The sequence below is a fragment of the Actinoplanes sp. ATCC 53533 genome (assembly GCF_003947245.1).
Genome location: NZ_QHHV01000106.1, coordinates 1 through 84,676 on the forward strand (window position 1 = coordinate 1; position 84,676 = coordinate 84,676).

The window sequence follows — 84,676 nt, forward strand, 5'->3', positions numbered from 1 at the left end:
TCGGCTTGGCGAGGTGGGTGAGGTGGGCGTGTTCGGCGCCGTCGAGGCGCAGCGCGCGAGCGATGGCGTTGAGGACCTCGGCGGAGACGTTGCGGCCGTCGCCCTGTTCCAGGCGGGTGTAGTACGCCACCGACACCCCGGCCAGCTGCGCCAGTTCCTCGCGGCGCAGCCCGGGCACCCGGCGGTGCCGCCCGAAATCCGGCAGCCCGACGTCCTGCGGCCGCAGCCGTGCCCGCCGGGAACGCAGGAACTCGCTGAGCTCGGCCCGCGGGCTCAAAGCGGCCGTGCCGAGCCCGGTCACCGGTTCGGAGTGTGCATGCATCACCCGATTATCCCCGGACGTAGGCAGCTCAGCCTGACCCTGCCAGTAGTAGGACCAGCAGACGTACGCAAGTCCGTGGCTGGGTGAATGCCGGGGCGCCCGGCACGCTGGAACTCGCCGGACCGAAGGCGGCCGGGATTGAGGTCCTCTACCGCCCGGCCCGCCCGTCGGTGGTTCAGCCGGCAGATCATTTCCACGCACCTTGGAGTTTCTCATGTCACGACTGGCAGGCAAGCGCGCTCTCATCACCGGTGGCACCAGCGGTATCGGGCTGGAGACCGCCAAGCAGTTCCTGGCCGAGGGTGCGCAGGTGATCGTCACCGGAGTCACCCCGGCGAACATCGACAAGGCCCGCGTCGAACTCGGTGACCAGGCCCTGGTGCTGAATGTCGACGCGGCCGACATGACCGCGCAACGCGACCTCGCCCGCACGGTGCAGGACCGGTTCGGGGACCTGGACATCGCGTTCCTCAACGCCGGGGTGTCTGACTGGCGGCCGATGGAAGCGCACGACGAGGCCAGCTTCGACCGGCTGTTCGACGTCAACGTCAAGAGCGTCTTCTTCCTGATGCAGGCCCTGATCCCGGTGCTGAACAACCCGGCCTCGGTGGTGCTGAACTCCAGCGCCAGCGCCCACACCGCGGCCGCCACCGCCAACGCCTACGCCGCGACCAAGGGCGCGGTGTCCGCGCTGATGCGCTCCTGGAACGCAGACCTGCTCAAGTCGCACGGCGTCCGGGTCAACGCGATCAGCCCCGGCCCGATCGCCACCCCGTTCTACGACAACATCCCCGCCGACCACTACCAGAGCGTCATGGAGAGAATCCGCGCCGGCATCCCGCTCGGACGCCTCGGTGAGGCCGAGGAGATCGCTAAAGCCGTCGTGTACCTGGCCTCCGACGAGTCCCGTTTCACCGTCGGCGCCGACCTGGTGATCGACGGCGGAGTGACCATCTTCTAATCCACGTCTGGCAGATCCTCGAAGTGCCAGGGAGTCGATCGGGATGCCGATGCTGAACGCCGCCCGGCCGTCAGCCCCAGCGGCGTGTCATCCAACACCGCGAACGTTCGTGGTCACGGCATTAGCGGTTGAACTCGCCCCACTCGAACGGATCCGCGCCGGCCTGCTCGATCCAGTCGTAGGTGAACACGGTGCCGCCGCCCCGCCAGCGCTCGGGTGTCGTCGACGTCATCCAGTCGAGGGGCTCGATGCCGCCGGGGACCCCGCCGTCCAGTGCGAGGCGCAGCGCGGCGGAGAGGTCGTCATCCACCGCCGGCGTACGCGAAGCCGGATCGACGGAAACGAAGAGCGCCGTGCCGGATCGGGCGACGAGGTCGAGGAACTGTCGGTTCTTCGCCCAGTCGGTGTGCCGCGTGCTCGGCACGCAGTCGGCGTCCGCGACGAAGAAGCGGCCGTGCTGCGCCAGGCGGAACGCGAGGGTATTGACCCCGATGCGGCGCGTCCGCTCCCAGACCAGCCCGGAGGTGTCATCACCGATGCGCTGCGCGTGGGTGTTCCCGGCGGCGAGGTGCCCGATGACGTCGCAGGCCAGGATGACGGAGTCTCCCGCGGCCTCCCGGATGGTCCGGTACAGATCGACGAGCACCTCGGCGTTGGTGCGCGTGACATCCGCCGGCTCCCAGCCCCGGGCCGGGTGGGGCTCGGTCGCGGGCTGCCACGGACGGCCGGTGACCGAGGCACCCATCGCCGAGCCCCACCGGCCGAAGGCGTCCCACGTGGAGAAGTCATGCTTGATGAACTCGAACCCCCACTCCACGAAGCGGGAAACGTCGGTGGAGACGATCTCGAGCGCCGCCGGGTCCGACGGGTCCATCGCGTACGCGCCATCGCGCGACCTGCCGTGCCCACCGGCGGGAAGCGCCTCCCGCAGCAGCGGACGGAACCAGATCCCCGGCCGCACGCCCTCGGCGCGCACCGCGTCGGCGAGCTCGCTCATCTCCCCGAACTGCGGTCGCCGAGGACGGTCCCAGGGGCCAGGGGTTCCCGGCCGGCCGTCCGCGGTGCCGTTGGGCGACCAGCCGTCGTCGACGACACCGTACGGCCGGACCGGATGGTCGCCGACCAGCTCCGCGATGGTCCGCGCGTCGCGCACCACCGCGGCACGGTCGAAGTCCTTGCCGTAGGCGTAGTAGTAGTTGTTGGCGCCGACGAGCGGCGTCGACGGCAGCAGCGGATCCGGGCAGAGCAGTCCGGTCAGGGCGCCGTGGACCAGGAACGGCCGCTCGGAGCCGCGCACCGCGTGGATCGTCGCGGCGTGGATCCGGCGCGATCCGGGCCGGACCGGGCTGTCGCCGCTGCGCACGTCGAGCCACAGCGAGAAACCGTGCGGGTCGACGGTCCAGAACGCCATGGCGCCGCCGCGGACCTCGACTCCGGCTCCCCAGGTGATCGCCGCCTCGCGGTCGTGAACGAGGAACATCCAGGGCAGCGGGCGCTCGGCCCGGTGCCCCTGCCAGCTCAGATCGCCGTACGTGCGCTCCCAGGCGTCGCCCAGGATCAGGACGTCGCCGGGGAGCCGGCGCTTCCAGCGCAACAGCACGCGCGACACGCCCCGGGTCGCCACCAGATCGACGTTCAGCGCCCGGCCCTGCTGCCCGAACTCGATCTCCACGCCGGTCGCCCCGGGCGGTCGCAGCGGTCCGTACGGCTCGGTCTGGACGAGGACGACATCGGGCCCCTCGACCCCTTCGGCGAGATCACGCATCGGGTGCCACACCCACTCCCTCTCCGGAGGTGCTCCCTACCCGGGTCGTGATCGCGCCACCTCGCCCTGGTGCCAGCGCGGTTTCCGACTCATTCGCAGGAGGACCTGATGGACCAGCACGCCGACGGCTGTGTTGGCGAGGGCGTCGGGATCACCGTGAACCCCTCTCGTCGCTCCCAACATACGGTGCGGGGCTGCCGCTACGCCGGGAAGTGGACGGGAGGCACGGGGATCGTGGTGGCGGCGTGGGTGGGGCGGTGGGTCAGGATCTGCGGGCCGGCGGCCGTGACGGCGATGGTGTGTTCGGAGTGGGCGGTGCGGGAGCCGTCGGCGGAGCGGATGGTCCAGCCGTCCGGGTCGAAGGTGATCTTGTCGGTGGAACGGCAGAACCACGGCTCGATGGCGATGGTGAGGCCGGGATCGAGTCTCATGCCCCGGCGGCCGCGGCCGTTGTTGGGGATGTGGGGAGCCTCGTGCATGGTGCGGCCGATGCCGTGGCCGCCGAACTCGCCGTTGACGCCGTAGCCGTAGGAGTGGGCGACCGCGCCGATCGCGGCGGAGATGTCGCCGAGGCGGCCGCCGGGCTGGGCGGCGGCGATGCCGGCCCGCAGGGCGACCTCGGTGGCTTCGATGAGTTTCAGGTCGGCGGGGTCGGGGGTGCCGACGATGACCGAGAGCGCGGAGTCGGCGGCCCAGCCGTCGATGTCGGCTGCCATGTCGATGCTGAGCAGGTCACCGTCGCGGAGCACGTAGTCATGGGGCAGGCCGTGCAGCACCGCGTCGTTGACCGACAGGCACAGCACGTTGCGGAACGGGCCGCGGCCGAAGGAGGGGGCGTAGTCCCAGTAGCAGGACTCCGCGCCGCGTTCCTTGATCCGGCGGCGGGCGAGGTGTTCGAGGTCCATCAGGTTGACGCCGACGGCGGCGACCCCGCTGAGCTCGGCGAGCAGCTCGCCGACGAACTGGCCGGTCACTGCCATCCGGGCGATCTCCTCGGCGGACTTGAGCTCGATCATGACAGCCTCCCTCGTCGTGTGCGGTATTTTTATACCACGTCGGTCGGGGTGCTCCGGAACGGCTATCCTGCTGGCATGGTTCGCCAACCCCTGACCGCCGAGCAGATCGCAGCGGGCCAGCGTCTCGGTGTCGCCCTCCGGGCCGCGCGGGCCGGCCGCAGCCTCGTCGAGGTGGCCCTGGCGGCCGGCATCTCCCCCGAGACGCTGCGCAAGATCGAGACGGGTCGTCTTCCCGCGCCGGCGTTCGGCACTGTGGTCGGGCTCAGCCAGGCCCTCGACATCGCCCTCAGCGACCTGGCCGATGTCTGGCTGGCCGACATGGCCATCCGCCAGGCGTCCTAGCTGGTCTATCCCACGGGCTGGGGGACGGCTGACCGTCGCGGGTCCCGGAGCCGTCAGCGCACCATGAAGATGTCGATCGGGTCCTCGGACTCCACCGTGAAACCGTGGCGCTCGTACAGTCGCCGGGCGGCGCTGCCCCGCAGGACGTTGAGCCTGACGACCAGGCCGGCGGCGTCGGTGCGGTCCAGCAGGTCTCGCAGGATCGCCGAGCCGAGCCCCCGGCCCTGGACGCCCGGGTCGAGATAGAAGTGCTCCAGCCACTGCCCGTCCTCGGCCGGCCGCAGGGCGACGCAGCCCGCGAAGGCGCCACCGGCCAGGATGACCGACGTGTGCCGCGGGGAGAAGGCGTCCCGCAGCCGTTGCCGGACCCGGTGCTCGTCGAACCGGCCCAGCCGTTCCAGGTCCGGGCGCATCACGACGGCCCGCAGCTCCGCGATCGGCTCGACATCCGCCGGGTCCGCGGGGCGCAGGGCCCAATCCAAGGCTGTCTCCACGGCCGGATTCTGTCAGCGGTCGTTTCATGCAGCTCGATGCGGTGGTTCTGTGCAGGAAAGCCCGGCGCGCCGGGCCGATACTGGGTGCCGGGAGGTCCGCACGTGACGTCATTCGAGTATGTGTCCGGCCCGGGCCGGGTCGTGTTCGGTCCCGGGGTGCTGGACCGGCTGCCCGACGAGGTCCGCCGCCTCGGCCGCAGCCGGGTGCTGGTCATCTCCGGCTCCGGCTCCGGCTCCGGCTCCGGCACGGCGAACGGTACGGCCGATTTCGCCGCCCGGGCCGCGGCGAGTCTGGGACCGCTGTTCGCCGGGCACTTCGCCGGCGCCGCCATGCACACCCCGGTCGGCGTCACCCGGCAGGCGCTGGAGATGGCCCGGAGCCTCGACGTGGACTGCCTGGTCTCGGTCGGCGGCGGTTCGGCCACCGGGCTCGGCAAGGCGCTGTCGGTCCGCACCGGGCTGCCGCAGATCGCCGTGCCGAGCACGTATGCCGGGTCCGAGGTCACCGCGGTGCTCGGTGAGACCGACGAGAGCGGCAAGACCACCCGGTCGGCGCCGGAGATCCGGCCGGAGACCGTGCTCTACGACGTGGAGCTGACCCTCGGCCTGCCGGTGCCGCTCTCGGTCACCAGCGGCGTCAACGCGATGGCCCACGCGGTGGAGGCGCTCTACTCCCCGGACGCCAATCCGGTGACCGACGGCCTGGCGACGCGGGCCATCGGCCTGCTGCGGCGGTCGCTGCCCGGCATCGTCGCCGACCCGGGGGACCTCGCGGCCCGCTCGGACGCGCTCACCGGGGCCTGGCTGGCGGGGATCTGCCTGGGCACCGTGCGGATGGGCCCGCACCACAAGCTCTGCCACGTGCTGGGCGGCTCGTACGGGCTGCCGCACGCCCCGACGCACACGGTCATGCTGCCGCAGGTCATGGCGCACCAGGCGGCAGCGGCCCCGGAAGCGATGCGCGCTGTCGCCGAGGCGCTCGGGGTTCGCGACGCCGCCGCCGGCCTGTACGACCTGATCGCCTCGTGGGGCGGCCCGGTCAGCCTGCGGGAGCTGGGCATGGCGGCCGGTGACCTGGACGGCGCGGCCGAACGGGTGGCCGTCGACGGTGTCCGGGCGCTGCTCGGCGCGGCGTACCAGGGCATCCGCCCGGCGGGACCGGCCGCCGTGCCGGACTTCGGCGCGCTGACCGGCCAGGTGCTGGCCAGTTTCGCCGCGACGCCCGACCCGCGGGTCCGCACCCTGGTCACCGACCTGGTCCGGGTCCTGCACGAGTACACCAACCGCAACGATCTCTCCCAGCGCGAGTGGGAGTACGCCGTCGACTTCCTCACCCGCACCGGACAGCTCTGCTCCGCCACCCGCCAGGAGTTCGTGCTGCTCTCCGACACCCTCGGGGTGTCGAGCATGGTGGACCTGCTGAGCAACTCGCGGACCCCGGAGACCACGCCGTCGGCGGTGCTCGGGCCGTTCTACGTGCCCGGGCCGCCGCCGGAGCCGCTCGGCGCGGACATCGCCGGCGGGCTGCCCGGCACCCCGCTGTGGGCGGACGTGACCATCGCCGACGTCGCCGGTGAGCCGGTGGCCGGCGCGGTGGTCGACGTCTGGCAGTCCAACGACGACGGCTTCTACGACGTGCAGCTTCCCGAGCTGGCCGGGCCGGTGCTGCGGGCGCGCTTCCACAGCGACGCCGGCGGCCGGGTCCGCTTCTGGTCGATCCTGCCGTCGGAGTATCCGATCCCCGACGACGGCCCGGTGGGGCAGATGCTGGCCGCGACCGGCCGCCACCAGTACCGGGCGCCGCACCTGCACTTCATGATCAGCGCACCGGGATACCGGCGGCTGGTCACCCAGTTGTTCGTCGCGGGCGGCGCCTACCTGGACTCCGACACCGTGTTCGGGGTCAAGGACGACCTGATCGTCGACTTCGCGCCCGGCACGGGCACCCCACCGGACGGCCGCGCGGTCGACGGCTGGCACCAGGTGACCTACACCTTCCGGATCGCCGCTGAAGAGACCGCCGCTGAAGAGATCGCCGCTGAAGAGATCGTTGAGGAGAAACCGTGACAGACGTGGTCGAGACCGACGTCCTCATCGTCGGCAGCGGACCGGCGGGCGGCGCGGCGGCCATGCTGCTGAGCACGTACGGCGTACCGACCATCATGGTCACCAAGTACGGCCGGCTGGCCGACACGCCCCGCGCGCACATCACCAACCAGCGCACGATGGAGGTGCTGCGCGACGCGGGCCTGGAGGAGCAGGTGGTCGCCCAGGCCACCCCGCAGCACCTGATGGGCCAGACGCCGTTCGTCTCCGCGCTGGCCGGCGAGGAACTGGGCCGGCTGCACACCTGGTACACCCACCCCACCCGGCAGGCCCACCACGACCTGGCGTCGCCCACGGCGATGTGCGACATGCCGCAGCACCTGATGGAGCCCGTGCTGGCCGGCGCCGCCACCGCCCGCGGCACCCACCTGCGGTACGACACCGAGTATCTGTCGCTGACCCAGGACGACCACGGGGTCACCGCGACCGTGCGCGACCGGCTGCGCGGCGACGAGTACCGGATCCGGGCGAAGTACCTGATCGGCGCGGACGGCGGGCGCAGCCGGGTGGCCGAGGACATCGGGCTGCCGATGGTCGGCCGGATGGGCGTCGCCGGCAGCATCAACATCGTCTTCGAGGCCGACCTGACCCGCTACGTCGCGCACCGGCCCAGCACGCTCTACTGGGTGCTGCAGACCGGCGCCGACGTGGGCGGGATCGGCATGGGCCTGGTGCGCTGCGTCCGGCCGTGGCACGAGTGGCTGATCGTCTGGGGCTACGACATCGACGGCGAGCCGCCGGACCTCACCGACGCCTACGCCCGGCGGATCGCCCACCAGCTCATCGGCGACGACTCCGTCCCGGTCACGATCAAGTCGTCCTCGGCGTGGACGGTCAACCACCTGTACGCCGAGCGCTACCAGCAAGGCCGGGTGTTCTGCGCCGGCGACGCGGTGCACCGGCACCCGCCGTCGAACGGGCTGGGCTCCAACACCTCGATCCAGGACGCGTACAACCTGGCCTGGAAGCTGAAGCTGGTGCTCTCCGGCGCGGCCGGCCCGGAATTGCTGGATTCCTACAGCGCGGAGCGGGCGCCGGTCGGCCGGCAGATCGTGGAGCGCGCCAACCGGAGCATCGGCGAGACCGGCCGTATCTTCCAGGCGCTGGGCCTGCTCTCCACCGAGGATCCGGAGCAGATGCGGGCGAACATGGACGCCCGCAAGCTGCCCGGCGGCGCCTCGGAGAAGCAGCGCGAGTTGCTGCGCGAGGCGGTCGCCTTCAAGGACTACGAGTTCAACACCCACGGCGTCGAGCTGGACCAGCGCTACCGCTCGGGCGCGGTGGTGCCGGACGGCACGGCGGCTCCGGTGAACCCCCGCGACGAGGAGCTGTTCCACCACCCGACCACCTGGCCCGGCGCCAAGGTGCCGCACGCCTGGCTGGGCCGCGGCACCGACCGGATCTCCACCCTCGATCTCGGCGGCGGCGGCCGGTTCGCGTTGCTCACCGGAATCGGCGGCGAGGCGTGGGTGGCGGCGGCCGCCGCGGTCGCCACCGAGCTGGGCGTCGAGCTGATCGCGGCGACGATCGGCCCGGGGGCCGGCTACGAGGACCTGTACGGCGACTGGGCCCGGCTGCGGGAGGTCGGCGACACCGGTTGCGTGCTGCTGCGGCCGGACAACTACGTGGGGTTCCGCAGCCCCGGCCTGCCCGGTGATCCGCGGGAGGCGCTCGGCGCGGCGCTGCGCCGGATCCTGGCCCGCGGCTGAGGGGCAGCGGCCGCCGGACCGCAGGTTGCGACAAATCGAAACCGAGAGTCACCCGGAAGTGCCGCCGTCGACCCCTAGGGTGGGAAGGATCAGGCCTGAGGAGGGAACATGCGGATCAGTGACGTTCTTCGTGTCAAGGGCGCGGGAGTCGTGACGGTGTCTCCGGACACGCGCGTCGAGGCCCTGGTGGCGGTGCTGGCCGAGCACCGGATCGGCGCCATCGTCGTGTCCGCCGACGGGACCCGGGTGGACGGGATCGTCAGTGAGCGCGACATCGTGCGGGCGCTGGCCCAGCGCGGCGCGGCGGTGCTGGCCGAGCCCGTCACCGCCATCCACACCACCGAAGTGCACACGGTCGAACCGGAGGCATCCCTCGAGGACGTGGAGCGGTTGATGACCGAGCGGCGCTTCCGGCACGTGCCGGTGGTCGTCGACGGCGCACTGCACGGCATCGTCAGCATCGGCGACGTGGTGAAGGAACGGATCGGCGAGTTGGAGACCGAGCGCACCTCCCTGGCCGGCTACATCACCGGCGAACGCTTCTAGCCGCGGGCACCGGCCCTGGTGATCGGTAACCCGCGCCGCCCCCCAGGACGGCGCGGGAGACACCACTACATAGCGTTCACCGATGCGGCGGGGGAGAGCCGGCGCGCCACCACGTGCACCGCGAAGAGCGCGTACCCGGTCAGCACCGGGACCAGCGCGGGGTGCACGAGGACGGCGAGCAGCGCGGTCAGCAGGACCACGCCGGCCGTCGCGGCCGCCGCCCGGCTGTGGCCGGGCAGCGTGGCCACGGCCGCCCGCCAGCTGTGCGCCGGGTCCGCGCCGACGGCCACGACCACCAGGGCGCCGTAGCCGCCACCCAGCGCCGCGAGCACCAGCGTGAGCGCCAGCAGCGGGGTCCCGCCGGGCACGGCCCCGGCGCGGACGGCCAGCACGTCGACGACCACCAGCAGGGCCGCCGACGCGGCGGCCAGGCCGGCGAGCAGCCCGGGTGCGAACGAGCGCCGGAAGACCGACCAGCACGCGCGGGCGGTCGGCCACCGGTCGTGCTCGAGGTGGTGGTGCACCGCCGCGCTGCCGGCGGCGACGGCGGCACCCGCCGTGACCAGCGGCAGCGCCGCCAGGACGACCACGAAGCCGAGCAGGGCCAGATCGGTGGCCACCCGTACGGTCTCGCGCCAGTCGCGCCTCATCCCTTGAGCCCGCTGGTGTTGATGCCCTCGACGAGCATGCGCTGGAACGCCACGAAGAACAGGAAGACCGGGACCAGCGACAGCAGCGACATGGCGAACATCGGTCCCACCGAGCTCTCGCTGGTCGAGTCGATGAACAGCGTCAGCGCCACCGGCGCGGTGTAGTCGTCCAGCTCCGACAGGAACACCAGTTGCCGGAAGAAGTCGTTCCAGGTCCAGATGAACGAGAAGATCGCCGTGGTCACCAGGGCCGGCCTGCTCAGCGGCAGGATGACGTGCTGGAAGATCGAGTACGGCGACGCGCCGTCGATCTTCGCGGCCTCGTCCAGCTCGCGCGGGATGCCCCGCATGAACTGCACCATGAGGAACACGAAGAACGCCTCGGTGGCCAGGAACTGCGGCACCAGCAGCGGCAGGTAGGGCCAGTCACCGCCGACCCAGCCGAGGTTCCGGAACAGGATGTACTGCGGGATGATCAGCACGTGGCCCGGCAGCAGCAGGGTGGCGATCATGATCGAGAACCAGAACTTGCGCAGCCGGAACCGCAACCGCCCGAAGGCGTAGGCGGCCAGCAGGCAGGACACCGTGTTGCCGATCACGGTCAGCCCGGCGACCATGGCGCTGTTCAGGAAGAACCGGCCGAAGTTCACGTCGAACTTCTCCCAGCCGGACGTGAAGTTGCCCGGGGTGAAGGTCTCGGGGAACAGCCCGATGTTGCTGGCGATCTCCTCGGGCGACTTGAGAGACGTCCCCACCATCCAGATCAGCGGATAGAGCACCACCGCGAGGATCAGGATCAGGACGAGCAGGCGCAGCCGGCCGCGCATCAGTGCTCCTCGGCGTCGGAGTAGTGGACCCAGAATCGGCCGGTGCGGAACAGCACCATCGTGATCAGGCCGATGGCGAGCAGGAACACCCAGGCCATCGCCGAGGCGTAGCCCATGTCCAGCTCGACGAAGCCCTTGATGTACAGGTTCAGGGTGTACATGAGGGTCGAGTCGACCGGCCCGCCGGTGCCGTTGCTCAGCACGAAGGCGGAGGTGAAGCCCTGGAAGCCGTTGATCGTCTCCAGCACCAGGTTGAAGAAGATCACCGGGGACAGCATCGGCAGGGTGACGTTGCGGAACTGCCGCCACCGCCCGGCGCCGTCGACCGACGCGGCCTCGTACAGCTCCGTCGGCACCTGCTTGAGACCGGCCAGGAAGATCACCATCGGGGCGCCGAACTGCCAGATGGCCAGCAGCATCAGGGTCTCCAGCGCCCAGCGTGGGTCGTTGACCCACGGCGCGCCCTCGATGCCGAACAGCGCCAGGAACGAGTTGAAGGCGCCGTCGCGGTTGAACATGCTCACCCAGACGATGGCCAGCGCCACGCTGCCGCCGAGCAGCGACGGCAGGTAGAACAGGCCGCGGAACACGCCGATGCCGCGCATGGCCCGGTTGAGCAGCAGGGCCACGCCGAGCGCGGCGGCCAGCTTGAGCGGCACGGCGACCAGCGCGAAGGTCAGGGTGACCTGGACCGCGTGCCAGTAGGTCGGGTCGGCGGTGAACATCTGCCGGTAGTTGTCCCAGCCCACCCAGTTCGCCTCCGACAGTGGGGTGAGCACGTCGTAGTCGGTGAAGCTGAGGTAGAGCGAGAGCAGCATCGGGATGGCCGTGATCGCGAGCAGCCCGACCAGCCAGGGGGACAGGAACGCGTACCCGGACAGGTTTTCGGAATGCCGTCGCCGCCGGTTGCCCGGACCCCGCTGTGCGGCGGGGCCCGGGTCGGCGGGTTCGATCCGGCTCTGGGCCGTTCGCACCATGGTCACGTCTTTCGTCAGCCCTGACCGATCGCGGCCTTGGCGGCCGTGACGAACGCGGTGCCGCCCTGGGCCGGGGTCTGGCGCCCGTACTGGACCTCCTCGGCGACCCGGATCAGCTCGCTGCGCAGCTTGCTGTGCCCCTTGAGCGGTACGGCCGGCGCCGAGCTGAAGTTCTTGCCCAGCTCGTCCTGCACCGCGATGGTCTGCTTCATGCTCGGGTCGGTGACGGTCTCGGCCACCGCCTTGCGCACGTCGAGGTTGGACGGCAGGCCCCGGTCGGTGCCGAGGATCTTGCCGGCCTCCGGGTCGTTGACCAGGAAGTTCAGCACGTCGACGGCCTTGTCCTTGTTCGGGCTGCCGCGGAACACCGAGAAGTACATCGAGGCACGCGCCCACTGGGCCTTCGGGTCACCGGGGTACGCGATGACGCCGAGCTCGTCCTTGGTGTTCTTCTTCAGCTCGGGCATCTGGTTGGCCCAGACCCAGGAGGTGGCCGCCTTGCCGGTGACCACCAGCTGCTTGCTGATGTCGGTGGCGTTGCCCTCGTGGATGACGTCCGGGGTGGGGGTGGCACCGCGGTCGCGGGCGCCCTTCCAGAGGTCGAACCACGCGGTGACGTCCTGCTCGGTGAAGCCGATCTCCTTGCCCTTGTAGAGGTCCTTGCCCTGCTGCCGGAGCCAGACCCAGAACGCCTGGTAGGAGGCGCTGGGGTCCATGGTGCCCGGCACCTTGGCGACCTTGGAGACGTTCTCCGCCCAGGTGATGTAGTCCGCCCAGCTCATCCCCGTGGTGGGCGCGGGCAGCTTGAACTTGTCGAGCAGGGTCTTGTTGTAGACCAGGCCCTGGGTGTTCTCGCCGAAGGCCACGCCGGCGAGCTTGCCGTCCACGACGCCGTATTCCTTCAGGCCGGGCGAGAACTTCGACAGGTCGAGCTTGCCGTCGTTGGAGTACGACGTCAGGTCGAGGGTGACGTTGCGGCCCGCGTACTCGGCGATGAAGTTGTCGTCGATCTGGAAGACGTCGGGCGCGTTGCCGCCGGCGGTCAGGGTGGCCAGCTTGTCGAAGTAGCCCTGGTTGGCCTGCCAGGTCTTCTTGAACGTCACGTTCGGGTGTTTCTGGGTGTAGAGGTCGAGGGCCTGCTCGGTCAGCTTGGCCCGTCCCTCCGCGCCCCACCAGAAGAAGGACAGCTCGGTGGGCTTGTTCGGGTCGCTGGACTCGTCGTCGCCACCGCAGGCTGCGGCGCCGAGGGCCAGGGGTATGACCAGGGCCGCGGCGAGAAGTCGCCGTCGGGTCGCGGTACCGTAACGGCGCGTGGTTCGCACATCCGTCGGCGGGGCTTTGTCCGGGTACATGGTGCTCACTCCTTGGCGTAGGAGGCGACAGCTTCGGGGGCGGCGGCAGCCGCGTTGCCCGGGTCCGCATGGCTGTGCGGATCCGGGCCCGGTCCCGTCGAGTCGCGAATGACCAACTCGGTCTGAAGGCTCACATGGGCAGTGGTGCGACGGTCGTCGCCATGCGCTAGGAGCATGTCGACGGCCGCTCTTCCCGCGGCGGCGGCAGGTGTGGCCACCGTGGTCAGCTTGGGATGGATCAGGCGGCTCAGCGCGATGTCGTCGATGCCGACGACGCTGATGTCCGCCGGGACCCGCGCGCCCTGGGCGTGCAGGCCCCCGATGAGGCCGATGGCCATGAGGTCGTTGTAGGCGAAGACGGCGCTGACCCCGCTGCGCAGGACCTGCTCGGCGACGGCCGCGCCGCCGCGCTCGGTGGGCGGGTTGGGGCCGAAGACCGTCAGTTCCGCGCCGCCCGCGCGGGCGGCCAGTGCCGCCGAGCGCCGGATCTCCTTGCTGGTCCAGGAGCCGCGCGGCCCGGCGATCAGGCCGATCCGGCGGTGGCCGAGGCCAGCCAGGTGGTCGATGGCGAGCCCGGCGCCCTGCGCCACGTCCATCACGACCGTGGGCAGCCCGGTGATCTGGCGGTTGACGACCACCAGCGGCACCTCGCGGCTGAGCAGCTCGATCAGGCTGTTGCTCATCCGCGGGCTGCACAGCAGGATGCCGTCGACCTGCTTGGCCAGGGCCCGGACCAGGTCCTCCTCGACCGCGGCGTCCTCGTTCGAGTCCGCGACGAAGATGTGGTAGTCGCGCTGCCGGGCCTGGCTCTCGGCGGCCTTGATCAGCGGCGGGAAGAAGGGGTTGGCGATGTCGGCCACGATCAGCCCGACGTTGTAGGTGCGGCCGGTGATCAGCGCCCGGGCCGCCCGGTTGGGCCGGTAGCCGAGCTGCTCGGCACAGGCCAGCACCCGGGTACGGGTGTCCGGGTTGACCAGGTGCGGCGCCGAGAACGTGCGGGAGACCGTGGAGATGTGGACTCCGGACTCCCGTGCGACGTCGCGAATCGTGGCTGGCACGCCGGCCCTTCCTTCGATCGATGGTGGCCTGTGTTCGGGGTCACTCTGGGGGCCAATTAATGCAAACGGTTGTAGCTGTGTCAACGGCCTTTTGTTGCAGGTTCATGTCGGCTGTCCGCATCGCATGCGCACATCAGGCCCGCAAAATCCCATAAAAATGGACGAAGTAGTACCGAATTCTTGACGGCAGACCATCGACGTGTTTAGTTCTGCTGCAAACGTTTGCAGAGAGGAACCGCGGTGAACGAACGACGGCGCTACGCGTTGGTCGGTACCGGGGCCCGGGCCGAGATGTTCCTGCGGGCCCTGGCCGTCGACCACGCCGGTACGGCGGAACTGGTCGGGCTCGCCGACGTCAACCCGAGCCGGATGGCGGCGCACAACCGCTGGCTCACCGGCCTCGGGGTGCCGCCGGTGCCCACCTACCCGGCGGCCGAATTCACGACCATGCTGGCCGCGGAGCGGGTCGACGAGGTGCTGGTCACCAGCGTCGACCGGACACATGCCGACTACGTGGTGGCCGCCCTGGAGGCCGGCTGCGACGTCATCACCGAGAAGCCGATGACCGTCGACGCCGCGGGCTGCCGGCGCATCCTCGACGCGGTCGAGCGCACCGGCAAGCGGGTGCAGGTCGCGTTCAACTACCGGTTCAACCCGCTGCACGAGGCGGTCCGGGAGGTGCTGGCGAGCGGCGAGATCGGCGAGATCGGCTCGGTGCACTTCGAGTGGCTGCTCGACGTCCGGCACGGCGCCGACTACTTCCGGCGCTGGCACCGCGACAAGGCCAACTCCGGCGGCCTGCTCGTGCACAAGTCCGGACACCACTTCGACCTGGTCAACTGGTGGCTCGGCGCCGAGCCGGCGCAGGTGTACGCGTCCGGCCGGCTCTTCTTCTACGGCGAGAACGGCCGGCGCCACGGCTACGCCCGCGACTACCCGCGCGCACACGGCGAGCCGGCGGCCGAGGGTGACCCGTTCGCCCTGCGCCTGGGCGACAACCCGCGGCTGCGCGAGCTCTACCTCGACGCCGAGGCCGACGACGGCTACCAGCGGGACCAGAACGTCTTCGCCCCGGGTGTGACGATCGAGGACGACATGGCGGTGCTGGTGCGGTACGACACCGGCGCCACGATGACATACCACCTGACCGCCTACGCGCCCTGGGAGGGCTACCGGCTGATGGTCAACGGCAGCCGGGGCCGGCTCGAACTGGAGGTGGTCGAGAGCGACCACGTCAGTCCCTCGGGCGCGAGCGAGGTCAAGGGCGCCGCGATCCACGGGGTGGCCGAGGCCGAGGAGCAGGGCCGCTCCACGCTGACGGTCCGGCCGTTCTGGGCCCCGCCGCGCGCGGTGCCGCTGCCCGCGGCGTACTCGCGCAGCGGCCACGGCGGCGCGGACACCCGGATGACCGACGTGCTCTTCGGCGCCGCGAAGGACCCCCTCGACCGCTCCGCCACCGCCCGCGACGGCGCGCTCGCCCTGCTCACCGGCCTCGCCGCCAACCGGTCCATCGAGACCGGGTCACCGGTGCGCGTCGCCGACCTGCTCGACCTCCACTGAGCCGAACCTGCCCCGATAGAGGTATCCATGTCCGACCTGTTGTTTGCGGCCGAACCCCGGCAGCGCGACATCGCCCGTGAGCTCTACGCGCTCGTCCGGGACCTGCCACTGATCTCGCCGCACGGCCACGTCGACCCCGGCCTGCTCGCCGACGACGAGCCGTTCCCGGACCCGGCGCGGCTGATCATCGTCCCCGACCACTACGTCACCCGGATGCTGCTCAGCCAGGGCATCCCGCTCGCCCGGCTCGGCGTGCCGAGCCGCACCGACGCCCCGGTGGAGACCGACCCGCGGACGATCTGGCGGCTGCTCGCGCAGAACTGGCACCTGTTCCGCGGCACCCCGTCGCGGCTCTGGCTGGAACGCACGTTCGCGAACGTCTTCGGGGTCACCACCCGGTTCGGGCCGGAGACCGGCGACGCCGTCTACGACGAGATAGCCGCGCGGCTAGCCGAGCCCGCGTTCCGGCCCCGGGCGCTGTTCGAGCGGTTCGGCATCGAGGTGCTGGCCACCACCGAGTCGCCGCTGGACGAGCTGACCCGGCACGCGAAGCTCGAAGCCGACGGCTGGGGCGGCCCGGGCGGCCGGGTGATCACCACCTTCCGCCCGGACGACGTGGTGGACATGGAGTTCGAGGGCTGGGCCGGCCGGATCGCCCGGCTCGGCGAGCTGACCGGCGAGGACACCACCACCTACCGCGGCTACCTGGCCGCGATGTGGTCGCGGCGGCAGGCGTTCAAGGCCGCCGGCGCGACGTCCTCCGACCACGGGCACCCGACCGCCCGTACCGTGCAGCTCACCACCGCCGAGGCCGCCCGCCTGTACGAGCGCGGCCTGCGCGGCGGGGCCTCGGCGGCCGACGCCGAGGAGTTCCGCTCGCACATGCTGGTGGAGTTCGCCCGGATGTCGATCGAGGACGGGCTGGTCATGCAGCTGCATCCCGGCGCCGTGCGCAACCACAACAAGAGCCTGCACACCGTGCACGGGCGTGACGTCGGCGGCGACATCCCGCAGGCGACGGACTTCGTGCACGCCCTGGCGCCGCTGCTCGACGCGTACGGCAACGACCCCCGGCTGCGGGTGGTGCTCTTCACCCTGGACGAGGACACCTTCACCCGCGAGCTGGCCCCGCTGGCCGGCGGCTACGCCGCGCTCTACCTCGGCGCGCCGTGGTGGTTCCTGGACTCGCCCGACGGGCTGCGCCGGTTCCGCGACGCGGTCACCGAGACCGCCGGCTTCTACAACACCGCCGGCTTCACCGACGACACCCGGGCCTTCTGCTCGATCCCGGTACGGCACGAGGTGGCCCGGCGGTCCGACGCGGCGTACCTGGCCCGGCTGGTCGCCGAGGAGCGCCTGCCGCTCGACGAGGCCGCCGAGACCATCGCCGACCTGGCCTACCACCTGCCGAAGAAGGTGTTCCGGCTGTGACCAGGATCGTCGCGGTCGACGTGCACGACGTGCGGTTCCCGACCGCGGCGAGTGGCGACGGCTCCGACGCGATCAACCGCGGCGACTACTCGGCCACGTACGTGGAGCTGCGCACCGACGGGCCGCACGTCGGCGCCGGCTTCGCCTTCACCAACGGCCGGGGCAACGAGGTGACCTGCGCCGCCGTGCGCGCCCTGAGCGACCAGGTGATCGGGCGGACGCTGATCGGACTGGCCGAGGACCCGGCCGGGTGGGCCCGGACCCTGACCGCGGACCCGCAGCTGCGCTGGCTCGGCCCGGAGAAGGGCGTCATCGCCATGGCGGCCGGTGCCCTGATCAACGCGGTGTGGGACCTGCGGGCCAAGGCCGCCGGCGTGCCGCTGTGGCAACTGCTCGCGGAGATGTCCACCGACGAGCTCGTCGCCTGCGTCGACTTCCACCACATCAGCGACGTGCTCACCCCCGCCGAGGCGAGGGAGATCCTCGACCGGGGCCGCCTCGGCATGGCGGACCGCCTCGCCGTGCTGGCCGCCGACGGCTTCCCCGCCTACACGACCTCGGTCGGCTGGCTGGGCTACCCCGACGACAAGGTGCGCAGCCTGGCCCGGGAGGCATACGCCCAGGGCTGGCGGGCGATGAAGATGAAGGTCGGCGGCGACCTCGACGACGACCTCCGGCGGGCCCGGATCATCCGCGAGGTGCTCGGCCCGCACGGGTGGCTGATGATGGACGCCAACCAGGTCTGGGACGTGGACGAGGCGATCGCCGCGATGAGGCGGCTCATCGAGGTGGACCCGTACTGGATCGAGGAACCGACGCACCCCGACGACGTGCTCGGCCATGCCCGGATCCGGCGCGTGATCAACCGGCTCCCCGGCGCGAGATGCCGGGTGGCGACCGGTGAGGTCGCCGCCAACCGGGTCATCTTCAAGCAGCTGCTGCAGGCCGAGGCGATCGGGGTCATGCAGGTCGACGCCTGCCGGGTCGCCGGCGTCAACGAGGTCCTGGCGGAACTGCTGCTGGCGGCCAAGTTCCGGATGCCGGTCTGCCCGCACGCGGGCGGCGTCGGGCTCGGCGAGCTGGTCCAGCACCTGGCGATCTTCGACTACCTGCGGGTGGGCGCGGCCCTGGATGGAAGGATGATCGAGTACGTGGACCACCTGCACGAGCACTTCGAGGATCCGGTACGCGTGCGCGGCGGCCATTACCTGGTGCCTGACCAGCCCGGCTACAGCGCCACCATGCGCCCGGCGTCCATCGCCGAGTTCGCCTTCCCCGACGGCCCGGCATGGCGCTGACCACTACGCCGCTGCTCGGGCTCGCCGCCCTGGGCCGGCTCCCCGAGCAGTGCCGTCCGCTGATCCGCCCCGGTGACGTCGCGGCCGGCATCGTGCACATCGGACTCGGCGCCTTCCACCGGGCGCACCAGGCCGTCTACACCGAGGAGGCGATCGCCGCCGCCGGCGGCGACTGGGGCATCGTCGGCGTGGCGCCCCGGTCCGCGTCGATCATCGCCGACCTGGCCGCCCAGGACCGGCTGTTCAGCGTGACCACGATGTCCGGCGCGAGCGCCGGCACCCGGGTGGTCGGCGCGCTGGCCGGGCTCCGGCATGCCGCCGCCGACCCGGGTGCCGTGGTGGCGTTGCTGGCCGACCCGGCCGTCCGGGTGGTGACGCTGACGGTGACCGAGAAGGGCTACCGGCTCGATCCGGCGACCGGCCGGCTCGCCGTCGACGCCGAGCTGCTGGCCGACCTGACCACCGCCCGCCCGCCGGCCACCGTCCCCGGCCTGCTGGTCCGCGGTCTGCTCGCCCGCTACCGCGCCGATTCCGGCCCGCTCGCGGTGGTGAGCTGCGACAACCTGCCCTCGAACGGGCGCCGGCTGCACGGCCTGGTGGACCAGGCCCGGGTGCTGGTGCCCGGGGCCACCGGGGCCTTCGGCGACTGGCTGCGCGACAGCGTCACCTTCCCCGGCACCATGGTCGACCGCATCGTGCCGGCGAGCACGCCGGAGAGCCTGGCGCGGGCGGCGTCCGCGCTCGGCGCGCGGGACCTGTCCGGGGTGCACGGTGAGCCGTACCGGCATTGGGTGATCGAGGACCGCTTCCCCGGCGGGCGGCCCGCCTGGGAGCTCGCCGGCGCGGTGCTGACCGGCGACGCCGGCCCCTGGGAACGGCTGAAGCTGCGCACGCTCAACGGCGTGCACTCGGCGATCGCCTATCTCGGGGCGGTGGCCGGGCGCGAGACCATCGCGGCGGCGCTGGAGATTCCCGGGATGCGCGCGGCGATGGCCCGCTTCGTCGCCGAGGACGTGGCCGGCAGCCTGCGGCCGCCCCCCGGCGTCTCGGTGGTCGGCTACGGTGACTTGGTGCTCGACCGCTTCGCCGACCCGGCCATCGCGCACCGCACCCGGCAGGTGGCGATGGACGGCACGCAGAAGCTGCCGCAGCGGGTGCTGCACACCATTGTGGACCGGCGCGCGGCCGGCGCGTCGCCGCGCTGGGCGGCGCTCGTGGTCGCGGCCTGGATGCGGTATGCGCAGGGCGTCGCGGACGACGGCCGGGTGCTGCCGCTCGACGACCCGCTGGCGGGCGAGATCCGCGAGCGCCTGGCAGCGGCGGGCCCGGCCCCGGCGCGCGTGGCCGAGGCGCTGTTCGGCCTCGACGCGGTGTTCCCGGCCGCGCTGGCCGCCGACGACACGGTCCGGGCGCTGGTCGTCGACTGGCTGACCGAACTGGACAGACACGGCGTCGAGGCGACCCTGGCGGGTGCGGCATGACGGCGGCGGCCGGGCGCGGCCGGCGAGACTTCGGGTGGTGCGGCATGACGGCGGCGGCCGGGCGCGGCCGGCGAGACTTCGGACGGTGTGGCGGGTCGGTGGCGGTTGGGCGCGGCCGGCGAGACTTCGGGGGTGTGGCATGACGGCGAGGGTGGCACTGATCGGCGCGAACGGGCACGGCCGGTCGCACCGGCGGCGGATCGCCGAGCTGGAGCGCGCGGGGCCGGTGCGCCTGGTGGCGCTGGCCGACGTACAGCCGATCGACCCGGACCCGCCGGTCCCGCCCGGTGCGGCGGTCTTCACCGACTACCGCGAGTTGCTCGCGCTGGCCGCCCCCGACGTGGTGGTGATCTGCACGCCGCCGCACACGCACCTGCGGATCGCCCTGGACGCCCTGGCGGCCGGCTGCGACGTGCTGCTGGAGAAGCCGCCGGTGCCGACGCTCGCGGAGCACGCGACGCTGCAGGCGGCGGTGCTCTCCTCGGGCCGGGCCTGCCAGGTCGGCTTCCAGGCGCTCGGCTCGCTGGCGGCGCGGACCCTGTTCGAGGCGGTGAGCGCCGGCCGGCTCGGCCCGCTCGACAGCGTGGCGACGGTCGCGTCCTGGCGGCGCGACGACGCCTACTATGCCCGCGCGCCGTGGTCGGGCCGGCGGCTCGTCGACGGCCGGCCGGTGCTGGACGGGGCGCTGGTCAACCCGCTGGCGCACGCGGTGATGCAGAGCCTCGCGGTGGCCGAGGTGGCCGGCGCGGGGGAGCCGGTGCTGCTGGAGGCCGAGCGGTACCGCACCCGCGACATCGAGGTGGACGACACGGCGTTCGCCCGGATCACCTTCGCGGGCGGGCTGCGGATGATGGCGGCCGTGACGCTGGCCGGGGAGGACTTCATCGCGGGCGAGGTGATCGTGACCGGATCCGCGGGGCGGGGAGTGCTCGAATACCCGACCGACAAGCTGGACCTGCCCGGGATCGCCGGCCCGCCGGGCCGCGTCGATCTGCTGGAGAACCTGGTGGCGCACCGGCGCGACCGGACGGTCGCGCTGGTCGTGCCGCTGGCCCGGACGGCCGGCTTCACGGCCGTGGTGCAGGCCCTGACCGGGCCGGGCGCGGCCCCGCCGGCGCTGATCGACGAGCCGTTCGTGGAGCCGGTGGGTGCGGGGCCGGAGCGGGTACAGGTGATTCCGGGCATCAACGCCGTGCTGCGCGAGGCGGCCGAGACGCTGAAGCTGCCGTCGGAGTCGGGGGTGGCGTGGGCAGTGCCGGCGCGACCGGTGCGGGTGCCGACCGCCTGACGGCGGCTCTCCACGTCGAGAGGGGAGGGATGGCTGTGGATCAGCCAGAGTTCAACAGATTCAGGATCCGCGGTGGCCTGGATGATGATCACCGCGGCCGCGTGACGCTGACCCGGATCGGCGGCGCCCTCGACACCCTGGACATCGGGTATCTGGCCGACGGCGCGGGCAACCTGCTGGCGGTCTGGGAGCGGCACGCGATGCTGTTCACCGTGGAGGGGCCGGAGGACGAGATCCTGGTCATGCGGGCCCGATCGCACGCGGCGGTGCCCGCTGAGTGGGCGGACCGGGCCTATCGGACGGTCAACGAGTGGAACCACTCCCGCAGGTTCTGCAAGGCCTACGTCGGCGATCCCACGCAGGGCGGGCAGCTTCCCCTCTACGGGGAGCTGCAGGTGCCGCTGGCAGCCGGCGTCCACGAGGCGCTCCTGGTCGAGTTGCTGGACTGCGGGGCCGCGATAGCCACCTCCTTCGTGGACTGGCTGCACGGCGAGGGGGGTCTGCTGTAGCGGTCCATTCCGTAAAGGAGTGCCGACCCGGATACTGACGGTAGTCAGTGCGTGGCGGCGCCGGAGGCGGGTGGATCGATGGAACGTGCGTGGCGGACGGTGCTGGGCCTGCTGGTCGTCGTCGCGGCTCCCCTGATCGCCGTCTGGAGCAGCCTCCTCAAGGAACGGCCGGGCCTGGCCCTGCTGCTGGCGTTCGCCTGGCTGGCCGTCGTCGTGGCCTGCTGGTTGTTCTGGAAGGTGGCGGCCGAGTCCGTCAACCGCTACCTCGGCGTGTGGGCGACGTCCTTCGACCGGTTCATGGATCAGCACCTGTCCCGGTACGGCAAGGTGTACGGCCAGTGGGTGATGGACTCCCGCCGGTTCCTGGACGCCAAGGGCCTCGCCACGGTGGGGACGTTCAGCCCGGAGATGGACGAGGTCTTCGTCGACGTCGGGCTCACCGCCCGGGCTCCCCGCCAGGTGCCGCCGGACCTGCTCGGCACCACCCCGGTCGACACCGGCCGCCGGCGGTCCATCTGGGACTTCCTGCACCAGGACGCCCCCGTCGTGCTCGCGGCGATCGGCGCGCCGGGCAGCGGAAAGACGACCCTGCTCAACCACGTGGCCCGGCTCACCGCGCGCACCGCCCCGGAGCGCCGCCGGCCCATCCCCGTTCTCCTGCAGCTGCGTGATCACGCCAAGGCTGTCGCAGCCGATGCGGGGATCTCGCTGCCCGAGCTGATCCGCCAGGCGCTTCCCCGCCTCGCGGTCGCCGAGCCGGCGGGCTGGTGGGAGAGCAGGCTCACCCGCGGCAAGTGTGTCGTGCTGCTGGACGGCCTGGACGAGGTGGCGAACGCGGCCCAGCGCCACGACATCGTGGCCTGGGTCAATCAGCAGATCGCCGTCTACCCCCGCAACGACTTCGTCGTGACGTCCCGTCCGCACGGATACCGGGACGCGTTCGTGGAGTCGGCGACCACCCTGCAGGTCCTGTCCTTCACGCCGGACCAGGTGCGCCGCTTTCTGCACGGCTGGTACCTGGCGGTCGAGCGCCGGGCGACGGGCACCACCGGCCGCGAGGTGGAGATGCTCGCGCGGGAGGCCGCCGACGATCTGCTCGACCGGCTGGCCGCCTCGCCCGCCCTGTACGACCTGACGATCAACCCGCTGCTGCTGACGATGATCGCCAACGTGCACCGGTTCCGGCGGTCCCTGCCGAACAGCCGCGCCGACCTCTACGGCGAGGTGTGCCAGGTGATGCTCTGGCGGCGTCAGGAGGCCAAGCGGCTGGACCTGAATCTGCCCGGGGCCAGCAAGGAGCGGCTGCTCGCGTGGCTGGCGTACGAGATGATGCGGTCCGGCACCCGCGACATGAGCCGCAGGCAGCTGATGGACGGCATCGGGCCTCGCCTCAAGCGGGTCTCCGCGGAGGTCACCCCGGAGGAGTTCATCAACGACGTCGGCTCGAACGGCCTGCTCGTCGAACGGGAACGCGAACTCTATGCCTTCGCCCACCTGACCTTTCAGGAATATCTGGCCGCCCGCTACCTGCAGGAGCACGGCCTGGAGCGGGTGCTGATCGAGGCGGTGGACGACCCCTGGTGGCGGGAGACGACGCTGCTGTACCTGGCCGGTGCCGACGCCGATCCGATCGTCGGAGCCGCGCTGCGATCGGGCACGCCGACCGCGCTGTCGCTCGCCTTCGAGTGTGCCGAGATCGGCGCCGAACTCGCACCCGAGCTCCGGCAGCGCCTCGCCGAGGTGCTGGCGGAGGGATTCGACCAGACGGCGAGCGTGGAGAGCCGGCGACTGGTGGCGGGCGTGCTGGCCAGCCGGTACCTGCGCCGGCTGGTGCCGACGCCGGCCGGCGCGCGGGTATGCCCCGATCCGATCACCGCCGACCTCTACTGGCTGTTTCGGAAGGACACCGGCACGCCACCACCGGACGGCCGCCCGTCGAGCAGGAGGAACTCGCCCGTCCGCGGCGTATGGAGCAGCGACGCGACCGCGTTCGTCCGCTGGATCAACGCCTTGACCAGTGCGAACGGAAACGGCGCCCACCAGGGCGCCGGAATCCTCTATCGGCTTCCCGCCTCGGACGAGCTCGACGTCCTGGCGACCGCCGCCGGCCCGGCCGCGCAGATCCTGCAGTCCCGGGCCAAGCGGGTCTGGAACATGGCGACGGGTGCCGGCACGCCGTCCGTCTGGACGCCGGCCGGGGAGCCACCCGCGAACGTCGTCCCGGCCGATGAGCTCCTCACCGCCGTGGTAGCCGACCTCCGCGGGTCGGGCGTGCTGGCTCAGCTGATGACCGTGACCGCGATCGAGACCGCCGGCCGGCTGGCTCTCACCGGCGCCCCGATCCGCGCCGCGGCCGAGGAACTGGCCCGCGGCATGATGGCGATCCGCTCGGGCCGCGACGCCGGCGGCCTCGAGAACTCGACGGCCCTGGAAGATCTGCGGGGCCACCTCGCCCGGGCGGGCGAGGCTGCCACCCTGCTCAGCCGGGCGCTGGGCGGGCTGCACCGGGCCGGCCCCGAGATCACCGAGCCGATCGAACAGATCCTCGCCCGGCACCCGATCGCGCGCGCCGTGGAACACCTCGAGAAGGCGGCCTCGCTGGGCCGCGACGTCGCCATCGCCCAGGAGTGGAACCGGGACCTGGGGGTGGACAGTGCCCTGCCCGACGCCCGGGCGATTCGCGACCGGGTGCGCCGGTCCCGCCGGCGGCTCAGCGAGCTCGCCGGTGCCGGGCCGGACCCGGCGGCGGCGCGGTCGCCGCTGGAGCAGCGGCTCGGCATGGACGTCGAGCCGCTCACGTTCGTCCGCGAGCACCGCGCCGGCCCGCCGTCGAACGCCGCGCTGGGCATTTGCCTGCGCTTGGCGACCTCGGCCGTGCTGAAGCATCAGGTGCCGGAGGCCGACCGGGACGCGGTGACGCGGTTCGGCGTCGTCCTGCTGCACTTCTCCGCCGCTACCACGCCGGAGCCCATCCCCGTGGACCTCGGCAGACTGGCGGAGACGGTGCGGCAGCTACCGGACAGCGTGGTCCGTGGCTTCTCCTCACCGACCTGGGCGACCGCTGTCCTGCGGATGCTGCTCCAGGCCACCGCGCCGGTCATCGGGCGCCAGGAACCGATGACCGAGACCGCCGCCGCCATCCGGGTGCCGGCGCTGATTCTGGCCGCCGAGGCAGCGCACGCCAGGCAGGACGCGCTGGCGGCCGAGCTGCGCCACCTGGCCGCGGCCACCTGCCTGATGCGGCGCCGCACCGCGGATCCGGGCCTGTTGGAAAGCCTCATCCTGGCCACCGCCTGAACCGGGGTCGGGTGCCGTCCCGCCCGCCGGGGGCGATCGGGCAGCATGGTGTTCGTGGATATTCGGGGACCCGCGCATTACCTCTGGTGGCTCAGTGGACAGTTGAAGGGGCGGGTGCTGCTGGGCGCGATGTTCGGCTCGCTCTGGTTCGCCAGCCTGGCCTTCATGCCGTACCTGCTGTCTCAGGCCATCGACCGGGGCCTCGGCCCGCGCCGGCCGGCGGTGCTGCTCGCCTGGACGGCGGTGGTCCTGCTGGCCGGGGTGGCGAGCGCGGGACTGGGCATCATGCGGCACCGTTCCATGACCAAGCTGCGGCTGGCCGCCGCGCTGCGCACCGCCGACGCGGTGATGACGCACGCGACCCGGCTCGGCGCCGCGCTGCCCCGCCGGGTCACGTCCGGCGAGGTGGTCACCATCGGCATCTCCGACGTGTGGACCATCGGGCGGGCGATGAACGTGGGCGGCATCGGTGCGGCCAGCGTCTTCGCGTACGCGGTGGTGGCCGTCCTGCTGTTCCGCACGTCGCCGCTGCTCGCCGTCGTGGTCCTGGCCGGCGTGCCGGTCCTCGGCCTGGCGGTGGGCCCGTTGCTGATCCGGGTGCAGGCGGCCGGCGCGCGCTACCGCAAGCGCCAGGGCGGCCTCGCCGCCCAGCTCGTCGACGTGATCGACGGGCTGCGGATCCTCAACGGCCTGGGTGGCAAGGCGGGCCACCTGGCGCGCTACACCCGCAACTCCGCCGAGCTGCGCGAGCTGGGCTACCGGGTGGGCCGGGTCAGCAGCTGGGTCGGCGCGCTCGGCGACGGCGTGCCCGGCATCTTCCTCGCGGTGGTGATCTGGCTGGCGGCGCGGCAGGCGGCCGCGGGCGAGCTCACAGCCGGCGAGCTGATCGCGGTGTACGGCTACACGGCCATGCTGGTCATCCCCGTGAGCGTCATGATCTTCTGCGGGTTCGACCTCACCCGCGGGCTGGTGGCGGCCCGGCACGTGGTCACCTTCCTGCGCCTGCCCCCGGACGACGCCGAGGGCGACCCGGCACCGGCCGGCCCCGCGGTCCTGCACGACCCGGCGTCCGGGGTGTCGGCCGAGCCGGGCCGGCTCACCGCGCTCGCCGGGGCCCAGCCGGCCGACGCGGCCGCCGTGCTCGAACGGCTGGGCCGGTACGGCCCGACCGACGCGACCTGGGGCGGCGTGCGGCTCGACGGCATCGCCCGGGACGCCGTCCGGGAGCGGATCCTGCTCGCCGAGCACGAGGCCGACCTGTTCGCCGACCCGCTCCGCGAGGTCGTCGCCGGCCGCGGCACCCCGCGGGACGAGCGGTTCCGCGCGGCGATCGAGGCGGCGGCGGCCCACGACGTCGGCGACGCGGATCACCCGGTGGAATGGGCCGGCCGGAACCTCTCCGGCGGCCAGCGGCAGCGCGTCCGGCTGGCCCGGGCGCTCTACCAGCAGCCGGAGATGCTGCTCGCCGCCGAGCCCACCTCGGCGGTGGACGCGCACACCGAGGCGGCGATCGCCGGGCGGCTCGGCGCGGCCCGCGCGGGCCGCGGCACGGTCCTGGCCACCACGTCACCGGCGCTGCTCGACCGCGCCGACGTGGTGCACTACCTGGTCGACGGGCGGGTCGCGGCCACCGGATCGCACCGGGAGTTGCTCCGCGCCGTCCCGGGCTACGAACGTCTGGTCGCCCGGGTGTTCGGCGAGGACGAGGCGTGAGCTCGCTGTCAGCTCCGCGCCCGGCGACGGTGGCGGCGTGAGCGCCGCGCTGCCGATCGCGGACCGGCGGCTGGTGCTCCGGGCCGCCCTGCGGCTGCTGGCCGCCGACCGCCGCACCGTCGTGGTCATGGTGGCCTTCAACGCCCTCGCCGCGCTGGCCGGCCTGGGCGGTCCGTGGCTGCTCGGCCGGATCATCGACACGGTCACCGGCGGGCACGGCGCCGGCCAGGTGGACCGGCTGGCCGTGGCCGTGCTGGCCTGCGCCGTCGCCCAGCTGCTGCTTTCCCGGTACGCCCTGGCGATCGGCTACCGCTTCGGCGAACGCACCGCCGCCCGGATCCGCGAGGACTTCCTGCGACGGTCGCTGGACCTGCCCGCCGCGGTGGTCGAGCGGGTGCCGGCCGGCGACCTGACCGCCCGCGGTACGACCGATGTGGACGCGGTCGCGACAACCCTGCGCGACGTGCTGCCGGAGATGTTCATCGCGGCTGTGCAGCTGCTGCTGATCATCGGCGCGGTGGTGGTGCTGAATCCCCCGCTCGGTGCGGCGGGCGTGCTCGGCTTCTCCGGCGTCTGGTTCGTCACCCGGTGGTACCTGCGCCGGGCACCGGCGGCGTACCTGTGCGAGGGGGCGGCCAACTCGGTGATGGCCGACGAGCTGTCGGCGACGACGGCGGGCGCCCGTACCATCGAGGCCTTTGACCTGCGCGCGCGCCGCCTGGCCAAGGGCCACGCGGCGATCGCCGAGACCCGCCGCACCCGGATGGCCACCCTGGGCCTGCGGACGGTCTTCTTCCCGCTGGTGGAGATCTCGTACGTGCTGCCGGTGGTGCTGGTGCTCCTGCTCGGCGGCCGGCTCTACTTCACCGGGGCGGTCACCCTCGGCACGGTCGCCGCGGCGGTGCTCTACCTGCGGCAGCTGGTCGGGCCCCTCGACAGCATCATGCTCTGGATCGAGCAGCTGCAGAGCAGCGGAGCCTCGTTCGCCCGCGTCGAGGGACTGGCCGCGGTGCCGGTGGACCAGACCCGCCCGGTGCGGGCGCCCGACGGCGACCGGATCGAGGTGCGCGGGGTGCGCTACGCCTACGAGTCCGGGCCGGACGTCCTGCACGACGTGGAACTGACCGTCCGGCCGGGGGAGCGGCTCGCCGTCGTGGGCCTCTCCGGCGCCGGCAAGTCCACCCTCGCCCGGCTGATCGCCGGGGTGGACCGCCCCGGCGCCGGATCGGTGACCGTGGGCGGGGTGCCCATCGCCGACCTGCCGCCGGACGAACTGCGCCGGCAGGTGGTGCTGGTGACGCAGGAACACCACGTCTTCCGCGAGTCGCTGCGGGAGAACCTCATGGTGGCGGCGCCGGACGAGGTGCTGCGGCGGGCGCTGAAGACCGTCGGCGCCGACTGGGCCGACGACCTCGACGCGGACCTCGGCGAGAATCCGCCGGACGGCGGCCAGGCCCAGCAGCTCGCGCTGGCCCGGGTGATGCTCGCCGACCCGCACACCGTGATCCTCGACGAGGCCACCGCACTCCTGGACCCCACCACCGCCCGCAGCGCGGAACGCGCCCTGGCCGCGGTGCTGCACGACCGCACGGTCATCGCGATCGCGCACCGGCTGCAGACCTCGCACGACGCCGACCGGGTGGCGGTGATGGACGGCGGCCGGATCATCGAACTGGGCAGCCACGACGAGCTGCTCCGGGCCGCGGGGCCGTACGCGGCCCTGTGGCGCTCCTGGCACGGCACGTGATCCGGTCTGGCTAGGCTGCCGGCCATGACCCTCATCGTCCTTGACGCCATGGAGCTGGCTTCCGATCCGGAGCCGGCGGCCCGGTTCGCGGAGTCGGCCCACCGGATCGTGGCGGATCTGGTCAGCGGTGGTGCCGCGCTGGGCTGGGTCGAACCACCCTCGCGGGAGGAGGTGGCGGAACTCGTCGGCCACGTCGTCGCCGCGGCGCGGGCCGGGGACGCGGCCCTGCGCGCGGGCTACCTCGGCGGTCGGCTGGTCGGGTGGGGATACTGGCTCCGCTATGCCCGACCGACCCATCGGCCGCACGCCGACCTGGAGAAGCTCGCGGTAGATGCGGCTGTCCACGGTCGGGGCGTCGGTCGGGCGCTGACCGCCGCCTTGATCGCTGACGCCCGGGAGGCGGGTATCGAGGTGCTCACGTTGGACGCCCGGGGCGACAACACCAATGCCCTGCGGCTCTACCGGTCGCTGGGCTTCACCGAGTACGGCCGTCTGCCCGGCTTCGTCGCCGTCGGGGAGCGCCGCTACGACAAGGTCTGCTGTCTGCTGGACCTGCGCTGATCAGGCCTCGGTCCATAGCCGACCGGCTCCCAGTGTGTCAGTTCATCACTCGAACCGGTGACCTTCATGGAGGGCCGTCGTTCGGGGTGTAGCCGGAGTGAATCGTCGGCTCGGTGGGTTGTGGCGGGTGGCGTGGTGCAGCAGGGTGACGGGGTGTCGATTGCTCTTCAACGCGTAGTGGTCTTGGGTCCTTCGGCGACGGTCGGCCGTGCAGAGCCGGTCGGCCGGTGCGGTCGATGACGGATCGGTTGTTGATCGATCTGGCCGACGACGGCCAGGTCACCGTGTCGGTGCTCGGCGATGTCGCGGGTGGCCTACCGGAGCCCGCTGTGCCGTTTCCGCTGGCCTGGTCGTGGGAGGTCGCTGATGCGGAGGAGTTGCGCTGGTATCTGGAGGATTATCTGCGGGCCCCGTATGGGGTGTATCAGGATCGTGGTGAGCGGACAGCGCAACAGCTGACGGAGTGGGGTCGGGCCGCGTTCACGGCGGTGTTCGACGGCTCTCGCGCAGCCCGGGACGCCTACGTGCGACTGCGTGATCGAAACGGCACTGTCGAAGTCGTGGTGCGTTCGGCGGCGGCGCGACTGCTGGGCCTGCCGTGGGAACTACTGACCGATCCAGCTCGGCCGACACCCCTGGCTCTGGATGGGGTGCGGATCCGGCGGGCGCTACCTACTGCGGATCTGGCGGGCACGTTCACCGTCGGTGGTGAGCGGTTGCGGGTGTTGATGGTGATCTCGCGGCCGGCTGGTGACCGTGACGTGGGGTATCGGATGGTGGCCCGGCCGCTGATGCACCGCCTGGAGGCGGTTCGCGGTGACGTCGACCTTGTCGTGTTGCGTCCACCGACGTTGGACCGGTTGCGGGAGGTGCTGGCTGAGGCGCGGGCGGCCGGGCAGGCGTTTCAGGTGGTGCACTTCGATGGTCACGGTGCGTTCACCGACCGCCGCACCCCGGTGGCCTCGGGTGTGCCGGTGACGTTGCAGGGGTCGGCGTCGCAGGGGGTGCTGGTGTTCGAGAAGCCTGGTGGTGGTGCGGATCGGGTGCCCGCTGACCGGGTGGCGGCGGTGCTGGCTGAGGCGCGGGTGCCGGTGGTGGTCCTGAATGCTTGCCAGTCCGGGGCGTTGGGCCGTGATGTTGAGGCGGCGGTCGCGACACGGCTGTTGCAGCAGGGCGCTGCCGCCGTGGTCGCGATGGCGTTCAGTGTGTATGCGGTGGCGGCGGCGGAGTTCATGACGGCGTTCTACGAGCGGTTGTTCGCCGGTGGGCAGGTCGCTGACGCGGTGAGCTCTGGTCGGTCGCGGTTGGCTGAGCGCAATACCCGGCCCAGCCCGAAGGGGTTGTTGCCGTTGCAGGACTGGCTCGTCCCGGTGCTGTATGCGCGTCAGGATGTCAGCTTCCCTCACCTGCACCGCCTGCCCGCTACCACCACAGCGTCTTTGGGGCAGATCCTTGACGATGTCCGCCAGCAGCCCGACACCGGCCAGCAAGGCGATCCGCTGGCCGCTATCGGGGGGTTCGTGGGCCGGGATGGGCTTTTCTACGACCTCGAAGTCGCCACCCGCCTCCAGAAGATTGTGCTCCTGCATGGTCCGGGTGGGACCGGTAAGACCGAGCTGGTCAAGGCGTTCGGGCGGTGGTGGCGCGACACCGGCGGGGTCGACAACCCGGACTGGGTCATCTGGCATTCCTTCGAGCCGGGTGTGGCCTCCTTCGGCCTTCCCGGCGTCCTCGCCGCCATCGGGCTGCAGGTGTTCGGCCCACCGTTCGCCCAGCTCGACGAGACCGAGCGGCGGGGCGCGGTGTTGCGTTTGATGGCCGAGTACCGGTTGTTGCTGATCTGGGACAACTTCGAGTCCGTGCACTCCATGCCCGACCGAACCGGCGCCACCCCACCGCTGGACGAGACCGGGCGCCGGCAGATGACCGAGTTCCTGGCCGCTGCCGCGACCGGGGCGAGCGCGATTCTGATCACCAGCCGCAGCACGGAGAAATGGCTGGGTGACATCCGCCGGATTGAGGTCACCGGGCTGGGTCGGGAGGAGGCCGATGAATACACCGATGCCCTGCTCGAGCCCTATCCACGGGCGACCGCACGTCGTCGTGAGGCGGCGTTCGCCGATCTCATGACCTGGCTGGCCGGGCACCCGCTGAGCATGCGCCTGGTTCTGCCGCACCTGGACACCACCGACCCCGCCACCATCCTGGCCGAGCTGCGGGCCACCGGCGGGCACCTGCTCGGCGATGACAGCCAGGGCCGGATGGCGTCGTTGGCCGGCAGCATCGCCTACTCCTACCAACACCTCACCGCCGACGAACAACAGGCCTTTGTGGTGCTGGGCCTGTTCCACGGCGCCGCCGACGCCGACGTCCTCGGCCACCTCTCCACCGTGGCCACCACCCCGGACCAGTTCCGAAGCCGCAGTGCCGCAGACTGGGTCGCGCTGTTGGATCGGGCCACCGACCTCGGACTGGTCACCTCCCTCGGCGCCGGCATGTACACCATCCACCCGGCCCTACCGGCCTACCTCGCCACCCGGTGGCAACAGCAACAATCGGACTACCTCAAACATCGAGCCGCTACCGAGTCCGCCCTCCTGGACGCCTACGCCGCCTTCGCCGGATGGCTGTACCAGCAGATCACCGGCGGCGACGCCGGGCTCGCGTTCGCGGTCATCCGCGTGCAACGGCACACGTTGGGAGCGATGCTCGGCTACGCCCTGCACGCCGAACGCCACACCAACGCGGCGGCCATCGCCGAGGTGTTGACGAGTTACTGGAACACCCTAGGCCTGGATCAAGAGGCTCGCGGGTGGACCGACCGCGTCCAGCACGCCACCGAAGCCCCCGGCACCCCGCCGCCCCTGGACACCCCCGCCGGGCAGCTTTGGCTTCTCATGGTCGGCGCACACGCCAACCGCCAAGCCGCCGCGCACCAACTCGAGGCTGCCGAACGCACCTATCGCGACATCCTCGCCATGCTCAACGCCCAGCCCGACACCAACACGCGATTCAGCGACCTTGCCACCACCTATCACCAACTCGGCATCGTCGCCCAACGAGGAGGGGATCTCGACACCGCCGAACAGCAGTACCAGCAATCCCTCACCATCAAAGAACAACGCGGCGACCGACCCGGCGTAGCCGCCAGCTATCACCACCTCGGCTGGGTCGCCCAGCTGCGGGGGGACCTGGACACCGCCGAACAGCGGTACCAGCAATCCGTCGCCATCAGCGAACAACGCGGCGACCGAACCGGCATAGCCTTCAGCTATCACCACCTCGGCTGGGTCGCCCAGCTGCGGGGGGACCTGGACACCGCCGAACAGCGGTACCAGCAATCCCTCGCCATCAAAGAAGAACTCGGCAACCGACCCGGTATGGCCACCAGCTACCACCAACTTGGCAGGGTTGCCGAAGAGCGGGGGGACCTCGACTCGGCTGAGCAGTGGTACCAGCAATCCCTCGCCATCGCAGAGGAACTCGGTAATCGACCCGACATGACCATGAGCTACCACCAGCTCGGCGTGGTCGCCCAGCTGCGCGGGGATCTCGACTCGGCTGAGCAGTGGTACCAGCAATCCCTCGCCATCGCAGAGGAACTCGGTAATCGACCCGACATGGCCATCAGCTGCCACCAGCTCGGCACGGTTGCCCAGCTGCGCGGGGATCTCGACTCGGCTGAGCAGTGGTACCAGCAATCCCTCGCCATCGAGGTGGAACTTGGCAATCGACCCGGCATAGCCCTCACCTACGGGCAGCTCGGACTCCTCGCCGAAGCCCGCGGAACACCTGCGGCTGCCCTGGAATGGACCATTCGCTGCGTCACCCTGTTCCCGGAATTCCCCCACCCGGTCACCGGCTCCGCACCGCATCACCTCGCCCGGCTCACCGCCGACCTCGGCTGGAGCACCCTGCGCCAGGTGTGGCAGCAGGTCACCGGCCAGGAACCGCCCCCGGCGGTCATCGAGCACATCCGCACCCTCCAGAGCGAAGGACCCGCCACGTGACCGAACCCATCGCCACCGTCGCCCGCACTACCGCCCACCAGCTCACCGACCGCTACGGGCCGCACCTCGCCGGCGACGTCGAAGCCGCCCTGCACCAGACCGACGGACGACCCGAGCAGTACCTCGACCCGGTAGCGATCGGCGGCCTGATCGTCTCCGTCGCCACCCTGGCCTGGACGATCTACAAAGACCTCACCAAGACCACACCCGAACCCGCACCCCACGTCATCACCCGCACCATCCGCCTGCAACTCCCCGCCAGCACCGACATCAACCCCGCCGACCGCGACCGCATCATCGACGCCGTCGTCACCGAAACCCTCCACACCGCCCAGCAGACACCGAAGCAACCCGACACCAAAACCGAGCAAGAACAGCGTTAAGCGACTCGTCGGGATTGCCTCCCGCCGCTTGCGCCCCTGACGGTCTCTCCATGCGGGAACCATGTTCACTTCATGGGCACCCTCCCGCATATCGAGCACCACTTCCGCATTCTGAGCAGCCGGTCCCACACTCCGGCTCCCAACCTCGCAAACAGCCCATACCTCCGCCGTCCGACGAGACCTTGGGTCCGGAGCGCACCGCATCGCACCAAGATCTGAGCAGCCGCCCGGCCCCCGCCCGCGACAAGATCCACTGACCAGGCTGCCCGCGAACCAGACCCCCACCCGCCAAGATTTGAGCAGTTGCCCGGCAACGCCCAGGCGGTCCCCGAACCAGACACCCGCCCGCCCGCGACTCCATTCCGGACAGAGCCTCCGCACACGCGCTCAGATGCGGCCGCAGCAGCCAGCCCACCGCTCCGACCGGCACACCGCCTCCATGTCGCACCTGCCGCGGGAGGAGTCCTCGGTGCCAGCCTCGGCCGGTCAGGGTTGTCCCAGAAGACCTGCCCAGCAAGGCAGCGGCCCAGGAAGGGCCCGTGACGGCCGGGGGCCTCAGGGGACCGTGACGGCGCACATGGGGCTGAGGACGCGTAGCGATCACAAAAGTCCGCCGCGCGGCCGGTGGCCGGGTTCGCCCTCATCGAGGCCGACAGTTCGCCGGGCTGCCGGTGGCCGGGTTCGCCCTCATCGAGGCCGACAGTCCGCCGCGCTGCCGGTGGCAGCTTCGCCCTCATCGATGCCGACGCTGGCCCGAGGCGATCGACATCGCGTCCCTGACGCCCTGCGCTGTCGCGCGCGGCGGGTGGAGGTCTGGCCGGTCCAGGAGTGGCTGTCAGGCGGTGATCTGGTCGCGGGTCAGTTCGCCGTCGGCGACCAGCACGGTCAGGTTTCGTTCCAGTGGCGCTTCGGGCGTCACCACGACCGTCTTCTCGAAGGCCAGCGCCGCGCACACACCGTTGTAACCGCCCGCTCCGGTGCGGACGAACCAGCGGTCGTCGCCGCTCAGGCCTCTGAAGACCAGGGTGTACGGGCCCGGGCCGGTGAGCGCCACCCACGGCTCGTCGCTGCCGTTGACCTCGTCCTCGCCGTCTCGGGATGCCGTGAAGGTTCGGGTCGGGCCGGGGGTGGCACGCCAGAAGAAGCCGCCGTAGCCCGCGCCGTCCGGGCGGCCGTTTGTCGCCGGGCTGCCCAGTGTGACCTTCTCGGCCGCACTCAGGGCGTACGAGAAGGAGAGCTCCCAGCCCAGCGGCACCGCCCGGGCCGCCACCGCCCGGGTTTCGGTCAGCAGGGTCTCGCCCCGCGGGCTCAGCCAGAGCAGTCGTTCGCCGAAGCCGTCCGCCGGGCGGGCCAGCCATTCGGCGTGGGTGATCCGGCCGTGGTCGTCCAGCCAGGTGTAGCCCTGGTCGCGGACGTAGGTCCTGCCGCCCCACAGGTTGGCGCCGTTGACGTCCTGCATCGCGACCGACACGCCCAGGTGCCAGGTGTGGTCCTCGGGCAGGAGGTCGGTCACCGGCACGCCGGCGAGCGTGCGCACCGGGTGCAGGTAGGGCCGGGGGCCGTTCAGGATGTCGATCTCGGGCTCGGCGACGTATTCGGCGACGTCGACATCTCCCACTACCAGGCGCATGCCGGGACGGTACCTCAGGCCGGGAAGAGCAGATCCAGGTGGGCGTCCAGGGCCTGCAGCGCCCGCTCTCCGGTGAATTGGCCGCCGAGCAGATAGATGCCGAGGCCCTCCATCAGGGCCAGCACCCCGGCCGCGGCGCCCACCGGATCCGGCACGCTGAGCAGGCTCGCGACGAAGTCGACCAACTGCGCGGTGGTGCCGTGCAGCTCGGCCGCCGCGGCCGGCCGGACCGCGGTGTACGCCAGGAAGGCGAGCGCCACCCGGCCGTTGTCGCGGCTCTGGTCGTCGAGCGGCAGCAGCGCCACGATCATCGTGCGCAGCAGCAGGCGCGGCGGCGGGGCGTCGCCCAGGCTCGTGACCGCCTCGGTGACCCGGACCTCGCTGCGCTCGCGGACCACGGTCAGCGCGAAGGCCATCATCTCGTCGCGCGTGCGGAAGTAGTGCTGCACCATCCCGGCGGAGACGCCCGCCCGCGCCGCCACGTGGCGCAGGCTGACCGATTCCAGGCCCTGCTCCGCGGCCACCCGCATCAGGGCGTCGGCGATGAGCCGGCGCCGCTCCTCGGCGTCAACTTTCTTGGGCATGGCGCATGATCGCATGGTCCGCGGCGGCCGCACGGCGGCAGGCCCGGACGAAGCCGTCGGGGTCGTCGGCGTAGAGCCGGAGCTCCTCGGCGGGCTCGGACGGGCCCTTGGGCAGGCCGACGCTGACCGGGCGGCGGAGCCGGACGTCCACGCTGGTCTGGCCGCCGGTCACGATGTTCAGCACCGTGCGGTCGCCGTCCTGCTCGACCTGCACCGACTTGCTCGACGGCAGGGATCGGTAGGCCTTGCTCACGGTGTCGACGTCCGCCCAGTCGACGGTGAAGTCGATGGTGGAACCCGCCCGCACCCGCAGGCCGGCGGCGCCGACCACGTGCGGATTGATCTTCAGGCTGGCGAACAGGCCGATCATCCACAGCAGGCCCCAGACGCCGAGCCCGAGCGCGATCCAGCGGGCCGGCTCCCACGGCACGACATTCCGGATGATCAGGTCGAAGATCGGGAGCTCGACCGCGGAGAGGCCGATGAAGACGCCGAGGATGGGCTTGACCACGCCGAGATAGCTGAAGACCTCGTCGCCGGGGGCGGTGGTCAGCGGCTTGCGGCGGAGCCAGACGAACATGCTGCGCCACATCGCGGCTTCCATGACGGCCACTCGGCGGAGGATCGGGATCACCTGCATGATCCCACGGTAGCCGTTTCGCAATACGACTGCAATGTATAAGCGCGGGAAGAGAGGCCGGTCACCGGCGGGCGGTGACCGGCCTGCGGCGCGTCAGAGGTTGATCATGTGGCCGGTGAGGCCGTGGAACGCCTCCTGCAGCGCCTCGCTCAGCGTCGGGTGGGTGTGCACGTTGCGGGCCAGTTCGTTCGCCGTCAGGTCCCACTTCTGGGCCAGGGTCAGCTCCGGCAGCAGCTCGGAGACGTCGGGGCCGATCAGGTGGCCGCCCAGCAGCTCGTTGTACTTCGCGTCGGCGACCAGCTTCACGAAGCCCGTCGGCTCCGCCAGGCCGTGCGCCTTGCCGTTCGCCGTGAAGGGGAAGGTCGAGACCTTCACGTCGTAGCCCTCGTCGCGGGCCTGCTGCTCGGTCAGGCCGAAGCTCGCCACCTGCGGCTGGCAGAACGTCGCCCGCGGCATCATCCGGTAGTCGCCGAGCGTCATCGTCTCCGCGCCGCCGATCGTCTCCGCGGCCACCACGCCCTGCGCCTCCGCCACGTGGGCCAGCTGCAGCTTCGAGGTCACGTCGCCGATCGCGTACAGGTGGGGGATGTTCGTCCGCATGTGGTCGTCGATCTCGATCGCGCCGCGATCGGTCAGCTTGACCCCGGTGTTCTCCAGGCCGTAGCCCTCGACGCGGGGGGCGAAGCCCACCGACATCAGCACCCGCTCGGCCTCGATGGTCTCGCTCTTGCCGTTCTTCGCCGTGTAGGTGACCACGACCGACGAGCCCTTGTCGGTGACCGTCTCGACCTTGGCCGAGGTCAGGATCGGGATGCCGAGCTTGCGGTACTGCTTGGTGATCTCCTTGGAGACGTCCGCGTCCTCGTTCGGCAGGGCGCGGTCGAGGTATTCGACGATGGTGACGTCCACGCCGTAGTTCTTCAGGACGTAGCCGAACTCCATGCCGATCGCGCCGGCGCCGACGATGACGATCGAGGACGGCAGGTCGCGGTCCATGATCTGGGTCTCGTACGTGACCACGTTGTCGCTCAGCTCGACGCCCGGCAGCAGGCGCACCGTCGAGCCGGTCGCGATGATCGCGTTGTCGAACGTCAGCGTCTCGGTGCCGCCCGAGCTCAGCGCGACGTCGAGGGTGTTGGCGTCCCGGAACGAGCCCCGGCCGTCGTACTCGGTGATCTTGTTCTTCTTCATCAGGTAGTGCACGCCCTTGACGCGGCCGTCGGCGACCGTGCGGCTGCGGTCGAAGGCCACGCCGAAGTCGAAGCTCACGTCGCCGCTGATGCCGAAGGTCTTCGCCTGGGTGTGGAAGATGTGCGCCAGCTCGGCGTTGCGCAGCAGCGCCTTCGACGGGATGCAGCCCACGTTGAGGCAGACGCCGCCCCAGTATTTCTCCTCGACCACCGCGGTCCGCAGACCGAGCTGGGCGGCGCGGATCGCGGCGACATAGCCGCCGGGACCCGCGCCGAGGACGATCAGGTCGTAGTGCTCGCTCATGGGACAAGTATCGCCCAAGGGCTACCTAGCCGAGCAGGAAGACCGTTGCGTCGCCCGTCACCACCGTCCCGTTCTCGTGCCGCAGGTAGCGGGTGGCGTCGCCGGCCAGTTGCAGCCGCACGCCGCGGCCGCGCGGCACCCGGCGTACCTCGGTCGGCGTGCCGGCCTCCATCCGCACGACCCCGTCGACGACCCGCAGGTGCCGGTCGGGGAAGTCCACCGACTGGATCGCCTCCGCGCCGTCGGTGCCGGGCACGAAGCGGAACTGGGTGTCGGCCAGCACGTGGCTCGGCTGCCGCACCACCAGCGCCGTGCCGTTGTGCGTGACGAACTCCCGGGGCGCGTCGGCCGGGGAGAGCCGCACGATCGGGCCACCGGCGCCGACCGGTACGCCGAACAGCGGCGTGCCGTCCGGGTGCCAGTAGACCCGCTGCACCCGGGTGTGCCGGTTGGGGTCGTAGAGCGGGTCGCCGGTGATGTCGCGGTAGTCCCGGGCGTGGTAGACCAGCACGTCGGTGACGCCGTCCTCGGCCACGGTGAAGCTGTTGTGCCCGGGTCCGTACCGCTGGGTCTCGGGCCGGGTCACGAAGATCGGGTCCGGGGTCTTCGTCCAGGACGAGCTCTTGAGCAGGTCGGCGCGGGCGTCCGCGGTGAGCAGGCCCATGCAGTAACGCGCGTCGGTGGCGGCCGCGGAGAAGGTCATGAAGACCCGCCCGTTGCGGATCAGCACCGCGGGACCCTCGTTGACCTTGAAGCCCGGTACCTCCCAGCTCCTGGTCGGGGTGGCGATCCGGGTGGGTTTGGTCCTCAGGGTCCAGGGGTTGGCCATCTCGGCGATGTACAGGCTGGTGTTGACCGCGATCTCCGGCTCGCTCTGCGCCCACACCAGGTAGCGCCGGCCGCGGTGGGCGAAGGTGGTGGCGTCCAGCGTGAAGCCGTCCCACTCGGTGATGATCTGTCCCCGCAGGGTCCAGCCCGCCGGGTCGGTGGGGTCGGCCAGCGCCGACTCCAGGACGTACGTCCGGATCCGGAAGACCTCGTCCTTGTCGCCGGCGGCGAAGTAGATGTACCAGCGGCCGTCGATGCGGTGCAGTTCGGGCGCCCAGATGTGGCCGCCCATCTTGCCGGACGTCGGGCGCTGCCAGAGGACCGTCTCGGTGGCGGTGGCGAGCCCGGCGATGGTGGTCGCGCCGCGCACGATGATCCGGTCGTACTCCGGCACCGAGGCGGTGAAGTAGTAGTTGCCCTTGTGGCGCGGGGTGATGAACGGGTCAGCGCGCTGGCGGATGAGCGGGTCGGTGGTGGTGACGCCGTAGATCTGGGCGTCGGTGCGGGCCTTGCGGGCCTGGGCGGGGGAGGCGGCGAGGGCGCCGGTGACGCCCACTCCCACGCTTCCCAGCAGCAGGGCGCGGCGGCTGATGTCGTAGTTCATGGGCACCTCACTTGGTCCGGATGCGCAGGAAGGTCACGGAGTTCGGGGCGAACGTCCGCGTGAAGACCGAAGAGATGCCGCGGACGGTCGTGGTGACCGGCAGGATCGGCTCCGCGGAGCGGGTGTTCTGCTCCTGGGGGTCGCCGGTGATCACGGTCATCCGGGCCTTGCTCGCGACCTTGCGCTTGCCGAGATCCACCGTGGTCACGGCCGGGGTGTCCTGGGCGTTGACGACCTTGACGATCAGTTCGCCGGTGGCGTCGTCGTGGGTGACCACCTGGGCGAACGGCTCGGTCACCTGGTTGTCGTCGAAGCTGCCCCACTCGCTGCCGTTGAGCACCAGCCGCACCTTGGTGCCGCGGACCTCGACCCGGATGTCGTACGTGGTCCCGGTGGTGACCGAGTTCGGCTTGGCCAGCAGGAGCTCCTTGGCCCCGTTCGTGGCCTTCTCCACCGCGCCCTGGGTGTTGTTCCAGCCGCCCAGGTTCCACCAGTAGTAGTTGCCGGTCTCCCGGACGCCGAACGCGATCAGGAAGCCCTCGCGGCCGGACTGCTTGGTGGCCTTCAGCGTCAGGTCGTAGTCGGTGGCGGTGATGTTCCCGGCCTTGACCAGGGTGTCCTCCGCGCCGTTGTCGCTCTGCCGGTAGGCCCCGTCGACGACCGACCAGTTGCCGCGCGGCTGCACCGGCGTCCACTGCCCGGCGCCGGCCGAGAAGTCGTCGTTGAACAGCACCGCGCCGTTCGGGCTGGTCACCTTGACGTCGTCGTAGGTGGCGGCGGTGGCCCAGGTGGAGAGCCCGACCGCGCCGGTGATCGGCTTGGGCTGGATGACCTTGCCGCTCGCCGTGCTCGGCACCACCCGGTCACCCACGTTGGTCATGAACAGCTTCTGCACCTGGTAGCTGGTCGAGCCCCAGGACTCGTCGTTGTCGAACCAGATCATGTCCGGCTTCCACTGGACGTGGTCGATGTTGGCCAGCAGCGGCGCGTACGAGGCCAGCTTCACCACGTCGGCGTTGCGTTCCAGCCCGGTCATGTACGACGCCTCGGCCAGCGAGTTGAACAGCTTGTTGTCCAGGGAGGCGTACTCGCCGAGGAAGACCTTGGGGCCGGCGCGGTCGTAGGCGTCGTAGCGCTTGTTGTTGCCCAGGAACCAGGCCGGGCTGTTGTAGTAGTGCTCGTCGACCATCTCCACCTTCGCGGCCTTGTTCTTGGCCCACAGGTTGTCGAAGGTCGAGCCCTGGTCGTCCGGCCCCGAGTTGCTCACCACGGTGATGTCCGGGTACTTGGCCTCGATGGCCTCGCGGAACTTCAGGAAGTTGGCGAAGTAGGCGTCGGGCAGGTTCTCCTCGTTGCCGACCGCCACGTGGGTCAGCCCGAACGGCTTGCGGTGGCCCATCTCGGCGCGCAGCGCGCCCCACTTGGTGCTGACCGGCCCGTTGGCGAACTCGATCAGGTCGAGGGCGTCCTGGATGTGGCGCTGCAGCAGCGCCGGGTCGTCGGTGGCCCGGTTCTGCCCGCAGCCGGTGACCAGCGCCGGCAGCACCGGCAGCGGCATCGCGCCGATGTCCTCGGAGAACTGGAAGTACTCGTAGTAGCCCAGCCCGTAGGACTGGTTGTAGCCCCAGAAGTTGTTGTTCGTCGCCCGGGTCTCGACCGGGCCGACGGTGTCCTTCCACTGGTACGACCGGGCCCGCGGGTAGTTCGCGGCCGCGTCGTAGCCGTACATGCTGCCGGTGTTGACCAGGCAGCCGCCGGGGAAGCGCACGAAGCCGGGGTCCAGCGCGGCGATCTTGTCGGCCAGGTCCTTGCGCAGCCCGTTGGGGCGGCCCTTGTAGGTGGCCTTGGGGAACAGCGAGACCATGTCCAGGCGCAGCGTGCCGGTGCCGGCGGCCAGCACGGCGAGCCGGCCGGCGTCGGTGGTCCTCATCGCCCGGACCGTCGCCCGGTAGCGGGTCCAGGAGTCGCCGCGGACGGTGAGGGCGACCGGCGCGGCCAGCGGCTGGCCGGCGGTGTCACGCAGGGTCACCGAGACCGGCGTGCCGGCGGGCGCGTCGCTGCGGGCCCAGACCGAGAAGTCGTACGTGGCCCCGCGGGTCACCGCGAAACCGGTGTTGTAGCCCGCGTTGGTCACGCCGTACTGGCCGCCGGCCGGGCTGGTGAGGGCGAGCTTGAGGTAGGTGCGGTTGCGGTCGTTGAGGCGGGCCGCGTCGTCGACGGTCGACGCCGTGCCCGCGCCGCCGGTCTCCGCGCCGGGGGTCCAGCCGGTCAGCCCGGTGTAGGAGCGGTTGTCGGCCGGCAGGAACTCGAAGGAGCGGTTGCGGACCAGTTCGGCGTAGAGGCCGCCGTCGGCCGCGAAGTTGATGTCCTCGAAGAACACGCCGTACATGGAGTCGTCGATCTTCGGGCCGGCGGCGGCCGGGTCGACGGTGATCGTGTAGTCAGGAGTCTGGGCCTGGGCGGAGACCGGCGTGGCGCCGCCGATGGCGGCGACCAGCGCCGTCGCGGCGGCGAGGCCGAGCAGTGCGCGATATGGGGACATACAGGTGTCCTCCCGAGCCGGTGACGAGGCACCGGTGAGAAATGTGAACGTTAACAACGCCGGTCGATTATCTTCGATGCCTAACATGCCGTCAATGCCCTCGTTACATTGCCGGGGGCGTCCACAAGCCCCGCGCGGTGTAGACGTCGCGCAGCACGCTCGGGCGGTCGGTCATGATGCCGTCCACGCCCAGATCGAGCAGCCGGCCCATCTCCACCGGGTCGTCGATCGTCCAGACGTGCACCTGCAGACCCAGCCGGTGCGCGCGGGAGACGAACCGGCGGTCCACGATCGGCACCCGTCCGTGCCGCGGCGGGACCTGGGCGGCGACCGCCGAGACCGGCAGCCGCAGCGGCGTGCCGGCCCAGGACGAGATCAGCAGCCGCAGCACCTCGCCGCGCGCCAGCGAGGTCGCGACCCGCGGGCCGGCCAGCGCCCGCAGCCGGGCCACCCGGGCGTCGCGGAACGAGGCGAGCAGGACCCGCTCCCCGGCGTGGCCGCGCCGGATCACCTCGACCGTGGGCCCGGCCGCGGCGTCGGACTTGACGTCGATGTTGAACCGGACCTCCGGCCAGGCGGCGAGCACCTCGTCGAGCCGCGGCACCGCGCCCGCCCCGCCGATCCGCAGCGTCGCCAGGTCGGCCCAGCGCAGGTCGGCAACCCGGCCCGGGGCGCCGGTCAGCCGGTCCAGCGTGGCGTCGTGGAAGACCACCGGCACGCCGTCCGCCGTGGCGTGCACGTCGGTCTCGACGTACCGGTAGCCCAGGGCGATCGCGCGGGCGAACGCCTCGGCGGTGTTCTCGTCGCCGTCGGCGGCGCCGCCGCGATGGGCGAACGCCAGCGGCGTCGGGGCATCCAGATAGGGCAGCCGGGCCCTCAGAGGCACGTGTCGTCCAGGTCGGCCAGCAGGGTGTCCCCGCTCTCCAGCAGCTCGAACCAGGCGGTGGTGCGGGGCAACTCGTGGGTGAAGAAGTAGCGGGCGGCCAGCCGCTTGCCGTCGTAGAACGGGCCCTGCCGGCCCGCCGCGGCGGTGGCCTGCTCCAGCCACATCCACGCGATGACCAGGTGCCCGGCCGCGTTCAGGTAGGCGGTGGAGTTGGCCAGGGCGCGCGCCGGGTCGGCGTCCGACCAGAGCTTGGCGGTGACCTCGACCAGCCGCTGGCAGCCGGCCTCCAGTGAGCGGGCATAGCCGGCGAGCTCGGCGGGCGCCCGCCCGGCGGCCGCGCGGATGGTGCGGACCAGCAGCTTCAGGCCGGCGCCGTCCCGCATGACCACCTTGCGGCCCAGCAGATCCAGGCCCTGGATGCCGTCGGTGCCCTCGTGGATCGGGTTGAGCCGGTTGTCGCGGTAGAACTGCTCGACCGGATACTCCCGGGTGTAGCCGTAGCCGCCGTGCACCTGGATGGCATGGTCGTTGGCCAGCAGGCACCACTGCGAGGGCCAGGCCTTCACGATCGGCGTCAGCACGTCCAGCAGCACGGCGGCCTCCGGCGAGCCGCCGGTCTCCTGGTCGTCGACGAGCTTGGACGCGTATAGGATCAGGGCCAGGCCGCCCTCGACGTAGGTCTTGGACGCCAGCAGCATCCGGCGCACGTCCGGGTGCCGGATGATCGGCACCGGCGGGGCCGCCGGATCCTTGTCGGCCACCGGCCGTCCCTGCAGCCGCTCGCGGGCGTAGGCCAGCGCGTGCAGATAGCCCGTGTAGCCCAGCGCCACCGCGCCGGCGCCCACGCCGATCCGGGCCTCGTTCATCATCTGGAACATGTAGGCCAGGCCGCTGCCCTCCGCGCCGACCAGGTATGCGGTGCTGTCGGTGAACGACAGCACCGCGTTGGTCGTGCCGCGGAAGCCCATCTTGTGGTTGAGCCCGGCCAGCTCGACGCCGTTGCGCTCGCCCACCCGGCCGTCGTCGCCGACCAGGTGCTTGGGCACGATGAACAGCGACAGGCCCTTCACCCCGGCCGGCGCGCCGGCGACCCGGGCCAGCACCAGGTGCACGATCGTCTCGCTGAGCTCGTGGTCGCCGCCGGAGATCCACATCTTGCTGCCGGTGACCCGGTAGCTGCCGTCGCCGGCCGGCGACGCGCGGGTGATGACGTCGCTCAGCGAGGAGCCGGCCTGCGGCTCGGACAGGCACATCGTGCCGGTGAACCGGCCGGAGAGCATCGGGTCGACGAACCGCGCGACGTGCTCGGGCGCGGCGTGGGCGCGCAGCAGGTTGGCGTTCGCCATGGTCAGCATCGGGTATGCGGAGGTGGCGATGTTCGCCGCCTGGAACCACGCGAAGCAGGCCCGGGCCACCACGTGCGGCAGCTGCAGCCCGCCGTCCTCCTCGTCCATCGTCCCGGCCGGCAGGCCGGAGCCGTTGAACGCGGCCAGCGCGGCTTTGACCTCGGGGATGATGTGCACCCGCTCGCCGTCGAAGCGCGGCTCCTCGGTGTCGCCGCGGCGGTTGTGGGTCGCGAACTCGCGCTCGGCGATCTGCGCGGAGAGCTCCAGGAACGCGTCGAACGTCTCCCGGGAGTGCTCGGCGAAGCGGGGCCGGGTGGTCAGCGCCGCCACATCGAGCCACTCATAGAGCAGGAACTCGAGGTCACGCTGCGAGAGGATGCTGGACATCACCCCACCTTAGGGGGTGTCTGGCGGGTCATGACGGCCTGCGCCGGGCACCCCCCGATCTCCGGTCACCCGCGCGGTGGGCGGGTGCTGTCCCGCACGATCAGCTCGGTCGCCAGTTCGATGCGGGGCGCCTGGATCTCCTCGCCGCGGGCCAGCCGCAGGATGGTCCGGGCGGCCAGCCCGCCCATCTCGGCGAGCGGTTGCCGCACCGTGGTCAGCGGCGGCGACGCCCAGCGGGCCTCCGGCAGGTCGTCGAAGCCGACCACGCTCAGGTCATCCGGTACGCGCAGACCGCGCTGGCGGGCCGCCTCGTGCACGCCCAGCGCCATCGTGTCGCTGGAGGCGAAGATCGCGGTCGGCGGGTCGTCGAGCGCCAGCAGGGACACCCCGCCGGCGAAACCGGAGTCGTAGAGGAAGTCGCCCTGGCGGATCAGGGCCTCGTCGGTCTGGAGCCCGGCGGCCTCCAGCCCCGCGCGGTAGCCGTCCAGCCGGGCCCGGCTGCAGAGCATGTTCTTCGGGCCGGCCACGAAGCCGACCCGGCGGTGGCCGAGCTGCACCAGGTGCTGGGTCGCCGACAGCCCGCCGGCCCAGTTGGTCGCCCCGATGGTCGGCACGTCGACCATGGCCCCGCCGGCCGGGTCGATCACCACGACCGGGATGTTGAGCCGCTGCAGCTCCGCGTAGACCGGGGTGGTCAGGTCGGAGGTCACGAAGATCACGCCGTCGGAGGCCCGGGCGTAGAGGTTCTGCAGCCACTGCCGGGTGGCGGTGCTGCGGCGGTGCACGGCCGAGACCACCGTGCCCACCCCGGAGCTGTGCATGACGTCCTCGACGCCGCGGATCAGCTCGACCGCCCAGGGGCTGTCCAGGTCGTTGAAGACCAGGTCGACCAGGGCCGCCTTGCCGGCCTGCTGACGGGACGCGCGCCGCCGGTAGCCGTGCTGCTTGAGCAGGTTTTCGACCGTCTCACGGGTCTGGGGTGCCACGTCGGCGCGGCCGTTGAGCACGCGGGAGACCGTGGGCACCGAGACCCCGGCCTCGCGGGCGATCGCGGCGATGGTCACGCGGGCCACTGACGCCTCCTCGGAAGTTTCAGATGCAGTTTCCGGAAGTATTCCACAGTCATCGTCACTCCATAGAAGTCACTCTCGCCCTATTTATGTCCTTTCGGCCAAGTATGTGATCCATTCGCCGGATCGGCGCTCGCGTCCTTCGGGGGCGAGCGCCGTTAGCTTTCGTTGTGCGCAATAACCGAAATGGCCTGAAATCTGCTCTACGCCGGCTCGCGATCGTCGGCGTCTCCACCGTCGTCGTCGCCGTGGGCGGCGCCGCTCTCGCCGAGGTCGTGTCGGGCACGCCGACGCCGTCGCCGTCGTTCAACGGCCCGGTGTACGCGCTCGCCCACCGCGGCGACGTCGTCTACATCGGCGGCAACTTCACCGGCGCCCTCGTCGGCGGCAAGACCATCGCGCGGCAGCGCCTCGCGGCGTACAACGCGCGCACCGGCGGCCTGCTGGACTGGAACCCGGGTGCCGACGCGACCGTACGCGCCCTCGCCGTGGACGGCGCCACGGTCTACGCCGCCGGCGACTTCGACCGGGTCGCCGGCACGGCCCGCGACGCGGTCGCCGGCCTCGACGCCGTCACCGGCAAGCTGACCCCCGGCAGGCACACGGTCCTGGGCCAGCCCAACGCCCTGGCCGTCGGCAACGGCCGGCTCTACCTGGCCGGCCGGATCACCGCCGTCGACGGGGCGCCGCGGACCAACCTGGCGGCGTTCTCGCTGGCCACCGGCGCGCTCGACAGTTGGGCGCCGACCACCGACGACACCGTCAACGCGCTGGCCGTCAACGGCAACCGGGTCTACCTCGGCGGTGGCTTCCACAAGACCAACGGGGTCAGCTCGACCCTGCGGCTCACCGCGGTCGACGGCACCACCGCGGCGCTGGACAAGAGCTTCCTGCCCAAGCCGGTCTCCCAGGTCTTCGCGCTGGCCACCGACGCCAACGGGGTGTACGCCGCCCTCGGCGGCCAGGGCGGCCGGGCCATCGCCTACACCTTCGGCGGCGCGGCCCGCTGGACCCGGGTCTTCGACGGCGACGCGCAGGCGATCGCCACGCTCGACGGCACCACCTACGTCGGTGGGCACTTCGACAAGGCCTGCACGACGACCAACAACGGGGTCAAGGGCGTGTGCACCGACGGCTCGGTGCCGCGGGTCAAGCTCGCCGCGGTCGACGGGGCGGGCAACCTGACCGCGTGGGCGCCGCAGGGCAACGGCGTGGTCGGGGTACGCACCCTGGCCGCGAACCCGGCGAACGGCCTGCTCGGCGTGGGCGGCGACTTCACCACGTTGTCCGGCTCCCGGCAGAAGCGGTACGCCGCCTTCGGCGGGCCGAGCTCCCTCGAGGCGGTGCCGGCCGCGCCGCCGTCGCCGTACGTGGCGTCGTACAACTTCGACTCCACCGTGGCCGACGGCACGTTCGACGACGGCTCCGGCAACGGCCACCTGCTCAAGTCGCTGGCGGCCAACGGCGGCGCGGTCCGGACCGTCAAGCATGCCGCCGGACAGGGCATCGCGTTCCCGTCGAAGTGCGGGGGCGCCGCCTGCGCCCGGGTGGTGCTGCAGGCCACCGACGTGCCGGACCTGAACCCGGGCGCCAGGAACCTGCGGTACGGCGCGAACGTGCTGCTCTCACCGGCCGAGACCTCGACGGGCGAGAACATCATGCAGAAGGGCTACTCCACCGCCGGCGGCCAGTACAAGCTCCAGGTCGACGGCATCTCCGGCAAGCCGAGCTGCGTGATGAGCGACAAGACCGATCCGGCGATCCACGTCGCGAAGGGCCAGAAGTCGGTGTCCGACGGCGGCTGGCACACCCTGGAATGCCGGCGGACCGGCACCGCGCTGACCATCCTGGTCGACGGCCAGGACGGCGGCAGCGCGACGGTGCCGGCGACGTTGGAGGTCGTCACCCCGCAGCCGCTGAGCATCGGCGGCAAGGGCAGGGGCGTCAACAACGACCAGTTCCACGGCAGCCTCGACGACGTCTGGATCAGCATCGGCTGAGCTCCGGCGGCCCTTCCCTGATCCAGCTGCTCGCCCTCGGCGGCCCTGTCGATCCAACCACTCGCAAGGTGTGGCTGGGCTCGGCGGGGCCGCCGATACTTCTCCGCATGGACGACCCGCCGGACCGCGGCTAGCGGCCGGCTCCACCCCCCTTCCCGGGTGCTCCCACGAGGAGTGCCGGACCTCGTGCGCCCGGGATCGTGTACGGAAAGAGGAAAGACATGCGCAGGACAACGATCGCCGCCGCCGTCGTGGCGGCCGGGCTGGCCGCCGTGACGATGTCGGTCGCACCGACGGCCTCGGCCGCCGACCGGGGTGCCCGGTCGCGGATCGCGGTGCACTTCGACCTGGCCAAGGGCGAGATGCCGGAGAACATCGCGCTGGCACCGGACGGCACCGCGTACGTCACCTTCGCCGCCGCCCGCCAGATCGCCGCGGTCAGCCCGGGCGGCGCCCGGCGGGTGCTGGCGACCATGGCCGCCCCGGCCGACGGCGGGGTGCACACCCCGGTGCTGAGCTTCGCCCTGACCACGGGCATCGTGCGGACCGGCGACGGCACGCTCTACTTCCTGTACGCCAGCGGCGACGCCGGCTCGACCGGCCTGTACCGGCTCCGTCCCGGCGGCCGGCCGCAGCGCCTCGCCGCCCTGCCGGCCGCCGGCCTGCCCAACGGGCTGGCCCTGGACGAGCGGACGGGAACCTTCTTCGTCACCGACTCCGTGCTCGGCACCATCTCGGCCGTGCCGCTCGCCGGCGGCCGGGCGTCCGTGTGGTCGTCGGCGCCGGAGCTCGCCCCGGCCGGCTTCCTCGGCGCCAACGGCGTGCAGGTGCGTGGCGGCGCGGTCTGGGCCACCAACCTCGACCGGGGCACGCTGCTGCGCATCCCGCTGCGGCCGGCCGGACCCGGGCGGATCGAGGTCAGGGCCACCGGCCTGGCCGGCATCGACGACTTCGCCTTCACCGGCCGCGGCGAGGACGTGCTCGCCGCGCTCAACGGGCCCAGCACCGTGGTGCGCGTCGCCGCGGGCGGCCGCGCCACCACCGTGCTGGACGCGGGCGACGGCCTGCAGAATCCCACCTCGGTGGCCGTCCGGGCCGGGGTCGCCTATGTCCTGAGTGCCGCCTACACCACCGCCACCGACCCCAACCTGCTGCTGGCCACCCTGCCGCGCCGCTGACCCGGCGGGCTCGGCACCATCGGCGGGACCCGATGAGCGGTCAGTCCTGGGGCACGCCGGGACGCCGGGGCAGCCAGAGCGCGATGACTCCGCCGGCCGCGACGATGCACGCGCCCACGATCACCGCCGGGACCAGGCCGTCCACGAACGACTGGCTGCTGCTGTAGTCGCCGGCCGAGCTGAACACCGAGGCCAGCACCGCGATGCCGACCGCCACCCCCAGCTCGCGGATGGTGTTGTTGGCGCCGGAGGCGACGCCGCGCTCGCGGGCGGTGACGCTGGCCAGGGCCATGGTGCTGATCGGCGCGAAGGTCAGGCCCATGCCGACCCCGGCGAGCACGAACGCGATCACCAGGTCGCCGTAGCTCACGTCGGTCGTGGTGGCCAGGCCGATCCACAGGATGCCCGCGGCGAGCAGGGCCTGGCCGGCGACGATCAGGTTACGGACGCCGAGGCGGTCGGCGAAGATGCCGGCCAGCGGCGCGACGACCATCGGCGCCATCGTCCACGGCAGCGTCCGGATGCCCGCGTCCAGCGGGCTCAGGCCCTGCACCATCTGGAAGAACTGGGCCAGCAGGAAGACCGCGCCGAAGGTGCCGGCGGAGAAGGTCAGCGTGACGATGGTGACCAGGCTGAAGCCGCGCGAGCGGAACAGCGACAGCGGCAGCATCGGCGCGCTGTTGCGACGCTGCCAGGCGATGAACGCGCCGAGCAGCACCGCCCCGCCGGCCAGCATGGACAGCACGCGGGCCGAGGACCAGCCGTGGTCCGGGCCGTCCACCACGCCCCAGACCAGCAGCAGCATGCCGGCGGCGGAGAGCAGCAGGCCCAGCGGGTCGAGCCGGACGGCGCCACCGCGCGACTCGCGCAGCACGGTCACGGCCAGCACCACGGCCAGGACGCCGACCGGCACGTTCAGCCAGAAGATCCAGGACCAGTCGAGACCCTCGACCACGGCGCCGCCGACCACCGGGCCGACCGCGACCCCGAGGCCGCTGATCCCGCCCCAGATCCCCACGGCCGCGCTGCGCGACCGGTCGGGGACGGCCTGGGCCAGCAGGGTCAGCGACAGCGGCGCGACCGCCGCGCCGGCCAGGCCCTGGACCGCGCGGGCCACGGTCAGCATCCACGGCTCGGTGCTCAGCGCCGCGGCGGCCGAGGCGAGCGTGAAGAGCACGATGCCGGCCACGAACATCCGGCGGCGCCCGAGCCGGTCGCCGATCGCGGCGGCGGTGAGCAGGAAGGCGGCGAAGGGCAGCGTGTACGCGTTCACGAACCACTGCAGGTCGTTCAGCGAGGCGCCGAGCTCGGTGCGGATCACCGGCAGCGCGGTGGTCACGACCAGGTTGTCGAGCGTGACCATGAATATCGGGATGCCGACGGCGGCGAGCACCGCGGCGAGGGGGCGTGGCCGGCTCTGCTCGGCCGTGGCGGCGGGCCGGTCGGGTGCGAGGGTGGACATCCGGATCTCCTAGTTGCTATTCACTGATAACTAGCTGCGAGCCCAACTTAGTTATCAGCTGATAACATGTCAACGCCGATGTCGGAGGAGTGACTTTTGACCAGGACCCGCCTGACCGCAGGGGAGCGCCACGAGCAGCTGGTGGCCGCCGCGGTCACCGCTTTCGCCCGGGGCGGCTACGCCGGCACCACCACCGATCAGGTGGCCCGGCTGGCCGGCGTCTCGCAGCCGTACGTGATCCGGCTCTTCGGCACCAAGCACCAGCTCTTCCTGGCCGCCGCCGAGCACGCGACGAGCCGCGTCGAGCAGCGGTTCCGCGACGCCGCCGCCGAGCGCGCCGACCTGGAGAGCCTCGGTGCCGCCTATGACGATCTGCTGGCCCAGCGCGACCTGATCACGATCCTGCTGCACGGCTTCGCGGCCGGTGCGGATCCGACCATCGGGCCGACAGTGCGCGAGTGCTTCGGCCGGATCTACCGGACGGTCCGGGAGCTGACCGGTGCGGGCGAGGACGAGGCGCGCGACTTCATGGCGCACGGCATGCTGCTCACCATCCTCGGCGCGATGCGGATCATCGGCCCGGACGCGGTGCCGCCGGAGCCGTGGATGACCGAGCTGATCGGCGACCCGGGGCGGAAGGCGTCCGGATAGTTCGCTCCACGAATTGTCCGTACACTGGCGCTGTGGACAGCGCGGAAGACGGTCGGATGGGGGTGGTGGCCGCCCTGGTGCGTGCCACCTTTCTGGTCAATGCGGTGTATGCCGAGTCGGGCCGCGAGCACGGCCTCACCCCGCAGCAGGGGCAGTTGTTGTGCGTGCTGATGACGCGGCCGCTCGGCATGGGCGAGCTGGGCGCGATGCTGGCGCTGGCCAAGTCGAGCCTCACCGGCCTGGTGGACCGCACCGAGCGCAACGGCCTGGTCCGGCGGCTGCCGGATCCGCGGGACACTCGTGCGGTGCGCGTCGCGCTCACCCCGCGCGGCAGCGGGCTGGCGGCGGAGTTCTACGCCGAGACCTGCCGGCGGGTCGAGGCGCTGGCCGCCGGGCTCGGTGCCGCCGACCGTGACACGCTCGCCGGGCTGCTCGGCGGCATCGTGCGCGACAACAAGGTTCCCGTCGTCTTCCCGGAGCCCTGACATTTGCAGTTCGTAGTACGAACCATTACGGTTCGTACTACGAACTATGTTTCCTCGACGGTGGAGGCTCAGCAATGTCCGTACCCCGGGTCGTCTTCGGCTTCGGCGCGCACCACGACATCAAGGACGGGCCCGAACTGCTGCGGGCGGCCCGGCAGGCCGACCGCGCCGGGCTCGACCTCATCTCCCTGTCCGACCATCCCTACCTCGGCGCCCGCCTGGACGCGTACGCCGCGGTCGGCTTCATCCTCGGCCGCACCGAGCGGCTGGCGGCCTTCGCCAACGTCACCAACCTGCCGACCCGCCCGGCGCCCATGCTGGCCCGCGCGGTGACGTCGCTGTCGGCGCTGTCCGGCGGCCGCGTCGTGCTCGGCCTGGGCGCGGGCGGGCTGTGGGACCGGATCGCCGACATGGGCGTGCCGCGGCTGTCCCCGGGCGCCGCGGTCGAGGCCTTCGAGGAGGCGATCGTCCTGATCAAGAAGCTGTCCGGCGGCGGCCCGCCGGTCACCCACGAGGGCTCGCACTACCGGGTGCACGAGCTCGCGCCGGCCCCGGTGGCCGCGCCGCCGGTGTGGACCGGGTCGGTCGGTCCCAGGTCCCTGGCGGCGACCGGCCGGGTCGCCGACGGCTGGATCCCCGGGCACGCGGCGGACTGGCTCAGCGCGCGATACCGGACCTCGCGCCCGGTCATCGACGAGGCGGCCGCGGCCGTGGGCCGCGATCCGCGCGAGATCCGTACGGTCTTCAACCTCCCGGGCGACATCACCGACCGGCCGCTGGCCGCCACCCGGGACGGCAGCGGGCGCTGGCTCGGCGGTTCCGTCGGCCAGTGGGTCGAGGAGCTGACCGGGGCCGTCCTGGAGCACGGCGCGTCTGGCTTCACGCTCTTCGCCTCCGGGCACGGCACGACCGACGAGGTCTCCCTCGGCCGCTGGGCCGGCGAGATCGCCCCGGCGGTCCGCGAGGCGGTCGGCTGACCGGGGCGGGGAAGGCCGGCCAGCGGTGAAGAGCGAGTGAACCGGCGCGGCCCCGGAGAACTGCGCGGCTCCGGAGCCGGGCCTGAGGTCGGCTTGAGGTGGGCCGGCCAGAATTGCCGAGTCGGGGCGCGCGAGTCGGGGTGGGAAGGGGTCAGGGAAGGGCGACGGTGGCGACCGCGGAGTTGTCCCCGCTGTCGGCGCGGTAGGCAACCACCTGGTACTGACCCGGGACGCCGGACGGGATCGCGACCTGTTCGGTGTTGGTGCCGGTGACCAGGCCGAGCCGGTCCAGCAGGTGGGTCTCGCCGGCCGGCACGTTCTCGACCATGAGGAAGGCCTGGACGGTGACCGCACCGGACGGCGCCGCCGCGGTGTACGAGCTGGTCACCCAGCCGCCGGTCGGGTCGGTGGCCGAGAAGTTGCCGGTGGCCAGGCGGGTGATCTTGCCGGTGGCGTCGGTGAAGGCGAGGCCCGCGCGCACCTTGCGGCCGGTGGTGGTGGCCTGGAAGGACGCGACCGAGGTGTAGGTGGCGCCGGTCGTGACCGTGGCCTTGCGGCTGTAGGTGTTGATCTGTCCGGTGGCGGTGGCGGTCAACGCGAGCGACGCTGTGCCGACGGCGCCGGAGGTGTCGACCCGGGACGCCCTGGTGGTGGAGCCGGTGGTCCAGCCGGCCGTGCCGGCCGATGCGGTTTCGAGGCCGGCCGCGTCGGAGTCGAGCAGGTTGCCCGGGATCGCCGCGCTGCCGACGGGCAGGTCGGCGACCGGCAGGCCGTCGCGGTAGACCCGGTAGCCGGCCACCGGGTTGCTCCCGGCGTACGACTCGTCCCAGGTCAGCATGCCGTTGGCCACGGCCGGGCCGCCGGGGGCGTCGGGGGCCAGCGAGCCGGTGCGGACCGCGGCCGAGATGAGGCCCGTGGTCGTGTTGCCGCCGAGCACCGAGCCGGTCGGGGCGGCGGTCGACTTGCGGGCGCCGAGCTGTACGCCGTACCAGAGGGTGGGGTTGCTCTGGTCGTCGACGATCGTGTTGTCCTGGATGGTGTCGCCGTTGCCGGTGCCGAGCCCGATGCCCGCCGTGTCGAACCAGCCGGCGCCGGTGTTGTAGGTCGTGGAGCCGCCGAAGCCGGCGTCGACGATCCGGTTGGCGGAGATCGTGTCGGCGGTGTCCTTCGCCTGCGGGGTGCCGAAGACGATGATCCCGGTCTCGCGGGAACGCACGATCTCGTTGCCCTGGACGATGTTGTCGCCGCCCGGCCGGCTGATGTGGTCGGTGCCGGCGGTGCTGACGTCGTTCCACCCGCCCGCGGTGCCGAGGGTGCCGTCGGCGTCGAGGTAGTCGTCGTAGCGGACCAGGACGCCGACGGTGGCCGAGTCGAAGATCCTGTTGCCGGCGACGGTGTTGCCGCGCGGCTGGGTGACGTCCTTGTTCGGCGCGACGTGCGAGTAGTTGGCGTTCGACGACAGCACGATGTGCGCACCCTCGAGCGTGTTGCCCGTGACCGTGGCACCGATGACGCCCTCGAAGTAGAGGTTGCCGTACTCGCGGACGCCGCGGGCGGCCGCGACCGCCGGAGTGGTGTGCACGACGTTGTCGCGCACGACGGTCCGGATCGCGTTGGTGAAGTCGAAGAAGTTCCCGTTGGCCGTCGCGTCGTACTGGTTGTTCTCGATGATCGTGCCGTCGTTGCGGCCGCCGCCACCGATGTTGTCCTCGCCGTCGGACTCGGCACCGCCCCAGTTGTCGAACCGGTTGTCGGCGATGGTCACGCCGGTGGTGCCGAGGATCCAGAGCTTGAAGTACTCGAGGTTGGTGAACCGGACCTGGCGTACGGTCCACCGGTCACCGGCCGAGATGCCGCCGCCCGTGCTCGAGTTCGCGCCCGTCGCACCGCGGAAGTCGCAGATCTGCCCCGGCTGAGCGGGCAGGGCGGCGGGATCGGCGGAGCCGGCGCCGGTGCGGCAGTTCCCGTTGACGGTGAGGTCGGAGACCAGGTTGGTGCTGCCGGCCTGCTTGGTGTCGCCGGGCCGGATGAGGAAGCTGTAGCTGAAGTTCCTCCAGTTCACGGTGGGGTCCATCAGCAGCGTGGTGGCCGTGATGCCCGCGCCGCGCAGGTTGACGTTGGCCGGCAGCTTGAGACCGTTGGTGAGCCGGTAGGTGCCGGCCTGCAGCAACACCGTCGCGGTGGTGGCCGGGGTGACGACGGTCGTGCCGTCCAGCACCGCGGCCTTGCTCTTGCCGGCGGCGGTGCTGATCGCTTGCGCGAGCGCCGCGTAGTCGTCGGCGTTGCCGCCCCTCGGGGCCGGAGCCGCGACGCAGGCCGGGTCGGACACACAGGCCGCGGCGCTCAGCGGGGCGGGGCTGATGGTCGAGGCGAGCGTATACGCGGGAGCGTCGGATGCCGCCGAGGCCGAGACCGGCCCGCTCACCGCGAGAACGCCCAGGGCGGTCGGCAGGGCGGTGGCGATCACCAGGGCGGAACGACTCGCGGCGGCGGGAAGGGACAAGCGCATCGGATCTCCGAGGGTTGCGGGCCGGGTGCGATCCGGGGAGCGAATCGGGTGCAACCATAAGGCCGCCAAATCCGCTGAGATTCCCCCAAAAGGGTGAGAGCCGCCGGGGCCGATCGGCGAGCCGCGCTCACTACACGCGGTAACGTGACAAGGATCACCGGCCGCTCAGTGCCTGGTGATGCCCCATGCGCCCGCTCGCGAGCAGTGACAGAGAGTGGCAGGCCGTCAGATGTTGTGCCGGGCATAGGCGGGGGCGCGCAGCCCCAGCATCGCCTCGGTCATCCGCACCGCGTCCACCGCGGCGCGCACGTCGTGCACCCGGACGATCCGGGCGCCCTGCGTCACGCAGAAGACGACCGCGGCGACGGTGCCCACCAGGCGTTCCTGCTGCGGGCGGTCCAGGGTCTCGCCGATGAAGTCCTTGTTGCTCAGCGCCGCCAGCGTCGGATAGCCGATCGCGGTGATCTCGCTGAGCCGCCGGGTCAGCTCCAGCGAGTGGTGGGTGTTCTTGTTCAGGTCGTGGCCCGGGTCGATGATGATCTGCTCCGGAGCCACGCCGCGGGACAGCGCCAGCGCCACCCGCTCGCGCAGGAAGCCGGCCACCTCCGCCGTCACGTCGGCGTACCGCGGGCTCGGGTGCGGGGTGCGCGGCGCGGCCAGGCTGTGGGTGATCACCAGGGCGGCGGACGTGCCCGCCACCACGTCCGCGATCGCCGGGTCGCGCAGGCCGGAGGTGTCGTTGATGACGCCGGCGCCCGCCGCGATGACCTCCCGGGCCACCTCCGGCCGGAAGGTGTCCACCGAGACCACGGCCAGCCCGCGGGCCGCCTCGACCACCGGCAGCACCCGGTCCAGCTCCTCGGCGGCGCTGACCTCCGGCCCGGGCGCGAACGGCACCCCGCCGATGTCGATCCAGTCCGCCCCCGCGTCCGCCGCGGCCCGGACCGCCTCGGCCGCCTTCTCCAGCGCGAAGGTGCGGCCCCGGTCGTGGAACGAGTCGGGGGTGCGATTGACGATCGCCATCACCGTCACCCGGCGCGCGAAGTCGTGCGGGCGACCCCCGATGACACGTTCGGCACTGATCAGCGGGGGTGCGAAGGCAGTCACGCCCGGAGGGTAACCCGGTGCCGGGACCGCCCCGAATTCGGGCTCCCGCCGATGATCGTCCCTGCTCTAAGGTGCAAGGCGTGACGGAAGCAGGACACGCGGTTGCCGACGTGCGTGGTCCGTTGCCGTACCTGTGGTGGCTGGTCCGCCGGCAGAAGCTGCGGATCGCCGCCGGTGCGCTGCTCGGGTCGCTGTGGATGGTGGGGCTGACGCTCCCGCCGTACCTGCTCTCCCAGGCGATCGACCGCGGCCTGCAGCGGCGCGATCTGCCCGCGCTGGCAGCCTGGGTGGCCGTGCTGTTCGTGGTCGGCGTGGTCAACGCGCTGCTGGCCATCCTCCGGCACCGGACCATGACGAAGATCCGCCTGGACGGCGGCTTCCGCACCGTGCGCGCGGTCATCGCGCACGCGACCCGGCTCGGCGCCGCGCTGCCGCGGCGCATCGGCGCCGGCGAGATCGTCACCATCGGCATCGCCGACGTCTGGGTGCTGGCCCAGGCCCTCACGGTGACCGGGCCGGGCCTCGGCGCCGTGGTCGCCTACGTCGTGGTGGCCGTGCTGCTGCTGAAGATCTCGCCGCTGCTGGCCGTCGTGGTGCTCGCCGGCGTGCCGGTGCTCGCCGTCGTGGTCGGGCCGATGCTGAGCCGGTTACAGCGCGCCGGCGCCCGCTACCGCGACCACCAGGGCGCGCTCGCCGACCGGCTCGTCGACATCCTGTCCGGACTGCGCATCCTCAACGGTCTCGGCGGCAAGGACGCCTACGCCCTGCGCTACCGGCGGGACTCGCAGCGGGTCGCCGAGGAGGGCTACCGGGTCGGCGCGGTGACGAGCTGGATCCAGGCACTCGGCGTCGGCCTGCCCGCGCTGTTCCTGGCCGTGGTGATCTGGCTGGCCGCGCGGATGGCGGCCCAGGGCCAGATCACGGTCGGCGAGCTGGTCGCGGTCTGGGGGTACGCGGCCGTGCTGGTCGTGCCGGTCGCGTTCTTCATCGAGGGCGGGTTCGACATCAGCCGCGCCCTGGTCGCCGGCGGGCGCGTCGTCGGCTTCCTGCGCCTGCCGGCCGACCCGGCGCCGAGCGGGCCCGGCCCGGACGGCCCGGCCGTGCTGCGCGACCCCGAGTCCGGCGTGGTCGTGGTGCCCGGCCGGCTGACCGTGCTGGCCAGCGCCCGGCCCGCCGACGCCGCGGCCGTCGTGGACCGGCTCGGCCGCTACGGCCCGACCGCCGCGACCTGGGGTGGTGCGCGGGTGGAGGCGCTCGCGGTGCGGGACCGGATCCTGGTCGCGGACAACGAGGCATACCTGTTCACCGGCACGCTGGGCGACGTCGTCGCGGGCCGGTCGCCGGTCGACGCCGCGGCGGTGAGCCGCGCGCTGACCGCGGCCGCCGCGGGTGACATCGTGGACGGCCTCGCCGAGGGCACGGCGTCGATCGTCGACACCCAGGGCCGCAACCTCTCCGGCGGCCAGCGCCAGCGCGTCCGGCTCGCCCGCGCGCTCTACGCCGACCCGGAGATCCTGCTCGCCGTCGAGCCGACCTCGGCCGTGGACGCCAACACCGAGGCGACCATCGCGCAGCGGCTGCCCGCGGCCCGCGCCGGGCGGACCACGCTGGTGGCGACGACCTCGCCGGCGCTGCTGGACCGCGCGGACATCGTGCACTACCTGGTCGACGGCTGCCTGGCGGCGACCGGCACCCACCGCGCCCTGCTCGACACCGAGCCCGGCTACCGCTCGCTGGTCACCCGGGCCGCGGGGGAGGACGTCTCGCCGGAGACCGTGCGATGACCACCCTGCCGGTCGCCGGGAGAGCCCACGTGCGCCGGGCCGCGGTCCGGCTGATCCGCGACGACCGGCGGGCGGTCGTGCTGATGGTGCTGCTGAACGCGCTGGCCGCGATCGCCGGGCTGGCCGGCCCGTGGCTGCTGGGCCGGATCGTCGACACCGTGGTCGCCGGCCAGGCCTCGGTGCGCACCGTCGACCACCTCGCCTTCGCGATCCTGCTGTGCACGGTCGTCCAGACGCTGGTGGCCCGCTCGGCGCTCGCGGTCGGCTACCGCTTCGGCGAACGCACCGCGGCCCGGGTCCGCGAGGGCTTCGTCGACCGGGCCCTCGCCCTGCCCGCGTCCGTGGTGGAACGGGTGCCGACCGGCGACCTGGCCGCGCGCGGCACCGGGGACGTCAGCACCGTCGCCGTGACGCTGCGCGACGCGGTGCCCGAGGTGCTCATCGCCGCCGTGCAGGCGCTGTTCGTGCTCGTCGCCGTCTTCCTGCTCGATCCGCTGCTGGGCGTGGTGGCCCTGGCCGGGCTCTCCGCGATCCCGCTGGCGACCCGCTGGTACCTGCGCCGCGCCCGGACGGCCTACCTGGACGAGGGCGCGGCCGGCTCGGCGCTGGCCGACGAGCTCGCCTCGACGATCGCCGGAACCCGCACGGTCGAGGCCCTGGGCCTGCGGGAACGGCGCCGCGCGGTGGGCGACGCCGCGATCGCCCGGGCCCGGCGGACCCGGCTGCGCACGCTGTTCCTGCGCAGCGTGCTGTTCCCCGCGGTGGACGTCTCCTACGTCGTGCCGGTGGTCACCGTGCTGCTGGTCGGCGGCGCGCTGCACATCCACGGGCTGCTCTCGCTCGGCGCCGTCGCGGCGGCCGCGCTCTACCTGCGCCAGCTCGCCGTGCCGCTGGACGCGATCCTGATCTGGCTGGAACAGCTGCAGAGCAGCGGCGCGTCGTTCGCCCGGGTCGAGGGGCTCGCGGTGATCCCGCGCGCGGTGGTGACCGAGCGGCACGCGCCCGACAGCGACCGGATCGAGGCCTGCGGCGTCCGGTACGCCTACGACGGCGGCCGCGACGTCCTGCGCGGCGTCGACCTGACCGTCCGCCCGGGGGAGCGGCTGGCGCTGGTCGGGCCGTCCGGCGCGGGCAAGTCCACCCTCGGTCGGCTGCTCGCCGGCATCGACCGGCCCCGGGCCGGCACGCTGACCGTGGGCGGGGTGGCGATCGCCGAGCTGCCGCCGAGCCTGCTGCGCCGCCAGGTCGTGCTGGTCACCCAGGAACACCACGTGTTCCGCGACGCGGTCCGCGACAACCTCACCCTGGCCGCCCCGGAGGCGTCCGACGACGACCTGCGCTCGGCGCTGGCCATCGTCGGCGCGGACTGGGCCCGCGACCTGCCGGACGGCCTGGACACCCGGCTGGGCGGTGACGGCCTCATCCTCGACGGCGCGCAGGCGCAGCAGCTCGCGCTGGCCCGGGTGGTGCTCGCGGATCCGCACACGGTGGTGCTGGACGAGGCGACGGCCCTGCTGGACCCGACGACGGCGCGGGACGCGGAGCGGTCGCTGGCGGCGGTGCTGCACGACCGCACGGTCATCGCGATCGCCCACCGGCTGCAGACGGCGCACGACGCCGACCGGGTCGCGGTGATGGACGGCGGCCGGCTGGTGGAGCTGGGCACGCACGACGACCTGGTCGCGGCGGACGGGACGTACGCGGCGCTGTGGCGGACCTGGCACGGCTGAGCACTCCGGTCGGCGACAGCGCCTGAACGTCCGGATGACCCGGCGCCGCCGGTCGGCGACGCCGGGTGGGTGGATGGTGCGGGTCACGCGTCGGTGATGCGCCAGAGCTGGTGGCTGGTGTTGTCGAACGGGCGGGTCACCGCCTGGTAGTCCGCCCCGCTGTAGTCGTAGGCGTCCACGTAGCGGCCGCGGCTGCTGACCGACTCCACCCAGAAGTAGCCGCTCGTGTGCTGCCACAGCCGCCAGCGCTGGGTGGTGTTTTGCTGCTCGGGGCGGGTCACCACGCGGTAGTCCAGCTCGGGGATCTCGTGCGCGTCCAGATAGCGGCCGCTGCTCACCTGCTGGAAGGTGTACTCGTTGTTGCCCCAGTCGGTCAGGATCCACCGCTGGGTGTGGTCGTTCTGGCGGGTGCGGGTGACCACGTTGAAGTCCTTGCCCGCGAACTCATGGGCGTCCAGGAACCGGCCCAGGCCGTTCTGGTCCAGCCGAACGATCCGCGTGGCCAGCGCCGCGGCCGGTGCCGCGGCGGCCGGCGCCGCCGCCGTCGTGAGTAACATCGTCATGGCGAAGCCGGCGCCTGCTAACAGCTGCACAAGTCGTCTCATGGGGTCCACGGTGCCGACCCGCCCTGACGTGCCGCTGAAGCGACGCTGACGCCGGCCCTACTCCAGAAGCTTGCCGCGGACGGTCTCAGCGTCGGCGTGCCCGAGCTCGTCGAGGATGATCAGCGCGCGCCGCCAGGCCGCACGGGAACCGGCCCGGTCGCCGGCGGCGCGCCGGGCGTCGGCCAGATGGGACAGCACGATCGTCTCGGCGTACCGGATGCGCAGCCCGCGGATCAGGTCGAGCGACTTCAGATAGCAATCGGCCGCCCGGTCGTGCTCGCCGAGGTTGGCGTGCACGCGACCCAGACTGTCCCAGGCCTGCGCCTCGCCGTGCCGGTCGCCGGTCTCCTCGTGCAGGGCGACGGCGCGGCGGCAATGGTCGAGCGCCTGCTGATGCTCGCCGAGGTGGGTCAGGTACCAGCCGATCGTGTTGTGCCCGTCGGCCTGCCCCGCCCGGTCGGCCGTGGCCTCGTACAGGGTCATCGCCCGGCGTGCGTACGCCAGCGCCTCCGCGTAGCGGCCCTGCCGGTCCAGCACCCAGCCGAGGTTGAGCAGCGTCTGTGCCTGACCCGTGCGGTCGCCGGCATGGTCGAACAGACGCAGGGTGTGCCCGAAATTCTCGGTCGCGTCGTCCGGGCGGTCCAGCTTCGCGTACGCGCGGGCGAGACCCCAGTGAGCGTGTGCCTGACCGACGTCGTCGCGCAGCCGGCGGGCGGCCCCGAGCGCGACACTTTGGACGGCGATCAGGTCATGCCAGTAACTGTGGATGTCGAGGAAGTCCATCATCGTCCAGGCGATCCGCCAACTGTGCCCGGGGAAGCCGGTGCGGGCCGCCGCATCGGCCACCGCCAGCAGCACCGCCCGCTCCGCCGTGTACCAGTCGAGCGCCTGCCCGTAGTCGGCCGGCGGCTCCGGGCTGACACCGGGATGGGCGGCCTCCGCCACGACAGACTGCCGGTGGCCGTCCATCTGCCGCGCGGCGGCGTCGGCGCTGTGCAGGTAGTGGTCGAACATCCGCCGCCGGGCCTCGTCCCGCCCCGCCGCGTCGACCAGAGACTTCGCGTACGCGCGGAGCAGGTCGTGGAAGGTGTAGCGGCCGGGCCGGTGCTCGGTCAGCAGATGCGCCCCGGTCAGCTCGGCCAGCAACGGCCGTGCCGCCGCCGCGGTGCAGCCGCCGAGGCTCGCCGCCGCGGCCCGCGAGATGTCCGGCCCCGGGTGCAGGCCCAACAGCCGGAACAGCCGGGCCGCCGCGACGCTCAAGGTGCGGTAGGACCAGGAGAAGACCGTACGCACGTCGGTGGCCGGGTCGCCACCGTCGAACGGCTCCAGGCTGTCCGCGAACTCATGCAGCTCCGCGGCGATCGCGCTGAGCGGCACGTCCGGGCGGACGGCGGCCCGCGCGGCCACCACGGCCAGGGCGAGCGGCAGGCGTGCGCACCGCTCGATGATCTCGTCGGCCGCGGCCGGCTCCGCGCCTGCCTGCTCCGCGCCGAGGCGGGCGGTCAGCAGATCCCGGGCCTCCGCGACGCTGAGCACATCCAGCGGCACCGGGCGCGCCCCCTCGGCCGCGACCAGCGGGGTGAGCTGATCCCGGCTGGTGATCAGCACCAGGCAGCCGGGCGTGGCCGGCAGCAACGGCCGGACCTGGGCGGCGTCGCGTGCGTTGTCGAGCAGCACGAGGACCCGTTTGCCGGCCAGCACGCTGCGGTAGAGCGCGGCCTGGGCGTCCAGATCGGCGGGGATCCGCTGGGCGGGCACGGCGAACGCGTCCAGGAAACCGCGGACCGCCGTGGCCGGCTCCACCGCCCGGCCCTCGGCCTCGAACCCGCGCAGGTTGACGTAGAGCTGCCCGTCGGGGAACAGCCCCGCCGTCTGGTGCGCCCAATGCACGGCGAGGGCCGACTTGCCCACCCCGGGGGAGCCGCACAGCGTGGCGATCGCCATCGCCTGGTTGCCGGCCCGCACCGGGGCGGTGAGCAGCGCGTCGAGCTGCTTGAGAGGCCGGCGGCGACCGGTGAACCCCGGCACGGCCGCCGGCAGCTGGGCCGGGACGCCGCCGGCCGGACGTACGGTGACCGGCGTCGCCGGCAGATCGAGGACGGCGTCCTGCCGCAGGACGGCGGCCTCCAGCTTTCGCAGCGCCGGGCTCGGCACCACACCCAGATCGTCCGCCAGGCTGACCCGCAGCCGGCGGTAGGCGCCGAGCGCGTCGGCCTGCCGGCCGCTGCGGTAGAGAGCCAGGATGAGCTGGCTGTGGATCTGCTCGCGGTACGGGTGCCGGGACGCCAGGCGTTCCAGCTCCGGCACGAGCGACGTGTGCTCGCCCAGCGCCAGCCGGGCGTCGGTGAACGCCTCCCGGGCCGCCAGCTCCACCTGGTCGAGATGCGCGGCCTGCTCGGCCAGCCAGCGCAGGCCGGTGACGTCGGCGAGCGGCTGCCCTCGCCACAGATCGAGGGCGCCGCGGAGCCGGGACGCCCGGTCGGCGGGATCCGGCGACCGCCGGCCCTCGCTGATCAGCCGCTCGGCGACGGCGAGGTCGGTGGCGTCGTCGGGCAGCTCCAGGGCGTATCCGTGGGACCGCCCGGCGATCACCCCCGGCGCGCCGAAGTCGGCACGCAGCCGGGACACGTGCCGTTGCAACGTGTTCAAGGCGGTCGACGGCGGCGTGCCGTCCCAGACGATGTCGATCAGCCGGTCGGTGCCCACCACGCTGCCGGCGTCCAGCGCGAGCACCGCCAGCAGGGCCTTGCGGCGCAGCCCGGACACCCGGCGGGCCACACCACCCACGGCCAGATCGACCGGTCCGAGCAACCGCACCTGAATCCGGCTCATCCCACCCCCGGATCGAATGCTATCGACCTCCGGCGGACGCGGCCCGACACGGTCGGGCACCGGACTTTCCCTGACTCGGCCGAGCGAACACGGTGAGTAGCCGGGATTCCGCTCTTGGTTATCGGTACGGCAGACTCGGTGGCGACACTCGTCAATGTGCCGGGAGGTTTCGCATGCCCTTCCTCGATGTCGTCGATCCGGCGTTCGACTTCACCTCGCCGGAGGCGCTGGCCGCGCAGGCCGCTGACTGGTACGCCGACAGCCCGCTCGGTCTGCTGGTGCTGCGCTACGCCGAGACGCAGGAACTGCTGCGCGACCGCCGGCTGGACCACGGCGGCGACGGCTATCTGCGGCGCAACGGCATCACCTCCGGGCCGATCCACGACTGGTGGGTGCCGATGATCGTCAACCACGACGGTGCCGACCACCGCCGGCTGCGCGGCCTGGTCGGCCGGGCGTTCACGCCCCGCACCATCGACCTGCTGCGGCCGTTCATCCGGGCGAAGGCGGCGGAGCTGGCCGACGAGATCGAGGCCGCCGGCCAGGCCGAGTTCGTCGACGCGTTCGCCAACCGGCTGCCGCTGGCGGTCATGTGCGAACTGCTCGGTGTGCCCGCCGAGGACTACGCCACGTTCAGCGTCTGGACCAGCGACATCGGCATGGTCTTCAGCCTCGCGGCGGGCGGCGACGCGGCCGCGCGGGTCGAGCGGGCGGTCGCGGGCCTGGACGGCTATGTGGAGGCGCTGATCGACGACAAGGCCAAGCATCCGGCGGACGACCTGATCTCCGACATGGTCGCGGCCTGGCGGGCCGAGCGGACGGTCACCCGGGAGGAGCTTCGCAATCTGCTGGTCACGCTGGTGTTCGGCGCGCACGACAACACCCGCCACCAGTTCTCCAACACGATGGTCACCTTCGCCGAGCACCCCGCACAGTGGACGTTGCTGCGCGACCGGCCGGAGCTGGCCGAGCAGGCCGTCCGGGAGGCGATGCGCTGGCGGCCGTCGGCGGCGACCGTGTTCCGCCGCGCGGCCGAGGATTTCGAGTTCCGCGGCATGCCCATCGCCGCGGGCACGTTCCTGACCATGGCCGTGCAGGCCGCCCAGCGGGACCCGCGCGCTTATCCCGGCGGCGACGCGTTCGACATCACCGCTGTGCGTACGGCTCCGCTGCTGCAGTTCGGTGCCGGGCCGCACTACTGCCTCGGCACCGCGCTGGCCCATGCCGAGCTGGGTGAGGCGCTGCCGGTCCTCGCCCACCGGTTCGGCCCGCCGGTCATCGCCGGCGAGGTGACCTGGCGGCCGGCGTTCGGCATCCACGGCCCGAACGAACTCCCGCTGCGGTTCGCGGAGCCGGCCTGACCGCCCGGCAGCCGGCACACGCGCGGGCCGGCCACCGGATCCGCCGGTGGCCGGCCCGCCCGGTCGGAGGTCTACCAGGCTGTTGCCCGTGAGATGACCGGGCGTTCATCCCGCCGCCGCACAGCCGGGTCGCCCGTGCGGCGGTTGCGGGTCACTTCACGTGCTGGTCCAGGAAGCGGGTGAGCACGGGCCGGCTGATCTGGGTGGCGAAGCCGCCGTACAGGCCGTCGAAGGAGTGTTCGGTGGCCGGCAGCGTGAGCACGGTGTTCGGTACGCCTGCCGCGTCGAGCCGGGCCGCGAGGTCGGTGGCCTGGCCGGCGGGGACGACGCTGTCGTGTTCGCCCTGCAGGATGAGCGTCGGCGGCAGGCCGGGCCGCACGTAGGTGACCGGCGAGTTGCGCCGGTAGCGGTCGGGCACCGCGCCGGGCGTACCGCCGAGATAGGTTTCGATCATGCCCCGGGCGTCGGTGCTCTTCGTGTCGCGGTGCGCGGTGGTCAGGTCGGTCGGCCCGTAGAATTCCACCACCGCGCGCACCGAGGTGTCGCCGACGGCGCAGCTCGCCGGCACGGCGTCGTCGCCAGCCGTGTAGGCGACCAGCGTGGCGAGGTTGGCGCCGGCGGAGTTGCCGCCGAGCACGATGCGGTCGGGGTCGACGCCGTGCCGGGCGGCGTTGGCGCGGACCCAGCCGACGGCGCACTTGACGTCGCCGGGAGCCTTCTCCCACCCGGGGTCGCCGGCCGTGGAAAGGCGGTAGTCCACGGCGAAGACGGTGAGCCCCTGACTGGTGAGCCACTGGAAGTAGGCCGGCATCTGGGCGCGGTCCCCGCTGACCCAGCCACCGCCGAACACGTAGATCATGGCGGGCCGTGGGCCTGCTGTTCCTCCGGGCTGCCAGACGTCCACCTTCAGTGCGACGCCGTCCACTGTCGCGTAGGTCTCGGTCGCCGACGGCGCGGCGGTGCCGCCGTCGGGGCCGGTGAAGTAGGCGGGCAGGGAGAGGGCGACGGCATTCGCCGCGGCGGTGCGCCACAGCAGCACGGAGGGCACCGCCGCGCCGAGAACCAGCAGAATCGTCAGTGCCCCGGCCACGCCGGACCACCGCCTCCGGCCGGTGCGCCAGGCGCGCCACAGCAGCAGGCCGCCGAGCAGAGCGGGTACGAGCAGGTACAGGTTGAACGAGTAGGCGCTGATGGCGAGGCCGAGCAGCAGCGGGCCGGGTGCCGTCGGCAGGGCCAGGCCGAGCAGCGCCGCCGCGGCGATGATGGTCCACACGGCCGCGGCCACCCGGTACGGCCAGCGGCCCCGGACCCGGACCGATTCGTTGATGACGTTCATGATGATGATCGTCGGGCTCGGGGCCGGGGCGAACAACGCCAGTTTCCGCAGCGTTCGATTAGCCACCGGTTAACGGTCGACCCGACGTGCTCGCCTCATTCCCGGTGTTGGCCAGGGTGGTCATCGTGCCTTCACCGGTGGGTCGGGAAGTTGCTGCGGAAGACGTTGTGTGGATCGTGGTGCCGCTTGATGTCGCGGAGGCGATCGAGCACGGCCGGGGTGAAGGCGTCGGCCACGCTCTCGCCGGGGTTGAGGAAGGTGTAGGGCTTGCGGCCGCTGATGGGCAGCGCGGCGGCGAGCGCGGCCTGCTTGCCGGTGACAGCTTCGGCGGTGGCCGGGTCGGTGGGGATACCGAACAGGTACAGGGCGTACGGCTCGGTGAGCGGGCCGTGCGGACCGTCGGACGGCCGGGTGAATCCGCCGCCAAGATGCCGGATCTGCACGCTCAGCAGCGGGGCGATCGGCTCCGCCAGCAGGGTCTTGACCGCGGCGTCGCCGAGGTCGGTCAGCAGTTCGCCGTGCGACAGACCCGGGCCGGGATCGGTGGGTTCCGCGGTGATGCCGCCGAGCTCGGAGACCGCCATCATGCGCCTGCCGTCGGACAGCGGAGCGGGCAGCCGGTCCAGCGGGCCGAGCAGGACCAGAGCCTCGCTCTCCGCGCCCAGATAGGTGGCGTCGACGGCGACCATCGGGTCGGCGCCGGGAAAATGCAGCAGGTCCAGCCAGACCGTCAGCTCGGGTGGGGCGGTGCTGGTGATCCGCAGATAGGCGTCCATGACGTCCGGGGCGTGCTCGGCGGCCCACAGCATCCGGCCGCCGTACAGGCTCGGGGCGGGGTGCAGGGCCAGTTCGAGGGCGGTGACGATGGCGAAGTCGCCGCCCGCGCCGCGCAGCGCCCAGCACAGGTCGGGGTCGGTGCCGGCGGTGATGTGCCGCTGACGGCCTTCGCTGTCGACGATGTCGAAGGCGGTGACGCTGTCGGCGACCCAGCCGTGGGCGCGGCCGAACCAGCTCAGCCCGCCGCCGAGGGCGACCCCGGCGACGCTCACCACCGGGGAGCTGCCGGGAAGGCCGGTCAGGCCGTACGGCGCGGTGCCGGCCTGGAGCCGGCCGGACGATACGCCCGCGCCGACGCGGGCACGCCGGGTCGCCGGATCGACCTCCAGGGCCTGCAGCCGTGCGGTACGCAGCAGGATCGTGTCGTCGGTGCGCCCGGTCGCGCCGTGGCCGCTGGGTTGCGTCGCGATGGCCCTCCCGGTGCGGCGGGCGTGCCGGACGAGCGCGGCGATGTCGTCGGCGTCGGCGGCCTCGACCACGGCCGCCGCCGGCTGCTCGATCGCCAGGTTCCACGGGCGGCGGGCGGCGTCGAAGCCGGGGTCGCCGGGCAGCCAGACCCGGCCACGGACGACGGAACGCAGGATATTCAGGTCATTCATGAGTGGTCTGCTCCTCGGAGGACGGGAGGCGGCGTTCGCCTGGGACCACGATCGCCCCGATCATCGGTGCGGAACAATGCGAAAGATCGAAACGCCGGTTGAGCCGTGGGTTATCGTTCGGTGCCGCGGATCCGTCGATGAGAGCGCGTTTCTTGTTCGATCCGAATGGGGGTCGGGCGATCGGGTGACTTCCGGCCCGGGAGGACGGAAGATTCCCCTTTCAGCTCAGCTGCGACCGCGGTGGACCCGATCGGGACGGCAATGCGCATTGCGTCGCCGGGATGCGCTGTGCCAACCTGGCCGCCGGATCAGCCGCGGGCCTCCGCCGGCGGCGACAGCAGAAGGCAGTCGAGTGAATTCGAAGCATTCCAGGCGCGACACCGCGGGCAGATTTCTCGCCGGCGTTGTTCTCACGCTCTCCCTCGCCGGCATGTCAGGCTGCGGCTTTATGGGCGACGGGCCAAGACGCGATCCCATCGGAGGCGTCGACCTTCAAGGCTTCTGCGACGACCGTTCTTTCGAAATATTCGACGAAGCCGGCGCGAGCGTGACCTGCCACGAGAATATCGACCTGCTTGCCGCCTGTAAGCGTGAATACAACGACGCGGTGATGTTCAAGCTGAAGGATCCGGCCAACCCCAAGACCGGCCTCTGTTACAAGCGCATGGATGCGTCCAGTGACGCGTCTCTGGGTGGTATCAAGGACATGACCGGCTACTGCGGGAAGGTGTATCCGGGTCCCGGCGAAGCCATCGACAACCGAGTCCGCGCGGAACTTGTCGGCAAGACCTGGCAGTGCCGCATGCCGGTGGATGTCTCGGCCGTCTGCGTCGGGCAGCACAACGACATGAAGCTGTGGGCGGATCGCGTCGACAACCTCTGGCACTGCTACCGGAAGGAGTAGTTCCGCGCGGACCGGGCCCGCGACCGGTCGGACGGCCTGGACACCCGGCTCGGCGGCGACGGCCTCGCCCGCGAAAGTCAAGCATCGATAGAGTCGGATGCCCGACATCGGAAGACATCGTTTGTTTTCTATGTCTGCGGTAGTGCCTCGCTCTAACGTGGACGATGGCCGCCGGCGGCATCCTCGGCCACCGAGTCCGGCGGGCCCTCGGGGAGGACGTCATGTCCCGCATCCAGTCCCGTCGCCCGGTCCTGATCGCCGTCGTCCTGCTGCTGATGCTCGCCCTGGCCGTGCAGGCCGGCGCGGTCGGCGGCACCGGGCGGGACCAGGCGCCGGCCGGCCTCGGCACACCGACCGGGCCGTTCACCCAGGACCCGCGGCGCACCATCCTCGCCGCCGCTGCCGCCCAGCCGCTGTGCGCGGCGGCGGACCTGCCGGCCGCCGCGAGCGCGGTGGCCGAGCCGCGGAAGCATCTGCTGCTCTCGCACGACGACGCGGGGCTGGCCTTCGCCCCGGSCTCGGTGAAAGCGCGCACCGCCATCCAGGCGCGGTCGCTGTGCGCCGGCGACCTGCCCGAGCTGGACTCCGGGATGACCAACGTGACCGCCGGTCCGCGCCGGGGGTACCGGTTCCTCCCGCACGCCACGTTCGCCGGTGATCTCGAGGTCAGTCTGCCGTACGATCCGGCCCTGATCCCGCCCGGCCAGACCCACAAGGACGTGCGGGTCTTCTTCTTCGACGAGAAGGCGAAGGTCTGGACGGCGCTGCCGGGCACCGAAGTGGACACCGCCTCGGCGACCGTGCGCAGCACCACCGACCACTTCACCGACATGATCGCGGCCACCGTCACGGTGCCGGACCACCCCGAGACGGCCAGCAACGACCCGACCAGCATCAAGAACATCAGCACCGCCGACCCGTCGGCCGCGATCAACCTGATCGAGCCGCCGACGGTGAGCAGCGACGGCGCCGCGCGGGTCAGCTATCCGCTGGAGGTGCCGCCGGGCCGCGCCGAGATGGCACCGCAGCTCGCCCTCGGCTACTCGTCCGGCCAGCCCGGCGGCTGGGTCGGCACGGGCTGGGACCTGGCGCTGCCGGCCGTCTCGGTGGAGACCCGCTGGGGCGTGCCGCGCTACGGGGCCGCCAAGGAGACCGAGACCTACCTGCTCAACGGCTCCGAGCTGACGCCGGTCGCGCACCGCGGCGAGCAACCGGCGCGGACTGCGGAGAAGGTGTTCCACACCCGCACCGAGGGCGACTTCAGCCGGATCGTGCGCCACGGCGACAGCCCGGCCACGTACTGGTGGGAGGTCACGGCCAAGGACGGCACCCGGAGCATCTTCGGCGGCACGCCGGAGGCGCGCCTGGCCGACGGCGCGGGCAACATCTTCCGCTGGCCGGTGCGCGAGGTCCGCGACCTCAACGGCAACACCATCACCTACTCGTACGCCACCGTGTCCGACCCGGGCGTGGCCGGCGGGACCGTGCCGGGCGTGCAGATCTACCCGAAGTCCATCAACTACACCGGTTTCGGCGACCAGCCCGGCGCGTACACGGTGACCTTCGTCCGCGACCGTGAGCTGCCCGGTTGGCAGCGCCGCCCGGATGTGGAGATCAGCGCCCGCGGCGGGTTCAAGATGGTCACCGCCGACCTGCTCAGCCGGGTCGAGGTGCGGCGCGGCGAGCAGCAGGTCCGGCGCTACGACCTGACGTACACCCGGGGCGCGTTCGGCAAGTCGCTGCTGGCCGAGGTGACCCAGTTCGGCAGCGACGGCACCGCGTTCCACACCAACCGCTTCGGCTACCACGACGACGTGCGTGACGACGCCGGCGGCTATGCCGGTTTCGCCGCGGCCGGCACCTGGCAGACCGGCGACGACGACGTCAGCGTCAGCCTGCTCGGCCGGGGCCAGGCCAGCGCCCTGGGCGGCACCCGTACGTCGAGCACGGGCGGGCACGCGTACGCCGGCTTCAACCCGTCCGTGGGCCAGAAGCAGGGCTCGGCCGGCGCGAAGGTCGGCTTCACCTCGGGCGACGCCGAGGGTGTGCTCACCATGATCGACCTGAACGGCGACGGCCTGCCGGACAAGGTGTTCAAGAAGGGCGACGCCGTCTCGTTCCGGCTGAACACCTCGGGCCCGGACGGCTCGACCGACTTCGCCGCCACCGCCACCCGGGTGCCCACCCTGCCCGCGTTGTCCCGCGAGCGCACCAGCACCAAGTCGGCCGGCGCGGAGCAGTACCTGGTCGGCAACGCGTTCGTGAACAAGTCCCGGACCGACACCAGCAGCTCCACGTACTTCGCCGACGTCAACGCGGACGGCCTGCCCGACCTGGTGGACAACGGCGTGGTCCGGTTCAACCGGCTGGGCACCGACGGCGTGCCCACCTTCGGCACGGACAGTTCGGGCACCCCGGTGCCGATCGAGGACGGCGTCGCCGACCCGGTCCCGCCGCCGGCCCCGGATCCCGAGCAGGAGTTCCCGCTGGTCGACACCGTGCGCCGGTGGACCGCGCCGTTCGACGGGCGGGTCGCGATCACCGGCGACGTCAACCTGGTCCGCGACGACAGCCCGGCGCGTGCCGGGCACGCGGCGGACGGCGTACGCGTGGCGGTGCAGCACGGCGGCACCGAGCTGTGGTCGGCGCGCATCGAGGGTGCCGACTACGCGCCGCGTACCCCGGAGAACGTGGGGTCGATCGCCGTGCGTGGCGGCGACCACCTCTACTTCCGCGTCGGCTCGGTCGACGACGGCGCGTTCGACCAGGTCGCCTGGGACCCGCAGGTCGGGTATCTGGACGCGGCGCCGGCGCCCGACGTGAACGGCCTGGACGTGTACCGCTACCGCGCGTCCGAGGACTTCGTGCTCGCCGGCCGGCGCGGCTCGCACGTCCTCGCGCCGCTCAACGGCACCGTGCGGCTCTCCGGGGCGCTGACCAAGTCGGTGGCCACCACCGACGACGTCACCGTGCTGGTGATCAAGAACGGCGAGACGGTCGCCAGCGAGCGGATCGCGGCCGCCGTCACCGGCACGGTCGACGTCGGCCGCGACCTGGCGGTCGCCAAGGAAGACAAGATCGAGCTACGGGTACGGGTGGACTCGCCGATCGACGTGACCGCCGTGCGGTGGCGGCCGCGCATCGCCTACGTCGCCTCCCCGGAACTGCCCGAGGTGAACGACGAGAACGGCGACCCGCTGGTCCAGTTGCACCCGCCGTTCGACATCGACATGTACGCCCCGGTCGCCGCCAGCGGCCCGCAGCAGCCGTGGCGCGTGCCGCAGACCGGCACCGTACGCCTGACCCCGCGGCTCACCGCCGAGGGCGACGGCGGCTCGGTGATCTTCACCGTCAAGCGCCGCGGCGAACTGGTCGCCAAGCACACCGTGCCGGTCGGCGGCGACGCGTCGTTCGACCTGGAAGTCACCGCGGACGACGAGCTGTACCTGGACTTCTCGGTGGCCGACCCGGCGCTCGCCAAGCGGCTGTCCGAGCCGCGGGTCGAGGTGCGCCCGGCCGGCGCACCGGAGGACGAGCCGGTGCTCGCCCCGGCCACCCTGCACGCCGCCGCGGTTCCCGGCATCTTCGCCACGCCGTACCGCGGCTGGGCGTACGCCGGATACAACGGCCAGGGCGACCGGGCGACCGCCCCGATCGCCGAGGCCGAGCTGGCGAAGCCCTTCAACGAGGAGTCCACTTTCGACCCGTTGACCGCGCCCGCCCACCCGTTCCTGCCCTTCCCCGAGCAGGACTCGTGGCGCGGGACGGATGACGAGGGCTGGGTGCGCGCCGGAACGGTGAGCAGCTCCCGCTTCGGCCCGGACCCCATCGGGCCGGACGCCGAGCCGGCGGCGGTGGCGGCGGCGAGCCGGGCCGTGACCCGGCGCAGCAGCGCGAGCCAGACCGCGGTCGGCGGCGGCGCGTCGTTCCTCTCCGGTTCGGTGTCCAAGGGCGACACCTCCGGCGACACCGAGTTCCTGGATCTCAACGGCGACCGCTACCCGGACGTCGTCAGCGGCGGCAAGGTGCAGTACACGACGCCCGGCGGCGGGCTGGAGAGCGCCGCCCGGCCGGTGGACGGCCTGGGCAAGCCCCGGCAGGGCAAGGCATCCGCGCTGAACGTGGGTGTCGGCGGCAGCCCGGCCGCGTTCTTCGCCAACTCCTCCGGCGACGTCGACACCGGGCAGGGCAGCCGGCGCAGCAACGGCACCGGCACCCAGATGACCCCGCTCGGTCTCAACGGCGGGCTCGGCGCCGGCGACTCCACCCCGGCCACCGACCTGATCGACGTCAACGGCGACGGCCTGCCCGACCGGGTCTCGTCCGGCGGCGGCAAGCTGACCGTGGCGCTCAACCTCGGTTACGGCTTCGCGCCGGCCGAGCCGTGGGGCGACGCCGCCCTCAACGCGGGCGGCAGCGAGAACGGCTCGATCGGCGCCTCGCTCGGCTTCAACCGCGGCATCTACGACTTCGCCGGCGGCCTCTCGCTGAGCAAGGACAAGTCGCAGACCAGCCAGACCCTGCTCGACCTCAACGGCGACGGCCTGCTGGACCGGGTCCGCCCGGGCGGCGCCCAACTGCGGGTGGGCTTCAACACCGGCAACGGCTTCGCCCCGGACGTCGCCTGGGGCGGCGCGCTCAGCGGCGTGTGCGCCGACGACACCCGGCTGGGCGTCTCCGACATCGACTGGGACAAGGCCCGGATCTGCTCGGGCAGCACCGGCCTGGGCGCCGGCGTCTACTTCACCATCCCGATCGGGCCGCTCTGCCTGTTCGCCTGCTACATCATCATCAACCCGGGCGCGGACACCAGCCGGAACATGGCCCGCGAGGAGGCCTCGCTGCGCGACGTCGACGGCGACGGGTACGCCGACCACGTCGCCAGCACCCGCGACAGCAGCATGCGGGTGGCGCTGAACAAGACCGGCCGCACCAACCTGCTCAAGTCGGTGCAGCGCCCGCTCGGCGCCACGATCACCCTCGACTACCGCCGGTCGGGCAACACAGTGGACGCTCCCGACTCGCAGTGGGTGCTGTCCCAGGTGGACGTCTTCGACGGGCACCGCGGCGACGGCGCGGACACCCGGCGCACCACGTACGCCTACGAGGGCGGCGTCCTCGACCGCCGGGAGCGCACGTTCCTGGGCCACGCCAAGGTCGTCGAGCAGCACCGCGACCCGGCCCGGTCGAACGCCGTCTACCGGACCATCACCACCGAGTACCGCACCGACAGCGTCTACACGGCCGGGCTGATCTCCCGCCGGACCACGGCGGACGCCGCCGGGCGCAAGTTCACCGAGACCGTGCACAGCTACCGGCTGCGCGACGTGGCCACCGGCGCCGAGGTCACCGATCCCCGCAGCCTGACCGCGACCGTGTTCCCCGAGCCGGTGCGCACCGACCGGCGGTTCTACGAGGGCGGCACGACCGCGGCGAAGAGCACGTTCAGCACGACGGCGTACGACGCGCTCGGCAACGTCGCCAAGGCGTTCGACGCCGGTGACGCCGGCACACTGGACGACACCGAGACGACGTACGGCTACGCGAACTGCCTCGGCTCGTACGTGGTCGGCGCCGGGACCAGCATCGCGGTGACCGCCCCCGGCCGGGCCGGCAAGGAGCTGCGCCGGCGGGCGGCCGACGTGGACTGCGCCTCCGGCGACGTCACGCAGGTGCGCGAGACGCTGGCGGCGAGCGGCGCGGACGCGGTCGCGGTCACCGACCTGGAGTACTTCCCGACCGGGCTGCTGCGCACGGTCACCGGGCCGAAGAACGCCAAGGGACAGCGGTACAAGCTGACCTACGAGTACGACACCGAGGTGCAGACCTATGTCACCCGGGTGCTGGACAGCTTCGGGCTGTACTCCTCCAGCGCGTACGACCTGCGGTTCGGCGCCGTGCAGCGGTCGGTCGACACCAACGGCAACATCACCGACACCGCGTACGACGAGTTCGGCCGGGCCACCTCAGTCGTCGCCCCGTACGAGCAGGGCGGCGACACGCCGACCATCCGCTTCGAGTACCACCCCGAGGCGGACGTGCCCTGGGCGCTGACCCGGCACCTGGACAAGTTCCGCAGCGCCACCGACACCATCGACACGGTCACGTTCACCGACGGCCTGGGCCGCAGCATCCAGACCAAGAAGGACGCGTCGGTATACACCGGCCCGGACTCGGCGCCGCAGGACACGATGACGGTCTCCGGCCGGGCCGAGGTCGACTTCCTCGGCCGCACGGTCGCCACCTCCTACCCGGTGACCGAGCCGGTCGGCACGCCCGGCGTGTTCAACGCCGACGTCGACGCCGAGCAGCCGACCCGGATCAGCTACGACGTGCTGGACCGCGGCACCCGGATCACCCTGCCGGACGGCAGCGTCACCCGGACCGCGTTCGGCTTCGGGGCGGACCGGGCCGGGGTCACCCAGTTCCGCACGGTCACCGTCGACGCGGGCGGCTCCGAGAAGCGCACCTTCCACAACGTCCGGGACCTGGTCACCGGCGTGCAGGAGCCGCACGTCGCGCCGTCCGGGCTGCCGTCCACGATCTGGACCAGCTACGCCTACGACCCGCTGAACCAGCTCGTCGAGGTCCGCGACGACAAGGACAACCTGAGCAAGACGGAATACGACCTGGCCGGCCGCCGGATCAGCACCACCACCCCGGACGGCGGGCGCACCGACAACGTGTACGACACCGCCTCGAACGTGGTCGCCAAGGTCACCGCGAACCTGCGGGACAAGAACAAGAAGATCACCTACACGTACGACTTCAACCGGCTCGAGCGCATCACCTACCCGATCAACAGCAAGAACAACATCACCTACAAGTACGGCCTGCCGGGCGCCCCGGAGAACACGGCCGGCCGGGTGACCACCATCCTGGACGGCGCCGGACAGCAGGAGTTCGGCTACGGCCGGCTCGGCGAGAAGGTCCGCGAGACCCGCACGGTGGGCGCCCACGACGACGACTTCTCCCTGGTCGTCGACACGTCGTCGGTCCGGAAGTCCTACACGACCCGCTACCTCTACGACACCTTCGGCCGGTTGCAGGACCTGACCTACCCGGACGGCGAGAAGCTGACCTACGCCTACGACTCCGGCGGCCAGGTGCGGGCGGCCTCCGGGTCGAAGACCGGGCACACGTACGCGTACGTGAACCGGCTGGAGTACGACAAGTTCGACCAGCGGGTGCTGCAGGAGGCCGGCAACGGGACGCGCACCGAGTACACGTACGGCGCCGAGGACCGCCGGCTGGCCACCCTGGCGGCGACCGGCGTCCAGGGCCAGTTCCAGAACCTGAGCTACGGCTACGACCCGGTCGGCAACGTCAAGTCGATCGTCAACGACGTCGCGGTGCGCCCGCGCACCGCCGACAGCATCGCGACCGGGCCGACCTACCAGGCCTTCCGGTACGACGACCAGCACCGCCTGCTGGAGGCCAACGGCAGCTACGTGGCGGACCCGGCGAAGACCGACGAGTACCAGGTCATCCTGAACTACGACTCGATCGACAACATCGTCGGCAAGTGGCAGCGCCACGAGTTCGTCAAGACCGACTCCGGCGACCGCGAGCGGCAGGACAAGACCAGCTACGACTGGGTCTACCACTACGAGGGCCGGCAGCCGCACGCGGCCAACAAGATCGGCGACACCTCGTACGGCTACGACCTGAACGGCAACCAGACCAAGCGCGGCGACCGCGACCTGGACTGGGACGAGGAAAACCAGATCCGCAGCATCGACGACGACGATGACAGCGAATACAAGTACGACGCCTCCGGCACCCGCGTGGTCAAGGACGAGGACGGCAGCGAGACCGCGTACGTCAACCAGTACTTCACCCTGCGCAACGGGGAGAAGGGCACCAAGCACGTCTTCGTCGGCACCAACCGGATAGCGTCCAAGGTGGTCCGCACGGGCGATCACAAGGACCCGGCGCCGTACGAGAAGGACCAGTTCTTCTTCCACGTCAACCACATCGGCAGCAGCACGGACGTCACCGACGCCGACGGCAAACTGGCCCAGCACCACGAGTACTTCCCGGGTGGCGAGGGCTGGGTCAGCGAGTCGAAGCACTACGACCCCGACCCGGAATACCGGTTCGCGGGCAAGGAACTCGACAAGGAGACCGGGCTCTACTACTTCGGCTCGCGCTACTACGACCCGCGTACCGGTGCCTGGCAGAGCCCGGATCCGCTGGCCGAGGGCTACCTGGGCGGCGGGCCGCAGGGCGGGGTGTTCAACCCGGACAACCTCAACTCGTACGCCTTCGGCTACCAGAACCCGCTGAAGTACACCGACCCCGGCGGCGCGCTGCCCAGCCCGTTCCAGCTGCTCAGCATCGGCAGCGGCGTCGTCAGCTTCGTGCAGAACGTCCGCGAGGGCAACTACGGCGCGGCGGTCGTGGACGCGGCCGGCGTGGCCCTGGACACGGCGACCTTCTTCACCCCGATCCCCAGCGCGGCGGGCACGGTGGTCAAGGCGGTCCGCGGCGTCGACAAACTGGCCGACGGAGTCCGCACGGCGGACAAGGTCGGTGACACGGCCAAGCTCTCGAACCAGGCCGGCGACGCGTCCACGGTGGTCAAGAGCGGGGCCAAGTCCCAGGCGGACGAGGCGGGATCGACCGCGGCCACCAAGGGCGCCGACTGCCTGACGAACAGCTTCGCCCCGGGAACGCTGGTCCTGATGGCGGACGGCTCCCGCAAGCCGATCGAGCAGGTCGAGGTCGGCGATCTCGTGCTGGCCACCGACCCGGAAACCGGCAAGACGGTGAAGAAGAGGGTAACCGCGGCGATCATCGGCCAGGGCGTCAAGGACCTGATCGACATCGCGATCGAATCCGGCGGCTCGGTCCGCACGGTGACGGCGACCGCCGGCCACCCGTTCTGGGTCTCCGAACTCGGCCGGTTCGTCGACGCGGCGGACCTACCGGTCGGCGGATCCCTGCTGACCGGAGACAGCAGGACGGCTCGGATCACGGCTACCACCGCGTCATCCGGCCTGGCGCAGGTGTACAACCTGACGGTCGATGAGATCCACACCTACTACGTGCTTGCCGGGGACTCGCCGGTCCTGGTCCACAACTGCGGCGGTACCCGGACGGCGCCCAGCGGCCAGCCACATTCCAAGAAGTGCCAATGCGCCGAGGGCGAGAAGCCGCGCATCGTCCGCAACGAGGGTGGGAGACTCGGCAAGCCGGCGACTCGTCAGCAAGACGTCGACCTCCAGAACGAACTCATGGACCTCAATCCGGACTGGAAGCACGTCGCGGGTGGCACCAAGCCGCAAAAGGCCGTATACGGACCGGAGGGTGACTACAAGTTCCCCGACCTGACGTTCCAGAAGCCCGACGGGTCGAACGTCTTCGCCCAGACCGCGGACGTAGGAGCCGACGGGCTACTGACAACGCGCGAGCTCGACAACGCGGCCGCTATCGGGAAATGGGGCCAAGGACCGGTGATTACCGTGCCCAAGGCTCGATAGCGGGGAAACCGGGCGGGAGGAGCATGATGAGTGGCATGACCGCGATCTCCAGCGAGCGGGCCACCGAGCTGTTCCTCCTGCCCGAGGACGAGGTGGCGCTGTGCGAGGCGATCCGGCGGGAGTTCCCGGAAGTCGCCTTTCTTGACGAGAGTCGATGGGTGGATCCCGTCACGCCCCCCGTCCGGGGCAGCGTGCTGGAATGCGGGTCGATCGCGGGATTCTGGAATCGTGAGTTGTACCCGGTGCTCCAGGGCCGCCGCCGGGCCAACGGGCGGGTCGACGGTCCGGAGGCGGAGGTCGTGCAGTGGCTGCGGAGCCTGGTCCGCGGCCCGGGTGTCTTGCACCACGGTCGCTGGGCCTACTCGATGCCGGCCACTGCCGATCCCCGGATGCTCGACTTCGTCGACCAGGTCTGGCGCATCCTGCTGTCCCAGACCACCAATCGGATGAGGCGCGCATCAGCGGAGCATCCAGACGCCCCCGAGCGCAGGTTCCGGGTCGGCGCGCTCGCGTTTCAGCAGGCCGCCAGGGGCCGGCTCGAACTCGCCGCCGATGCGCTCCGGCTCGCCCCGGAGATCGGGTTCGAGTGGCCCAAGGAATGACGCCGCTTCGATCGCCGGGCATCGCCGCCGGCGCTCGTCGCCCTGGGACCGACCCATGCCTTCAACGCTGCTTTGCTCTGCTTCCCCATCGGAAACGCCGTTCGCGTTACGGACCCTTCGGTCAATGCCGGCTTGACCGAAGGCAGAACGTCAATGCCGGCTTGACCGAAGGCAGAACGTCAATGCCGGCTTGACCGAAGGCAGAACCCGGACGTTCCCATCCAGTGCTTCCTATGGGGAAGCAGAGCGGAGCAAAGCGACGGCGCCCATAGCGGGGGCGAGGCCCCAACGGGTCCTCCGGTCTCGCCCGCGTGCTGAGTCAGGAGGGTTCGTAGGCGAGGTTCGGCCGTAGCCACCGCTCGACGTCGGCGACGCTCATGCCGCGGCGGGCCGCGTAGTCCTCGATCTGGTCCTTGGCGATGCGGCCCACCGTGAAGTATTTGGCCGCCGGGTGGGCGAAGATCAGGCCGCTGACGCTGGCGGCCGGCGTCATCGCGAACGACTCCGTCAGGCCCAGGCCGAGCTTCGCCGCCTCCAGCAGGTCGAAGAGCTCCTGCTTCTCGCTGTGGTCCGGGCTGGCGGGGTAGCCGAGCGCCGGCCGGATGCCGCGGAAGCGTTCCGCGTGCAGATCGGCGAGGTCCGGCTGGGCGTCCGGCTCGAACCAGTCGCGCCGGGCCTGCAGGTGGATGTATTCGGCGAACGCCTCGGCGAGGCGGTCGGCGAGCGCCTTGACCATGATCGCGCGGTAGTCGTCCTGCTGGCTCTCGTAGTGCGCGGCCAGGGTTTCGGCGCCGTGGATCGTGACCGCGAAGCCGCCCAGGTGATCGCCTTCCGGGGCCACGTAGTCGGCCAGGCAGCGGTTGTCGCGGCCCTCAGGCTTGACCGTCTGCTGGCGCAGCATCGGGAAGCGCGTCCCGTTCCGCAGGACGATGTCGTCGCCCTCGGAGTGCGCGGGCCAGTAGCCGTAGACGCCGCTGGCCTGGAACGACTCGTTCGCGATGATCTCGTCGAGCAGGGTGTTCGCGTCGTCGTAGAGTTCGCGGGCGACGGGCTGGTCCAGGATCGCCGGGAACTTGCCCTTGAGCTCCCAGGCCAGGAACAGGAACTGCCAGTCGATCATCTCGCGCAGCGCGGACAGGCTCGGCTCGACCGTCCGCAGGCCGGTGAACGCCGGGGTGGGCAGGTCGCTGAAGTCGACCACCTCGCGGTTGGCCCGGGCCTGCGCGACGGTGAGCATCGGCTGCGAGCGCCGGTTGGCGTGCGCCTCGCGGAGGCGTTCCTGCTCGATGCGGTTGGCCGCGTCCAGCTTCTCGGCGCGGCCGTCGTCGAGCAGGTCGGAGACCACGCCGACGACCCGGGACGCGTCGAGCACGTGCACGGTGGTGCGGTCGTACGCGGGCGCGACGCGTACCGCGGTGTGCTGCTTTGAGGTCGTCGCCCCGCCGATCAGCAACGGCAGTTTCAGGCCGCGGCGCTGCATCTCGGCGGCCACGGCGACCATCTCGTCCAGCGACGGTGTGATCAGCCCGGAGAGCCCGACCGCGTCGGCGCCCTCGGCGACGGCCGTGTCCAGGATCCGCGCGGCCGGTACCATCACGCCCAGGTCGATGACCTCGTAGTTGTTGCAGCCCAGGACCACGCCGACGATGTTCTTGCCGATGTCGTGCACGTCGCCCTTGACGGTGGCGAGCACGACCTTGCCCTGACCGCGGCCCGGGTCGACCCGGCCCTCCAGGCGGGCCTGCTCCTTCTCGGCCTCCATGAACGGCTCGAGGTAGGCGACCGAGCGCTTCATCACCCGGGCGCTCTTGACCACCTGCGGCAGGAACATCTTGCCGGCGCCGAACAGGTCGCCGACGATCTTCATCCCGTCCATCAGCGGGCCCTCGATCACCTCGAGCGGCCGGGCCAGCCCCTGACGGGCCTCCTCGGTGTCCTCCTCGATGAAGTCGACGATGCCGTGCACCAGCGCGTACGACAGCCGCTCACCGACCGGCGCCTCGCGCCAGGACAGGTCGATCTCGCGCTTGGTGCCGGAGCCGGTGACCGTGGAGGCGAAGGTGACCAGCCGGTCGGTGGCGTCGGGACGCCGGTCGAAGATCACGTCCTCGACCAGTTCCAGCAGGTCGGCCGGGATGTCCGCGTACACGGCCAGCTGGCCGGCGTTGACGATGCCCATGTCGAGCCCGGCGCGGACCGCGTGCAGCAGGAACGCCGAGTGCATGGCCTCGCGCACCACGTCGTTGCCCCGGAAGGAGAACGACAGATTCGAGATGCCGCCACTGGTACGGGCGCCCGGGCAGCGCGCCTTGATCAACGGGAGGGCGTCGATGAAGGCCTTCGCGTACCCGTTGTGCTCGGCGATGCCGGTGGCGACCGCGAGGACGTTCGGGTCGAAGATGATGTCGTCCGGCGCGAAGCCGGCCTCGGTGACCAGCAGGTCGTACGCCCGGCCGCAGATCGACACCTTGCGCTCGGTCGTGTCGGCCTGGCCCTGCTCGTCGAAGGCCATCACGACCACGCCGGCGCCGTAGTCGCGGATCCGGCGGGCCTGGGCCAGGAACGGCTCCTCGCCCTCCTTGAGGCTGATCGAGTTGACCACGCCCTTGCCCTGCACGCACTTGAGCCCGGCCTCGAGGACCGTCCACTTCGAGCTGTCGATCATCACCGGGATCCGGGCGACCTCCGGTTCGGTGGCGATCAGGTTGAGGAAGGTCGTCATCGCCTGCTCGCTGTCGAGCAGGTCGGCGTCCATGTTCACGTCCAGCAGGTTCGCGCCGCCGCGGACCTGCTCCAGAGCCACGTCGACCGCGCCCTGGTAGTTGTCCGACTCGACCAGCCGGCGGAACTTCGCCGAGCCGGTGACGTTCGTGCGCTCACCGATCATCACGAACCCGGTGTCCGGGCCGATCGCGAACGCCTCCAGCCCGCTGAACCGGGTGGTCTCGGCCGGGGGAGCGATCACCCGCGGCGTCACCCCGCCGACCGCGGCGGCGATCTTCGCGATGTGGGCCGGCGAGGTGCCGCAGCAACCGCCGACGATGTTGACCAGGCCGGCCGCGGCGAACTCGCCGACCAGCCCGGCGGTCTGCTCCGGCGTCTCGTCGTAGCCGCCGAACGCGTTCGGCAGGCCGGCGTTGGGGTGACAGGCCACGAACGTGTTGGCGATCTTGGCGAGCTCCGCGACGTGCGGGCGCGCCTCCGTCGCGCCCAGCGCGCAGTTCACGCCGACGATCAGCGGTTCGGCCCGCTCGATCGAGCGCCAGAAGGCCTCCACGGTCTGCCCGGACAGGGTCCGGCCGCTGAGGTCCACGATCGTGACGGAGATCCAGAGCGGCAGCTGGGGCGCGACCTCGCGGGCCGCGGCGATCGCCGCCTTCGCGTTCAGCGTGTCGAAGATCGTCTCGATCAGCAACAGGTCGACACCGCCCTCGGCCAGGGCCGAGATCTGCTCCGCGTACGCCGCGCGCACCTGATCGAAGTCAACGGCGCGGTACGCCGGCTCGTCGACCCGGGGCGACAGCGACAGCGTCACGTTCAGCGGTCCGATCGAGCCGGCCACGTACCGCCCGCCGAATTCGTCCGCCGCCTGCCGGGCCAGCCGCGCACCCTGCACGTTCATCTCACGAACCAGGGACTCGAGGCCGTAGTCCGCCTGGCCGATGCTCGTGGCCGTGAAGGTGTTGGTGGTGGTGATGTCGGCGCCGGCGGCCAGATATTGCCGGTGCACGTCCAGGATGACGTCCGGCCGGGTCAGGTTGAGCAGGTCCGGGTCGCCGGTGACGTCCTGCGGGTGGTCGACGATCAGGTCGCCACGGTAGTCCGCCGGCGTGAGCGACGCGCCTTGCAGCATCGTTCCCCAGGCGCCGTCCAGCACCATGACGCGCTCGGCGAGCGACTGTCGCAGCGACGATGCGGTAGTGCCTCGGCTTGACGACGCGCTCAACCAGCCACCTCCGTAGTCGGAGGCGCCCTTGTCGATGTGAAGCAGGCCGAGCGTGGCGGGTCCAGCCCGTCGCAGCGCCCCTCGACCTGATGGCGAAGACTACCCCAACCGGTCACCTATCGCCCTCGTCCGTCTCAAGAGATGAGCGGTGTCACGGCCGCCGCGGTCCTTCGCCTCATGGAATGAACGTCACCTCGGGGAAGGCCGGGCTCGGGCGGTCGAGCAGGTGCCCGCGCCGCCCGCGCAGGTGCAGATCGAAGAACGCGAGCGGGTACGCCTGCTGGATCCGCACCGCCCGGGCCGGGTCGAGGGTGCCGATCCAGCCCCGAAGGTCCTCGTCGCTCATCCCGATCGCCTTCGCCAGCTGCGGCACCAGCACCTGGACATCGCCGTACGACGAGTGGAGCGCGCCGGCGGCCTGAAGGTCGCGCCGCCATCCGGTCAGGTGTGACCAGAACTCGGCGACGCTGGGCTCCGCGGCCCGGGTGAGCACCGCGGTCATCAGCATGAACGGCCGGTCCAGGTCGGCGGTGATCGGCGGTCGCGACTGCATCGGGCCGTCCAGGCTCAGCCCGGCCCGGACCCGCTGGTCCTCGCCCATCACCAGGGCGGTCGCCGTCGCGCCCTTCGACCAGCCGAACATGCCGATGCGGTGCGGGTCGAGGGCGCCACCCAGGCCGACCGGCAGTGGCCGACCCCCGGCGTCTGGATTGCGCCCGGCGGCGAGGTCCTCGATGCGGTCAAGGACGAACCGGGCATCCCGGGCGAAGTCCCAGGGCGTCAGGACGAGGTTGTCGAGCGGGACGGTGAGCCGGCCGTCGGGGAACTCGCTGAACGCGTCGTACGTGTGATCCACCGTGACCACCACGTAGCCGTGGCTGGCCAGTTCCTGAACCACGACGGTGGTGTCGGCCCGGTGGTCGTGCGCGCCGTGCGAGAACACGATGACGGGCAGCCGTTCGGCCGTGCGCCGCACCGGGGCGCCTTCGTGGCCGGCCGTGAGCGGCGCCAGCGCGGCGTCGGCCGCGAAACCCGCGGAGGTGAGCAGCGCCCGCAGGGCACCGGCGGGCATCCACCGAGCCCGCGGATGCCGCCCGACGTCCCGGGCGGGATACCAGACGCTGGCCATCAACTCGCGGAAGTGCCCCGGGCCGGCCACCGGATCCGGCCGGGAACCGTCGACCAGGTGCAACGACACCGTGCCCACCGGGTACGGCCCGGTCGGCCTGGGCAGCGTGAGCTGCGCCGGGCCCGGGGTGGCCGGAGCCGCCCCCGCCCGGCCCGGGACACCGATCGGCACCACGATCCCCGCCGCCAGCGCCGCGCCGAGCATGCTCCGGCGGGTCAATCGGTTCCGGCCGAACGCCGCGATCGTCATGGGTTCTCCCTGGGTTTCTCGGACAGCACCGTGGTGGCGCTATCCTCTGAGTGTATACACCGAGAGTATAGATCGGGAAGTCCAATGTGGTTCGAGGCTGGCCGGCAAGCGCGTCTACGGCCCGCGGCCGCAGCGACGGTTAGCATATTCCGGACTAATCGACCCCCTGAAGACGCGTTGCGGAGATACCTTGCGAATTACCGACCTTCAGCATTGCGAGGTCCGGCCCGGGCGCCTCGTGGAATGGACACTCCACCCGGCCGCCGCCCGCGCCGCGACCGGTATGCCGGAAGATCTCCGCCCGCCGGCATACGTGCAGGAATCTCATATCCGCACGGCGCGGTCGGTGCACCGGGGCGGCCTGTTCGTGCCGACCTGGCTCGGCGCGGTATTCGACATTCCGGGGAAAGTCGATCTCGAAATCCTGCACCACGCATTGCGCACCTGGACGCGCCGGCACGAGACGTTGCGCAGCGGATTCCGCTGGATCGAGGACGAATTGCGCCGCTTCACGCTGGGCGTCGACGCCGTGGAACTCCACCGCGAGGACCTCGGGACCATCGCCGACCCGGCGAGGTTGACCGCCTACCTTCAGGATCGCTTCGACGTCGCGGCGAACGCGCTCACCTGGCCGAACTTCATCTACGCCGCGGTCGTGCGGTACGCGAGCACGAGTGTCTACGTGGCCTTCGACCACAGCAACGTCGACGCCTACTCGATCACCCGAATCCCCGCCGAGATACACAGCCTCTACTACGCCGGCCTCGCCGGCCGAACCATGGATCCGGAACCGATCGCCAGCTACATCGACTTCTGCGCGATCGAGCGCGCGAACGCCGACAAGCTCGACGAGACCCACGAAATCGTTGACCGATGGCGGGACTTCATCGCCCGATGCGACGGAAAGCTGCCGAGCTTCCCCGTCGATCTCGGACTCGACCCCGGAGCCCCGCTGCCGGCCCAGAAACTCATGCAGGAAATGATCGCGGACGATGGCGAAGCGGCGGCCTTCGAGGCTTATTCGCGCCCCTACGGCGGCAGCCTGATCGGTATCCTCGCGGCGACCGGTCTCGCCGTGCGCGAGATCGGCGGGCAGCACGTTTACCGCACCATCGTGCCGTTTCACACCAGGGTGAAGTCCCAGTGGTCGAACTCGGTGGGCTGGTACGTGGGCGGCGCGCCGGTCGAGATCCCGGTGGCCCGGGCGACGGACTTCGACAGCGCGCTGAAGCTGACCCACGCCGCGCTCGCCAGGAATCGATCGCTGTCACGGATGCCCATCACCCGCGTGCTGCGCCTCCTGGGCTCCGACTTCCGGCCCACCTCGCCGGACCTGTACTCCATCGTCTCCTATGTGGACGCACGTGGCGTCCCGGGTTCGGACCGGTGGAACGACCTGCGCACCTACGGGTTGATGCGGGTCTCGTACGGCGACCAGGTGTGCGTCTGGATCACCAGGCTGCACGAGGGTCTGCAGCTCGCCTGCCGCTACCC

At 71.8% G+C, this 84,676-nt stretch carries 55 protein-coding genes, 1 pseudogene and 1 riboswitch; of the genes and pseudogenes, 29 read left to right on the top strand and 27 right to left on the bottom strand.

Features of this window, described 5'->3' with window-relative positions:
- Positions 1-322 (bottom strand): helix-turn-helix domain-containing protein (locus DMB66_RS31410; protein WP_148112781.1); only part of this gene is annotated, 322 nt, incomplete at its 3' end.
- A gap of 214 nt (positions 323-536) precedes the next feature.
- On the opposite strand from DMB66_RS31410, the gene DMB66_RS31415 reads away from it, so the two are divergent.
- Positions 537-1,283, top strand: coding sequence for an SDR family oxidoreductase (locus DMB66_RS31415; RefSeq protein WP_125807740.1), 747 nt, complete (start codon positions 537-539; stop codon positions 1,281-1,283).
- A 121-nt stretch (positions 1,284-1,404) separates the two neighbouring features.
- Here the strand turns inward: DMB66_RS31415 and DMB66_RS31420 are convergent, their stop codons facing one another.
- Positions 1,405-3,048, bottom strand: coding sequence for a hypothetical protein (locus DMB66_RS31420; protein WP_199752726.1), 1,644 nt, complete (start codon positions 3,046-3,048; stop codon positions 1,405-1,407).
- Positions 3,049-3,248: 200 nt separating this feature from the next.
- Positions 3,249-4,064, bottom strand: coding sequence for a type I methionyl aminopeptidase (map, locus tag DMB66_RS31425; RefSeq protein WP_125807741.1), 816 nt, complete (start codon positions 4,062-4,064; stop codon positions 3,249-3,251).
- A gap of 75 nt (positions 4,065-4,139) precedes the next feature.
- On the opposite strand from map, the gene DMB66_RS31430 reads away from it, so the two are divergent.
- On the top strand, positions 4,140-4,406 hold the full coding sequence (locus DMB66_RS31430) for a helix-turn-helix domain-containing protein (RefSeq protein WP_125807742.1): 267 nt from the start codon (positions 4,140-4,142) through the stop codon (positions 4,404-4,406).
- A gap of 53 nt (positions 4,407-4,459) precedes the next feature.
- Here the strand turns inward: DMB66_RS31430 and DMB66_RS31435 are convergent, their stop codons facing one another.
- Complete coding sequence (locus DMB66_RS31435; RefSeq protein WP_233624979.1) at positions 4,460-4,900, bottom strand: GNAT family N-acetyltransferase; 441 nt, start codon at positions 4,898-4,900, stop codon at positions 4,460-4,462.
- 102 nt (positions 4,901-5,002) lie between these two features.
- On the opposite strand from DMB66_RS31435, the gene DMB66_RS31440 reads away from it, so the two are divergent.
- From DMB66_RS31440 to DMB66_RS31450, 3 genes are all read left to right on the top strand, one after another.
- Positions 5,003-6,967 carry a maleylacetate reductase and hydroxyquinol 1,2-dioxygenase domain-containing protein gene (locus DMB66_RS31440; protein ID WP_125807743.1) on the top strand — a complete coding sequence of 655 codons (1,965 nt, stop codon included), beginning with the start codon at positions 5,003-5,005 and terminating at the stop codon, positions 6,965-6,967.
- A complete protein-coding gene (locus tag DMB66_RS31445) occupies positions 6,964-8,715 on the top strand; it encodes an FAD-dependent monooxygenase (RefSeq protein ID WP_125807744.1) in 1,752 nt (583 codons plus the stop codon). Before DMB66_RS31440 ends, DMB66_RS31445 begins: the two co-directional genes overlap by 4 nt.
- Before the next feature lie 108 nt (positions 8,716-8,823).
- The gene (locus tag DMB66_RS31450) at positions 8,824-9,261 is read left to right on the top strand and encodes a CBS domain-containing protein (RefSeq protein WP_125807745.1); all 438 of its coding nucleotides are present in this window, start codon (positions 8,824-8,826) and stop codon (positions 9,259-9,261) included.
- Positions 9,262-9,326: 65 nt separating this feature from the next.
- Here DMB66_RS31450 and DMB66_RS31455 read toward each other — a convergent pair whose 3' ends face one another.
- The 5 genes from DMB66_RS31455 to DMB66_RS31475 are packed head-to-tail and all read right to left on the bottom strand — an operon-like array spanning position 9,327 to position 14,125.
- Positions 9,327-9,911, bottom strand: coding sequence for a DUF624 domain-containing protein (locus tag DMB66_RS31455; protein WP_125807746.1), 585 nt, complete (start codon positions 9,909-9,911; stop codon positions 9,327-9,329).
- Complete coding sequence (locus tag DMB66_RS31460; protein ID WP_125807747.1) at positions 9,908-10,738, bottom strand: carbohydrate ABC transporter permease; 831 nt, start codon at positions 10,736-10,738, stop codon at positions 9,908-9,910. The genes DMB66_RS31455 and DMB66_RS31460 overlap by 4 nt, the downstream gene beginning before the upstream one ends.
- Positions 10,738-11,715 (bottom strand): carbohydrate ABC transporter permease, encoded by a 978-nt coding sequence (locus DMB66_RS31465; RefSeq protein WP_125807748.1) that lies wholly within the window; start codon positions 11,713-11,715, stop codon positions 10,738-10,740. The genes DMB66_RS31460 and DMB66_RS31465 overlap by 1 nt, the downstream gene beginning before the upstream one ends.
- 14 nt (positions 11,716-11,729) lie before the next feature.
- Complete coding sequence (locus tag DMB66_RS31470) at positions 11,730-13,067, bottom strand: ABC transporter substrate-binding protein (protein WP_125807749.1); 1,338 nt, start codon at positions 13,065-13,067, stop codon at positions 11,730-11,732.
- Between the two features lie 5 nt (positions 13,068-13,072).
- Complete coding sequence (locus DMB66_RS31475; RefSeq protein ID WP_125807750.1) at positions 13,073-14,125, bottom strand: LacI family DNA-binding transcriptional regulator; 1,053 nt, start codon at positions 14,123-14,125, stop codon at positions 13,073-13,075.
- Positions 14,126-14,365: 240 nt separating this feature from the next.
- Here DMB66_RS31475 and DMB66_RS31480 point away from each other — a divergent pair, with 240 nt between their 5' ends.
- The 12 genes and pseudogenes from DMB66_RS31480 to DMB66_RS31535 all read left to right on the top strand — a co-directional run bounded on the left by DMB66_RS31480 (position 14,366) and on the right by DMB66_RS31535 (position 33,403).
- Positions 14,366-15,685 carry a Gfo/Idh/MocA family protein gene (locus tag DMB66_RS31480; RefSeq protein WP_255441046.1) on the top strand — a complete coding sequence of 440 codons (1,320 nt, stop codon included), beginning with the start codon at positions 14,366-14,368 and terminating at the stop codon, positions 15,683-15,685.
- 27 nt (positions 15,686-15,712) lie between these two features.
- Positions 15,713-17,116 carry a glucuronate isomerase gene (gene uxaC, locus DMB66_RS31485; protein ID WP_125807751.1) on the top strand — a complete coding sequence of 468 codons (1,404 nt, stop codon included), beginning with the start codon at positions 15,713-15,715 and terminating at the stop codon, positions 17,114-17,116.
- Entirely contained in the window at positions 17,113-18,414 is a 1,302-nt protein-coding gene (locus tag DMB66_RS31490) for an enolase C-terminal domain-like protein (protein WP_125807752.1), read from the top strand. Before uxaC ends, DMB66_RS31490 begins: the two co-directional genes overlap by 4 nt.
- Positions 18,405-19,895 (top strand): mannitol dehydrogenase family protein, encoded by a 1,491-nt coding sequence (locus DMB66_RS31495; protein WP_125807753.1) that lies wholly within the window; start codon positions 18,405-18,407, stop codon positions 19,893-19,895. The genes DMB66_RS31490 and DMB66_RS31495 overlap by 10 nt, the downstream gene beginning before the upstream one ends.
- A 139-nt stretch (positions 19,896-20,034) precedes the next feature.
- Positions 20,035-21,183: a Gfo/Idh/MocA family protein gene (locus DMB66_RS31500; RefSeq protein ID WP_125807754.1), complete on the top strand. Its 1,149-nt coding sequence runs from the start codon at positions 20,035-20,037 to the stop codon at positions 21,181-21,183.
- A 101-nt stretch (positions 21,184-21,284) separates the two neighbouring features.
- Positions 21,285-21,692, top strand: a pseudogene (locus DMB66_RS31505) (YbjN domain-containing protein); the annotation flags it as partial.
- A gap of 78 nt (positions 21,693-21,770) precedes the next feature.
- On the top strand, positions 21,771-24,989 hold the full coding sequence (locus DMB66_RS31510) for an NACHT domain-containing NTPase (RefSeq protein WP_125807756.1): 3,219 nt from the start codon (positions 21,771-21,773) through the stop codon (positions 24,987-24,989).
- A 129-nt stretch (positions 24,990-25,118) separates the two neighbouring features.
- Positions 25,119-26,702: an ABC transporter ATP-binding protein gene (locus tag DMB66_RS31515; RefSeq protein WP_125807788.1), complete on the top strand. Its 1,584-nt coding sequence runs from the start codon at positions 25,119-25,121 to the stop codon at positions 26,700-26,702.
- Positions 26,703-26,739: 37 nt separating this feature from the next.
- A complete protein-coding gene (locus DMB66_RS31520; protein WP_125807757.1) occupies positions 26,740-28,449 on the top strand; it encodes an ABC transporter ATP-binding protein in 1,710 nt (569 codons plus the stop codon).
- A 24-nt stretch (positions 28,450-28,473) separates the two neighbouring features.
- Positions 28,474-29,010, top strand: coding sequence for a GNAT family N-acetyltransferase (locus DMB66_RS31525; RefSeq protein ID WP_125807758.1), 537 nt, complete (start codon positions 28,474-28,476; stop codon positions 29,008-29,010).
- A gap of 236 nt (positions 29,011-29,246) precedes the next feature.
- The gene (locus DMB66_RS31530) at positions 29,247-33,020 is read left to right on the top strand and encodes a tetratricopeptide repeat protein (protein ID WP_125807759.1); all 3,774 of its coding nucleotides are present in this window, start codon (positions 29,247-29,249) and stop codon (positions 33,018-33,020) included.
- The gene (locus DMB66_RS31535; protein WP_125807760.1) at positions 33,017-33,403 is read left to right on the top strand and encodes a hypothetical protein; all 387 of its coding nucleotides are present in this window, start codon (positions 33,017-33,019) and stop codon (positions 33,401-33,403) included. The genes DMB66_RS31530 and DMB66_RS31535 overlap by 4 nt, the downstream gene beginning before the upstream one ends.
- A gap of 835 nt (positions 33,404-34,238) precedes the next feature.
- Here DMB66_RS31535 and DMB66_RS31540 read toward each other — a convergent pair.
- From DMB66_RS31540 to DMB66_RS31580, 9 genes are all read right to left on the bottom strand, one after another.
- Positions 34,239-35,033 carry a PmoA family protein gene (locus tag DMB66_RS31540; protein ID WP_125807761.1) on the bottom strand — a complete coding sequence of 265 codons (795 nt, stop codon included), beginning with the start codon at positions 35,031-35,033 and terminating at the stop codon, positions 34,239-34,241.
- Between the two features lie 14 nt (positions 35,034-35,047).
- Complete coding sequence (locus tag DMB66_RS31545; protein ID WP_125807762.1) at positions 35,048-35,617, bottom strand: TetR/AcrR family transcriptional regulator; 570 nt, start codon at positions 35,615-35,617, stop codon at positions 35,048-35,050.
- Positions 35,601-36,257 carry a hypothetical protein gene (locus tag DMB66_RS31550; protein WP_125807763.1) on the bottom strand — a complete coding sequence of 219 codons (657 nt, stop codon included), beginning with the start codon at positions 36,255-36,257 and terminating at the stop codon, positions 35,601-35,603. The genes DMB66_RS31545 and DMB66_RS31550 overlap by 17 nt, the downstream gene beginning before the upstream one ends.
- A gap of 93 nt (positions 36,258-36,350) precedes the next feature.
- Positions 36,351-37,751 carry a dihydrolipoyl dehydrogenase gene (gene lpdA, locus DMB66_RS31555; RefSeq protein ID WP_125807764.1) on the bottom strand — a complete coding sequence of 467 codons (1,401 nt, stop codon included), beginning with the start codon at positions 37,749-37,751 and terminating at the stop codon, positions 36,351-36,353.
- Positions 37,752-37,776: 25 nt separating this feature from the next.
- Positions 37,777-39,183, bottom strand: coding sequence for a family 43 glycosylhydrolase (locus DMB66_RS31560; protein ID WP_125807765.1), 1,407 nt, complete (start codon positions 39,181-39,183; stop codon positions 37,777-37,779).
- A 7-nt stretch (positions 39,184-39,190) separates the two neighbouring features.
- The gene (locus tag DMB66_RS31565) at positions 39,191-41,725 is read right to left on the bottom strand and encodes an alpha-L-arabinofuranosidase C-terminal domain-containing protein (protein ID WP_125807766.1); all 2,535 of its coding nucleotides are present in this window, start codon (positions 41,723-41,725) and stop codon (positions 39,191-39,193) included.
- A 103-nt stretch (positions 41,726-41,828) separates the two neighbouring features.
- Positions 41,829-42,605, bottom strand: a complete 777-nt coding sequence (locus DMB66_RS31570; protein ID WP_125807789.1) for a glycerophosphodiester phosphodiesterase — start codon at positions 42,603-42,605, stop codon at positions 41,829-41,831.
- Positions 42,602-44,344 carry an acyl-CoA dehydrogenase gene (locus DMB66_RS31575; RefSeq protein ID WP_199752728.1) on the bottom strand — a complete coding sequence of 581 codons (1,743 nt, stop codon included), beginning with the start codon at positions 44,342-44,344 and terminating at the stop codon, positions 42,602-42,604. The genes DMB66_RS31570 and DMB66_RS31575 overlap by 4 nt, the downstream gene beginning before the upstream one ends.
- 65 nt (positions 44,345-44,409) lie before the next feature.
- On the bottom strand, positions 44,410-45,417 hold the full coding sequence (locus DMB66_RS31580) for a LacI family DNA-binding transcriptional regulator (protein ID WP_125807768.1): 1,008 nt from the start codon (positions 45,415-45,417) through the stop codon (positions 44,410-44,412).
- A gap of 167 nt (positions 45,418-45,584) precedes the next feature.
- Between DMB66_RS31580 and DMB66_RS31585 the strand changes: the two genes are divergently transcribed.
- Positions 45,585-47,414 carry a LamG-like jellyroll fold domain-containing protein gene (locus DMB66_RS31585; RefSeq protein ID WP_125807769.1) on the top strand — a complete coding sequence of 610 codons (1,830 nt, stop codon included), beginning with the start codon at positions 45,585-45,587 and terminating at the stop codon, positions 47,412-47,414.
- A gap of 221 nt (positions 47,415-47,635) precedes the next feature.
- Positions 47,636-48,592: a hypothetical protein gene (locus DMB66_RS31590; RefSeq protein ID WP_125807770.1), complete on the top strand. Its 957-nt coding sequence runs from the start codon at positions 47,636-47,638 to the stop codon at positions 48,590-48,592.
- A gap of 40 nt (positions 48,593-48,632) precedes the next feature.
- Here the strand turns inward: DMB66_RS31590 and DMB66_RS31595 are convergent, their stop codons facing one another.
- Positions 48,633-50,054, bottom strand: coding sequence for an MFS transporter (locus DMB66_RS31595; protein ID WP_125807771.1), 1,422 nt, complete (start codon positions 50,052-50,054; stop codon positions 48,633-48,635).
- A 96-nt stretch (positions 50,055-50,150) separates the two neighbouring features.
- On the opposite strand from DMB66_RS31595, the gene DMB66_RS31600 reads away from it, so the two are divergent.
- The 3 genes from DMB66_RS31600 (at position 50,151) to DMB66_RS31610 (ending at position 52,167) form a co-directional block, all read left to right on the top strand.
- Positions 50,151-50,705: a TetR/AcrR family transcriptional regulator gene (locus DMB66_RS31600; protein ID WP_125807772.1), complete on the top strand. Its 555-nt coding sequence runs from the start codon at positions 50,151-50,153 to the stop codon at positions 50,703-50,705.
- Positions 50,706-50,737: 32 nt separating this feature from the next.
- A complete protein-coding gene (locus DMB66_RS31605) occupies positions 50,738-51,190 on the top strand; it encodes a MarR family winged helix-turn-helix transcriptional regulator (RefSeq protein WP_233624981.1) in 453 nt (150 codons plus the stop codon).
- A gap of 74 nt (positions 51,191-51,264) precedes the next feature.
- Positions 51,265-52,167 carry an LLM class flavin-dependent oxidoreductase gene (locus DMB66_RS31610; RefSeq protein ID WP_125807773.1) on the top strand — a complete coding sequence of 301 codons (903 nt, stop codon included), beginning with the start codon at positions 51,265-51,267 and terminating at the stop codon, positions 52,165-52,167.
- 151 nt (positions 52,168-52,318) lie between these two features.
- Here DMB66_RS31610 and DMB66_RS31615 read toward each other — a convergent pair whose 3' ends face one another.
- A complete protein-coding gene (locus tag DMB66_RS31615) occupies positions 52,319-54,676 on the bottom strand; it encodes a right-handed parallel beta-helix repeat-containing protein (RefSeq protein ID WP_125807774.1) in 2,358 nt (785 codons plus the stop codon).
- A gap of 225 nt (positions 54,677-54,901) precedes the next feature.
- Entirely contained in the window at positions 54,902-55,699 is a 798-nt protein-coding gene (gene folP / locus DMB66_RS31620) for a dihydropteroate synthase (RefSeq protein WP_125807791.1), read from the bottom strand.
- 248 nt (positions 55,700-55,947) lie between these two features.
- Between folP and DMB66_RS31625 the strand changes: the two genes are divergently transcribed.
- A complete protein-coding gene (locus DMB66_RS31625; protein WP_199752733.1) occupies positions 55,948-57,567 on the top strand; it encodes an ABC transporter ATP-binding protein in 1,620 nt (539 codons plus the stop codon).
- Positions 57,564-59,297 (top strand): ABC transporter ATP-binding protein, encoded by a 1,734-nt coding sequence (locus tag DMB66_RS31630; protein ID WP_125807775.1) that lies wholly within the window; start codon positions 57,564-57,566, stop codon positions 59,295-59,297. Before DMB66_RS31625 ends, DMB66_RS31630 begins: the two co-directional genes overlap by 4 nt.
- Positions 59,298-59,380: 83 nt before the next feature.
- Here the strand turns inward: DMB66_RS31630 and DMB66_RS31635 are convergent, their stop codons facing one another.
- Together DMB66_RS31635 and DMB66_RS31640 are read right to left on the bottom strand one after the other, a co-directional pair.
- Positions 59,381-59,902 carry an RICIN domain-containing protein gene (locus tag DMB66_RS31635; protein ID WP_125807776.1) on the bottom strand — a complete coding sequence of 174 codons (522 nt, stop codon included), beginning with the start codon at positions 59,900-59,902 and terminating at the stop codon, positions 59,381-59,383.
- Positions 59,903-59,959: 57 nt separating this feature from the next.
- A complete protein-coding gene (locus DMB66_RS31640) occupies positions 59,960-62,734 on the bottom strand; it encodes a BTAD domain-containing putative transcriptional regulator (RefSeq protein WP_125807777.1) in 2,775 nt (924 codons plus the stop codon).
- 173 nt (positions 62,735-62,907) lie between these two features.
- On the opposite strand from DMB66_RS31640, the gene DMB66_RS31645 reads away from it, so the two are divergent.
- Positions 62,908-64,095, top strand: coding sequence for a cytochrome P450 (locus tag DMB66_RS31645; protein WP_125807778.1), 1,188 nt, complete (start codon positions 62,908-62,910; stop codon positions 64,093-64,095).
- A 151-nt stretch (positions 64,096-64,246) separates the two neighbouring features.
- Here the strand turns inward: DMB66_RS31645 and DMB66_RS31650 are convergent, their stop codons facing one another.
- Together DMB66_RS31650 and DMB66_RS31655 are read right to left on the bottom strand one after the other, a co-directional pair.
- On the bottom strand, positions 64,247-65,497 hold the full coding sequence (locus DMB66_RS31650; RefSeq protein ID WP_125807779.1) for an alpha/beta hydrolase: 1,251 nt from the start codon (positions 65,495-65,497) through the stop codon (positions 64,247-64,249).
- Positions 65,498-65,562: 65 nt separating this feature from the next.
- Positions 65,563-66,867 (bottom strand): FAD-binding oxidoreductase, encoded by a 1,305-nt coding sequence (locus DMB66_RS31655; RefSeq protein WP_125807780.1) that lies wholly within the window; start codon positions 66,865-66,867, stop codon positions 65,563-65,565.
- Positions 66,868-67,219: 352 nt separating this feature from the next.
- Here DMB66_RS31655 and DMB66_RS31660 point away from each other — a divergent pair, with 352 nt between their 5' ends.
- The 3 genes from DMB66_RS31660 (at position 67,220) to DMB66_RS31670 (ending at position 77,858) form a co-directional block, all read left to right on the top strand.
- The gene (locus DMB66_RS31660) at positions 67,220-67,771 is read left to right on the top strand and encodes a hypothetical protein (protein WP_125807781.1); all 552 of its coding nucleotides are present in this window, start codon (positions 67,220-67,222) and stop codon (positions 67,769-67,771) included.
- 221 nt (positions 67,772-67,992) lie between these two features.
- Positions 67,993-77,256 (top strand): SpvB/TcaC N-terminal domain-containing protein, encoded by a 9,264-nt coding sequence (locus DMB66_RS31665; protein WP_158647433.1) that lies wholly within the window; start codon positions 67,993-67,995, stop codon positions 77,254-77,256.
- A gap of 35 nt (positions 77,257-77,291) precedes the next feature.
- A complete protein-coding gene (locus DMB66_RS31670; RefSeq protein WP_125807783.1) occupies positions 77,292-77,858 on the top strand; it encodes a hypothetical protein in 567 nt (188 codons plus the stop codon).
- Positions 77,859-78,177: 319 nt separating this feature from the next.
- Here DMB66_RS31670 and metH read toward each other — a convergent pair whose 3' ends face one another.
- Positions 78,178-81,804, bottom strand: a complete 3,627-nt coding sequence (metH, locus tag DMB66_RS31675) for a methionine synthase (RefSeq protein ID WP_255441051.1) — start codon at positions 81,802-81,804, stop codon at positions 78,178-78,180.
- A gap of 13 nt (positions 81,805-81,817) precedes the next feature.
- Positions 81,818-81,893: riboswitch (S-adenosyl-L-homocysteine riboswitch) on the bottom strand.
- 86 nt (positions 81,894-81,979) lie between these two features.
- Complete coding sequence (locus DMB66_RS31680) at positions 81,980-83,182, bottom strand: acetylhydrolase (protein WP_125807784.1); 1,203 nt, start codon at positions 83,180-83,182, stop codon at positions 81,980-81,982.
- On the opposite strand from DMB66_RS31680, the gene DMB66_RS31685 reads away from it, so the two are divergent.
- Positions 83,181-84,676: condensation domain-containing protein (locus DMB66_RS31685; protein WP_199752729.1), on the top strand; the 1,496-nt coding region annotated here is incomplete at its 3' end. The genes DMB66_RS31680 and DMB66_RS31685 overlap by 2 nt on opposite strands.

Coding starts and splice junctions, on each gene's coding strand:
- DMB66_RS31415 (WP_125807740.1), top strand. CDS start 537: ATGTCACGACTGGCAGGCAAGCGCGCTCTCATCACCGGTGGCACCAGC.
- DMB66_RS31420 (WP_199752726.1), bottom strand. CDS start 3,048: ATGCGTGATCTCGCCGAAGGGGTCGAGGGGCCCGATGTCGTCCTCGTC.
- map (WP_125807741.1), bottom strand. CDS start 4,064: ATGATCGAGCTCAAGTCCGCCGAGGAGATCGCCCGGATGGCAGTGACC.
- DMB66_RS31430 (WP_125807742.1), top strand. CDS start 4,140: ATGGTTCGCCAACCCCTGACCGCCGAGCAGATCGCAGCGGGCCAGCGT.
- DMB66_RS31450 (WP_125807745.1), top strand. CDS start 8,824: ATGCGGATCAGTGACGTTCTTCGTGTCAAGGGCGCGGGAGTCGTGACG.
- DMB66_RS31455 (WP_125807746.1), bottom strand. CDS start 9,911: ATGAGGCGCGACTGGCGCGAGACCGTACGGGTGGCCACCGATCTGGCC.
- DMB66_RS31460 (WP_125807747.1), bottom strand. CDS start 10,738: ATGCGCGGCCGGCTGCGCCTGCTCGTCCTGATCCTGATCCTCGCGGTG.
- DMB66_RS31465 (WP_125807748.1), bottom strand. CDS start 11,715: ATGGTGCGAACGGCCCAGAGCCGGATCGAACCCGCCGACCCGGGCCCC.
- DMB66_RS31470 (WP_125807749.1), bottom strand. CDS start 13,067: ATGTACCCGGACAAAGCCCCGCCGACGGATGTGCGAACCACGCGCCGT.
- uxaC (WP_125807751.1), top strand. CDS start 15,713: ATGTCCGACCTGTTGTTTGCGGCCGAACCCCGGCAGCGCGACATCGCC.
- DMB66_RS31495 (WP_125807753.1), top strand. CDS start 18,405: ATGGCGCTGACCACTACGCCGCTGCTCGGGCTCGCCGCCCTGGGCCGG.
- DMB66_RS31500 (WP_125807754.1), top strand. CDS start 20,035: ATGACGGCGAGGGTGGCACTGATCGGCGCGAACGGGCACGGCCGGTCG.
- DMB66_RS31510 (WP_125807756.1), top strand. CDS start 21,771: ATGGAACGTGCGTGGCGGACGGTGCTGGGCCTGCTGGTCGTCGTCGCG.
- DMB66_RS31515 (WP_125807788.1), top strand. CDS start 25,119: ATGTTCGGCTCGCTCTGGTTCGCCAGCCTGGCCTTCATGCCGTACCTG.
- DMB66_RS31525 (WP_125807758.1), top strand. CDS start 28,474: ATGACCCTCATCGTCCTTGACGCCATGGAGCTGGCTTCCGATCCGGAG.
- DMB66_RS31530 (WP_125807759.1), top strand. CDS start 29,247: ATGACGGATCGGTTGTTGATCGATCTGGCCGACGACGGCCAGGTCACC.
- DMB66_RS31540 (WP_125807761.1), bottom strand. CDS start 35,033: ATGCGCCTGGTAGTGGGAGATGTCGACGTCGCCGAATACGTCGCCGAG.
- DMB66_RS31545 (WP_125807762.1), bottom strand. CDS start 35,617: ATGCCCAAGAAAGTTGACGCCGAGGAGCGGCGCCGGCTCATCGCCGAC.
- DMB66_RS31550 (WP_125807763.1), bottom strand. CDS start 36,257: ATGCAGGTGATCCCGATCCTCCGCCGAGTGGCCGTCATGGAAGCCGCG.
- lpdA (WP_125807764.1), bottom strand. CDS start 37,751: ATGAGCGAGCACTACGACCTGATCGTCCTCGGCGCGGGTCCCGGCGGC.
- DMB66_RS31560 (WP_125807765.1), bottom strand. CDS start 39,183: ATGAACTACGACATCAGCCGCCGCGCCCTGCTGCTGGGAAGCGTGGGA.
- DMB66_RS31565 (WP_125807766.1), bottom strand. CDS start 41,725: ATGTCCCCATATCGCGCACTGCTCGGCCTCGCCGCCGCGACGGCGCTG.
- DMB66_RS31575 (WP_199752728.1), bottom strand. CDS start 44,344: ATGTCCAGCATCCTCTCGCAGCGTGACCTCGAGTTCCTGCTCTATGAG.
- DMB66_RS31590 (WP_125807770.1), top strand. CDS start 47,636: ATGCGCAGGACAACGATCGCCGCCGCCGTCGTGGCGGCCGGGCTGGCC.
- DMB66_RS31595 (WP_125807771.1), bottom strand. CDS start 50,054: ATGTCCACCCTCGCACCCGACCGGCCCGCCGCCACGGCCGAGCAGAGC.
- DMB66_RS31610 (WP_125807773.1), top strand. CDS start 51,265: ATGTCCGTACCCCGGGTCGTCTTCGGCTTCGGCGCGCACCACGACATC.
- DMB66_RS31615 (WP_125807774.1), bottom strand. CDS start 54,676: ATGCGCTTGTCCCTTCCCGCCGCCGCGAGTCGTTCCGCCCTGGTGATC.
- folP (WP_125807791.1), bottom strand. CDS start 55,699: ATGGCGATCGTCAATCGCACCCCCGACTCGTTCCACGACCGGGGCCGC.
- DMB66_RS31630 (WP_125807775.1), top strand. CDS start 57,564: ATGACCACCCTGCCGGTCGCCGGGAGAGCCCACGTGCGCCGGGCCGCG.
- DMB66_RS31635 (WP_125807776.1), bottom strand. CDS start 59,902: ATGAGACGACTTGTGCAGCTGTTAGCAGGCGCCGGCTTCGCCATGACG.
- DMB66_RS31640 (WP_125807777.1), bottom strand. CDS start 62,734: ATGAGCCGGATTCAGGTGCGGTTGCTCGGACCGGTCGATCTGGCCGTG.
- DMB66_RS31645 (WP_125807778.1), top strand. CDS start 62,908: ATGCCCTTCCTCGATGTCGTCGATCCGGCGTTCGACTTCACCTCGCCG.
- DMB66_RS31655 (WP_125807780.1), bottom strand. CDS start 66,867: ATGAATGACCTGAATATCCTGCGTTCCGTCGTCCGTGGCCGGGTCTGG.
- DMB66_RS31670 (WP_125807783.1), top strand. CDS start 77,292: ATGACCGCGATCTCCAGCGAGCGGGCCACCGAGCTGTTCCTCCTGCCC.
- DMB66_RS31680 (WP_125807784.1), bottom strand. CDS start 83,182: ATGACGATCGCGGCGTTCGGCCGGAACCGATTGACCCGCCGGAGCATG.